Here is a 115,343-nt window from a genome sequence, read left to right as displayed (position 1 = left end):
ATAAAATTAAAGCTAAAAAATTACGAAAAATACAAAACATGTCTATACATTAATTGTTTTCAAAGGTTCTGCCTCGCCTCACAAGATGTATAGAATAAAATATAAGCTAACGTAGCATCAGTAGTTCCTCACCTCTGCCACTACCAGCCAACACCTACAAGCAGTGTTACGAAAAGCAAAAGAGTAACATACATTTTGCATGTTACTCTTTTGCAAGCTTTTATATAGATTTTGTTATATGGTTTATTCAGCATATTTAAGCTAATCAACCCACCCACCAGCTATCTTATAACTTCTATCTTTTACGCACATAACATCGCAAGCTGCACAGGCGGCTATACCGTTACCGCTCTATTTTCCACATCTGTTGTTCATTACGAAAGCAGCCGCTACTTCCAGGAAAGCACCTCAAGTTTGTCGCCGACCTGTACTGTACCTGCTGGACTGATGGATAACAGATTTTGTCCGAAGATTGTTTTATGGCGGAGTTGCCGGTAGATCGCCAGGGTTCGGAGTGGCTCTGCGCTTTTCTCAGCTGTTTCCTGGTTGATGGTCGTTACTACGCAGCGGGCGCAGGGCTTTACAGCCTGAAATGATACATCTCCTATCTTGAAATCACTCCATGTATCTTCTTCAAACGGTGCTCCTCCCCGGAACACGAAGTTAGGCCGGAACTGGTTCATAGGCACGGGCTGCTCTAGCCTGCTGTTGAGGTCATCGAGCGAGGCCTGCCCGATAAGGAGGAAAGGATAGCTATCCGCAAAGCTCACCACCTCCCCATTCTGAGCATAGTCTGTTTCTACAAGGCGCCGGGCCTGCTCGGACATACGCACTAAGCGCGCCGGCATACCCAGCACTTCCGTAAACCAGGCGCTTATTGCCGGGTCCACCTCCTGCGCAGTCACCGTGTCGTCCCAGATAGTTACCTGTAACTCAGGCACTGCGGCATCTTTTACTTCAAAAGGTATATACAGCGGTTCCAGCACTCCTTGCTTGTGGCTCACTGATAATCCATTCTCTAACATCGACACCTGTAACAGCGCCATTTGGGCATGCTGCCGCTGTGTCAGGAATTTTCCTTTGTCATCCACCAGCATCCAGCGGCGGTCGTAGCGCAGGCCACGGTCTTCCAGTTCCGCTGCGGAAACACTGATGCCTCCCAAAGATTTAATTGGATATATGTAAATTTCAGATAAATACAGGTCAGTCATTGGTTTGGGAATGAATGTGGTCCGGACACAGCGCAAAGAGGTGTGGCTGGAGCGCAAATTTAAATTTTGCATCGCTTTAATCAAGATAATCTCTTCTGTTTCTAACACATCTACATAAAAGAAACCGTAACATCATGTATCGTGATTTGCAATTATTCTCTTCTTCCCGCATAAAACAGCCGAACCATGTACATCAGGAATCTGATTTTCATACTCTTTGCCTGCCTCTGCTATCATAAGGCACCGGCACAAAGCACCGGCAGTTGCGCTGAAAGCCATATGCGCGCTGTGCAACGGCAGGCTGCGGCCACTCCCGGACACCAGCGCCTGATGAACCAGTACGACATGACATTTTACAAACTTGACCTGCAGTTGGAACGCAACAGCACCTACATTGCCGGCAACGTGACCTTAGCTGCTGAAGTAAGAGGCTCTCCCCTTACCATTTTCGCTTTTGAGCTTCACCCCAATTTTCAAATCGATTCAGTGCTGGTAAATGGCACCATGGAAGCGGCTATCAGTCGTAATGCTGGCGATGTAGCGGTAGAACTATCCTCCTCTGTAAATGCAGGTGCCCCCGTTAGCGCCACCATTTACTATAAAGGCACTGCTCCCTCCGGGGCCAGCGCTGCTATTGGCAACGGATTCAGCACCGCCACAGAGCCTAACTGGGGCAACTCCGTTACCTGGAGCCTGAGCGAGCCCTATGCCGCCTACGAGTGGTGGCCAACCAAACAAGTACTCACCGATAAAGCCGACTCGGTGCACGTGTTCGTCACAACCAGCGCGGAAAACAAGGTGGGATCTAACGGGCTGCTGACGCGCGTGGCAGATGTGCCCAACAACAGGAGGCGGTATGAATGGAAGTCCCGCTATCCGATAGCATACTACCTGGTGTCAGTAGCGGTGTCTGATTACGAAGAGTACGTAATTAGCGCCAACCCGGAAAGTGCCGCAGCACCTGTGCCTATTTTAAACTATGTATACAGCGGGGGAGCGCTTGATTTTTTCAGGGAAGAAATAGACCGGACAGCGCCCTTCCTGGAGTACTTCTCAGAGTTGTTTACGCTCTACCCTTTCCATGAAGAAAAGTATGGCCACAGCATGGCGCCGATGGGCGGCAGCATGGAGCACCAGACCATGACTACGCAAAGCACCTTCACCTTCACCCTCACGGCCCATGAACTGGCCCACCAATGGTTCGGCGACCATGTTACCTGCGCCACCTGGCAGGACATCTGGCTGAATGAGGGCTTTGCCTCCTACGCCGAATACCTGGCCCTGCAGCGCTATAGCCCCACCGATGCCAGCACCTGGATGCAGCAGGCGCATAGCTTCGCCTTACAACGCCCCAGCGGGAGCCTTCGCGTCCGGGACACCACAAGTGTCAGCCGCATTTTTGATTACCGCCTGACCTATAAAAAGGCCGCAACTGTGGTGCACATGCTACGCTTTGAGATAGATGATGATGCGCTGTTTTTTGAGGCCCTGCGCAACTACATGCGCCAATATGGTGGAGGTACCGCCTATACCGCCGACCTGCAGCGCGTGTTTGAAGAGACAACCAACAGGAACCTGGACTACTTCTTCGACCAATGGTATAACGGCGAAGGCTATCCCATCTTTAACATTGAGTGGAACCAGGAAGGGAACAGGCTACTGATAGTAAACCGCCAGACCACCAGCAGCACGTCAACTCCTTTCTTCAGAACAGATCTGCAGTACCTCATCAGAACCGCCACCGGCACCACCACCGTTCGCGTAACACAGGACGAGCCACTGGAGCAGCACCTGCTAGCGGTTGAAGGCACCGTAACAGCTGTCGAAGTAGACCCTCAGAACTGGGTGCTCAACGCTGCGCTGCCTGCACAGCAGAATCTTGCTTTAGAAGTGCCTGCATTGGAAGAGGTCGTGCTTTACCCCAACCCAACACCTTCCTTCATACAAATTAACAACTTATCCTTTGGTCCCACCGCTGCCACCATATATAACACAGCGGGACAAATAGCAAAACGCCTGCAGTTAAAAGAGACAATGCAGATAAGTATGGATGTTTCTGACTTGTCCGCCGGGTACTATCTGCTACAGCTGAGCAACAACAGGCAGCACTATCGCACCCGCTTTGTTAAAGTAGGTGGAAGATAGGCAGGTGGCGCTTCCCTCAGTACTGCATCATGTAAATTACCCGCTGCGCTTCCTTTACATTATACTCAAAGGCCAGGCGCTTATAGTTAATGGCGTCGATGATGGTACCAACAGCGCAAAGACCGCCGGTAAAAAAGTAAAGCAGGCCCATCCCAATCTGGCCGAGCAGGAACCGGTGCACACCAGCTACGCCCACTAACCCGATGAGGGCTGTAATGAGGACAATTTGCGAATCTTTGCGGCGGGAACGGTAAATGTGTACAAACCGCTGCGCTTCCTGGTCCGGCATGTCCTTTACCAGCGTCTGAATGTAGTTCATTTCCTCCGGGTCCAGCTCCGGCATCAGGTTTAGAATATTAGCCATAGTTTTATCTTAGATTTTGGTTTCAGGTTGATGATACGGCCACAGCAGTAATTGCACACTGCGCCATAGTAAAATAAGAACTGCGGGCAGCGCCAGCGGATGCGCCTCCCACGAAGCCCGCCATTCTCCCCGGAACAGGAAGGCAATGCCGTGCCCCAGGCCACAGCCCCAGCACCCGTTCTTCCATACCCAGCTAAAAGGGCAAAAGCTAAACAAATGCTCCCCGGCAGGCTCCATAAACGCCAGCGCACCGAGGCCCAGCACCCAAAACAATACCTCGAGCAGGCTGTTTTTCTGTTTGAGTGCTATCAGGCAATGCTTTTGATGAAGGACTGGCTTCAACTTCATGATATAGCGCGACGTACGGAATGATAGCGCCTTAATTTAGAATAATATTCTGATAATCAAAAACTATGAAAACATCCCTTCGCCTGTTGCCCCTGCTCCTGCTCTTTGTCCTGTGTGGCTGCTACCGCATCTTGCCGTCTAACGGAGGCGGCCAGGGCAGCATCCGCACCGAAGCCCGGCCAATCAATCCTGATGATATTGCGCTGCCAGCCGGTTATTCCGCTGAGGCCGTGGCCACCGGCCTTACCTTCCCGACGGCGGTGGCATTTGATGAGCAGGGGAGGCTGCACGTGTTAGAGGCAGGTTATTCCTACGGCGAAGTGTTTCTGGAACCAAAGCTGCTGCGCGTGGAGCCGGGAGGCAGCCTGACGACCGTGGCGACAGGCATCAAGAACGGCCCCTGGACAGGTGTTACCTTCCATAACGGCAACTTTTATGTGGCAGAGGGGGGCGAAATGCTGGGTGGCAAAATCCTGCGCATCTCCCCCGACGGCAATATTACAAGCCTTATAGAAGACCTTCCCACCATGGGCGATCATCATACTAACGGCCCCGTGATAGGCGCAGATGGCATGTTATACTTTTCGCTGGGCACAGCTACCAACTCAGGGGTTGTGGGGCCAGACAACTACGATTATGGCTGGCTTGAAAGGTACCCAGACTTCCACGATATCCCTTGCCAGGATATTGTGCTGGTCGGACGGAACTACACGAGCAATTTACCGCCCGAACCTAAAAGCGAAGAGCATGTCACGGGCGCCTATTCACCCTATGGTGCAGCTACCACACCCGGCCAGGTGATAGAAGGCCGCATCCCCTGCTCAGGTGCTGTGCTGCGCATGTTACCGGAAGGAGGAGCGCCACCAGAACTGGTAGCCTGGGGCTTTCGCAATCCCTTCGGGCTGGCTTTTTCGCCTGCAGGGCAGCTTTATGTAAGCGACAACGGCTACGATGTGCGCGGCAGCCGTCCTGTCTGGGGTACCGGTGATTACCTTTGGGAGGTAGAGCAAGGCCAGTGGTACGGCTGGCCTGATTACTCCGGTGGCCTCGCCTTTAACGGCGACAGGTTCGCCCCACCTGGCGAAGAACCGCCTCAGCCTATACTCGCACAACACCCTAATAAACCACCCAAGCCAGTGGCGACGCTTGGCGTTCACTCTTCCTCTAACGGCCTCGACTTTTCCCGCAGCGACGCCTTTGGCTTTAAAGGGCAGGTCTTTGTAGCGCAGTTTGGAGATCTGGCGCCGGGTGTAGGCAAAGTGTTGGCTCCTGTAGGGTATAAGGTACTACGGGTAGACGTGGAGAGCGGTGTAGTGACAGAATTCGCGGCCAACGAAGGTAAAATAGTAGCACCCGCTTCCAAACTTAAGAATGGCGGCTTTGAGCGGCCTATCAGTGTCAAATTCTCACCAGACGGAGAAAGCCTGTACGTGGTAGACTTCGGAATTATGGAAACAGGAGAAGGAGAAGATATCAACCCGGTGGTAAAGACCGGGGTCATCTGGAAAATCACTAAAACAAAGCCCTCTCTATGAAAAGATGTTTCTTACTCAGCGTCGGCTTTTTTCTGCTGCTCATGCTCAGCTACTGCGGCACAGCCCGCCGGGGAGTACCCATGTTTGATCCTGTTGATATAGAAAATCAGGCGGTGGCTCAGGGTGAAAAGGTTTATATGTCGTACTGCCAGAAGTGCCATCCAGGTGGTGAGGCCGGCCTCGGACCGGCCATCAACAACAAGCCATTACCTGGCGCTATGATTAAGTTCCAGGTCCGAAATGGCCTGGGCATGATGCCAGCCTTCAAAGAAGAAGTCATCCCGGATGAAGAACTGGATAATATGGTGGCCTATCTGAAAACACTTCGCAAAGCAAAAGAAGAGTAGTAACTTACGGAAAGCAACGTATAATCTTAACGGGAGACAAAAGCAAAGTAAAATTGCAGCTGCTAATTTTATGAGAAAGACTGTACTTTACATCGCCGCCAGCCTGGACGGTTATATTGCCCGCCCCGACGGCAGCACAGCGTGGCTGCACGACGAGATTTATACTATAAAAGGAGAAGATTTCGGCTACAGCGAATTTCTGCAGACTATTGACACCACGCTCATGGGGCACAGCACCTACAAGGTTGTTCTTGGCTTCGATATGCCTTTCCCATACCCCGACAAAGCAAACTACGTCTTCAGCCGTTCTTCCGGGCATACAGACACGGAGCATGTAAAGTATATAAGTACTGATGCAGCTGAATATATACAGAAGCTGAAGCAAAAGCCAGGCAAGGACATCTGGCTCATTGGCGGCGGACAGTTGAACACGCTCCTGCTCAACCACAACCTCATTGACGAAATCATCCTCACTTACGTTCCAAGGGTACTAGGCGAGGGCATACCGCTTTTTGCACCCGGAGCACAGGAGACGAAGCTAAAAGTACACAGCAGCAAAAGCTACGACAATGGCTTTGTGCAGGTGAAGCTGGGGAAATAGTAACTCTACGGCATCTGCCAAGCCTGCCTTAATTTTTACTTACCTTTGCCACACACTTGTCCTGACAACAAGTGCTGACATCAGGCATTCGATATTTTGACAAATAAAATCGGGAATCAACTCAGGGGACTGGCCATTTACCAGACTATTGGGGGCAGCTTAGGCATCGCTTTCACTGTTGTGGTCATGCTGCAGGGCGATACAATTCTAACGCAGCAAGTGCTGCGAGCTTCTCTTTTAGCAGCGGCGCTTTTTGTATTCTCTATTATCTGCGGCTCCCAACTGTTCCGCAACCCACAGCGTGGCCTCAGGCTCTCGCTGGTGAACCAGGTGCTGCAGGTAGTATACTTTGCATTTGGCGCCTATGGCTTTCAATATGTGGCCGGACTGCGCGTGGGCTTTGGATTCGACATGGTTGGCTCCTGGACCTTTAAATTTCGCCTGGCCCTTTCCTCTTTCCAGTTTGACTTTGGCACCGACACCGGGCAAAAGTTCATCGGCATTAATCTGCTGGCGCTGTTCTTAATTTTCTGGATAGAAAGTCTGCAGGATAAGGTAAAGCCGAAGGTGTAAGATACTATACCCACACCTGCCATAAGCATCTCCTATAACAGGTGTGAGTTGATTGTTTAGAAGAAGGCAATTGCGTTTGTACTGTTGTAAACCTGAATCACTTCAAGTAAATCGACTGTATTTACTGACGCTGTTGCCAGCCCAGCACCAACACTAACAGGCACTCCCACTACAAATGCAGTAGCAAACGGAGCCGCAGCAATACCAAGTACTGAAAAACCAACACCGCCTAAAGCAATATTTTTAATAAGCGATTTTCTTTTTGCCTTATGCAAATGCTCCCGCATAAGTTCCTCCGCCGCCTCATTCCCTGTAATCATCTCTGTCAACATATTCACTGTTTGCGCACGAGCCTGCTTATTACCAGAATCAAGGGACTGCAGCTTCTTACTGCCCGTCTGGCTGATGTGGGTAGCATAACCTGCACTATTCTCAGCGTAGGTGCTGTAGCCATTAATTTTGCCGCTTATTACCGGGAAAAGCCACAGGTCATTGTAGGAGGTTCCGACGATAGTGTCTCCAGAGGCTTCATCAACCCTGTAAATATATTGCGTGTCAGACGCTTTTATCTCTTCGCCTTTAGAGGCTAGTGTATAGCTGCCGCTGTGCTTTGCATATTTTATACGCCCTGTAATTTCTCTCTCAACCCCATCAAGAAATAAGACCTTGTATGTATAGACACGATGCAACTTGAAGAGCTTCTGCCTGTCCCTTGTGCCGGCATTCTCATTGTCTAACCCGCCGCCCTGACCAAACAACTTCACATTCAAATTATCAAATTCTGCTCCTGCTTGTTGAGAAGACTGAGCGTGAGCTTTAAACCCACAACACAGCATGCAAAACACCCCTGCTACTATCTTTCCTGCTAATTTTATTTTCATGATGCCAATATAAATGGCTCTATATATAGCATCCTAATTTAAGGTCGATTATATTTGAAAATTTATATAATCACTTATTTCATTGCTCTTCAAAACCCCTGATAAAGCAACACCTTAAGCAAAACTGACAATATTAGTATAATTATATATCTAAACTAACAGCAACAAGAAGAGTTCAAATTCTCCACTACAATTGCCCTCTGTAGAACTCTGCCGGCACACCCTGTACGCCAGGTTTTATAGCGAACAATCCCCCGCTCCCGGGGTATTTCTCTAATTGCTCCGGCGTTAGCCATTCCCTTACAGTAGTAATATAAAGGATGTCAAGGTTCTCCCCGCCAAAGGCGACGGAGGTTGTGTGCAGGGCAGGCACATCCACGCGCTGCATTATTTCGCCGGTAGCAGGATCGCAGCGTATGACTGCGCTACCTCCCCAGAGGGCAATCCAAAGCTTACCTTCAGCGTCTATGGTCATACCGTCGGGCGAGCCATTTAAAGATGCAGGGATACGAATCACAACCCTGCCCTTGCTGATTTCCCCGGTTTCATCATCATAGTCAAAAGCCTGCACCGTCAGGGTTGGAGTATCTATGTAATACATTGTTCTTTTATCTGCTGACCACATAATGCCGTTGGATATAGTGACATTATCCACTACCCGATGAAAGCTTTTGTCTTTGTCCATTCGGTACAAGGCTGCGGCTCCTTCCTTTACATCGTAGGCCATGGTTCCTACCCAGAACCTGCCGGAAGGGTCTGTTTTCCCATCGTTGAAGCGCACAAGCGGATCCTCTAGTGGCTTTGTGACCAAGGTAAGTTCTCCTGTTTTAGTATCCATACTGTAAATGCTGTTTTGGACGGCCAGTAAAACGCCTCCTCCTTCGATAGGCACAACCGTACCTACCTTGCCGCCTGCAGGAAACTGCATGTCTTTGTTGGTAGCGGGATCATAGATATGCAGTTCCGCTGCTTCTATATCCACCCAGTACAGTTTCTTTTCAGTGGGGTGCCAGATGGCACCTTCGCCTAATTTGGCTTTGGCGTCCAGTACCAGTTCGGCAGTTGTGTTTTGTGGGAACAATTCCATCATAAGCAGGTGCAGCGTCAGGTTAAAGCACAATAACGTCTTTTTTACAAAGAAAGGTTAGATTTTTAGGGGCTACACAAATAAAGGGCAAATGAGCTACATGGCGCTGCTTTAAAGTACGGCCTGCGCAGAAGGGAGTATTGACTTCCGTATTATAGCAACAGCGGCCACTTCATTCAGTATGAATGTGGCCGCTGTTTGCAGGAGAAACACAATTGCTTCTCTTTAACTTTTAAGCAAATTGTTAAATGGTAATCACTTCTGTTTGAGGCAAAGCATCATGGGGTATCAGGTTTATCGGTAATGCTGCAACTTGGATATATTTGCTCCTCCCCTTGCTCCTTTTCCTTTCTATGTTTCTCTTCCAGCCTCTCTTCATCCAGCATCTCCTGATTGATAGCATCAGTAAACCCTCTGGTGAAGCCAAAGCTATCATCCACTGATCTTTGGCTGTAATTCCATGTGTCGGAAATCCATCCTGGACTATTATTTCTTCTAGGTCTTCTCATCACACACACTCCTTTCTTTAATTAAATGCCAGAAGTTTTCAGGCACAAGTTAATTTATTGATTTATAATATATTATACGGAATTTTTCATAAATAGTGCTACAGAAAGTGTTCCTAAGAATTTTAACATATGGCTTAAATCTGCTGCATGAATAACCGTATAGAATGAAGTGAATAAGAGAAGCTTACCAAGCTCAGAATTACCTGGAAAAAGAGTTTATTAGCTGGCATTTTTAACCCTGTTCACAATGATACACCGGTTATTTGCACACTTCTAACAAACATCTTAAAAAGTGAAGGCTGGTACAGATTTCATGTCTGTACCGGCCTTTTCAATAATATTATAAAACAACCTACTTCTTTTTCTTCGCTTTGGCTTTCGCTTTTTTGGCTTTGGCGGCTTTTACTTTTTCATCGGTTTCCTCCGCCTCCTTTAACAGCGCCCTCCAGTCGTATTTAGCTTCGGCGCTGAAGTCGATGGTGGCTTCGTAGTCTTCCTTGTCTACTTCCAGCACTTTGATGTCTTTCGTCAGGTAAGACTGTATCTCGTCCAGAATCGGCTTCTCTTCAGGGCTGCAGAACGTAACGGCAATGCCTTTGGCTGTGCCACGGCCTGTGCGGCCCACCCGGTGCACGTAGTTCTCAGGTTGCTCTGGCAGGTCATAGTTTACGACATAGTCTACATTCGGAATATCGATGCCGCGTGCGCTCACATCAGTAGCAATAAGCAGTTTAGTATCGCCCTTGCGGAACTTCTTCATGGCGTCGAGTCGGTCTTTCTGATCTTTATCACCGTGAATGGTCATGCTCTCAATTTCCACGCGCTCCATGGCTTTCATCACCCGCTCGGCACGCACTTTGGTTCGCACAAACACCAAAATCTTCTTATCCGGGTTTTCCTTTACCACGCGCTCCAGAAAAAAGCGTTTGTCGTCCATGTCTACGTACATCACCGAGTGGTCCACGTTCTTCGCTACCGGGTCCTTTGGCGATACCTGGATGCGCACCGGCTTGTTCACCAGCGAATAAGCCAGCTCTTTTATCTTTTCGTTGATGGTGGCCGAGAAGAACAGCGTCTGGCGCTTGCCCGGCAGTTTGGTAATCAGCTGCCGGATGTCGTGTATAAAACCCAGGTCCAGCATGTGGTCTGCCTCGTCGAGCACGAGCACCTCCACACGGTGCAACTGTATATACCCCTGGCTTACGAGGTCGAACAAGCGGCCCGGCGTGGCCACCAATATATCAATGCCTGCCTCCAGTTTCGCAATCTGCGGCCCCTGCTCCACACCACCGAACACGCTGAAAGTATTTACACGGGTGCCGCGGCCAATTTCATTAAATACCTCTGTTATCTGAATCGCCAGTTCCCGCGTAGGCACCATCACTACGCATTTAATGCCGTCGCCACGCTTCCTGTTCTTACTGAACTGCAACCTGTCGAGTACCGGAATAGCAAAAGCCGCCGTCTTGCCCGTACCTGTCTGGGCAATAGCCAACACGTCTTCCCCTTTCATAATGGGCGGTATGGCTTTATACTGTATGTCAGTGGGCTTCGTGAAATTAAGCTTGCTTAAGCTTTTCTTTATTTCATCAGAGATGCGGTAGTCTTCGAACTTCATAGGGATGTAATTTAATGGCTACTGCCTATAAATACGGCAAAAGCGGCCTGCAAAGGTAGCTTATCTTTTTGGCATCTACAGCCTAAGCACTCCTTTCACGTTTTGCCCTGCTTTACCCGGGCAAATTTAACAGTCTGCTCAATTAAAATTCCTGTTTGAGACTGCAACTGGTTTATACTTCCAGCATCAGTTTATCTTCACCCAACTCCTCTTTCATTACAATGTTCAGGTCATGCAGCGCCTGCGCGCAGTCGCCATAGTAAGAGGAACCGTGCATGGTAGCCAGCGTCTGAGGGTTTAGGGCTGCCAGTTCCTGCAGCATACCCGCGGTTTTGTGGGTGTAAGGCATATAATCGTTTAGTGGGGATTGCTGCATATTCCGAAGCGCAGCCTTTACCTTCTCTATGATGTCTGATGTAGTGATAGGCGCACAGTTCCCATTATGATGGAAAAGGTCGGAGCAAAGCAACGTCTTATTCTTTTCTTCAAACAATACGCCTGCATCCCAGCCATGTGGCAGGTGGGGTGTAGGTATAAAACGATAGCTATACTTGCCTGTCTGCAGCACATCTGCCCTGGTTAGCCCTCTGGCCGGCCTTATAGCGAAATCGCTCATGTTCACCATAACCCCTACCTCGCTGCAAACAGCCTGGGCATGAGGCGCAATGCCCAACCAGTCGTTCAGAGAACCGCATTCATCTACCTCAAAATGGCTGAAGCCAATCCAACGAAGCTCTTCCGGGGAAATGAGCTTTGCCACGGCCTCCTTCAGCATCGGAAACATACTTCGCATGCCGGTGTGATAGAGCATCGGCTCGTCATCCTTTACCAGGAAGTGGTTGAACTGCATATCGTAATCGGGCACATACAGGCTGATTCGATAGAGGTCTGGGGCAATTTCATCGATTGTTGTCATGGCTATTAGTTTAAGGATACACTGGAAATAAGCAAAAACAATATCAAATGCATTCTATACATATACGATTAACCTTTCAAAAAAATCCACTGATGCAGACAAATAAATAATAGTTACAGAAACTTTTATGATAGTAATGCTATTATAAATAAAAGTTTAATAACTTTGCAGCAACTTAATGGTTACAGAGTGTAAAAAATGAAAGGCATAAACAACGAAAATGGCCACTAGCATACATATCAGCCTGGATCACAAATGCTATCTGCGGGAGCCGGAAAGCACTGAATTGGGCAAAAAAATTATTTCAGAGAGCATTAGGCTTATTAATGCGCTGGGTTTTGAGCAGTTTACCTTTAAAAAACTGGGAGCAGAGATTGGCTCTACAGAGGCCTCCATTTACCGCTACTTCGAAAACAAGCACAAGCTGCTGGTATACCTCGTGTCGTGGTACTGGGCCTGGGTAGACTATACAGTTATGTTCCAGACACACAACATATCCGACCCTCGCAAGCGCCTGTGCAGAGCCCTGGAGGTGCTGACAAAAGCTGGCCAGGATGACGACCCGAATATAGCCTATATAGATGAGCGCATCCTTTACCGCATTGTAGTGGCGGAATCTTCTAAAGTATACCACACCAAAGAGGTGGATGCTGAAAACAAGGAAGGTTATTTTCTGGAGATAAAGCGCCTTTGCCGCCGACTGGCGCAGATGGTACTCGACCTAAACCCGGCTTACCCTTACCCGCATGCGCTCATCAGCACGGTAATGGATGCGGCACACCAGCAAATGTACTTTGCCAAGCACCTGCCGTCGTTAACGGACATAAAAGACACGCAGCATCCGGAAGAAGAAACAAAAGATTTCCTGAAGCACCTGCTCTTTTCAACAATTGATAGTATACAGTATAAAAGCAAGCAAAGTAACCATGGCTAACCCTAGCAAACAAAAGCATGCAACACCCATGCAGCGTTTCCTGAACCTGCTTTCGATAGAGAAACGCGAGATAATCTACCTCTACGTTTATGCAGTGGCGGCAGGACTTATCAGTTTGGCGCTGCCGTTGGGTATACAGAGTATTATTGGCTTTGTGTCCAGCGGGCAGATATCGGTGTCGGTGGTCGTACTTATCGGGCTGATTGTGCTGGCTCTGCTCATCGTAGGCGGTTTGCAGGTGATGCAACTATGGATGGTGGAGTACCTGCAGCAGCGCATTTTTGCCAGAAACGCCTTCGACTTTGCTTATCGCATACCACGCCTGCAGGCCGAGGCCCTGGATAAATACTACCCACCGGAGCTGATGAACCGCTTTTTTGACGTGGTATCGCTGCAGAAAGGGTTAGCGAAAATACTGCTGGACTTCTCATATGCCGTTATCCAGATTATATTCGGGCTGATTCTGCTCTCGCTCTACCACCCTTACTTCATCTTTCTGGGGGTTATACTGGTGGTGGTGCTCATCTTCATTATCTGGAGAACCGGAGACAGGGGTGTGGAGACGAGTATCAGGGAGTCGAAGTACAAGTATAAGCTGGTCGCCTGGCTAGAGGAACTGGCCCGCTCCCTGAGCACGTTTAAACTGGTAGGGCACACCAACCTGCCAATGGAGCGCACGGATAGTTATGTAAGAAGCTACCTAAAAGTAAGGAAGGAGCACTTCAACGTCCTTATGACGCAGTACCTCAGTTTTGTGGGCTTCAAGACCTTTATCACAGGCGGCCTGCTGGTGCTGGGCTGTATCCTGGTGGTGCAGCGGGAGATCAATATCGGCCAGTTCGTAGCCTCCGAAATCATCATCATCCTTATCATGACAGCGGTAGAGAAGATTATCGTGAAGCTGGACACGGTGTATGACGTGCTGACCAGCTTGGACAAAATCGGGCATGTAACAGACTTGCCTATTGAAGAGGTAAAAGGCATCAACTTGGAAGAACTTTCGCTTGATGGCGGCCTGAGCATACAGGTACAGAACCTGCGCTACCGCTATCCAGGCCTTCACAGAGCAACCCTTGAGGACATCAGCTTTAGCATCAAGCCGTCGGAGCGCATCTGCCTGGCGGGCTACAACAACTCAGGCAAGAGCACGCTCATTAGCCTGCTGCTGGGCCTGTACCCTTCATACGAGGGAAGCATCATCTACAGTGGCGTGTCGCTCCGCGACCTGCACATTGGCAATTTGCGCAGCCTTATCGGCGACAATATGTCGAAGGAGCAGTTATTTGACGGCACGCTCCTGGAGAATATTACACTGGGAACTGACCTGCCGCTGCAGGATGTGCTTTGGGCAATAGACATGGTAGGGCTCAGCGATTTCGTGCACAGGCTGCAGGATGGGCTTCAGTCTTACCTCGTGGGTGGCAGCCAGCGCCTGCCGGGCAGCATTGCCCGCAAAGTAGTGATGGCACGCAGCCTGGTACGGCGCCCCAAGATGCTCATCATCGATGACTTCTGGGTGGGCATGAGCAAAAAAGAGAAGATGAGCTTAATGCGTACACTCACCGGTGAGCAGTTTAACTGGACAATGATTATTGTATCCAACGACCTGGACGTGATGGAACTTTGCGACCGCACGCTGCTGCTGCAGGACGGAAAATTGGTAGCCTCCGGCAGCTATGAGCAGATAAGCCAGCACGAATTATTAAAGGAATTAACGGAAGTAACAGCCTAAAAACTATGGCAAAGATAGTAGAAGATTCAACCCAGAGGAATTACATGGAACTGGAGGCCATGCAGCAGGTGCAGACGCCTCACCAGGGCCGCGTCCTCACCTACTGGATAGGAGGCATCTTCCTGGTGGTTGTGCTGTGCCTTTTTTTACCCTGGACCCAGAACATAAGTTCACAGGGCGAACTGACTGCACTTACACCACAGGACAGGCCTCAGACAGTAGAGGCGATTATAGCAGGACGTATTGAGGAGTGGTATGTGATGGAAGGAACTTTTGTAGCTAAAGGCGACACCATTGCAACCTTATCGGAGATAAAGGAAAAATACATGGACCCCAACCTGCTGGCTAACCTTGGCCAGCAGTTGGAAGCGAAGCAAGGCTCTGCCGTGGCAACGGGAGCGAAAGCCGAGGCCATGCAGGAGCAGATACAAGCGCTGCGAGAGGGCCTGGTGTTCAGCCTGCAGAAGGCCCGTAACAAAGTAGAGCAAAGCCGCCTGAAATTACAGAGCGACAGCATGGACGTGGTAGCGCAGCGCACTGAGCTGGCTATTGCCGAATCCCAGTTTGAGCGCCAGGAGAACCTATACGAGCAGGGCCTGAAGTCGCTGACAGAACTGGAGCAGCGCCGCCTGAAACTGCAGGAAGCACAGGCAAAGCTTTTATCACTGATAAATAAGTTCGACGCTTCCCGCGCTGAGCTGCAAAACGCCCGTACAGAGCTTAACTCGCTGCAGGCGGAGTACGCTGATAAAATCGCGAAGGCAGAGGCAGAACTAAGTTCTACCCGGTCCTCCATCTTCAGCACACAGGCAGACGTGGCAAAGCTACAGAGCGAGTACACCAGCACGCAGGTCAGAAGTCAGTACTACCACATTCTGGCACCGCAGACAGGCTACCTGGTTAGAACATTGAAAGCGGGTATCGGCGAAACCATAAAAGAGGGAGAGGCTTTGGCAACCATCATGCCGGCCAACCCGCAACTGGCAGCCGAACTTTATGTAGACGCCCTGGATCTTCCGTTGATAGAGCCGGGAGATGACATGCGGCTGCAGTTTGAGGGATGGCCTGCCCTGGTTTTCTCAGGTTGGCCAGGTGCCAGCTTCGGTACCTTTGGCGGCGAAGTGGCTGTAATCGACAACACAGGCACAAATGGCCAGTACCGTCTGCTGGTAGTGCCAGACCCGGAGCAGGAGGACTGGCCTGATGCTTTGCGTGTCGGCTCTGGCGTGCAAGGCTGGGCCATGCTGAACACGGTGCCTATCTGGTACGAGATATGGCGCCAGCTAAACAACTTCCCGGCTGACTATACCGGCACCGAGCCTAAGGCAACAAAAGACACGGCAAACAAAGCTCAGGCGAGCTATGAAGAATAAGCTGAAGCATGATACGAAAGAATAGACACCTCATTCTGCTGTTGGCGCTTGTGCTGCTTGTATCTGGTACGCCTATAGCGCAGGCACAGGTGCTGAGCCCGGTGCAGCCAGAGGCAGATGATACCATTCAGGCCCTTACGCTCAGGGATTTCCACCGCCTCATCCTGCAACACCATCCTGTTGCCTCTCAGGCTGCCCTGCTCACGGAGCAGGCGCGTCAGGAGTTACGGATGGCACGGGGTATGCTTGATCCTGTTATCAGCAGTAACGTGTACCGCAAAGAATATAATGGCAAGGAGTACTATAACCTGTGGAGCAACACCCTGCGCATACCCACCTGGTTTGGCCCCGAGCTGATAGCCGGTTACGATCAGACCCAGGGGCAGTATCTTAGCCCTGAAGCCATCACGCCTGAAAGGGGCCTGAGCTATGCTGGTATTGCTGTGCCGCTGGCCCAGGGGTTGTTCATTGACGAGCGGCGTGCTATCATCAGGCAGGCAGACCTGATGCAGGGCATAGCAGAAGCAGAGCGCGTAAAACTCATCAACAAGCTGCTGCTGCAGGCTACCAAAGATTATTGGGACTGGCTGCTGTACTTTCGGGAAATGCAGCTTTATGAGGAAGCACTTGAGCTGGCCTCCTTCAGACTACAAGGAGTGCGTATACGCGTGCAGGAAGGGGACCTTGCCGCCATTGACACGGTAGAAGCGCTCGTGGCAGTACAGGATCGACTTGTTATGCTGCAGCAGGCCCAGCTGGCTTATAATAATACCCGGCTGATGGTGGCCACGCACCTCTGGGGACCTGATCAGGTGCCGCTGGAGCTACAGGAAAGCACCATACCAGCCTTAATCGGCAGCGAGTTAACTTCGCTGCCACAGGATTCGGTGCAGCAGCTGCTGGTAATAGCGAAGGCAAACCACCCTGACCTCCGCAAGCTCTCCCTGAAAGGGCAGCAACTGGAGGTAGAGCAGCGCTTTGCCGCCAACAAACTACTGCCCAAGCTAAACGCCGAGTACAATGTGCTGCAAAGCGACTTTTATTTGAATTCTGATGTGCTGGAGCGCCAGCATATGGGGGCCAACTACAAATTAGGCGTGAGCTTCAGCATGCCACTGTTCCTCCGGGAGGCACGGGGAAAGCTGCAGCTTACAAGGGCCAAACAGCAGGCAAACAGCCTGGAGCTGATACAGACTGTTCGCGAAGTGGAAAACAACTTATTAGCTGCCTTCAACGAATGGCAGGCGCTGGAAGAACAGATCAGATTGCAGGAGCTAATGGTGGAAAATGCAGAAGCACTCCGGAACGGGGAAGTTATCCGTTTCCAGAACGGGGAAAGCTCTTTGTTTCTGGTGAACGCCCGCGAAGTAAAACTCATGGAAGCGCAGCTGAAGCTTTATGCTCTCCGGGCAAAGTACGCTAAAGCCAAAACAACATTGTATTGGTCTGCGGGTGAGATTACAGTAGATTAATTAATGGATCAACTAATAAAGTGCCCCGCTGGGATTATTATATCACGTTATTAGCTAAGCATTTCTGTAGAGGCGCAAAGTTTTGCGCCTCTACTTCTTTCAGGCACAGTCAATAAACTTTAAAGACTTCCGACGGCTTTAAATAAACACAGAAACATTTCGCACCATCCCCTAAGAAATTTGAATTAATCTCAGTCTTTAGACTAACTCCTCCAAATCCTGAAAAGTAAAACAAGTAAGCAGCACTAGAAACTCAGCAGGATTAACAAAAAAACCTCCCATCATAGGAAAAATAGCTTAAAGACCTCCCATTCTCTTCTTTACACCTCTTTAAGTAGCCTCTCCAGCACTTACAATAATTATAAATTAGTATATAAAACTTGTCTAATGTTACGAATTCTTCTCTATATTCGCAGCTTTAAATTTTATAACCTTTTTTATGAAAACATTCTTACTTGCATTCTCGGCCTGTACCCTGGCCGCCTTCACGTCCTATGGGCAAACTTACCCGGCTGACACAACCGCTGCGCCAACTTTAAAAGCGCAGGCAAACCATGTGGCCACAGAGCTTAATGTGAATCCTTTTAACGGAACCATAAGCTTGAACAACTCCATCAATCAGCTTAAGTTCAGGTACTTTATGGTGCCTAACCTTGCTTTGAGACTTGGGCTTAATGGAAGCAGAGTAAGCGATCTTTCTGAGAACGTGAACCCTTACGGCACAAACTCCTACCGCTACAAAAGCGAGCGCAGCAGCACAACTATTGGCGTAAACATTGGTGTGGAAAAGCACTTTGCCGGCACCAGAAGACTGTCTCCGTACGTGGGAGCCGACTTTGCAGTGGTAAAGAAATCCTCCGAACATGAAATTACCGAAGGGCAAAACACCACAACCATCACTGGCGCGTGGCGGAGCGGAACCCTATACCAAAACGGTTATTCCTACAGCTATGGAGAGCGTGGGTATACTAGCTACGGGATTAACCTGGTAACAGGATTCGACTTCTATATGGCTAAGAACTTCTTCTTTGGTTATGAGATGAACTTTGGCTTCAGCCAAAAGAGTATGGAGGAGATAGATGTGAAGCAGACGGGTTCAAACACAACTCCTTCTGATAATGGCGATGTTAAAGATACATCCTTCTCATTTGGGCCCAGCCTGATGAATGGCGTTAGGATAGGATATGTATTCTAGGGCAAACAGAAGCGACACCTCTATGAAAACGTATAGCCTCCGAACTTCCCTCCTGCTACTCCTGTTTTCCTTTTTCCTGCTGCAGGGTTGCGAAGAGGAAGAGGAAGTACACCCGGAGATTCAGACCATGGAAATCACTGCCCTGTCACCGTCTACAGCTACGCTGAAGGGCAATGTTATCACCAAGGGCAAGTTTCCCGTTTTGGATTATGGCTTTGTCTATGGCTTTTCCCCCGATCTGAATGAAGCTAATGGCACAAAGGCTTCCCTGGGAAAAGATGCGCAGCCAGGTATATACACTGAAGACGTTTCGGCTTTAAGTATACCGAATAATTACTACTATAACCGTACGCTTTATGCCAGGGCTTATCTTCGAAACGAAAAAGGAACAGTATTTGGGCAGGTTGCCTCTGTTATGCTCCCATCGCCCAGTGTGCAGAGCATCATACCCAGCAGTGGGAAAGCCGGCGACAGAATAACTATTAACGGCACTTTCTTTGCCAGCAGCCCCAACGAGGTAGAAGTCACCTTCGGCGGGGTAACTGCCCGGGTAGTTGAAGTGACACCTTCTAAGATAGTGGTGGAGGTGCCTGCAGGCATTACGAGTAACAGCTACTACAGCTATAACCAGGTACAGGTAGTGCTCAGGATGGCAAACGAAAACCACAACGTCACCTCTGATTTCCGTATTACCCCGACAGTGAGTGATTTCTCTCCTAAGTCTGGCCCTTTGGGTACGACTATCACTATTTCCGGTGAGAACCTGCCCAGTTCCTATTATTACAACAGCAGCATCAGTGTGTTGATAGGTCAGACAGCGGCATCCATTTCCAGTTACAGTTCAAACGGCATTCAGGTAGTTGTACCTAATAGCATAAGCGTTGAAAGGGCAGCTATTTCTGTGATAATAGATGGCGTCACCACTATTTTACCTGGTGAGTTTACCGTAACACCACACACTGTCACTTCTATCTCACCTGCTTCAGGCTTGCCGGGCAGTTCTTTCTCCATCTACGGAAGCAACTTTCCATATAATTACTACTACGGCAGCCATATCACTGTAAAAATAGGGGAAACCATTGCATCTGTGTATCAAAATTCTACAGGTGAGCTGACGGCAAGTATTCCACCGAATATGCAGCCAGGCAGTTATGCAGTAAAGGTAACAGCCGGCCCACATACTGTAGAAGCGCCACAGCAATACCAGGTGCTGGCTCCCGCTGTCACGAGTTTTGCTCCTACCTCCGGTGGCATTGGGAAGGAAGTAGTCATCAGTGGGACATTTGTATCAGGCGCCTATTATACTGTATACTTTGGGTCTGTCCAGACAAGCGCCTACAGCAGCTCATCCACCTCACTCCCTGTTCATGTACCAGGTGGAGTTGACGCAGGCAGTGTAAAAATTAAAGTGCAGCATGGCGATACTATGTTGGAAGCACCAGGAAACTTCACGGTACTTGCACCGTCCATTGCCTCTTTTACCCCGAGCTCAGGTGTGGCAGGGTCTGAGGTGGTTATTACGGGCTCTGGCTTTACGCCCCACACTTACTACACAGCAGTTAAGTTTGGTACTATTGCAACCTCTATTCTTAGTATCACAGAAAACACCATTCGTGTTGTGGTACCTTCAGGCGTTACAGGGGCTGTAAAAATAAACGTGATCCATAACGGGCAAACCATTATCAGCAACGACAACTTTACTGTCACAAACTAACAACAGGTAGAACATACCTGTCATTTTAAAGCGGCTACCATTTTAGGGGTAGCCGCTTTTTATTTAGCACCTATTTGCTGAAGACATCAAAATGCCACCTGCGCATACTATGTAAGTATGGAAATCAGCACGTTTAAAACCTTCCTCCCACCACTACCTTCTCTTTATACTCCCGCTTCTGCCCGTTCAGGTCGAATAGCTCGATGTAAAACAGGTAATAACCGATGGCTGCCTTGGTACCGTCTTCCCGGAGGCCATCCCAACGAAAAAAGCCGTCTGCAGCCAGCAGTTCATTGCGGGCTAGTTTCCGTATTTGACGGCCCTGTGCGTCAAAGACAGTGATGTTGGCAACAAAGCCGGTTTGACTTGTAGTGAAGTTGATAGTAGTAAAATCATCGTAGCCATCTCCATCCGGAGAAAAAACCAAAGGCTCCACCTGAAACAACTGCTGCGCTGCTGTTGTCTCCTGCGACTGCGAGTTGCGGTAGCCGGGCGTGGCATAGCCCACGGTGCTGGCCGCAGAGTGGAAGTTGCTTGCAACCGTTGGCCCCTCCAGCCGAATCCGCTCTAGCGAAACCCCGTTCAGGTCGTCAATCAAATCAAAATGCATCGCATCGCTGTAGGAGAAACGGTCAGCCGTTTGCCCGTCAGGTTGTATGACCACTACAGTTCCTGCTTCATCTGGGTAAGAGGGCAATGCACTCATAGGTAGAAAAGCCTCGTCCTGAGCAGCTGGATAATTCATTTTGATGTTGCCGGGGTTGGAAGTAAGCACCACGTACTGTCCCGGTGCCAGCACATAGTGGGAGGCTGTAATAATACGGTTACCAGCCACACTATCGCCACTGGTATTGGCCAGCTGCCAGTGCTGCAGGTCAAGATACTTGCTGCTGCGGTTCACCAGTTCCACAAAGTCTACTCCGCCTGAACGCGGGTTAAACAGAAGTTCGTTGATGACCACATCGCCGGGCTCCGGGGCTGATGGCAAGGCAAAAGTATAGGTAAAAGGCTGGGGACTGAGGTTACCGGAACAATCACTGATATGGGTGGCGGTTAAGGTATACCGCTGGCTCTCCTGCAGGGGCGCAGCCAGCGTGAGGATAACTTCTGTAAAAAGTGGCCCCTGCACCTCCACACTAACAATTGGTATGCCTGAGCTGAGGCTGTAATTAGCTACTGTAGCCGCCTGTGCACTGTCGAGCCGCTCACTGAAGCGCAGCAGCAGTTGGTCAGGGGCAACGGCGACCACCTCTGCCAGTGCAGGCGGCGTATTATCAGGATTTGAAGCAGCCACAGCGTTTGCCTGCCCAGGCGTGCCGCCACGCGGATCTACAGAGGCAGTCCAGTTTTCTATACCGCCGCAAGGGTTGGTCACATCCACCATTTCGAGGCTCCAGCCACCTTCCCGCTTGCTGTTGTCTTTGTACCAGGCGTCGGAGTAGTTAACAGCATAAATGAGGCGGCTATTAGGCTGGCGCAGTTGCAGGAGTTCTCCGCCGTTGTTCAGCCCTGGAAAGTTGCTGATGCCGATGACCTTACCATATGCGGCAAAATTTGCCACCTGCGCATTCGGCACCACCACCGCATACTCTCCCGGCAATAGTTGCGCATCCGGAAAAGTAGCCGTAGCCGTGGCATCGGAGTAGCGGATACCCTGCAGGCTAAGCACTTTGTTTGTAGAATTATACAGCTCGATATACTCCTGAGGCGGTAGCCCCACGGCAGGCGATTCATCTGCCATAATTTCTGTGATGAGCAATTCGTTGTAACCCGGCAGCACAGCAGGCGGCACAAACCTGAAGCTTGATTCTGCAAGGGCTGGCAGCTTGTTCCCGTAAAGGTCAGAAAGACCAGCTATACGGAGCTGGTTAGTTCCACCGCTAAAGCTCTGGCTAAAGACCAGTCGCACAGTACCGGCTTCTGTTAGCTCCGCTATAACAGGCCTGATGTTTCCGTTCAGGGTGTAGTTCGACTCCTCCTCTGCCGGTCCTGACTGCAGGGGTTCATTGAAATACAGTGTCAGCTCCTGCGTGTTCACCGTTTCGACTTCCACCAGTACAGGTGGCTGCGTATCGGTGATGGCGAAGTCATCGAAGAAGAACTTCTGGCTATTGGCTGAAGAGTAGCGCAGCAGCAAACCAAACCAGTTAGAGCGCATGTAGGTAGCATCCGTGCCAGTGCCCTGGCTCACATAGCTCTGGCCGGAGCCGGAGACATCTATCGCCAGCTCCCATTCATACATGACGCTTCTGGTTACGCGCACCCGCACCACATTATTCGTACTGCTACCAATGGTCTGGTCTTCGCCGTTGATGAGATTGACAGCTGCTTTGCCTGGGTCTTTCCGGAAAAGGCTTACCTCATCCGGTGTGCCGCCGATGCGCACAAAGTAGCCGCTGTTGCTGTTGCTTTGTAGATCTTCGGAGTCAGAGATGAGAAAAGCATCGGCATAGTTACCGGCAGAGGTAGCCAGCTTTAAATTTGCCCAAAACTCCCACTTGGTGCCAACTACAGCCTGAGAGGGTGTAGCCAGTTGCAAAGTGGTGCCGGTAACAGCCGTGCCGTTGCTTTGCAGTTGCCCCTGCTGGTTCACTACAAAACTACTTTCGTCACCAGTCCAGTGAGGGCTATGGGTTAAGTTGCCATCAGCGAAACTTTCCTGGAGCTGCGCTTGTGATAAGAGCGGAAGTAGCAGAAATATAGCGAGTAAAGTTTGTTTCATTTGCATTTTTCTGAATAAAACTTACTTACTTTGCGAATAGCATAAAATATGTATGCGCTTCTTGCAGATGCTGCAGAACCTATTAAACAGCAACACTTTTATTTTGCACCTTTACGGGTTTATACTGCATTAAGGCTATATATTGGTTTTATGCTGGCTGCACATAGTCGCTAAACCTTTGCTTATTGTGTTTAAAGGCACTTTAGCTCCATAAAAAATTAGACATTAATTATTTATCTATACCTTAAAAACAATGAAAGTAGCAGTTGTAGGCGCCACAGGATTGGTTGGCGGTGAAATTTTGAAAGTACTGGAAGAACGTAATTTTCCGGTAGATGAATTGTTGTTGGTTGCTTCAGAAAGGTCTGTTGGGAAACAGATGGAGTTTAAGGGTAAACAGATAAAGGTTATCGGGATGCAGGATGCTATTGCAGCTGCCCCACAAATTGCCATTTTCTCTGCCGGTGGCGGCACTTCTACGGAATGGGCTCCTAAGTTTGCCGAGGCTGGTATCACCGTGGTAGACAACTCCTCAGCCTGGCGCATGGATCCTAGCAAGAAACTGATAGTGCCTGAAATCAACGCAGACGAGCTGACGCAGGAAGACAAAATTATTGCGAACCCAAACTGCTCTACCATTCAGATGGTGGTGGCGCTAAACAAGCTGCACGATGAACTGAAGATGAAACGCATTGTAGTGAGCACCTACCAGTCGGTAACAGGCACAGGCAAGGCGGCTGTAGACCAGCTCATGAATGAGCGTGCCGGCAAAGATGGCGAAAAAGCATACCCGTACCAGATTGACCTGAACGTGTTGCCGCACATTGATGTGTTCCAGGACAACGGGTATACCAAAGAGGAAATGAAAATGATCCTCGAAACAAAGAAGATCATGGGCGATGACTCTATACGGGTAACGGCTACAGCTGTGCGTATCCCGGTAATGGGCGGCCACTCTGAGTCTGTGAATGTGGAATTTGAGAAAGACTTTTCTTTAGACGACATCTACCGCATCCTGAACGAAACAGAAGGCGTGGTGGTAGTAGACGATGTGAAAAACCTGCAGTACCCGATGCCGAAAGATGCACACGGCAAAGACGAGGTGCTGGTAGGGCGTGTCCGTTTAGACGAAACGCAGCCGCGCACTGTAAACATGTGGATTGTGGCCGATAACCTGCGCAAAGGCGCTGCGACCAACGCGGTACAGATTGCGGAGTACCTGATGAAGCACGAGCTAGTGTAGGTTCTGTTTTTCGACTCACGTAACACGTATTCCGTAGCACGAAAGAACAGATAGTTCCCGGGTTTATCTCTCCGGAGCTAGAAGATGGGGGCTTCTTAGTCCCCATCTTTTTTTGCTGCTTAGGAAATCTGCAGCAGGTCAAGCCAAAGGCTCTGAAAGGGCACAACGCAGATGGAACCAGAAATTTGCTTTTTTTAAAAGACAAGTGCGGCTGAAATCAGAACAACTTACTTTATCATTAAAATCAACCTGATAGAACAAAGAAGAACTATTACTCTATTTTTTTTGTATCTTCCTTACTTAAACCCTCTTATAACATGAAAATAATCTCCCGCATTGTATTGTCTGCTGCTGTTTTAGGCTTTGTAGCCTGCTCCTCTGAGAAAGAACAGACAGTCACTGCTACAGCGCCTTTGAATACAACAACTTCAGCACAAGCTACAGGTACTGCAGCGCAGGGTGCAACAGCAGCTTTAAACCCAGCACATGGCCAGCCAAACCACCGCTGCGACATACCGGTTGGAACACCTTTAAACGCTCCTGCACAGCCTAATCTAAGTATGCAACCCACTGTTACGCCGCCTACGCCAGTCATAAAAGGGGCAGTAGCATCCGGTGTTAACCCACCGCACGGAGAGTTAGGCCATGATTGCTCTATTCCGGTAGGGGCAGCGCTAAATTAATAACTGAGGCAAGCATAAAGCAACAGGCGGGTACTTGCATATGGTCGCATGAAGAGCAGCTAAACGCAAGCACCCGCCTGTTGTTATTATCGTTTTACCATGCTCCTTGCAGGTATCCTGTAAGCCTGGCTCAGGGTTGGTAATACCCAACCAGGTACATGGCCAGCCCAGCCAGTGCACTTACTATTATCCACGGAATCATGCCGATTTTGAAACGGTACATGGCAAGCAGTGAGACGGCAACCCAGCCGAGACTAACATAGTCTACTGCCGGCGTATCACTACCTTCTCTTATCACCACAGCCTCCCCAAAATAGACTGTCAGGTTTAGGACGACTCCTACAACAGCTGCGGTTACAACACTTAATACTGCTTTTATGCTGGTGTTGCTTTGTGTTCTTTCTATGATTGGCGCCCCTGCCAATATAAACAGGAAGCAAGGCAGAAAAGTATAGAAAATAGTGACCAACAGCCCCACAGTGCCCATCAGCAGAGAGCCGCTGAAATAATTATACCCTGCCATGAACCCTACAAAAGCCAGCACCATTACCAGAGGGCCAGGTGTGGTTTCGCCCAGAGCCAGGCCATCGATCATTTGGTAGCTACTGAGCCAGTTGAGTTTTTCGACCGCTACCTGTGCCACATAGGGCAAAACAGCATAGGCTCCACCGAAGGTAACCAAAGCAGCCTTCGTGAAAAACAGCGACAGTTCAGTCCAAAAGCTAGTGTCTTGTAACAGCAGGTAGAACAAAGCAAATGGAGCCAACCAGAGCAGCAGGGCTATACCAAGCTGCATCGTCACCCTTTTCCAGCTAAACCCGGTATCAGGCAGCTCGGTGGAAGCATTTATGTAGTAACCGGTTTCATGGTCAAATGCCTTTCCTTCTGTAGTGCGCACCTGGAGTACACCCGGAAATAACCGCAGTATGATAACAGCCACTATAATAGTCCCGAGGATGATGAATGGGAACGGAATATCCAGAAAATAAATGAGGATAAAGCTCAGCAGGGCCAGCACATAGTGCAGCCAGTTTACCAAAGCTTTTTTACTGATTTTAATTAAGGCCAGTGCTACAATAGCTACTACAGCAGGCTTCAATCCATAAAACAAAGCCGACACCCAGGGTATGTTGCCATACGTAACATAAATAACACTTAGCCCCAGCAGGATGAACACCGAAGGCAGCACGAACAGGATACCAGCCGTTAAGCCGCCTCTCACGCCATGCAGCAGCCACCCAATGTAAGTTGCCAGTTGCTGCGCCTCGGGCCCCGGAAGCAGCATACAGTAGTTGAGCGCATGCAGGAACCTGGAATCGGAGACCCATTTCTTTTGCTCTACCACAAACTCATGCATAATGCCAATCTGCCCTGCCGGTCCACCGAAGCTGATGAACCCTAGTTTCAGCCAAAAGAAAAAAGCTTCCCTGAAACTCGGTTTTGGATTAGCCTGAACAATGGTAGGCTCAGCTTGCATAGGTTGAAACTTAGCAGGTAAGAGATAGGGACCAGCATTAATACGAAGGCCTAAACTGACCTACACAGGAGATGGAAAGCTTAAAAATATTACGCCTATAACTAGCCGTTGTTGCTCCGCAAGCATTCAAAGAAATTAAATCAGAATCAGGCTTTTATCCACAACTTGCCCTGACTCAGCAGAGAAACCAGATGGCAGCGGCATACCTTTACCACCTTTGAAGGTTATAATGCTGCTGTAGCCTCTCCCTCCGGGCAACCGGTTTCAATCATCTCGCTTAAATTGCCGGCACATTCCACTGGAATAAAAGGATAAATGGTCTCGCCATCACTACAGTACTTAAAGGTAGCAAACCTGGACCTACTTCGTGGATACACCCACCTGTCTTCATTACAGCCGTACACCATCACAGGGAACTCCATGTAGTTATAGTCCGTGTAAGAGACTACCTGCCCATCTTTTGTAAACAAAAGTCTTCTATTTAGCTGCGGCACAGTTTCGCCACCCCATTTAAACCCAATTGCGTCGCTGATAGCACGCTTGTCTTCTCCCGCCTGAAAGAAGTACAGCGTATCCCATTCAAAATTTGTCAGGCTTTCCAGGTCTACTACATTATACCCATTTTCCCCGATTTCTTCTTCATCAACGGCAGCCTGCAGCTCGTCAAGCAAGTTGGTATTGCTGTCGGAGCAGCCCAAAAATGTAGTGATTGTAAGTAACAGCAACAGTTTTCTTATCATGATATGCTTTTTTGTAGTGCAGGTATACGGGAACAAACACCGTACTGGGTTTTATAGATCAGGATGTATAAATTTTTAAAAGGCCGGATTACGTTGAAAGTAGCAATTTTTACTTAAAAGTCTACCTTATACAGCCACTCCATCTGGTTTTGTGTGACACTTTCGGGCATTGCCCGGAAAAGGCTGTTGCGCATGCTGCCCAGCAGCGGTTGCTGCCATTGCGCCACCTGCCCCAGCAGCCTTGAGAGGCGGATGACTTTAGCTGTTCGTGCCACTCTCCGTTTTTCGTATAATGCAAGCGCCTCCGCTACAGGGGTTTGCTGCTCCAGGCACTGCCCCAGCACTACCGCATCTTCAATGGCCTGGCAGGCCCCCTGGCCCATGTTCGGCGTGGTTGCATGCGCAGCATCTCCCAACAGCACGACACGCCCAAATACAAACTTTCTTAAGGGCTTTATGTCAGCAATGTCGTTCCAGATAAGCTGCTCCGGTTTTGTGCCAGCCAGCACAGCCGCTATGGGAGGATTTACTCCTTCAAAGTGCGCTGCTAAACCTTCTGGGGTCATCTGCCGCATGCGCTCATCACGCTCCGGCGCATTGATGCAGGCATACCAGTAAATGCTGTTGTCCTGCAGTGGCGCGATACCCACCCGCCCCTGTGGAGCCCATGTCTCCGCCGAAATCATGGTATTTATCTCCACTCCCGGGTTCTGTATAACAGCGCGCCAACAGGTATAGCCGGCGTAGCGCGGCTGGCGCTGCGGCAACAGTTGGCGGCGCACCACCGAGTTAATACCATCAGCGGCAACAAGCAAATCAGCCGTAGCCTGGGTGCCATCGGTAAAAGCAACCTGCACCTGTTCTGCCTGCTGATTTATACTGGCGCAGCGCTTGCCTAACAGCAGCGAACCTGGCTGCAGGTGATGCTGCAGCACTTCGTGCAGGTTGGCTCTGTGTATCACAAAGTTGCTGATGCCGTACTTCCTGCTCAATGGCTGAGTATCGAGGTTGCTGATTACTTTTCCGTTTTCATCAAACATCACCAGCGCTGTCAGCTGTTTCCCGCGCGCCACTACTGCCTCGGAAACGCCTAAGCGTTCTAAGCCCTGCATGGCATTGGCAGCCAGACCTACCCCGGCTCCCACAGGCTTCAGTTCAGGCGCGGCCTCATATACCACCGCTTCGATGCCTGCTTTCTGTAGCGCAATGGCAGCACACAAACCGCCTATTCCACCTCCTATAATAATGATTTTCATTCAGTTTGATTTACAGCATTATGTCAAAGTTCCAGCGGAGGGACCTGTTAATACAGCATAAAACAGGTCGCTCCGCTGGAGCTAGGGATATGACCAAGTTGATTTCTATCAACAGGTCGTCCCGCTGGGACTTTAGTTTGACAAACGATGATTTGCGGTATAACTGTTTGCAGACACAAGACTTCAGCACCTGGTGCTTAACGGTAAGCACCGCTTCTGCCTATAAAAAAGCAGCACAAGTAAAACTCATGCTGCTCCCTGTTTATTCTTTTAATATGGGACCTTTACATCAGGCCCGCACCTCACTTTGCTTCGGGTAGTGCCCAAATACTTTGGCAATCCACCTTGGCAGGAAGATAGACCCAAGTATGAGGTATGGGTAGTACGTGATCAGGCGGTAGAGCACAACTACGATGCTACTGAAACCGCCCAGGAAGAGGCCGAAGAAACTTGGGAACGCCATCTCCACAATCCCGGCACCACCTGGTGTAATAGCAATCAGCATCACAATCCAGAAGATCAGGTTTCGGGAAATAATCAGCATGTGCTCGCTGAGCGTAACATCGGTAAAAGCGGCAATAAGGCAGTTGAGCAGGAAATAACGGGCACTCCACACAAAAATTGTAGAGATAATGGCTCTGGACCAATAATTAAATCCTTTGCCTTTGAGTTGCTCCGATGCCCACACAATTTCGTTGCCGTGCTGGAACGCATTCACGCGCCACTTGCGCAGGAAATGGACGGAAGTAACTTTTAGCAGCAGCCACTTAAATGCTCTTGGTTTGACAAAAAGGGCATAAATCATGGCGAAAGTATACACTGCAATCAGGCTATAGCTGATATAAAAGGCCGACTGCAACTTTGCTACATCGGATGGGTCGAGATTGAATGTGGGGAAAACCTGCCCCTGCGTCAGCAGCAAGGCAATGGGGGCCGCCACAATAAAGAACATGTTGTCCAGCACAGCCGTGAGCATGACATACGCCAGCGACTTGCCCAGCGGAATACCTTCTTTGTTCAGGATGATGGTGGCAATGGTAGTACCACCCACTACGGAAGGTGTAATGGCGGAGGCAAACTCCCAGAGCATGATTACATCGAGGCTGTTGCGCCAGGTCAGGAATTTATCGGTGAGGCTGCGGATGCGGTACATATAGCCGACATCGCGCACCAACAGCACTAACAGCGCCGCCACCAGCCACCATACGTTGGCCTGGGCTAAACCCTTCAGTTCACTTACCTTGTCGTCTCGTATAAAAAGCCAGACAGTAGCCGCCAAACCCAAAAATACCGGTATCAGAATTTTGACGGGGCTAAAACTTTTAAGTATTGTCTTCTTGTTCTGGTCCATGTAAGTGTAATGGCTTAAGCCTGTCCATGCTGCGGCATAATGCCAGCGGTGGCAGAGGCATAAAGCTTATAACTAATCGTATGCCAAACGGTTAGCCTGATCAGCAATTTTGTTTTGAATTACCTGCTATTCTTCTATCAACAATTGCATTACCTGCGCTGCCTGCCCTTCGGCAACGGTTATAATGAAATCGTTGAAGCCTTCGCCCACTTCTACACCTATCAGGTTAAGCTGCAGCATGTCCAGAATAGCCAGGAAGTTGAATATCATCCCGATTTTGTCCGGAAACTCCGCGATAAGCTGCGAGAAAGCCAGCTGATTGCGTTCCGTCACCATCCGCATGATAAGGTCACGCTGTTCCTCAATGGTATACGGATACGTGATAACGGTATGTTTGGGTCGGCTTTGCTCCTCATCGTAGCGCACCATCACCTTCTCGAATACCCGCATCAGCTTGTAAAGGCTCAGGTCCTGCAGTTCATACTCGAAATGGTTAGCAAGGGCTATCTGCTGTAGCTCCTCGTGTATGTTGCCCCGGTTCTCCTGTGCCATACGCTGCTCTTCCATAGCGGTCAGATCCGGAATGGCGCTTTTATACTTTTTGTACTCCAGAAGGTGTTGCACCAGCTCTTCACGCGGGTCTATCTCGTTTCCTTCTTCGTCTTTGTCAGCGCGCGGCAGCAGCATTTTGGCCTTGATGCGCATAAGCGTTGCAGCCGTCAGAATAAAATCGCTGGCTACCTCTATGTTCAGCTGCTCTAACTGCTGCAGGTAGCCCATGAATTCATTCGTAATCTGAAAGATTGGAATATCGTGGATGTCTAGTTCGTCGCGTTCAATAAAGAAGAGCAGCAAATCAAAAGGCCCTTTGAACAGTGGTAATTTAATCTCGAAACTCACCTGTTATAAGCTATGGTTTAGGCGCTTGGCACAGCGCAGTTCACAAAAATAAGGATTTTCGGCAGACAGCTACCATAAAAGCCTCCTCTACAATTAAAAGCCAGTCGAGCATGGTTCAGAACGTATAGCTCAAATCAGCATGTTTAAAAAAAAACATTTGCCCTTCCCGTATAGCTTTGCCTTCTGAAAAGCAGCCTAAGCTACTTATTTAAACATAAATATAGATTTCACTATATAATATACGCCTTTTTTTCTGCGCTTCCGTATGAAACAAGGCGGTTAAAGAGCATGCTTTTATCTAATTTTATTAACTTTACCCGTTGGCCGTTAGCGTAATTGTTGCCATTAGTAAACTTTCGCTACATTTTTTTGTTGGGTCTTTAAAGACAACCCTATGATTATTAAACCCGGAGAGCTGCTGGCCTCTATCGACACACCTGCCGACCTGAGGAAACTTAAGGAAGCGCAACTGTTGCAGGTTTGCCAGGAACTCAGGCAGTATATCATTGATGTCGTGTCGATACATGGCGGCCATTTTGGTGCCAGTCTCGGCGTAGTGGAGCTTACAACAGCCCTGCACTATGTGTTCAACACGCCCTACGACCAACTGGTGTGGGATGTGGGGCACCAGGCTTACGGGCACAAGATACTAACAGGCCGCCGCGACATTTTCCATACCAACCGCAAGTATGGTGGCATTTCCGGATTTCCTAAAAGAAAAGAAAGCGAGTACGATACCTTTGGCGTAGGCCACTCCAGCACCTCCATCTCAGCGGCACTGGGTATGGCCGTTGCTTCTAAGTATAAAGGAGAAGACCAGCGCCAGCACATTGCCGTGATCGGCGACGGTGCCATGACAGGTGGTATGGCCTTTGAAGCGCTGAACCATGGCGGCGTGGCAAACGCCAACCTGCTGGTAGTGCTCAACGACAACTGCATGAGCATCGACCCGAATGTGGGCGCACTCAAAGAATATTTAACGGATATCACTACCTCCCGCACTTATAACAAGATGCGCGACGAGGTTTGGAAAATACTGGGCAAGATCAGCAAGTTCGGGCCGGATGCCCGCACAGTTGTTTCAAAAATTGAGAGCGGCGTAAAAGCGGCCATTCTGAAGCAGAGCAATCTGTTCGAAGGTCTTAACTTCCGCTACTTCGGCCCGATTGACGGCCACGATATAGACCATCTCGTGTCAGTGATGGAAGACCTGAAGCATATTCCGGGTCCGAAAATACTGCATTGCCTTACCACAAAAGGCAAAGGGTTTGCCCTGGCCGAGAAAGATCAGACTAAATGGCATGCGCCAGGCCTATTCGACAAGATTACGGGTGAGATTTATAAGAAGCATCACGACACGCCACAGCCTCCGAAGTATCAGGATGTGTTTGGCCATACCATTGTAGAACTTGCCGAGCAGAACCCTAAAGTAATGGGCGTTACGCCTGCCATGCCTTCCGGCTGCTCTCTCAACATTATGATGAAGGCCATGCCGGATCGTGCCTTTGATGTGGGCATTGCCGAGCAGCATGCGGTTACTTTCTCTGCTGGTTTAGCCACGCAGGGTATGATTCCGTTCTGTAACATCTACAGCACGTTTATGCAGCGCGGCTACGACCAGGTAGTGCACGATGTGTGCCTGCAAAACCTGCCGGTGGTTTTCTGCCTCGACAGAGCTGGTTTTGCCGGTGCCGACGGCCCTACCCATCACGGTGCCTACGACATTGCCTACATGCGCTGCATCCCGAACATGGTGGTGTCTGCCCCAATGAACGAGCAAGAACTGCGCAACCTAATGTATACTGCCACACAAGACGGTGCCGGTCCGTTTACTATCCGTTATCCGCGTGGCGAAGGTGTGATGCCGAACTGGCGCACCAAGCTGGAGCTGATTGAAATCGGCAAAGGTCGTACCGTACAGGAAGGCGAAGAAGTAGCCATCCTTACTTTCGGCCATATTGGTAACTATGCAACTGATGTCTGCAAAAAACTGAAGTATGACGGTATTACCCCCGGCCACTATGACATGCGTTTTGCCAAACCACTGGATGAGGAACTGCTGCATCATATCTTTAGCAAATATGAGAAAGTAATTACCGTAGAAGACGGCTGCCTGCAAGGTGGCTTCGGTAGCGCTGTGCTTGAGTTTATGGTCGATAATGGCTACACCTCGCAGGTAAAACGCTTGGGTATACCTGATCAGATTTTCGAGCATGGCTCACAGATGGAACTGCATAAAGAAGCAGGCATGGACCCGGTAGCTATTGAGCACACCGTTCGCGAAATGATAGGTGTGCCGGTGAAGGCTTAAGGTTCGACAAAGGAAGAAACGATAAAAGACATACAAACAAAAAGCCTCACAGTGTTTATGCTGTGAGGCTTTTTGTTTGTATGAATCAGGATTTACAGGATGATGTTAAGGACGAACAGGATTACTGTTGCGTCTGGCGTACAAAAATTAATTATAATGCATCCTTCAGCCCACAACTAAGTATGAGAGACTGGAAAAGTATAAATTTGCAATTTGAATCCTTCATGATTTGTATCTATCATAGTTCAAATCCTGTACATTCTTACAGAATCCTGTAAATCCTGATTCAGACAATATTATGGCAAACACTTATATAGATGCGGGCGCTGTAGATGCTTTGGTTTTCCTGCATGGCTTCTGCGAGAGCAAGCAGGTTTGGGCGGATTTTATGAAGCCGCTGCAGCAGCAGTTCAGAACCATCGCGTTGGACCTCCCCGGCCACGGCGATAACACAAAAGGCATCAGCTGCTACAGCATGGAGAGCATGGCAGAAGATGTGAAGCGCCGGTTAGATGAACTAGGCGTAAAGAAGTGCCTCCTGGTCGGACACTCTATGGGCGGCTACGTTAGCATGGCCTTCGCAGAAAAGTATGGCCATATGCTCAATGGGCTTTGCCTCTTCCACTCCTCCGCCCTACCCGATACAGTAGAAAAAAAGGAAAACCGAAACAAAACGATCGATTATGTAGAGCGCCATGGTGTGGTAAACTTCGTCAATCCTTTTGTAGAGCCGCTCTTTTTCAGCGATAACAGGGCTAGACTGAAAGAAGAGATCGAGATGATGAAGGAAATCGGCCGGCAGACACCAAAAGAAACAGTATTAGGTGCGCTGGCTGCCATGCGCGATCGCCCGGACCGGACAGAAGTGTTGAAGGAAGCAAAGTATCCTATACTATTTATTTTTGGAAAGGATGATGGTGCCGTGCCGATGGAGAAAGCCCTGGAGCAATGCCACCTGCCCGATAACAGCATGGTTTACTTTATCGCCAAAACCGGGCACATGGGCATGTTCGAACGCACCTATGAAACCCGCAAAACACTGCAGAAATTTGCTGAAACAACCTTTTGAGTTAGAAAGTTAGAGGGTTGAGGAGTTAGTGAGTTAAATTGCAACTGCATCTGGTCTTGTATAGAAGCTGGTGAGGACAATTACTGCACAACACTGATTTCATACTCAATTAGCCAACTCCACAACTTTCTAACTCTCTAACTCCTCAACTCTTTAACTCAAAATAACTTTCCAACTCTCTAACTCCCCATCTCACTAACTCAAATGTCTCAAACTGTCACGCCGCCTTCTGCACCTGCCCGCATATTGCCAACGATTGTGTTTTCTCAGTTCGCAGGCACTTCGCTTTGGTTTGCTGGCAATGCAGTGCTGCCAGAGTTGCAGGCTTCGCTGCAGTTGCAGGAAAGTGCGCTGGGCCTGCTCACATCGGCTGTGCAATTTGGCTTTATTCTCGGCACACTCTGCTTTGCCTTTTTCTCGCTGGCTGATCGGATATCGCCGAGGCTGCTGTTTTTAATTTGTGCCTTGTTGGGCGCTACAGCCAATGCGCTGGTGCTTTTCTCTGCCACAAGTGTGGGAGGAGTACTGCTGTTGCGTGCGGTGACAGGTTTTTTGCTGGCAGGCATTTACCCGGTGGGAATGAAAATAGCAGCTAGCTGGTACAGTGGTAGGTTGGGCAAGGCCATCGGTTACCTGGTGGGGGCGCTGGTGCTGGGCACTGCCTTCCCGCACCTGTTGCGCGGACTCGGGGCAGATCTTCCCTGGCAAACAATGCTGCTTGCTGTTAGTGCATTGGCAGCTTTGGGAGGTGTTCTGATGTACCTGCTGGTGCCCGATGGTCCTTATCACAGCAAAGGCATTGGGTTTGATACGGGCAATATGCTGAAGGTATTCAGGGAAAAGGAATTTCGTGCTGCGGCCTTTGGGTATTTCGGGCATATGTGGGAATTATACACCCTATGGGCTTTTGTACCTTTTATCTTAGCCTTTGGGCTTCCACAACTGTCACCGGATCAGCTCTCAATTTATAGCTTCAGTGTAATAGCGGCCGGGGCTATCGGGTGTATTGGGGGAGGATATTTGTCGCAGCGTTGGGGCAGCAGTTGGGTGGCGTTTGTACAGTTGCTGCTGTCAGGTATTTGCTGCATCCTGTCGGTGTGGGTGCTGCAGGAGCCTGCCCTGTTGCTGCCGTTTCTGCTGTTCTGGGGAATAGTGGTGGTGGGTGATTCGCCACAGCTTTCTGCACTTACTGCTAAAACGGCACCTCCTCAACTTGTGGGCACAGCTCTTACTGTTGTCACCTCTATTGGGTTTGCCATTACTATCGGAAGCATACAGTTTACGGGTTACTTGCTCACTGTTATACCGCCGCATCTGGCTTTCGCTTTACTCGCTATTGGGCCTCTGGTTGGCCTGCTTTCGCTGCGCCCGCTGCTTCGAAAGCAAAAACGGCAGCCCGCTGTTACGCAGACTGCCGTTTAAAAAATCGAAACTTCTTTTTTATATACTATAGATTACGGAAAGAGTTGCTGCCTTATTTTGCTTTCAGCTTCATTTCCGAGCCATCCGGCACTCTCAAGTTCATTTCGTCTTCCGTCAGCTTCGTCACTTCATAGTTCACCGTTTCATTTTGCTCTTCAAACTGAAGTGTCAGGCGATTGGCGGCCTGATCAAAAGACCACGTTCCTGTTCTTAACATCCCGCTTTCACCCAGCGCAAAGCGGCCATCTGCATAAAACTGCATTCCTCCCTGCTCATCGGTATCTACCTGCTCTACTTCCTGGCCTGCTGAATCCATTTCCTCATCCGCCACCCAAGTTTTACTGTTTGTTCCTGAAATCATATTCTCAGAACCCACTTCATCGCCTCCGCCGCAGCTTACCAGCATTACTGCAAACAACATAGCCAGCAGCGTGTTCAGTGTGTTTTTGTTATTGCTTTTATTTTTCATCATAAGGTTCATAGTTTATTTATAATGCGTCTGAAGGCATATGCTATTGCCTTAGCCTTGTATGCTTGCTTCTTACGGTCTTCTTTATCATGCCGTTGCAATGCAGTAGCACAACTAACTCTCTTTGCAGGCGTATTTTAACTTTAAGCGGCTTTTGCTAAGCACCGTAGCCGCATTTTATAATTACGTTTGACTTAAAATTTATACCGATATGGGATTAATGGATTTTTTTAAAAAAGGGAAAAAAGAGCCAGCTAAACCGGCAACAAATCCTAAAGGAACAGAAAAAGCAACCACAACACCGGGCAATCCGAATTCAGCGTTCTATACTGACAAGGACAAGAGCCAGATAAAGCCTGCCACTCCTACGCAGGATATTTATACTGTACAAAGCGGGGATTCCCTTTCTAAAATCGCCAAAAAGCACTATGGCGATGCAGGTACCTGGAAACGCATTTACGAAGCAAACAAAGACACAGTGGGCCCTAATCCGGACCTAATCCGGCCGGGCCAGCGCCTCGTGATTCCGAGAGACTAAATTAATCTGCTTAAAACAGCAGCGGCCAGCATAAAATGCTGGCCGCTGCTGTTTTAAGCATGTCCTAAGGTAAGTCTTCTAACTTTAGCAGTATTAAAAGCCTCTCCGGGATGGATTGTATTGCTGCTGTTGCTGGGGCTGCTGTACTATTCTGTAGCTAACAGGCACGATAAAAGATGCTGCAACAGGAACGCCATTAGAAAGAGCCGGCTCCCATTTTGGCATCAGCTTCACCACCCGGATGGATTCATTATCCAGCAAGGGGTTTACAGACTGCAGTACCTTGACATCCTCGATGGTGCCATCGGCAGCTACAGCCAGGGAAAGCAGAACTATACCTTGTATACCAGCCCGCTGGGCTGCTGCAGGATAACGTATATTCTTCCCAAGGAACCTAAACATGGCCTCCTCGCCTCCCGAAAATGCTGGCATAGTGCCTGGCTTGGGCTGCTTTGCCAGTTTTAGCGTGTCAGCACCTAACCCTGTCTGGAGAATCACCTGGTATTGCTGGGTCCCGCTGTTTTCCTGTACTTCCTGCACATCCAGCTTCAGCACATGAGCCAGCACAGGATAGCCCGGCTTAAATGCGTTGGTATCAACGGCCCACTTCTCCACGACAGCCAGATAAGGAAGATCCGCTGACAGGTTAAATTTGTCTTCTGCGGTATATTCACTTATCTTTTTACCTTTCGCATAGATATAGCCTTTTACCAGCATTCCTTTGTTATACACCTGCTCTATCAAAGGCTTTCCTTCCTGCCTGTCTGCTGTTACAGGAGCATACTGCCATGTGCCATGCCGAACCCCGTTTATATAATTACCCTTTAACTGCATCTGGCTATTGTTTTCCCCGGGCAGCAGCGCCACATAGGTGCCGGTGCCATGTGCCACAGTCTGTTTTCCACCATCGTCCCAGAAGTTCTGAAACCTCACGGATAACCTGTCGCATACCACTTCCTGCAAGGGCTTCCCGTTTTCACGCCAGAACTTCCAGGTTCCGATGGGCTTATTGTTTTCGTAGCTCCCTTGCCGCATTATTTGTCCGTTGGGGTGATAGAAAAGCCAAATTCCCTGTTTTTGCCCTTTTACATATATGCCTCTGGCCATGATCTGACCGGTGTCGTAATAATCTGCTACCGTTTTGTCGAAAGCCATTTCAAAAAGGCTGCCCGCCTTAATAAGAGAATCAGGTACAAAGGCCAATCGGGTGAAGACAGCGGTTTCTCTCTTCGTTACCTCCCATTTATGGTTGTAGTAGATAGGCACCTCTTGCTGGGCCTGTACAGAAGAAAACCCGAGCAAGAGCATCAGGAGTAAAAGTAAAGTTTGTTTCATGTGGATAAGATTGGATTTCTGGAACCGAATATAGCATAAAAAAGCAAAAGCCGCATAACTTTAAAAGTTAGGCGGCTTTCAATCAATGAGTAAGGCTTTCTGCTTAGAAGCGCTCGTCGGCAGAGAAGAAGAAATCGCCTTCAATTTGCGCGTTCTCATCAGAGTCAGAGCCGTGAACAGCGTTCGCCTCGATAGACTTGGCATATTTCTTACAAATAGTGCTTTATAATCTGTTACTGTAAAATGAATTAACCATATAAGCTATATTTTCATTCTCTTATACTGATGCCCCCGTTTGAGAAACGGAATGGCAAAACCATGGTCATTTCTACAGGCTTACCCAATCTAGTGGCTGGTCTCCATCCAGGCATTGTACTTACTAATCTTACAGCTTCAGCATCTACCAAAGGAGAAAGGCCTTTAATAATTTTAACATTCTCCACATTTCCTTGTGCTGTCACGGTAAAGCCTATTACCACTATCCCTTCAAGTTTTGAAGTTTTTAATTCAGCAGGAAACTTAGCGTTAGAAGTGAAATATTTATAATAATCCTTTAAACCCTTTTGGAAAACAGGCATGACTACAGGTGCTCCATAATCTAATGTATCGATTTCACCATTGTCAAATTTCTGAATGATCTTGAAGTAGTGTTCAGGCGCTGCCCCTCTAGAGGATTTTAAATTTACCTTTAGTACTTCGCACTGCATCAGGTCGGCTATCACTGGATACTTTAACTCATAAAAGGCAGGATCTGGATTAAGCTGTTCCATCATTTTCATGTAATCAGGCACAGTCAATATAGTTATTTTGTCGCCAGAGGTGTACTTAGACTTAAGTTTGCCATTGCTATAGCTTGCGCCAGCCAAAAATTTTCCTTCTAAGCCATAAGTTTGCTCCATCTCCACCTGACCCTGTGGGTTTATGATGTGCCATTTATCAGCTTGATATCCGTCTATTAACATTCCTTCTAGTTTCGAAAACCCAACTTTGCCTTCTGCAGGAAAATTAGCAGTATAAATTCCGTTGCCATTTTTGACAGTTTGCTCACCAACTTCGTTCCAACTACTGAGTAAACGCATATTTTCTTCTTCAAAGCGAGCTTCCAATAATGGTTTTCCGTCCAAAGTCCAGAATTTCCAGTTACCAGAGGGTTTGTTGGCTGTAAAACTTCCTTGGCAGTCAACCTGCCCATTTGGAAAGTAAAATGTCCACTGCCCCCACTTCTTACCCTGCTCATCATAATGCCCCCTTGCCAGAACAGTATTGTCAGCATAATAATCTGTAACAGCATATCTAAACTTCGGAGCTCGTAAATCTGTGATTTTATTGAGAGCACTCGGCAAATATGCTAAACGTTTAACAACAGCTGCCTCAGGATTAGTAACCTGCCACGCTGCATTGTAGTTTATAAGCAGCGCCTTGTAGTCATTAGAATTGTCTTGCTGAGCAAAGGATAGCAGCCGCGACGCAAGTAGAAATAAAAGCAATAGTAAAATTTGTTTCATGTTAGAGTTGCTCAGGTTGTTGTAGGCCTAAATATAATACATAACCTATATACTACACATAAAAAAGCCGCACAACCAGAACGGTTGCGCGGCTTTCAATCAATAAGTAATTTTTAGTGTCTAGAAGCGCTCGTCGGCAGAGAAGAAGAAGTCGCCTTCAATCTGCGCGTTCTCGTCAGAGTCAGAGCCGTGAACAGCGTTTGCCTCGATAGATTTGGCGTACTTCTTACGGATAGTACCTTCCTCAGCCTGCGCCGGGTTGGTGGCGCCAATCAACTTACGGAAGTCTTCCACAGCGTTGTCTTTCTCCAGAATCATCGCCACGATAGGGCCGGAAGACATATAGTTTACAAGGTCGCCATAGAAAGGACGCTCTTTGTGCACTTCGTAGAATTTACCTGCACGCTCCTCAGATAGCTTTGTTTTTTTCATTGCCACAATACGGAAGCCGCCTTGCTCAATCATTTGGGTAATGCCGCCAATGTGGTTATCTGCCACCGCATCAGGCTTAATCATAGTGAATGTCTTGTTTCCGGCCATGTCTTTTAAATCTATTATAGGTTATACTTCGGTTTTCGGTCTGCAAAAGTAGGGCATTTCAGGTAAAAACAGCACACTTTCCATTATACTTTAGTTAACTCTTCCATTGCCTTCAGGGTTGTTCAGCAGCGCATGATGCTGTCTAAAGCGCTAATTAATTGCTTTAGAAGTATTTTATTCTCAAATTTGCGCCTTATATCCTTATTAATCAGAGGATTTAAACCTATAGTATGCACAATATCAATGCGCTGCAAGAGCTTTTGCAGGAGCCTAAAGAGGTGATGATCACCACACACCACAAACCAGACGCGGATGCGCTGGGTTCTTCGCTGGGTTTGGCAGGTTACCTTAAAAAGAAAGGCCACCGTGTTACGGTTATTACGCCTTCTGACTACCCTGAATTCCTGAACTGGATGGAGGGCAACGATGATGTAATCGTTTACTCTGAAAAGAACGATGCCCTGGTGCAGCGTATCATAGCAGAGTCGCAGGTGATTGTCTGCCTTGACTTTAACACGCTTTCCCGCATCAACGAGATGGGCGAGTATATCCGGCAGGCCAATGGCACGAAGGTGCTGATAGACCACCACCTGGAGCCCGAGGATTTCGCTGACCTGGACTACGCTAATACCAGCGCGGCCGCCACAGCCGAAATTGTCTATGACCTGATAAAGGCAATGGGCGATGCTGACCTGGTAGACACCGGCATTGGGGAATGTCTCTACGCAGGCATCATGACTGACACCGGCTCTTTCCGGCATCCGAGCACCTCTCAGAATGTACACCTCATTATTGCCGATCTGCTGCAGATTGGCGTGAAAACCTCTAACATTCACCGCCTTATTTACGACAGCTCCACGGAACTGCGCCTGCGTTTTTTGGGTTATGTGCTGAAAGATAAACTGGTGGTGCTGCAGGAGTATAAAACGGCTTACATCTCCATTACGGCAGATGAACTGAAAGCTTATAATTCTAAAACCGGTGATACGGAGGGCTTGGTAAATTACGCGCTTTCCATTGAAGGCATAGTATTTGCAGCGCTCATCATCGATCGCACACAGGCTGTGAAAATGTCGTTCCGGTCGGTAGGTGATTTCTCTGCAAATGAGTTCGCACGGTCGCACTTTAACGGCGGAGGCCATAAAAACGCAGCCGGAGGTATCTCTATGGAGTCACTGGAGGCTACCATACAAAAATTTGAAAGCCTGTTGCCGCTGTACAAAGACCAGTTGCAGCACACCTAACCAAGTAATAATTCAAATCAACTTATATCAATGCTATCTAAAACCAAATTTTTGCTGCCAGTAATAGCTGGCGCTTTTCTGTTGCAAGGCTGCAACAATAACAGTGACGAGTTTTATACAACGGCTGATGGCCTGACCTATAAAATTTACGAAAGAACCGAGGATGGTGCGTACGAGAACAAAGGTCAGGTTTCTCCTGAAGACACTACTGGCGCTAAAATAGGAGAAGTAGTGACAATGCAGATGTCTTACCAAAACGCAGAAGACTCTGTGCTGTTCGATTCCCGCACCCAGGACCAGCCGGTTATGATCCCGGTAATGGAGCCAACGTTTAAGGGTAGCCTGGAGCAGGCCCTGATGATGATGTCTCCGGGTGACAGCGGCGTGTTTAAAGTAAGCGCTGACTCTCTTTTTGCGAAGACTTTTGCACAGCCAATGCCTCCGTTTATTAAGCCAGGTTCACAGCTGACTTTCTTTATCAAAGCAGAGAAAGTTCAGTCGAGAGAGCAGGCGATGGCAGACCAGCAGCAGATGTTTGAGCAGCAGATGCAGGAAGCGCAGACGCGTGCTGTGGAGCAACAAAAGATTGACGACCAGAGAATTCAGGAGTATATCCAGCAAAATAACCTGCAGAATGTGCAAAAAACAGAGTCTGGCGTTTATTATGTGGTAAATGAGCCAGGTAAAGGCCCACAGGCCAGTGCAGGCGACCAGGTTTCGGTGCATTACAAGCTGACTCACCTGGATGGTAAAGAGTTAGAGAGCTCACGCAATAACCCTGCGGCGAATGGCGAGCCATTCAAATTCACGCTCGGCCAGGGCCAGGTAATAAAAGGATGGGATGAGGCGATTCAGAAGCTGCAGGAAGGCAGCGATGCCACTTTACTTGTTCCTTCTACTCTGGCTTACGGTGAGCAGGATCGTGGTCCTGACATGCCAGCCAACTCCATCCTGCGTTTCGACGTGGAACTGGTGGATGTAGAGAAGCAGTAAGTACCTATTAAAATTATTCTTATGCAGAACATTAAGTCATATTTAGGAAAAAGAAGCCGCCTGCTACAGGCGTTTCTTTTCTTTGCAACAATCGGAGTTCTTGTTTCCTGCTCTAAGGATGAACAGTCACCCTACTATTTTGACCCGGTAGCACAGCGGGAGACGGATGATAAGCTTATTCGAGAGTACCTGAGTGCTAACAATGTGGATATGGCCACTGTAACCAAGACAAACTCTGGATTATACTACCAACAGTTGGAGCAAGGCGGAGCCGTTAAGGTAGAGTCTGGGGATAACGTAGAAGTTAAGTATAAAGGATGGTTAGTGAATGGCACGGAGTTCGACTCTAACTACGACAGCACCAGACCTTTTATATTTAAGGTAGGTGCAAGAGAAGTTATCGGAGGCTGGGACGAAGGTTTAAAATTGATGAAAGAAGGTGAAAAAGCCCGCTTGTACATCCCCTCCCACCTGGGCTACGGCCGCTATCCTCAGGGTGGCATTCCGTCAAATTCAGTGCTTATCTTTGATGTGGAAGTAGTGGATATCAAATAGTACGCTAAAAAAGTGTAAAAAGCCGGGGCGATGTAGCTGTGTACATACCCCGGCTTTTTTATGCCTATAGGTTAACCCTGCTCCTACTCTGCCAGTACTTCCGATAGGATAGCCAGCGATTTTATCTCACCCAGCCGGTCTATGTGCAGCTGGTAATAGCGTATCAGGATGTCCAGCAGTTCGCGCCGGACGCGCCCATTAGGGATTATGCCTGGTGACGAGTCTTTTAGCAACAGGTCAAAGAAACGTTCGTGCGCCTGCAGTGCCAGCACAGGAGGTGCCGAGGTAGCAGACTGGGCATTGGCCGAAAAGGCTACCTGCTCCACAATTTCTGCCCCGGAACCCGGCCCGAAGCCCAGATGGTAACTAAGCTGCAGCAAAAACACGAGGTGAAAGTTCTCAAAGCCCTGCTCCTGCGCATCAAAGAAGATAATGGCGTTGTAAAGGAAATGAAACAGCACCGGATTCTCCTCCTCCTCCTTTATAGTGCGCGACACCATCTCCGACAGAAACAGCAGGATGCTGCTCTTCCGGATATCAAAAGGAATAGAAGAAAAAGGGTGAGCGGTTTTGAACTCCGATATGCGTGTAAGCCCGCCTCTGGACGAGGTATACACCACCATCTCCAGCAGCGTGAACGGCTGAAACAGGGCAACGCGTGAACCAGGCCCTTTCTTCCGCACCCCATTTACAACATACGACTGCACCCCCAGTGCCTCCGTGTATACTCTGGCAATAATGGAAGTCTCGCGGTACTTGATATGGTTTAGTACAATGCCCCGTGTTTTAACTAGCATAAAGGTTGGATGCAAATATCAGCCTATAAGATACAAGGCTATTCTCTTCATATATGAGTGATGTAACAGCTTATTTAAATCTTAAAATAAACAGCCTTCTCAACTCCTACTCCAATACGGCTATTTTACTGATACAGGTTTGCCCGCCTTCAGCATCTGAACTCATTACCAGGTATACCCCGGCTTTCACACGTTTGCCGTTGTAATCGCGGGCGTCCCAGGCAAGGGTGCCTCCCAGCGCTTTTGTCTTGTACACCAGTGTTCCGGAGATGTCGGTGATGCGGACATCAGCATTGTTTGGCAACCCGGAAACACCCACCAATCCGGTATAGTCGCGGCGCACGGGGTTCGGGAAAACAGTGGCGCATTCAGGCTCACCTTCTGTGATGGTGGCGCCTGCCCTGTAGGAAGCAACGCCTGCCTCGGTGGCTACAAACACTTCCCCAGTTTTATGCTCTACCGCCACTGACAGCACTTTGTCTGAGTGCAGCGGGCTGTTTTGAGTCGTAAAGTGATGTAGCACTGCATCGCCGTCCGGGCTGAAGAGCCAGAGGCCGTTGTCGGTTCCCATCCACTTCCGGTTGGCACCATCTACTGCAATGGAGCGAACAATCTGCCCGTTCAGCAGCGGCCTTCTATCGATTATCGGGATGTGAGCATCGTAAGGTTGTGTTTCAAATACAAAGCCGGGGTTATAGAACACACCTACCCCACTGGCTGTACCTACCCAGATGTCGCCGTTCAGGTCTTTAGCCATACTATAGACCGCACCGTCCGGCAAGCCGCCGTTTCCCTCCCCGGTTGTTAGCTGGCGCACCCGATTCTGTGTCTCATCAAACACCACAAGTCCTCTGCTGGTGTTTCCCCTGCGCGAAACAGAGAGCCATTTCTGATTATAGTCATCTACCTGAATCAGCTCCAGGTTATTGCCATCCGCTATACCCGGAATCGCGAAGGCTTGCCAGGTAGCATCCGTCCGCAGCACATGCAGCCCCGGTGCGCCAGAAAGCTGGTGCCGGTTTACCACCCACACATTGCCTGCTGCATCCACGTCTATATCTGTAATCCGAACAGCACTGGCAGCCGCATCAGGAGAATGGCTTAGCAAGGTACTGTTGCTGTTGTTATAGAGCAGTGCATTGCCTGGCCCGCCCCACTCTAACAGCCCACTGCCGTAGCTCCCGAAGTACATTTTATCTGTTACAGGGTTATATCTGGCAGCTACAAGGTCCTGGGCCGGAACATACTCCTGTGGGTTGGGGTACAGGAACTGGTTGTAGCTTGTCCACTCGCCGTTCTCATGCACAAAAAACCCATCCTGTATCCCGGCCTCCTGATAGCTCTCGTTATAGCCGCCGCTTAGTACATATGCCTTGCCGGCATGTGTATACACCCGGAAGCTGTTGCTGGAATAGGGCCCATCAGGGGCAAAAGCAGCGGCCGCACTACCGTTAATACTAAGCCGCACAAGCCCGTTTGTTTTGTCAGCAGCCCATACCAAACCATCTGCTCCCGCAATAGCCTGCTGTGGCTGCGCCAACAGTTGGTGCGTGAGGTGAGAGATGTTGTTTTGCTGGTCGAGCAGGTACACGCCTACTGCTGTTGCCACTGTTAGATAAGTGTTAGATGCGGTAATATTGTTTATGGCTGTGTTTGGAGCCACTGCGGCAGGTTGCCAATTTCCACCGCCCAGGCTGTATACACCGCTGGCAGCTGTGCCGGCATAGAGCCTGTTGTTAAAAGCAGCCAGACTTGTAACAGTTTCAGGAGTGGGCAAGCCATCGCTGAGGCCCGACCAATTATGGAAGTCCTGAAGATTTGCTCCGGTATGTGCTGCAAGCAACCCGAGGTTAGTTGCCAGGTATATGCTGTCGCGCAATATGGCGGAGGCCTGTACCTGTACGGCCCCGCCACCCGGGCCAAGGTTGCTGTAGGTATCTTTTATCTCCCGCTTTTGCAGATCCAGCGCCACCACCCCGAAAGAGCCGGAAAGGTAGGCCAGTTTATTGTGAATGAAGATGTGGTTGATATTTTTTTCTCCGGAAACAGTCTTCCGGAAAATGTCGCTGATGTTGTAGATGGTGTTCTCGCGCAGCAGATCGACCTGTGTGTTGGCATAGGCTATTACCAGGGTATGGGTTACCGCATCATACCCAATGGTGCTAATCTGCTGCTCCCGAAGGCCATCTACTTTTGTGATGGTTTCAGTAGTATTAAACTCCTTATCATAATAGAAAAGCCCGTTGTCGGCAGCTACATATACTTTGTCTCCGGCGTCAGCCACTGCTTTGCCCTGTTGGTAAGGAACGTGCACCTGCCAGGCACCCAGCGCCATGCTACTTTGCCCATACCCCTCCAGGCCGTGCAGCAACAGCCCCAGCACTGCCAGAAAGCATAGCCAGTGCATGCGTTGCATCTGTCGGGGTTTGTTGCGTATAGGGTCCATAAATGTACAAACGGCTTATTTTATCTGGCATTGTTCCATTACATTCAGCCGTCTATATTATACCGTCTGCAGGCTTTACGAAGAAATAATCAACTCCTCTGTTTCATGCCTTTTACAAAGCAGTGGCGGCAACGGGCTTCATATGAGTCTGTTTCGCCGAGCAGCACCTGCTGCTCGGAGGGAACACTTCGGAAGGAATACGTGGCAATGTCACCACAGTGCACACACACCGCATGCACTTTGGTTACATACTCCGCCACCGCCATCAGCGCAGGCATTGGTCCGAACGGCTTGCCCAGGTAGTCCATGTCGAGGCCGGCAGCAATTACGCGCACGCCGCTGTTGGCTAGCTTTACGCAGACTTCGGCCAGACCTTCGTCAAAAAACTGGGCCTCATCCACGCCTACCACATCGCAGCTACCGCCCAGCAGCAGCATGTCCTGGGCAAAGTCAATGGGTGTGGAGCGTATGGAGTTGGCATTATGCGACACCACGTCCTCCTCATGGTAGCGCTTATCTACCCTGGGCTTGAAAATTTCAATCTTCTGCTTCGCTATCTTTGCCCGGTTCAACCTTCTGATAAGCTCTTCTGTCTTTCCTGAGAACATCGATCCGCAGATTACTTCAACCCATCCTCTCCTGGTAGCGTGGTTACCGTTGCCTACGCGTGGTTCAATAAACATTGTCTGCTAATGTGGTAATTATAATGTGCTAATTTTTTAATGTGTCAATGTGCTGATGGCTTTCCGTGCTGAAACGGTGATTTATTGTTGAATGGTTAAATTGTTTGATGGTTGAATTGTTGTTCTTTCACTCTCTAACTTTCTAACTTATAATAACTTTCTAACTATACAAGAGGTGTGGCAATTTCGTCTGCTCGGGCACTTTTCCGGTGGCATCGCCGCTTTCTAATGTACACTGGCAGGTCAGCCGTTCGTTCTCCTGCAGGCGGCCTCGGTTGCGGTAGCGGGTTTCAGCCTCCGTCAGCGGTCCGAAATGCTCCAGCCCCTGCAGCACAATAATGCGGCAGGTGGTACAGCGGCCTTTGCCTCCGCAGGCGTGCATCCAGTCGTTGCCCTGGGCCTGCAGGGCCTGCAGCAGCGTTTGCCCCGGTGCAACTTTTACTTCAAGCTGCGCGAGGTTTTGCACCGTCAACTTCAGCATAATTTTATAACTTTACAGAAGAAAGTATACCCCATGGAAGACAAATATAATCAATTACACATAGAGCGTTACAGCAAACAGCTGGCAAATCTGCTTTGCGACCGTCACTTCGCCACCTACGATACCCTGAATGGCCCTCAGCTGCTTGGTTTTACGCCGATAAAGCAGGTAAACCTGTTTGTGATAAAAGAACTGCTGCTGAAGTGGCACCAGGAGATGGCCAACCTGCGCAGCCCCTACTTCGACTATGAGCATGAGGACGTAAAAGAGGCGCTGCTGAATTTTATGAACGTGCTCTCGCGCAAAATCCTGATGAAGCGCAATGCTTTTGAACCGCTGCTGCAGAAGGCTATCTATGACACGTTTCTGGTTGTGCTGGCCCCTGTAACAACTTTCGAGGAGAAGTTCCTGCGCATACAGGAAGAAATTGCACTGCCCAAGCTGCAGGAGAACTTGAAGTACATTGATATTGATAAGCCACTTTTTGCCGGCTTTGTTGACACACTTTCTTCCAGCAGCCGTGACCGGGAGTATATCCTGAGCCGTTTTCAGCTGTACGTGAAAGCAAACCAGGGCAAGCGCACGCCCCTGAGTGAGCTGGTACAGCAATTCAGCAGTTTGCTGCCTATCTCTGAGCAGGAGGTGACAGGGCAGCCGGCCCCGGTTGTGGCGGCTACTCCGATACCAAAACCTACTCCGCCCGCTCCAACGCGTGAACGGGAAATTGTGTCGCCTATCCATACGGCACAGCGGGAGGCATCGGCCCCTGCAGTTCCGGCGGCACGCCCTGCCTACCGCCCACAGGTGGACGAAGATATAGAAGAAGAGGCACCAAAGAACGCACGCCCCACGCTGAACGATAACTTCCGGAAAGCGCCTGCTGCCTCACTGGCCGACTCGCACAGCAACCAGAAAATTGAGTCGCTGAAGAACTCCATCTCTATTAACCAGCGCTTTAGCTTTATTAATGAGCTCTTCAGTGGCGACAACATGACCTACTATCATACCATTAAGGCACTGGATGAATACAATGACCCGGAGGCAGCAAAGCGCCATGTATCACAAGACCTTGCCAGCAAGTATGACTGGAGCAAAAAACAGGAGCACGTAAACAAGCTACTGCGCCTGATAGACCGGAAGTTTGCTTAACCCAGGTTAAAAAAGTAACAAGAGAGGCCACTGCAGCAGCAGTGGCCTCTCTTGTTACCAGGCACGTTCAACACCATATTTCATACATTGATAGAATAAATCAGGCCGCTTCCTCAAAAACAGAAAGTAAGCTTAAAAGAGAGCGGCAAGCTGTTGCAAAAGAGAAAGCGAAACACTAATTATGCAACTGTGATGGGTTTCGTCTGTGCCTGGGCATCAAAAACGCCTTTTCCTGTCTTTCGGGAAAATTACAGTAAGTTGACACAAAGAGAAATTTAACCCGTAACCTAAATTAAAATAGAACCTTATTATCAGCCATGAGAGAAGATTTTGACTACGACGACGACTTCGCTAACAGCGATTTTGATGACGAGGATGAGGATGATGACTTCGGAATGACTTTTGAGGAAGACTTGTACCTGATGATACGGGAGAAACTTCGTGACACCATTCAGGAGTTCAAAGGCAAGTATCCTGCAGCCATGAAGAAGCTGGAGAGTGCCGTTAGCTCCTTTAAAGTGAATATCAAGAACACCGATGACGCTAAATTCTACCCATTGGCCGCCAAGCTGCTGAGCGAACACATTAAGCCCTTGGCGCAGGAGTATGAAGAAGTGCAGGAGATATACGATAACATGCAGGCAGACATCACCCGCTTTAAAAACCAGCGCGCGCATGGTTTTGAAGGAGACCTGTACCTGACGGAATAGCTATCAAAGCATCTGCCAGAAGCCCATTTTGCAACCGCAGGATGGGCTTTTATTTGTTATATGAATACAATTCCTACATTATTATGTAATTTTACACGAACTCTAACGTTAGCTACTAGAATTGTTGCTTGCAATTTGTTTTTACTCTTACTTTAAGGCTTGAAAAAATAATTTTAGTTTTTTTCTAATGCTTGCAACCCTTTGTCAGCTTTTGGAATCTACTGCATAGAAAGATTCTGATAAGCTGCGCTACTGAACACTGCGCAAAACACATACTAATTACACAAACTTAATATTCTATTACTTATGGCTGCTAACAAGCTATTTGAAGGAGAACAATGCCTTATTCAGACAGTAGATAAGAAAATTGTGCTCACTACCCATCGCCTCATGAAAATCAGTTTCTCCTGGGTACTTCCAAGGAAAGATTCCGTTATGCTGGAGGATATTATTACATGGGAAATTAAGCAGACGGGCAATAACCTGTACCTGGGCCTGAGTGTTTTGCTGGCCCTTGCTACTTATTTCAATGACTCTTTTGCGCTGTTCAGCGGATTTTTCCTGATCCTTTACCTGATGACGCGCTACCGCAAGATTCATATCAGAACACATGACAACGTGATGGTGCTGCCACTGAACGTGGTAAATGAAAGCGGCGTAAATGTGTTGATTGACACAGTGCGTGTGGCGCAGCAGGATCGCATCGAGCGGTTAAGAAAAAAAGTACCGGTTGCGGCCTAAGCCCATATTTGCATCTTACCTGAAAGCCAGGATGCGTAGTTTCAGGTTCCAGCAAGGTTTTCTAAAATGAGCAGCGTTATCACGCGAACATGAAACACCCCGGTTCCATAGATACAGCTGCCTTCATGTTTTGGCAGCGCATTCCGGCAGCTCGGATTATAAACTTGAAGTAAGCTTTTATATCATAGTATCAGAATAAAGGCCTTGGGGCCATGCAGTTTTCCCAAAGCTGCATGGCCCCAAGGTCTTTATTGTTCGCACAATATCTTATCATTAATCTCGTATTATTACTATATTTATGCGTTTTACAGATTAATGCAGCATGCCAGTAGAAGAATTGATATTCCCGGACAGATTGAAGGCACACCAGCAAAAGATAAAGCAGGTTTTCAACGAAGTTAGTAAAGTGGTGGTAGGCCAGACCTACATGGTGAACCGCCTCCTTATAGGCCTATTTACCGGCGGGCATATTCTGTTGGAAGGAGTACCCGGTCTGGCAAAAACATTAACTATCAACTCCTTATCCAAAGCACTTCATCTCGATTTCCAGCGTATACAGTTCACGCCTGACCTGCTGCCTTCTGACCTGATCGGCACGATGATCTATAACCAGAACGCTTCTGCTTTTGAGGTGAAGAAGGGGCCGATTTTCGCCAACCTGATACTGGCCGATGAAGTGAACCGCTCCCCGGCCAAAGTACAGTCGGCACTGCTGGAGGCGATGCAGGAGAAGCAGGTAACCATTGGGGAGTCTACCTATATGCTGGACCTGCCCTTTCTGGTGCTGGCCACACAAAACCCGGTAGAGCACGAGGGTACTTATCCCCTGCCCGAGGCACAGGTAGACCGTTTTATGATGAAAGTGTACATCGACTACCCCAAGAAAGAAGATGAACTGGAGATTATGCGCCGTATGGCCAACATGAGTTATTCAGACACTGTCTCCAAAGTACTGTCGAAGGAAGACATCTTTTCCATCCGGAATGAGATGAACCAGGTACAGATATCAGAAACGCTGGAGAAGTATATCATCGAACTGGTATTTGCCACGCGCCGCCCTGCTGAATATGACCTGAACGATTTTGCCCCATACATTCAGTTTGGTGTGTCGCCAAGAGCCAGTATCGCCCTGAATCGTGCGGCGAAGGCGGTGGCTTATTTCGATGAGCGGGATTATGTGCTACCAGAGGACATCAAAGAAGTAGCGCATGATGTAATGAACCACCGCATTATACTTAACTACGAAGCAGAGGCTGACGGCATCAAAACAAAAGATTTCATAGAGGCCATTCTGCGGAAGGTACCTATTAGCTAATGTATCTGAACCGGCCCTGGCCGGTTCTTTTGTTTTTGCACAGGCTGTACGTTTCACACTTTCATATTTCTCTCCAACACTCTTTTGGCACCTGCGTAACTCAAACTCTCCTGTCATGCGTTGTGCCAGCAGCAGGTACGGGAGGCAATTTGTTGTTTCACTTAATCTACAGGATATGCTTAGAGGTTTATTTAAAATGTACATGCTCCGCAAGCTAATGGGCGGCATGGGGGGAGGACGCGGAAGAGGGCGTGGCGGATGTGCCGGTATAGGATGTGTTGGTGTAGTTATCGTTCTGGTCATTGCCTACTTTCTCTTCGGCTCCTTTTAGGAGATATAGGCCACACACCGTCTTTTTAAGCCGCTCTGCTTTTGAGGTCACACAGCGCCTCTTCACTATGCAATTGACATCAGCATATATGGCCATATACCTGCTATAAATGCAATAAGCGAAACGCCTGTAGACCAGGTTAATGTAGTCTACAGGTGTTTGAATTTTTATCGTCTGCGTACCGTTGTTCCTTCCATTGTTGCAATATCATCTTCTAACTCTCCAGCCTTAGTTCTTAAAGCACCTTCTGTACCTTTAGCCTACACTGCAGCTAAAAGATGTCTTCCTTTTATACTATTGTACCTCCTGTGGCCCACACTCCAGATAAAGCTTAATTTTCAGGGAAATAAATTAGCCAAAAAAATATTTAAAACGTTACAATTAAAATCCTATTCACAAATATATTATATTATTTATATAATTAACCAAACCACACCTATGAACAAGCAGGAAATTCTACAAAAGCTAAGCCGCAGAAACTTTATCCGTAATTCTGTTATTGCTGCTACCGGTGCAACCTTATTACCATCTGTGCTCACCAGTTGTGAGGTTGTTGACGATTACTTTCCTATTCGCGATTTTGGTTTCCCGGAGGGGATAGCCAGTTTCGACCCTACGCAGGACAGGGTGATTTTGTGGACCCGCTATACTCCCGCCTCTAATGAAAAGGGGAAACCTCAGATACTGCTTGATGTGGCAACAGACAGTGAGTTTAAGCAGGTACTGGTCAGCCAGCCTGTTGAGGTAGATACAGCAAGCGACAATACTGTGAATGTGGATGTGAGTAACCTTACATCAAACACAAAATATTATTACCGGTTCAGAAACGAAAGCAACAGAGCCATGTCTGCCGTAGGGGAAACAAGAACGCTGCCTGCCGCAGGGGAGGCCAGCGAGGTAAAAATGGCGGTGGTTTCCTGTGCAAACTATCAGTCAGGCTTGTTTAATGTGTATGGCGCTGTGGCTGAATCAGATGCCGATGTGGTGGTGCATTTAGGAGATTATATCTATGAATACGAGGTAGGTGGCTATGGTACAAATGAGCTGACCCTTGCACTGGGAAGACTACATAACCCAACAGGTGAAACCATAACGCTCAACGAGTACAGGGCCAGGTACCGGCAGTACAGAAGAGACGAGCAATTGCAGAAACTCCACCAGCTAAAGCCGTTTATATGTGTCTGGGATGATCATGAGATAGCAAACAATGCCTATGAAAGCGGGGCCCTGAACCATCAGCCAGGTGAGGGCAGCTATGAAACAAGAAAACTGAACGCTATACAGGCATGGCATGAGTACCTGCCTGCACGTGTTACGGACAACGCGAAGATTTACAGAAACTTTGAAGTTGCCGGCATTGTGAATTTAATGATGCTGGATACCCGGATTGTTGGAAGGGACAAGCAACTGTACTATACGGACTATTTAACACCAAACGGACTAGATGCTGCAGCATTTCTGACAGACTGGCAAAACCCGAACCGAACTATCCTGGGCTCGGAACAACGCTCCTGGCTGATGTCTGCAATGGGCTCCAGTTCAGCAAAATGGCAGGTATTAGGAAGCCAGGTGCTGATGGGCAAGATGTTCATTCCTGCTGAATTGCTCCTCCTGGTAGGACAAATTGCTGCAGGCAACGCCGGACCGGAGGTGTTTGCACAGTTTACTGCTTCAGTTACACAATTAGTCACCATTAAGGTCAGGATACTTCAGGGAGACCCTACTGTGACCGATGCAGAGAGAGCCAGAGTAGAAACGGTACTTCCTTACAACCTCGATGCCTGGGACGGCTATCCTGTGGAGCGGGAAATAATATATGCGGCAGCATCAGGAAAAGAACTCATTTCATTAGCCGGAGATACACACAATGCCTGGCATTCAGATCTATCAACTGTATCAGGCACTAGAGCCGGAGTAGAGTTTGCAACCTCATCTGTAACATCCCCAGGCTTAGAGGCGCTTTTTGGCAATGATCCTGAGACAATAGGTGGGCTGGAACAGGCGCTTACCACGCTCATTGATGACCTAAACTACCTGAATGCATCAGACAGGGGATACGTAATGGCCACTTTTTCAAACAATGAAGCCCAGTCTGAGTGGAGGTTTGTAGAAACAATTGCTGTAAAGAACACCGCTACTTTCACCGAACACACTGCTTCAGAAGTATAAATTAAAGACGAGTTGAAGGTGCCGCTGATTAGATTGTCCAGGCTCTGATAGAGAATGAAGTATAGCTTTTTACGCTCTACAAAGGCATTGTATGTAAATCAACTGATTAGTACCGCCCACCGATAGGTCGATCATGCAGGCCTGTGTTTTTTGGAAACTGCGGAAGCCGTTCCGGAGCTAAAAAAACGGAAGCAGTATCCGTTAGAGATTCTGTGAAAGAAATAAGATCTTCCTTTTCCTGCGCTGTCAGGTTAAGGGGACTGTCGGGCAAGGTCTGGTTTGGCACATCAAGCCCCAGACCGGCTCCCCCGCCTGCATCATAGAATTCTACCACTTCTGCCAGTGTTACAAAGGCACCGTTATGCATGTAGGGTGCTGTGAGCCCCGCATTCCGTACAGTAGGTGTTTTAAATGAATGTTCCCAGGCATCCGCCGGAACCACACCTGCACGACCAGGGTCCTCATCCAGTTTGGCGTGTGCAAAATCAGCAGAAGCTGTCACCCCCAGTACTTCCGTCTCGCTTTCCAGGTAGCGCGGTGGCACCGTACCGTTAAAAGTGGGGGCAAAATGGCAGGTACCGCAGGCCGCTTTTCCCATAAAAAGATTAAAGCCGCGCTTTGCAGATGCATTTAGCTGTTCTGTTTCGCGGCGCATGTAGCGGTCAAAAGGAGAGTTGAGCGCCACCAGGCTTTGCACATAGGCAGCAATGGCCCGATTGATCGTATTTGTATTTAAGCTGTTGTCCGGTTCATCTGCAAACGCCTGCTTAAATAGTTTCCTGTACGCAGTGCTTTGCTGTAGTTTCTGCACAACTTCTTCGTAGTTGCCGTGCAACTCATCTGACTTTACCAGTACATCCGGCACCTGGTCCTGCAGGTATACTGCGCGGCTATCCCAGAAGTAAGCATTGCTGAAGACAGCGTTCAGCAGGGTTGGCGAGTTACGCCGTACAGTTCCTTTAAAATCGAAAGCTACACTGCGCGCCTGACCATCGGTAAAAGCTTTGGAGGGAACGTGACAACTGGCACAGGAACGCTCGTTGTTAGCTGAAAGCACCGGGTCAAAGAAAAGAACCTTGCCCAGTTCTACTAGCTCAGGCTTCTGCTCCTTTCGGTCTTGTTTGGCAAAATAAGCCGCCTGTAGAAAATCAGCACTAAAAAGGCTGTTGGCATGGTCGTTTACTGGCTTGGACACGGAAGCAGCTGTCGGTAGCAGTTCCTGCTGCAATGCTGTAAGTGCCGCGTAAGCCGGGTCTGCCAGCTCTCTTATAAAGTATAACCTGTCGAAGGTATCAAAATCCGGATGCTGCTGCAGGTATAGAACAGCCTGCTGCAGCTGTTGTACGGCTTTGCTGCTGTGGGCTTTTGCCCTGCCGCTTGTAGTTTTTGCGTACTGTTGCGCAGCACTTAAAACCGGCTGTAGCGCTGTTGTGGCATATTCTGTTTCCCGTCCGCCAGCAGGTGCATCAAAGCCGGTAACCCCCATGGCCATAACTCGTATCAGTTCTTCGCGCAGGCTTTCAAGGATTTGCTTGTCTGTTAGTGGCTGATGGTGCAAACTGTTCGCCACCAGCGATATTGCTTCCTGGAGGGAGTAAGACAGTACAATGGCGTCTTTCCTCATGTCCTGATTAACCTCCTCTGAAAAGAGCAGTTCCTCCAGTACCTGCAGCCCCTCCGGCGGAAAGGTTCTGACACTGGGTTGCTGAAAATGAAGCGTTTGGTAGTTTGCCTCCTCAATCAGAACCTTTGGCAGTGGGGCCCCATTGATTTTCTTTGCCAGTTCCGGGTCCAGGTACTCTACCAGGTATTCCACTTTCTTATACGCCTGCTTTACCTCATAGAAGGCGTCCTGCAACTGCTCAACAGTAACCTGCTCCTGGTCTGATGACTCCAGCGCTTCTGTCAGGTACTGCGACTGCTGCTTTAATACAGTCATATCCTGTATCAAACTTTCCTGCACGGAGGCGGCTACACTGTTAGTAGTGACAGTTCTGGCTTTAAATGAAGTCAGTATAACACTTAAGAACAGGCACACGCTCATCAGCAGTAACACTGACATCAGATTTCTCTTATGGATGATATTGTCTTTGCAGATCATGAATAGAAACGCTATTTGAACATTACTACAAAGTAATCAACCGGCTATTATCAATGCTTTATGTGTAGGTTATCCTATAGTTAACAAACAGTAGAACCTATATTAGTATAACATTTCTTGTATACCATACCGGACTCACTCATCAATGTCCGTAACATCACCTTAACAGAAACACTTGTTTCATGATGATTCGATAAACTTTAACTAACCATAGAGTAAACTTAATGCAGTTGTTTTGGGCATTGGAAATTTATCTCAAAAACCATTAAAACAACTATGGACAAGTTCTACAAAAGACTCCTCATGGCAGCTATTATCTCCGGTGCAGCTGTTACTTTTCAGGAAACAGCCGCGCAATCGGCAACTTCCGCAGGCAGTGGTTCGCCAAACAAAAACAAGATTGGCAGCTTCACCTCTGTACAGCCTATCGGTCAGTCTGAGACCATTACCTACCCAACAGAAACACATGCCATCCAGCAGCTGGCAAAAACAGGGTTCACCAGCTATACCGATGGTAGCACAGGAACGATGCCGGGCAATAACGATTTCACTGCTTTTATTCCCATTAAGGGCAGCAGCAAGAAAGGGTATTTAGCCATCAACCATGAGACTACGCCAGGTGGAGTTTCTATTCTGGACATGACGCTGAACGAAGCAACCAATCTTTGGGAAGTTGAAGGAGTAAGAAAAGTAGATTTCTCTCCTTTAGTACAGACTGTACGCAATTGCTCCGGCGGTATTACCCCCTGGGGTACGTTGATTACATCAGAAGAAACTTACAATTCAGGTGATGCCAATGGCGATGGTTACCAGGACGTGGGCTGGCAGGTAGAAATAGACCCGGCAACAGGCAAAATTGTTGACTATGACGGCGACGGCAAACCTGACAAGCTTTGGGCAATGGGCCGCATGAACCATGAGAATATTGCTATAGGTGCCGACAGGGTGACTGTTTACCAGGCTGAAGACGGCGGCTCGAGCGGCGTCTTTAAGTTTGTTGCCAACACACCGGGCAACCTGTCTGAAGGAACATTATATGTATTGAAGCGCGACAGCGAGACGGCTGCCACCGGCACCTGGGTAGTAGTTCCGAACACGACGCAGGCCGACCGTAATAGCACGAGAAGCCTGGCTCCTGCTGTGGGCGGCACTAACTGGAGAAACCCGGAAGACATTGAGTTTGGCCCGGATGGCAAGATGTATTTCACATCTAAAGGAACAGGTACTATCTGGCGCTTTAAGGACGATGGCATGACCGTATCTGAGATTGAGGCATGGGTAACGCCCCAGCTGTTTGAAGTGAAGTACAACGGCGGTACTCAGACCGAGAACTGGGGAACCGGTATTGATAACCTTACTTTTGATGGGGATGGCAACCTGTGGGCGCTGCAGGATGGCGGCCGCAACAACCTTTGGGTTGTTCGCCCGGACCATACGCCTGAGAACCCGAAGTTGGAGCTGTTCCTGACTACTCCTTTCGGGTCAGAGTCTACGGGCCTTACCTTCTCCCCTGACTTTAAGTATGGCTTTGTTTCTATTCAGCACCCGAGGCAATCTAACCTGGCCACCTTTACAGATGCCGCAGGTAATGAGGTACAGTTTAACAGGGACATTACCTTTGTTTTTGCCCGCAAACAGTTTTTGGGTAGGGAGAACCGCAATGCAACTGCTCTGGTGCCAGCGAACATGGTAGAAGTTTATCCTAACCCGTTCCAGGCAGTCACCAAAGTAAAAGTAGAGGTGCCTGAACAGGGTCTCGTAAGTGTCGAAGTACTGGATATGCAGGGCCAGAAGGTGGCAACCTTGTATAACGGCAACCTCGAAGCAGGAGAATACACGTATGATTTCAGCCCTTCTCCATCATCTGGCAGCACAATATACCTGGTGCGTATGCAGGTGAACAATCAGAAGTCAACAACACGGATCATCCAGGTGAATGAGTAACCAATTGAACAGATATTATACCAAGGCTATGGGTTTTGTGCCCATAGCCTTTTCCTTTTTACGCCAGTACAACTCTCAGGTATTTTTAAAATACGGTTAGAAGCGAGAGTCAATTCAAAAAATAAGATTTACTCATATCTAAAAACAGTGCAGTACAGCAGCACAACCAGCAAATGAAAAGAATAATCATTACAGGATTTATGATGATGGCCATCTGGCAACCCCTTCAGGTAAAAGCTCAGGCAAGGCCGTTAGCGCAGCAGGAACTGGCATCTGCCAAAGTATATGATAATGTACCCGAGGCATTGCAGCAAAAAGAGGACGTATACCGCCTGAACATCCGGCAGCAAACCTACTATAGCTTTCCCTCAGAACTGTGTGAACTGGTAAACCTGCAGTTTATCAATGCCATGAAAAACAAGATCGCAGACATTTCTCCTGAAATCAGCAGACTACAGCATTTACAGGAAGTTATTTTCAGCGAGAACGAACTCCGGGAACTGCCGGCTTCCTTTTATACCCTGGAAGCACTACAGGAGGCAGATTTCAGCCACAATCATTTTACCGAACTGCATGCCGGCTTCGGAAACTTACAGCACCTACAGGTCCTGCACCTCAACGGAAACAAGATAAGGACTATTTCACCCCAAGTTCGACGACTGCGTGCGCTCCATACACTCAACTTAAGTTATAACCATTTAGAAATGTTACCATCTGAAATAGGAAAAATCAGGAAATTAAGTGATTTGTCACTGTCGCAGAACCAACTGCGGGAGGTGCCTCAGGCGCTCTTTCAACTGAAGGCGCTTAAGAGTTTGGCCTTAGATTTCAACCAGCTCACATCACTGCCCATGCAGATAGGCAAGGCAACATCCCTTCAAAGCCTTTTGCTGGGGCACAATCAACTGAAGGCTGTGCCGGAGGAACTGACGCAACTGGATAACCTGGAGCTGCTCGACCTGAGTTATAACCAGCTTACCCACCTGCCGGCAGCGCTCGGAAAGATGAAGAGCCTGCGTACTCTGTTATTAGTTGGCAACAACATTCCGGAAGCAGAGCAGGAAAGAATAAGAAAGGCCCTGCCTTTGGCCAGCGTTATTTTTTAAAGGAAAGCTTTACCCTGAAAGGGACTTTTAAGCAGAATTGCCGGTACAGAAATAAGGTGTCGAACTTCACCTTTATTGCGGCAGAAAAGTCCCGGCTTTACCTGCCACCACCCTGGACCTGGTGGTCAGAAAAGCGGAGAATTAGGTCCTGAGCGAAACAACGAAGCAGGGGTTTCCAGTAAGCGGCCTGCCAGATGATCAAAAGAACAGCGGCTCATACATCCTGTTGCTATGTAATACCACCTCTCCTGAACAACACTCCATAGAATCTCAGAGTCTGCACACGCTGCTGGTGCTTTATTCTATCCCACCTGCCGTAGCAACGGCCTATCCAGCGGCATCAGACCTATTGTTTCATTATTTCTCTCTGAGCTCTCCAGGCCGAGAGGCCTCGTCTTCGGGTTGAGCGCCTTTGGAGTTTTTTGCGCCAGGGCGCTGCCGCGCGAGCGGCATCAAAAATCTCCAATTAGAAGGCCCCTTCCCCCAGACGCTCAACCCAAAGACTGGAAACGCATCCACTCCGTGCTGACTAGTAGAAAATGCTAGAGTTCTTTGGAAGGAGCTTTACCTCATTTGGTATAACTTCTGCACTGGGGCTGCCGCGCATTTTCTCAGGGCTTTATGTTGCGCCATTCACTTGCTAAGTATAAACTAAAAAAAGCCCGCCGTAATGGCGGGCTTTTCGCAGAGCGGGAGACTAAGCCACTCTACTCATGATTGCAACGATGTTTCTCACCCATACATGTACAATCAGTAATAAATGGCTTTTTAGTAAGCCGTGTTCTGTGGGTCAAAGTTAGCCCAACCTTCAGTCCAGTCTGTAGAACCGAAAGCACCGATGTAGTTAACTGACGTATCAAAGAAGCTGTTATCCAAGCCAGAGAAGCCAGCCGCTACAGAAGTAGAAACTGTTGTGAAGTCAGGATTGCCGTTCTGCGCAAATGAACCGGAAAGGCCAAGTGTTGCAGCATCGTTCACCACCATATTGTTCTTGTCAGCAGCGTTAAACCAGCCGGCTACATCATACGTACCATCGGCTTCTACTGTAAGCGCTTTGCCTGCAGGTGTACCTGCTATAATGGTATTGCGGATGATCATTTCACCGGCAGTAGCATTTGCTTGCGTAGGAGCACCATCTAATAACAGACCTACTGGCCATCCGGCAACTATAGAATTGTATAGCTTCGTTTTGTTGTTTCTGCGGATGTGCAGGCCACGCTTAAAGTTGGAGTTAACCTGTGCAGCAGGATTGGTAGCAAGCGGGCCGAACAGGCTCACGTTAGAGTAGGTTGGAGCAGTAATCGGCGAAGCTCCGGAGCCCTGAGAGTCGTTATCAGACTCGAAACCGTTAGAGCCAGAGGCATCTGCTACATTAGGGTCAGCGATACCTACCAGGAACTGCAGATTACCTGAGTATCCGTTGTCCGTGTCGAACATATCGTCTACTGTTTTGTAAGCAATCAGGTGCTTTGCGTTTACCGTACCACCGAACCACTCAAAGGAGTCATCACCACAGTGGGAAACCTGTATGTAGTCCATTGTAGTACCTGAACCTACACCGCCAAGGGTAAGACCGTTAATCTCATTGTCTGGCTGGAAAGCGATACCTGGAAATTCAATACGCACATACCGAAGTGTACCGGAGTTGTCTGCAGCAGCATCGCCACCATATTCTCTGTCTACACCTCCTTCAATTCTCGCACCAGCACCCAAGTTTACAGGTGCCCTGCCCAGGATAATGATACCTCCCCAGTCACCGGCAGCACGTTGGCCAGCTGGCTCCGCAGAGGTGAACACAATTGGCTGGGAGGCGGTACCGTCCGCCATAATCATACCACCACGCTCGATGATGAGTGTGCCTTTTGAAGATTTTTCACCCATGATTACCGTTCCTGGCTCAATAGTAAGGGTAGCGCCCTCTTTCACATAAACAAAGCCTCTCAGCATATATTTTGTGTTCGCTCTCATCGTGAAGTCTTCTTCTGTGGAGCCGGAGATAACAGTCATGTTGTTTTCCTGCGCTGTCAGAAACTCCTCACCCGTCACCGGGGGAGTTACAGGATCATCATCCTCGCAAGCGAAGAGGAACACAGCGAAAAAAGCGACCAGCAATAGGTTAAATAACTTTTTCATAATTGGTTAATTGGTTATAAGTTGCTTTATGGTTGTTAGAATTTGTAGGTAACTCCGATGGTAGAGTATTGCCCCCTTTGGAATTCCCGGAATGACTCATCCACAGAAGTGATTTTTTCGTCGTTGTTAGAATCCTGCACCAGGCGTGTCTTTTGGTTCAGCAGGTCCTGGATACCCGCTTTTATTTCAAAATGCTCTCCGATTCCTTTTGTCAGAGACAGGTCTATCTGGTGGCGCGGCATCTCGTATACCGTCTGCCGAAGGTTACTTCCAGCTGCGAAAATGCGCGTCCCGATAACGTTGTAGAGCACGTTGAACTGGAACTGGCGGTCATCATCTTGATAATACACGCCTGTATTTACTACATAAGGAGACTGCCCCACCATCTGGCGTTTACCAGTCTGATAAGAAGCATAGTCATCCGTTAGCTCTACCTCGCTCTGCACCAGGGCTGCATTCAGTACCAGTGTCAGGTTCTGCACAAACCGGGATTCTGACAAATCCAGCAGTGACTTTCTTACTTCGGCTTCCAGTCCATAGCTGTAAGCGTTCTTTGCGTTGGCAAATGTGATGGTGTTCGCTCCGCTTGTGTTCTGGAAAACGGTTTCAATTGGTTTATTGAAGTATTTGTAGAAAGCTCCGATAGAAATTAATTCTGTTGGGTTAGGGTAGAATTCGTAGCGGACATCGCCGTTGTAAATAGTAGCTACATCCAGGTTCGGATTACCCACTACTTCAAGCAGGTTCACGAAGTCGAAATAGGGAGCCGGGGCAATTTCACGGAATTCGGGTCTGTTTACACTCACACTACCACCGGCACGCAACATAGCGCGAGGGGTGAGGTTATAAGTGAAGTTAGCAGACGGTAACACACTTAGTACCGGGTTTTCCCTGTTCAGCGGTCTTCCGTCAAAGCCTAAGGATTCCAGCTCCTGGTTGTTGTATTCTACACGCACACCGCCCGAAACAGACAGGTTCTTCAGAAGAGGTGAGGAACCTCCAATAAACCCGGCGAGATAGGTATTAAACGCCCTGTAGTTGTTCTGCGGGTTAGAGTCTTCCAGCAGCTTCCAACCTGTTGTGTTGTTGATGTTCCCAGGGGCAAATACTTCATTGATGGGCAGCAGCGGAAGGTTCTGGTCGAACATAGAGGTATTTGCCGGCGCAAACGAGAAGAAGCGGGAAGTATAATCACGGCTCTTGCGCTCTGTATAAAAACCTGCTCTTAGCTTAGGGGCATTTTCTGAGGCAGAGTCTGCACTTTCGAAGCGGTGCTCTATCTGGCCGTTCGCCATTACCCCGTGCTCGTCCAGGTCTGAGTAGAAACGACCGGCATCTCTCAAGGTTGGAATGGGCTGGTACAGCAGCCTGTACACACCATCGTTGTTGTCGTCAGCCGTGCGGAAGCGACGGTAGTCCGGCTCGTTGCGGTTTGTATAATTATACCCACCAGTCCAGGTGACAGTAGACCTGTTGTCATTGAAGTCGTGCGTACCCTGCAGCTGGCCAGAATAGATAGAGCGGCTTTCGTAACGCAGCGAGTAATTTTGTTGTCTTTGGGCACCGTTGGTGTAGTCTATTCCCTCACGCTCCAGCACCTCGTTGCTGCCCAATTGATTAAACAAGTTCCTGAACTCGATTTTGTTGTTGTTATTTATACGAGCCGACCAGTTGCTGATGACACCTAAACGGACACTGTTCGTGTACACATTATCAGTGTAGCTTAGCTGACGCTCGCTTTTCCCAAGTTCTTCACTGAAGGCACCGTAACTGTCTCTTGTTCCTTCTGTAATAGACTGGGTGTTGCTGTAAGAAGCAGCTGAAACAGTGCTGATGCGAAGTGAACCTATATCAAAGCGACGGTTCAGACCGAGCGAAAGGCGCAAGTCCGGCGTTGCCGTTATAGATTTTGGCGCCCAGTTGTTAGGGAATAGCTGGCCTTTTTGAGGCACCTCCCCCTGGGCCTGGCCTGTAGTGGCTGACAGTGCGGCTGGCAGCTGCCTTTTCCCATTATCAAAGCCTAAGAAATCGGTGCTGCTCTTGCTGTCTGTCAGGAAACTGTTAAACGTGGTACCCACGCGGTAAGAGCCCGACACACCGATACTGGTGCTGTTCTCATCCACCACATTCTTTGTGTAGATTTTAATAACACCTCCACCAAACTCACCAGGGAGCTCCGGAGAACCGTTTTTATAAATCATGATGCGGTCGATAACGCTGGTAGGCAGAATATCAAAAGAAAAAGCCTTCTGGTCCGGCTCCGTACTTGGCGTGAGGGCATCATTGAGCAGCACAGTATTATAGCGCTGGCTCATCCCCCTGATGACCACGTAACGGTCGTTCAGAATAGTTACACCCGGTATGCGTTTCACCGTTTCGGCAGCGTCGCGGTCCATGGACTTGGCAATCTGCTCGCCTGCCACACCGCTTACCACTACTTCACTTTCACGCATGGTTGCCAGTACAGCTGCCTCGGTATTTGTTTGACGTGTGCCTACAATCTCCACCGTCTGGATTTGAGTACTGTTCTCCTCCAGCTGCACATTTAAAGTAGTCGGCTGCCCGGCGGTTACCTGCACCCCTTCCTGCTCAAAAGGCTTGTAAGAAAGAAAGGTAACAGATAGTGTATAAGCGCCCGGCTCCAATGGCAGGCTGTAGTTGCCTTCGTAATCGGTAGTAGTACCTTTAGAAGTTCCTTTGATAAAAACCACGGCCCCGATTATATCTTCGCCGGTAGTTTTGTCTTTCACTTTACCTTTCAGTGTCCCCTGCTGGGCAAATACACCTATAGTTGTTGTGAGAATGGTGAGAAGTGTGAATAATGATTTCATTGCAGTACTGTTGTTTAGTCTCGTTGCAAAAGTACTGCGGCTACTTTAAGCCATGTTTAAGGGCAGGTTACGATACCGTTAAGTATCGTGGGGGTATGTTAAGAGGGCTTTACTTTAATATTAACACTGCTTTATCTGTGTTTTACCTAAATGTTAAATTGCCTGGTTCTTCTGTAACACTTCCAATATTATTTTATAAATTTAGTATTCAAACGCCTTATATTCAGCAATTTAATAGACATGAAGGCTAGAGAGCGGCTTCCTGTATTCTTAACATTAGCATAACATTGGGATAATATGCGAGTAACAGTAAAGCTGTTATTTTGCAGCGTGGTTTAGGAGAAGAAGCAGCAACAGCCTGACTAACTGTGATGCTTTTAACTTTTAGGCCGCTTTGAGCTTGCCAGCATATTTGATTAGTGCAGCAGTTCAGCTTTAAAATAAAGGTTTAGTTTTCTCACCCAGACCAAAATAAAAATGTATTACAAAATCAAAGGAGCTATTTTAGTGCTCCTTATGCTCCTGCTGTGGGGCAACAAGGCCAATAGCCAAAGCATTATCAAAAGTAGATTTGGCAAGGGCGTGAGTGTAATAGCTGCTGATACTTCTTTCAGCATGAAGTTCAGCACAAGATTTCAGACGCTGTACCAAGGTGTCACCAACCCCACTACAAATGAGTGGGACGATAACTTCACAACCCGTAGATTCCGCCTCAAATTTGATGGTTTCGCTTTCTCTCCAAAGTTTGTATACAAAATAGAGCTTGCCCTCAGTAACCGGGATATAGGGCACGATACACGGCTACAAAGCAATGAGGCCGATAATATTGTGCTGGATGCCGTTGCCAAATGGAATTTTGCGCCCAACCTATACCTATGGGTTGGCCAGACAAAGCTGCCCGGGAACCGCGAGCGTGTCATCTCTTCCCAAAATCTGCAGTTCGTGGACCGAAGCCTGCTCAACGCACGCTTCAACATCGACCGGGATGCTGGTGTACAACTGCATCATGTGCACCAGGTAGGCCAGGTGGTCCTGCGTGAAGTCGGGGCTATTACAATGGGTGAAGGCCGCAACATCACGGTTACGAATATGGGTGGCTACGATTATACGGCACGCGTAGAGGTGTTGCCATTTGGCGAGTTCAAAGGCAACGGAGACTATTTTAGCAGTGACCTCCTCAGAGAACAAACACCTAAGCTTTCTGTAGCCGCCACTTATGATTACAACGACAATGCCTCCCGTGAGGGCGGTCAGCTTGGTGACTTCTTAAGTGAACAGCGGGACCTGAGCACTGTGTTTGTAGACGCCATGTTTAAGTACAGAGGCTTTTCCTTCATGGGCGAATACGCCGACAAGGAAGCCTTAAGCAGCGCTTCAAATGAAGAAACCCAATCCGGCCCTGTGGTACGAAGAGACGCAGAAGGAAATGTACTAGAGGCCTTCACAACGGGCGATGGCCTGAACCTGCAGGCGGGTTACCTCTTTAAATCTAACTGGGAAGTAGCAGGCCGTTACAGCAACTATAATCCCACTCCTGTACTAGGGCCCAGGGCACAAGATCAGTATACGATAGGTATATCGAAGTATATTGTAGGCCACAGCCTGAAAGTACAGAGCGATGTAACACTGCTGCAGCAGGAGCGCCGTGAGGATGCGTACATGTTCAGGATGCAGATGGAGATCTCTCTGTAAGTTTATAAAAACTTAACAATTACTTAATACACGGCAAGGTGCAGATTGCGTGCTTGTAGCACAACTTTGCATACTCAAAAACGCCTGATAACAAAGACTGAACGGCGCTATAGCCACGGCACACAATTACTTCATATACATCATAGTATATCCGCATTAAAAGTAATATTGATATATTCAAGATCATCTAAAACCAACCAACTCCAAACATCATATTGTATGTTGAACCTTAGGCTTAACTATTCTAAAATAAACGCAGCACTTCTTTTAGGAGGCACTCTGCTCTTCAGCGCCTGTGGCGGCAGCACCAACGAAGGTGCCAACAGCGACCTTTCAGGTAATATCCAAATAGACGGTTCCTCTACAGTTTACCCAATCACAGAGGCTGTAGCGGAAGAATTCCGTGCTGAAGCACCTGACGTAAGGGTAACGGTGGGTGTATCAGGCACAGGCGGCGGCATGAAGAAGTTCTCACGCGGCGAGATTGACATTGTGGATGCTTCGCGCACCATGAACGAGTCTGAGAAGCAGCTTGCAGCAGAAAACAACATCACTTTTGTAGAACTGCCTGTAGCCTACGATGGCCTGACAGTGGTAGTGCACCCGGAGAACGACTGGGTAAACGACATTACTGTAGCAGAACTGAAGAAAATATGGGAGCCAGCCGCACAGGGCACTATCACCAGATGGAACCAGATACGCCCGGAGTGGCCTGACCAGGAGATTCACCTGTATGGTGCCGGTGTAGAGTCTGGTACTTACGACTATTTTACAGAAGCCATTGTAGGCGAAAGCCATGCCAGCCGCGGTGACTATACAGCCAGCGAAGACGACAACGTACTGGTGCAGGGTGTTTCTACGGACCCTTACGCCCTCGGCTTTTTCGGGTACGCTTACTATGATGAGAACCAGGACAAACTGAAAGCAGTGCCGGTAAATGACGAGAACGACAGCAACGGCCAGGGTGCTATCATGCCCTCTCTGGAAACAGTAAAAGACGGCTCTTATGCACCGCTTTCCCGCCCGCTCTATATCTACGTTAACTCAAAAGCAGCCAGCAGACCTGAGGTAGTAGAGTTTGTTAACTTCTACCTCGACAATGCGCCAGAACTCAGCGAAGAGGTAGGTTACATCCCGATGCCGGCCGAAGTATACCAGGAGCAGAAGCAGAAGTTCGAGCAATTCAGCTCGGGTGCAAGTGCCACTGCCCAGCAACAGTAACAGACAACATGATAGCATGGGTACAGCGAAGCATTTTTGCTGTACCCATGCTTACAAATAAACTGGCCGCGCCTTGAGAGTATCTGAAAAAATAATAGAGGGCTTGTTGTGGTTATCAGCGGTAATCACAATACTCATCACGATCGGCATTATATGGGTGTTGCTGTCGGAGTCTATCGCTTTCTTCAGCGAAGTATCCATCGTCCGGTTCCTGACCGAAAAAGAATGGACACCCCTGTTTGCCGATAAAAAATTTGGCATTATGCCACTGGTGGCGGGCACCCTGCTCACCACTTTTATTGCCATTGCCGTAGCCTTGCCCCTTGGCCTGACCATCGCTATTTATCTGAATGAGTATGCACATGCCAGGTTTAAGCAGGTGATAAAGCCAATGCTGGAAGTGCTGGCCACCATCCCAACAGTAGTGTATGGCTTTTTTGCCCTCACCGTAGTAACTCCATTTTTGCAGGGTTTTATCCCCGGCCTTGCCGGCTTCAACGCCTTGTCGGCTGGTATTGTGATGGGCATTATGATTATCCCGATGATCTCCTCGCTCAGCGAGGACGCCATTAGTGCCGTACCGCGTTCCCTGCGGGAGGCTGCTTATGGCATGGGTTCTACCCGCCTGCAGACTGCATTTGGCGTGATGGTGCCTGCGGCCTCTTCTGGCATTGTGGTATCTGTTATTCTGGGCATCTCCCGGGCAGTAGGCGAAACCATGATTGTGGCCATTGCCGCAGGCCAGCAGCCACGCCTTACGCTGAACCCGCTGGTGCCGATCGAAACCATTACCACCTATATTGTGCAGGTGAGTTTAGGTGACGTGCCCCATGGCTCCCTGGAGTACCGCACCATCTTTGCCGCCGGTATCACGCTGTTCATTTTCACGTTTGCGCTGAACAACATCAGCTTCTGGATCAAAAAGAAATATCAGGAAAAGTATGACTAACTCAGAAAAGAACAGGCTCAAAGACAAAGCCTTTCAGGTTTTCGGGGTCTTCTGTACGTTCATCGGGCTGATAGTACTTGCCGTTTTCCTCTTTGATATTGCCATCGAAGGCTTTTCCCGCATCGACTGGGACTTCCTGACAAGCCTGCCCTCGCGCAGAGCGAGCCGCGCCGGTATACTAACGGCCTGGGTAGGCACACTCTGGATACTCGTTCTTACCGCCATCATCGCTTTCCCTTTAGGAGTGAGTGCCGGCATATACCTGGAGGAGTACAGCAAAAAGAACAGGTGGACAAACTTCCTGGAGATTAACATTTCCAATTTAGCGGGTGTGCCCTCCATTATATATGGTTTGCTGGGTTTGGAGATTTTCGTGCGCCAGATGCGCCTGGGAGGCAGCTTGCTGGCAGGTGCACTTACTTTGTCGCTCCTGATTCTGCCCATCATTATTGTAACCACCCGCGAGGCAATCAAAGCAGTGCCCCGCAGCATTCGGGATGGTTCTTTTGCCTTGGGTGCCTCCAAATGGCAGACCGTCTGGAACCAGGTGCTGCCGGCGTCTTTTGGCGGCATCCTGACTGGTATTATCCTGTCGCTTTCAAGGGCTGTGGGCGAGGCGGCTCCACTTATTGTTATCGGTGCCCTGGCTTATGTGCCCTTTACACCGGATTCGCCGCTTGACGAATTTACCGTACTCCCCATCCAGATCTTTAACTGGACGTCCAGACCCCAGGCAGAATTTTTGACGAATGCAGCCGGAGCCATTATAGTTTTGTTAGCAATTACCTTTTTGCTGAACGGAATTGCCGTATACTTACGTAACAGACAGCAAAGGAAAGTTAAGTGGTAACAATAAGGGTTAGCAGGATAAGAATCAGGACACTAGACTAATTTTTCTACCTTCGGCACGTTATAACATTAGCAGAAAACGCCAGAGGAGGTAAAGAATGTACAGTGTCTTAGAGCAACAGCATTTCTGCGCCTTATGTCTTTTATCGATTCTCTTCATTTATGAATAAAAAAACAACGAAGCTCGAAGCAAAAGAGCTGAATGCATACTACGGCGACTTCCATGCCCTGAAAAACATCAATATTGCCATGGAAGAAAAAAATGTGACCGCCTTTATCGGTCCCTCTGGCTGTGGCAAATCTACGTTTCTGCGCACCTTCAACCGCATGAACGACTACATCGACGGCTTCCGGACGGAAGGAGACATCCTGCTGGACGGCAGAGACATCTATGCAAAGGACGTGCGTGTGGATGAATTACGCAAAGAAGTAGGTATGGTGTTCCAGAAGCCAAACCCTTTCCCGAAGAGCATTTTTGAGAATGTGGTGTACGGCCTGAGAATACAGGGAATCAAGAAAAAAGCAGTATTGGAGGAAGCAGCAGAGAAGTCGCTGCGACGGTCTGCCCTCTGGGAGGAGGTAAAAGACAAAATGGACAAATCAGCCCTGGCCTTGTCGGGCGGGCAGCAGCAAAGGCTGTGCATTGCCCGCGCACTGGCTATCTCGCCTTCGGTGCTGCTGATGGATGAGCCCGCCTCTGCCCTGGACCCGCTCTCAACGGCCAAAATAGAGGAACTGATCTATGAGTTGAAGAATGAATATACCATCGTGATTGTAACGCACAACATGCAGCAGGCGGGCCGTGTAAGCGACCATACTGCTTTCTTTTACATGGGGGAACTGGTGGAATTTTCTAAAACCAAAACGATGTTCACGAGTCCACAAGACAACCGCACACAAAATTATATTACAGGCCGGTTTGGTTGAGTTGATATGCTTCTGTTCAACGTATACCTTTAGTTCCTCACCCATACTAATTTAGAATAAGATGCCTCATATAGATGTAGAATTAGAAAAACTTAAAACCAAACTGCTTGAAATGTGGGACCTGGTGGAGTATCAATTGCAGAGCGGTCGTGAGGCCATGCTGCAGGCCGACCAGGAACTGGCACAGCAAATCATTAAACGCGACAGAAAAGTAAACCAGTTCGATGTGAAGATTGACCGCATGTGCGAGAACTTCTTTGCTCTGTTTACGCCCGTAGCCGTTGACCTGCGCATGGTGTTGGCGGTACTTAAAATAAACGCCAACCTCGAGCGCATTGGCGACACGGCAGAGGGCATTGCCCGCTTCGCAAAAAAACTGGATGGCCCTGTAAGCGAGCCCCTGCTGGAGATGACCAAGGTGGTGCCCATGTATGAGGAGGCGGTAGCCATGTTTGCAGATTGCCGTGTCGCTTTCAAAACAAATGATCCTGTGCTGGCCAAAACGCTGATAAAGCGGGATAGAGCCTTAGACAAAATCTATCGCAAGTCAGATGGCATCGTGACGAAGTTTATGGCAGAAAACCCAGAGAAGATCTCTGAAGCGCTGGCAGTGTTGTCTATCATTAAAAAGGTAGAGCGCGTAGGCGACCAGGTTACCAACATCGCAGAAGAAATCATCTTCTACCGCGAAGCCAAAGTGGTAAAGCACAGGCAGGACAAGAAAAAGAAGAAAGATTAGTTTGATTGTTGAATGGTTAAATTGTTGAATAGTTAAATTATTGATTGTTGGGATCAGCAGTATGTATACAGATTTCTAGAGCACGGGCCACTGCGGTTCGTGCTTTGTTTTTGAGGAGCAGCTCGAACTGATTATTAATTTTTATACTCGCTCAGGTCCAGCTTCTTACATAAACTACAGTTATGATTTTTACCCTCAGCCAGCACGAAGTGAATGTGTTTCCAGTCTTTGGGTTGAGCGCCTTTGGAGATTTTTGGTGCCGCTCGCGCGGCAGCGCCCCGGCGCAAAAAACTCCCAGCGCGATACCCGAAGACGAGGCCTATCGGCCTTGAGAGCTCGGAGAGAAACAATGTAACTGTAGGTTAGATGCCGCTGGATCAACAGTCACAACGACAGCTTAGGCAAAATCATACCCCAGAGGATGCTCTTTACCCTAAAAAGTTAAGATGATATTGAAACATTTCAAGAAAAGCGGTATCACAGCCCATCTAACCATCCAGCAATTCAACCACACCCAACAATAACCACCCCAAAGCTACCTTCAGAATAAATTGCGCCTTACCTTTGCGGTAAAACTGAGAAACAGTGCTGTTTAAAGAAATTTTATACTTAATTCAGAAAGATTTAGTGCTGGAGTGGCGGCAAAAGTATGCCTTCAATGGCATGCTGCTGTATGTCGGCAGCGTGGTATTTGTCTGTTACCTCAGCTTTGGGTTGCGCTCTAATGTGCTGGTGGTGCCTGTCTGGAATGCCGTGCTGTGGATTATCCTGCTGTTTACATCCGTAAATGCCATTGCCAAGAGCTTTATGCAGGAAAACCGGGGGCGGCTGCTCTACTTCTACTCTATTGTGAGCCCGCAGGGCGTGATACTGGCCAAGATTGTTTACAACACCCTGCTGATGCTGGTGCTGGCCCTCATGTGCTTCCTGTTTTATGCCCTGGTGCTGGGTAACCCGGTGCAGGATGTGCCGATGTTCCTGCTCTCGCTTTTGCTAGGAGCCATCGGTTTCTCTACCTCCCTTACTATGATTTCGGGTATTGCCTCTAAAGCCGCCAATAGCAGCACGCTCATGGCCGTGCTCAGCTTCCCCGTTATTGTTCCAATGCTGCTGATGCTCATCAAAATGTCGAAGAACGCCCTGGACGGCCTCGACCGTAGCCTCAGCCTCGACGAACTGCTTACCCTGCTCGCTATAAACATGATTGTCGTCACTGTTTCTTACATTTTGTTCCCGTACCTTTGGCGTTCGTAGGGTTTTAACCTATGCCAGAACAAAAAATGCATTTTTTTAGGCGCACTTGGTGACGAAAACGGCTAAAGAATGTTACAAGTAAAAAGAGCGGCGTGCGCTCTGTTATAATTATAGACGAATGAAGAAGAATTGGTGGAAAATACTGGCCGTGTTACTACTGGTATTTACCGTAGTGGCTGGTATGCTATCTGAGGTGCCGCGTCTGGCTATCCTGAACGAGACCATCCGGAACCTGTACTTTCACGTGCCGATGTGGTTTGGGATGATCCTTATCCTCCTCATCTCTTTTGCCTACTCTATTAAATACCTGAACAAGCCTACCGTAAAAAATGATATCATTGCCGCCGAGGCTGCCAAAGTAGGTATCCTGTTCGGTGTGCTCGGTATTATCACCGGCATGGAGTGGGCCAGGTTTACGTGGGGCGAATACTGGAGCAGCGATCCAAAGCAGAACGCCTCGGCTATCGGCCTGCTCATTTACTTCGCATACCTCGTGCTGCGCAGTTCTTTTAATGAGCAGCAGCAAAGAGCCCGCATCAGTGCCGTGTACAATATTTTTGCCTTTGCAGCCCTTATCCCCCTGCTGTTTATCCTGCCGCGCATGACAGACTCGCTGCACCCCGGCAACGGCGGCAACCCAGGCTTTAACACATACGACATGGACAGCAGCCTGCGCATGGTGTTCTACCCAGCCGTTCTGGGCTGGACACTGCTGGGCATTTGGATTGTGAACGTAAAATCAAGATTAGAATTACTCAGACAAGGACTATATGAAACTGTTTAGAATACTGGCGGTATGGTGCTTTATACTATGCACCACAGCAGGCATCCAGCAGGTGCAGGCCCAGACAGAAGCCACTACAACGGTGGTGGCTGAGCCGGAAGTGGAAATGGCTGACGTGCTTCGCCAGGACGGAAAAATTTACGTAGTGGTGGCCGTGCTGCTCACCGTTTTAGTAGGTATGATACTGTACCTCATCTCCTTAGACCGAAAGGTAGCAAAGCTGGAAGCGCAGCTAAAAGACGATTTGGTTAACCGCTAACTGGCCACCGTTAAGGAGCTACAAAAGCCTTGCTTTTACCCATATAAAATTAGCCTGCCGCTATGGATTTATATTCACCAAAAGCGTGTTAGGAATCAGAATAAGAACAAATCTATTCATACACAGATGAAGAAGTCACACATCATCGGAATTGTTGTCATCGCGCTTGCCATCGGCATTATCATGTCGTCTGCGGGTGATGCCAGCACCTATGTATCGTTCGGAGAGGCCATTGAGCGTGCCGAAGAAGGCAACAACACAAAAGTACACGTGGTAGGCCGCCTGAAGAAAGATGCACAGGGCCACATTGTGGGCATGAATTACGACCCACTGATTGACCCTAACTACTTTTCCTTTACGCTGGTAGACACCAACCGGGTGGAGCAGCAAGTGGTGTACTTTAACCCAAAGCCACAGGATTTCGAGCGTTCAGAGCAGGTGGTGATTACGGGCAACATGCAAAACAACGTGTTTGTGGCAGATAAAATCCTGCTCAAGTGCCCGTCTAAGTACGTGGAAAAAGAAATACAGCAAAATACAGCAAGCCTGTAAACGAAGTTAAAGAGTTAGAAAGTTAGAGAGTGAAGACTCTCCTACTCAACAACTCTCTAACATTCTAACCCTCTAACTTTCTAACTTTTCAAGATGATAAATACGCTGATTGGGGATATTGGCCATGCAAGTGTGATTGTGGCTTTTGTGGCGGCCATTGTATCCTCTTATGCCTATTTTATGGCCTCGCGCTCCAAAGCAGAGGCTACCGGAGACGATAGCTGGCGCAAACTGGCCCGTGGTGCATTTTATGTGCATGGGGCGGCTGTGCTGATGGTTGTCTTCAGTTTGTTCAACATTATTTACGAACACCGCTACGAGTACTACTACGCCTGGAGCCACTCTTCCAACCACCTGCCGGTGCACTACATGATATCCTGCTTCTGGGAAGGCCAGGAAGGCTCTTTCCTGCTCTGGATTTTCTGGCACGTAGCGCTGGGCGTGGTGCTGATTAATGCTGGTAAGAAAAACAAAGTATGGGAAGCCCCTGTGATGGCGATGTTCTCGTTTGTGCAGCTCTTCCTGACTTCCATGATATTGGGTATTGTGATTGGTGACCTGAAGATAGGCTCCTCTCCTTTCATCCTGATGCGTGACTTTATGACGGATGCCCCGGTGTTCGCCATGGACCCTAATTTTGTGCCGCAGGATGGAACCGGCCTGAACCCGCTGCTCCAGAACTACTGGATGGTGATTCACCCGCCAACGCTGTTCCTCGGTTTTGCCGCTACACTGGTGCCCTTTGCGTTTGCGATGGCCGGTCTCTGGAAAGGTAAGTTTACAGAGTGGGTGAAGCCAGCGCTGCCATGGGCACTTTTTGCCGGCGTTATCCTGGGTATAGGCACCATGATGGGTGCTTACTGGGCTTACGAAACGCTAAACTTTGGTGGCTACTGGAACTGGGACCCTGTAGAAAATGCAGTATACATCCCGTGGCTGGTGCTGATAGGCGCTATCCATACCATGGTGGCCTACCGCCGTGGCAAGCAAGGCCTGAAAGCTTCCTATATTCTGGTTATCGCTTCCTTTATCCTGATTCTGTATGCTACCTTCCTGACTAGAAGCGGCATCCTGGGGAATGCTTCTGTGCACTCCTTCACAGACCTTGGTTTGTCTGGCCAGCTTTTCGCTTACTTAGCGGCCTTTGCTTTAATGGCTCTTGCCTTGCTGGTTTACCGGTGGAAGAGCATCCCGACAACAGAGAAAGAATTATCGACCTACAACGGCGAGTTCTGGGTGTTTATAGGGGCTGCCGTGCTTTGCCTTGCCGGTTTCCAGGTATTGGTAACCACTTCTATCCCGGTATATAACTCCTTCCTTGGCTTTATCGGCATCGAGTCTAACGCGGCCCTGCCGGCTGACCAGATTGAGCACTACACTAAATTCCAACTGTGGGCTGGTGTAGGTATCGCTATTCTGACTGGTATCGGCCAGTTGCTGTGGTGGAACAAAGGCGAGAACACGAAGAAAACCTTCCTGGATGCTATCACCATACCAGGTATGCTGACGCTCCTCTTCGCTAGTTTGGTTATTGTCCTGTCGAAGATGGGGATGCTGTCCGAGACAATTGATAACCCGGTTTATATTACCTTACTGGTAGCGGCGCTTTTCGCTGTATTCGCTAACCTGAGCATCATCCTGAACCTGCTCCACCGTAAAGTAGCACTTTCAGGCGGTGCCGTATCGCATATAGGTATTGCCCTTATGTTGCTTGGCATTCTATTCTCTTCCGGCTACTCCAACATCATCTCGCAGAACACTTCCGGTATGGTATACTCACGGGAGTTCCCAGACGATATTAACCGTGATAACGTGCTGCTGTGGCGTAATACGCCTGTTGAGATGGACAAGTATACCGTGAGCTACCACGGCCAGTACCAGGAGGTAAAGGGCGTGCCGGAGTATGTAGACCGCGAGTTGCTTTTCCCGACATCAGATGAGTACAAAGCCATTGCCCGCGGCGACATCAAAGCAGGCGATAAGGTGTACTTCCAGACTGGAGATACTTTAGAACTGGAGTCTCCGGAAAACACTTACTATCAGGTGCAGTACAAAGAGCGTGAAGGCGACAAAGAATTCACTCTTTACCCGCGTGCGCAGGTGAACCCGAACATGGGCTTACTGGCCTCTCCGGATATCAAGCACTTTATAGACAAAGACCTGTACTCACACGTTTCCTCTGTTCCGGACCCGAACGAGGAGAAGGACTGGGGTGATCTGATGGAGTTTGAGGTAAGCGCTGGTGATACCATTATCCTCAATGACTATGTAGCGGTATTCAACGGCATCGAGCGCATTGAGAAAGTGCCAGGAGTAGAAATGGCACAAGGCGATGTGGCGGTGCAGGCAGATTTAAAAATTATGGGGGAGCGCAAAAATTACCACGCGCACCCGGTGCTGATGATCAAAGACCAGATGCTGGGCCGTGTGCCGGAAGAAGTCGCTGACCTTGGCTTGCGCATCACCTTCCTGAACATCGACACGGAAAACAACCGTTTCAAGATTGGTGTGAACGCCACGCAGAAGGACTATATCATCCTGAAAGCAATGGAGAAGCCGTTTGTGAACATCCTCTGGATAGGCACTATTGTCATGAGCATCGGCTTTGTAATGGCCATTGTGCGACGCAATAAAGAAGGAGGCAGCAACAAAAAGCCAGCCACCACGCCAAAGCCAAAAAGAAAAGTACAGGCAGCTTAATTTTGCCTCTGCCATAAAACTAAAAAGCCTTTGCCCATAGCAAAGGCTTTTTAGTTTTAAAGTGGGTTGTATGCAGAATACCTTCTAATTTCGCAGGTATATGAATTCAGTTCAAAAGAAACGAATTGCTTTTGTGGGCGCAGGCAACGTAGCATGGCACCTGGCACAGGCACTTGCCGCCGCCGGGCACGAGGTAAAAGGCGTTTACAGCCGGAGCCGCACCTCCCGCGAGGCCTTAGCCAGCAAACTGCCACAGGCGCAGCCCATCGCCACGCCTGATTTTAAGGACCTCACGCTGGATGTGGTCTTTATCTCTGTTCCGGATGCTGCCCTTTCTGAGGTGGCCGCCACTTTGATGGTAACTCCCGGCACCGTGGTGGTGCATACCTCCGGCTCACAGCCTCTCGCGTTGTTGCAGACCTTGAAAGGAGCGCGTACAGGCGTTTTATACCCCTTGCAGACTTTCTCTAAAACAAAACCTCTGGACATGGAGCAGGTACCGCTGCTGGTAGAGTCACAGCACGAGGAGACACTGCAGGAATTAACAATACTGGCAAAAAGCATCAGCAGTCAGGTACACACCGTATCATCTGAGGACCGAAAGCAGCTGCACCTGGCGGCTGTCTTCGCCTGCAACTTCACCAATCACCTGCTGGGCATTAGCCAGCAGCTACTGCAGGAGGCAAACCTGCCGAAGCGGCTGCTTCAGCCCCTGATAGAGGAAACGGTGGCAAAAGCTACACAGCAGAACCCTTTCGCGGTGCAGACTGGCCCTGCCATACGGGGCGACGAAAACGTACTACAGGCGCACTTGCAACTGCTGCAGCAGCACCCTGCCTATGCGTCGCTTTACCAGCAACTTTCACGAAGTATACAGGCGCAGGCATCTATTGGAGACGGCAAGGCAAAACAAGGCTAACCAAAATGGGCTTTCTCTGGTTTAAGTAACATGGTCCACATCAGCCGTCTGTTTTGATTCGGCTGACGGCCTTTGTAAATTGCACCTTCAAAACAGAGATAGAAGAAATGAAAGTTGTAAATATAACCTTTAAGTTTGCAGACGGCGCTCCAGACGAGACACATCCTGCCGTAGAGGGAGAGTCAGTGTTGGATGTGGCCTTGAACAATGATATAAAACTACAGCACAACTGCGGTGGTGTGTGCGGCTGCAGCACCTGCCATGTGTATGTGGAGGCAGGCATGGATGACCTGCCTGAGATCTCTGATAAGGAGGAGGATTATATTGATCGTGCCGTAGACCCGCGCATCAATTCCCGCCTGGGCTGCCAGTGCGTGGTACAAGGCAACGAAGACGTTGTAATCACCATTCCGGAACAGGATTTCCTGGGGCACTAATTTGAATTGCTGCATGGTTAAATTGTTGGTCTTCCTAAACTGTTGGCCTTGTTTCTTTAAAAACCATTTAGCCATTTAACCATTAAACCATTTATATGATGAATAAGAGCTACGAGCCACCAATACACTGGAACGACTACGAAGACATTGCCATGGCACTGTATGAGAAATTCGGCGATGATTTCACGGAGTCTAAAATCTACCGCATCCGCTTCACAGAATTACTGGACTGGGTACTGTCTTTGCCAAATTTTGAAGGCACGCGCGAGCAGGCCAATGAAGGGCACCTGGAGCAGATACAGGCTGCCTGGGTATATGAGTGGCGCGACAACCAGGACTAAGCTTTTTCAACAGTTGTATAGGCTAAACACATTATAATTTGATACTTTTAAAGGTTCTTCTGAAGAGAAGAACCTTTTTCTGTTATTAGAAGGTGCGGTGGCAACTAAAGCTGCACTATATCTTCCTATTTATTCTTTGTCTACAATCCTATGTCATTTATTTAACCATGTCCATTACTCAAACAGATCTTACCCGCATCAATACCTTTGTTTTTGATGTGGATGGTGTCCTGACAGACGGCTTGCTGTACTGCTTTGCAGATGGGGAGCAGGTGCGCACCTTTAACATCAAAGATGGGTTTGCCATCAAACACGCCATCCAGCAGGGATACCGCGTAGCCATTATAACAGGTAAAAACGAGCCGGGGGTGCGCAAACGCCTCGAACAGCTGAATATAGAGGATGTCTTTATGGGCGTAGAGGAAAAGGTAGAAACCTTTGAGAATTACGTTTACATGCAGGGCATCCATCCGGCCACCGTAGCTTATATGGGCGACGACATGCCTGACTTTGAGGTGATGCAACGCTGCGGATTGCGCGCGTGCCCGGCTGATGCCGCCGACAATATTAAAGAGATCAGCACGTTTGTTTCTACCAGAAAAGGAGGTCGGGGTGCTGTGCGGGAACTGATTGAAAAGATCATGAAAGCGCAGGACACCTGGTAAATATACGGCTGAGCGGGTAGTGCACACTGCATGCATATGATTTTTTTTCAATTAAATCGCAAATTTCTCTTAATAGGCTATTGTATATATTGAAAATATTTTTTAGTTTACGTGCAGTTTAATTACCCAATTAATTATTTATTTTTATGAAGACAGGTAAAGTAAAGTTTTTTATTGAGTCAAAGGGTTATGGGTTTATAACTGAAGACGAGACAAATGAAGATTTCTTCGTGCATGCAAGCGGCCTGAATGGCGTTGACATTCAGCAGCATGACCTTGTAGAGTTTGACACTCAGGAAGGTAAAAAAGGAATTAACGCGGTAAACGTGAAAAGAATCTAACACTGTTTACTTCAGCCGTAACAGTAAAAGCCCCTTGCACAAGGGGCTTTTTTATTGCCTTTTCCACTTGCCGCCGTAACTTTACCTCAGCTTTCCAACACCCATACATGAAGCCTTTTTTAACCCTGATACGCGCCCGGAACCTGGTGCTGGTTGTGCTGAGCCAGGCGTTGGTGCAGGCCTGTCTTTTGGCAGCGGGGGTAAACTGGGCCAAAGTGCTGGAGCCAGGCTTCCTCGCCCTCACCTTCTCTACCGTATGCATTGCAGCGGCCGGTTACATCATCAACGACTACTATGACGTGAAGATTGATGCCATCAACAAGCCGGAGCGGCTGCTAGTAGGCCGCATCATCCGAAGGCGACGGGCTATGTTCGCGCACCTGATACTGTCTTTTGTGGGTGTAGCTGTCGGAACGCTATTAATGGTGCGGGTCGGGTTGATAAACCTCGGGGCGGTATTGCTGCTGTGGGGATATTCTGCAAGGCTAAAGAAGCTGCTCCTCATCGGCAACATTGCCATTGCGCTGCTATCTGCCTCTATGCTTTTAGTGGTAGCCGTGTACAACGACATGCTGAACAAGACCACGCTGGGTTACGCGCTGTTCGCCTTCCTGATTTCGCTTATCCGGGAAATTATCAAAGATATAGAGGATATGAAAGGAGACGCCACTTTCGATTGTCGTACCTTGCCCATTGTGGTGGGCATGCGGGGAGCGAAGTATGTGCTATACCCTCTGATCGCCATCTTTCAGGCTGTTTTGATAGCGGCTATCCTGCACCCCTCCACGCCGCTTATCTTTGATATTTATATGCTTCTGCTTGTGCTGGCCCCCAGTATCTGGATGGTGGTAAAGCTGGTAAGGGCAGATCGTAAAGCTGACTTCAGCTACCTGAGCAACCTCAACAAACTCATCATGCTGATGGGCATCCTATCTATGCTATGGGTATAAAAAAGCCTGAAACCGTAGGCTTCAGGCTTAGCATGACTAACAGGGTATAAGGTTAAGCGTCTTGATTCAGTATCAGGCGGCTCGCCGCTACATCATTGCTAGGTTTACACTATAACAAAGTTATCCCTGCCGACCATCTCTGCCTGTTTTGCTTTCTGTTTAATTGTCCAGTCCCTCTGATTCATGCCAGGCATCTCCGTTCCTGCTACTGCCGTATGGTGTATGCGAACAGTGACATCATAACCTGCTGCAAAAAAGCATATCACTATGGCTATATATACGTACTGCAGTAGCAGGGGTTCTTAGCAGTCACTGTTTTGAATCCAAACTGTACAGATTCCGTGTTATAACGTATATTTGCAAGTCTATGGTACACCCCCAAACCGATACAACAGAGAAGACGAAGGAGCTGCTGCAGCAGTACACGCTTCGTAAAACCAGCTGCCGGTTAGAGGTGCTAGGCTTGCTGCTGAACAATAAAAGCGCGTTGGCGCACTCAGACATAGAAAAGCAGCTGGGGGATAAGTATGACCGTGTTACCCTCTACCGAACCCTTCACTCTTTTGAGGAGAAAGGACTGGTGCATAGTATAAATGATGTGAGCGGGGCTGTGAAATACGCCCTCTGCCAGGAAGCTTGTAACCAGCACCACCACCACGACAACCACATGCATTTTAACTGCACTGCCTGCGGCCAGACTTTTTGCCTGAATGATGTTACTATTCCGGCATTATCTTTACCTTCAGGATACAAGGTGAACAGCCTGCACTTTTCAGCACAAGGGATCTGCAGTACCTGCGAGGAGGTATAGTAGCAGACGCTGCGCTTGTACGGGTATATCACCTATGTTAACGAGAAGATAAACGCCATGGCACATCAAACAGACAACGCTACAGCTTTCAGAGATCTGGTTTCTTCGCCGGTTAAATTCCGACTGTTTATGCTGGCCCGGCTGCCCATGGCCTACATGGCTGACCTGCGCGTTACCTCCCTCAAACACGAAGCAGCAACCGTGAGTATACCGTACAAATACCTCAACAAGAACCCTTTCAACTCTATTTACTTCGCCTGCCTCAGCATGGCCGCCGAACTCTCCACAGGGGTGCTGTGCATGATGCATGTACACAAATCCAAACCGGCTGTTTCGATGCTGGTAGTACATATGGAAGCCGATTTCACGAAAAAGGCCGTAGGGAAAATCTTCTTTACCTGCCAGGATGGGGAACAGATATATGAGGCCATCGGGCAGACCAAAGCCACCGGAGAGGGTGTAACCGTGATAGCTACCAGCACAGGCATAGACGAAAATGGCGATCTAGTGGCAACATTCCGCTATACCTGGTCGCTGAAGGCAAAGCGAAAGTGAAAACCCCAAAGCCCTCTGAGTTTACACCCTGCACCGCGCCATTCATGATACACCGGCATTTCATTATACATAAACCCTATGGCTATCTTAGCCAGTTTGTGAGTGACCCTAAAAAGCAGAAAAAGAAAAGAGTACTGACGGAGTTATATGATTTTCCAGAAGGCACCATGGCGATTGGCCGTTTAGATGAAGACAGCGAGGGGCTGCTCCTGCTCACCACCGATGGGAAAGAAAGCGAGTATGTCCGCAGCAGCAATATAGAAAAAGAATATTATGCGCAGGTAGATGGCCTCATCACCAGCGAGGCAATAGAAAAGCTACAGCAAGGCGTGGAAGTCAGCATAGAGGGAGTACACTATGTCACCAAACCCTGTGTGGCAAATATACTGAAACAGGACCCGGGCTTTCCAGAACGCAGCCGGAGAATAAGAGACGACAGGCACGGCCCGACCAGTTGGGTATCAATAACACTGACGGAGGGCAAGTACAGACAGGTAAGAAAGATGACCGCAGCAGTTGGTTTTCCGACCCTGCGCCTGGTCAGGGTGCGTATTGGCGCCATACACCTTAATGAGATGCCGTCAGGAGCAGTGCAGGAAACAGACACCTTTCCGCTCACCACATAGGCCCGGAAGGAAAAGAGCTTGTGCTGTGAAAGTCAAAAGCTGTACTTTTACCGCACGTGATTTTACCTCAAAAGAAGAGACATGAGTAAAACAAATTGGAAAACCGTAAAAGAATACCAGGATATAACCTATAAAAAGTCAGCTGGCGTTGCCCGCATTGCCTTCAACCGGCCAAACGTGCGCAATGCCTTTCGGCCTAAAACTGTGGCTGAGCTTTTTGAGGCCTTTCTGGATGCCCGCGAAGACACCTCTATCGGCGTTGTGCTGCTGTCGGCGGAAGGCCCTTCCACCAAAGACGGCGTATACTCTTTCTGCAGCGGCGGCGATCAGAACGCCCGCGGCCACCAGGGCTATGTGGATGAGGAAGGAATGCCTCGCCTGAACATACTGGAAGTGCAGCGCCTGATTCGCTTTATGCCAAAGGTAGTGATTGCCGTAGTACCGGGTTGGGCAGTGGGCGGCGGCCACAGTTTACATGTGGTATGCGACCTGACGCTGGCAAGTAAAGAGCATGCCATTTTCAAGCAGACTGATGCCGATGTTACCAGCTTTGATGGCGGCTACGGTTCTGCTTACCTGGCGAAGATGGTTGGCCAGAAGCGTGCCCGCGAAATCTTCTTCCTGGGCAGGAACTACTCCGCACAGGATGCCTACGACATGGGCATGGTCAACGCCGTTCTTCCGCACGAAGAACTGGAAGACACTGCTTACGACTGGGCGCAGGAAATACTGGAGAAATCCCCAACCTCCATCAAAATGCTAAAATTCGCCTTCAACGCCACCGACGATGGTATGGTAGGCCAGCAGATATTCGCCGGCGAAGCCACCCGCCTGACCTATATGACCGAGGAAGCCAAAGAAGGCCGCAATGCCTTTTTAGAGAAGAGAAAGCCTAATTTCAAGGATATTAAGTGGATTCCGTAGAGTAGCTATCTTAACAGAGGTCTCAATAGAGATGGCGTGATAGCAAAGGATTTTTAGTTCTAAGCGCCTTTAACCCACCCCTGCCCCTCCGAGGAGGGGCAGGGGTGGGTTCTTACATCCAAGAAAAACTTCACCCGCTACTCCCCTACATAATATCAGCAGTACGTGCTGGCTTCTACGGCTAAACCCGCTATATTTGCGGCTTCATTACAAGCTGTACTCTTGAAACGACCAGATAAGAAGAACATAGTCATTTTTGCTTCGGGTTCGGGGAGCAATGCCCAGCGCCTGCTGGAGCACTTCGAGCACCACCCAGAGATTCGTGTGGCCGCCCTGTTCTCCAACAACCCGAAAGCGTATGCCCTTAAAAGAGCCGAGACATATCATGTCCCGGCTCTTTTGTTTTCACGCGAGGAGTTCCTCCACACCGACAAGGTACTGCAGCAAATACAGCAGTTTAACCCAGACTTGATTGTGCTGGCCGGCTTCCTGTGGCTCGTACCAAAGAACCTGCTCCAGGCATTCCCGAACCGCATCATCAACATACACCCGGCTCTGCTGCCACAGTACGGCGGCAAAGGCATGCATGGTATGCATGTGCATACCGCTGTGGTGGAGGCCGGCGAAAAGGAGTCCGGCATCACCATCCACTACATTAACGAAGAGTACGACAAAGGCGCCTTTATAAGGCAGGAGCGCTGCCCGGTGCTGCCCAACGATACGCCCGAAGACCTGGCAGCCCGTGTGCTGCAACTGGAGCACCAGTACCTGCCCATGGTGGTAGAGCAGCTGATAAAAGAACAAGATCAACCTGATAAAGAAGATTAACCTTACAAACAACTCATCCCATGCAATCCGTTAAAATCAAATCCGCACTTATTTCGGTTTATTATAAAGACCGCCTGGAGCCACTTGTGGAGCTTCTGAAGCAGCACAATGTGACCATATACTCGACTGGTGGCACACAAACTTTTTTAGAAGAGCAGGGCGCAAACGTAGTAGCCGTAGAAGACCTGACCGCATACCCGTCTATCTTCGGAGGCCGTGTAAAAACGCTTCACCCGAAAGTGTTCGGTGGCATCCTGCACCGCCGCGACAATGAAAGCGACCTGTCCGAAAGAGAGAAATTTGAGATCCCACCCATTGACCTGGTGGTGGTAGATTTATACCCGTTTGAAGAAACAGTGGCTTCAGGCGCTGCGGAGGCAGACGTGATTGAGAAAATCGACATCGGTGGCATTTCCCTGATTCGAGCAGCAGCCAAAAATTTCAAAGATGTGCTGATTGTGTCGTCCAGAGACCAGTATGGCGATGTGGTTGAGCTGCTGCAGGAAAAAGGCGGCGCCACCGACCTGGAAGACCGCAAGCGATTTGCTGCCAAGGCCTTTGATGTTTCCTCGCACTACGACACGCACATCTTCAATTATCTGAACGCCAACGGAGAGGAGCAGGTGTTCAAGCAAAGCCAGCGCGAAAGCACTCCGCTGCGTTACGGCGAAAACCCGCACCAGAAAGGTGCATTCTATGGCAAACTGGAAGACCTTTTCGAGCAATTGAACGGCAAGCAACTGTCTTATAACAACTTGGTGGATGTGGATGCTGCTGTTGCACTGGGCGGTGAATTCGAGGAGCCGACTGTGGCTATCCTGAAGCACACCAACGCCTGCGGCTGCGCCACGGCCGACACGATAAAAGAAGCTTACCTACTGGCGCTTTCTTCTGACCCGGTGTCTGCCTTCGGTGGCGTCATCATCGCTAACAGAGCCATCGACCTGGGAACCGCTGAAGAACTGAACAAGCTGTTCTTTGAGGTGCTGATTGCCCCGGAGTATGATGCTGATGCGCTGGAACTGCTGCGTTCCAAGAAAAACCGCATCCTATTGAAGCAAAAGCCGGTGGAGCTGCCAACCAAACTTTTCAAGACATTACTGAACGGTGTAATAGAGCAGGACAAAGATGTAGCAACCGAGACAGAGGCTGATTTCAAAACCGTTACCAAGCGCGAGCCCACAGCTCAGGAGAAAAAGGCGCTGGTATTTGCCGCTAAGGTGTGTAAGCACACTAAGTCGAACACCATTGTACTGGCAACAGACAAGATGATGTTCTCCAGCGGTGTAGGCCAGACCTCCCGTGTAGATGCCCTGCGCCAGGCAATTGAGAAAGCAAATAGTTTCGGTTTTGACTTAAGCAAAACCGTAATGGCATCCGACGCCTTCTTCCCGTTCCCGGACTGCGTGGAGATTGCCGATCAGTCAGGCATAAAGGCGGTGGTTCAGCCAGGTGGCTCTATCAAAGACCAGGATTCTATTGCCTACTGCGATGCACATGATATGGCTATGGTGATGACAGGCGTGCGCCATTTCAAACACTAAAATTTGTACTTACTCCTGTTAAAATCGCTGCCTTTGCTTAAGAGGCAGCGATTTTTTTTACTTTGCCCGCTGCCCTGCCTGCCCCTGCACACGCTATGTAGCAAAAGAACGTTCAATTATATATAGTTGCCGCTGTAATAGAAGTTCTCCTCTAGCAGAGTACAAGGCATATCTTATAAAAATACTTTTAATTTCTTGCTGCTTTGGCTGCTGTGTTATTAATTCCGGCGAAATTCACTAATTTTGCGGCATGTTTCTGATTAGAAATATTCTGTATTCAAAATATAATTAGGCAAGTAGGCCTGACTCTTAATAATGGGACTATTCAACTTTTTGACCAGCGATATAGCAATCGACCTTGGTACTGCCAATACGCTGATCATCCATAACGATAAAATTGTAGTAGACGAGCCTTCCATCATCGCCGTAGACCGCACCACAGGCAAAGTACTGGCAATAGGACGCCAGGCGATGCAGATGCACGAGAAAACCCACGAGAACATCAAAACCATCCGCCCTCTGAAAGACGGTGTGATTGCTGACTTTCACGCGGCTGAGGAAATGATTCGCGGCATGATAAAAATGATTGATACGGGCCGTCGTCTGTTCCAGCCGTCGCACCGCATGGTTATCTGTATTCCGTCCGGTATTACGGAAGTAGAGAAACGCGCTGTGCGTGACTCTGCGCAGCATGCCGGTGCCAAAGAAGTATGGATGATCCAGGAACCGATGGCCGCTGCTATTGGTATTGGTATTGATGTAGAGCAACCTATAGGTTCTATGATTGTGGATATAGGGGGTGGTACAACAGAGATTGCCGTGGTGGCTCTTTCCGGTATTGTGTGCGACCAGTCTATCCGCATTGCCGGAGACGTGTTCACAAAGGATATCCTGGATTATATGCGCCGCCAGCACAACCTGCTGATAGGCGAGCGTTCTGCTGAGAAAATTAAAATTGAGGTGGGTGCCGCGCTCACAGAGATAGAGAACCCGCCGGCCGACTACGAAATCCGTGGCCGTGACCTGATGACGGGTATCCCGAAGGTAATTAAGGTAACGTACCAGGAAATTGCCATCGCCTTGGACAAGTCTGTTTCTAAAATAGAAGAGGCTGTGCTGAAGGCGCTGGAGATTGCGCCGCCAGAGCTGTCAGCAGATATCTACGACAACGGCATTCACCTGACAGGTGGCGGTGCGTTGCTGCGTGGCCTGGACAAGCGCCTAGCTGCTAAAACAAAGCTGCCTATCCACATCGCTGAGGACCCGCTAAGGGCCGTGGTACGTGGCACAGGTGCTGCTATTAAGAACATTGAAGGATTTAAGAATGTCCTGCTAACCTAACAGGGCTCCCATGCGGAATCTTTTTGCTTTTATTTACCGGTTCCGTGCTTTCCTCATTTTTGTGTTGCTGGAGATACTGTGCGTGTACCTGATTGTGCGTTATAATACATACCAGGGTGCCGCCTTCTTCAACTCTGCAAACAACTACGTGGGGCAGGTGCTGGAGTACCAGAGCGGAGTAACAGATTATTTCCGGCTAACATCCGTCAACAACTCGCTGGCGCACGAAAATGCGGAACTGCGGAAGGAGTTGATGCGCTACCGCACGCAGCAGCTTTCCGACAGCACTAATCTGCTGGATTCCACTTTCTACGCCACCACTGACACAAGCCGGACCGCACCCTACATCCTGCATGCCGGCAGGGTCATCAACAATTCTGTGCGCCGCATGAACAATTACCTGACACTTTCTGTTGGCGCTGCTGATGGCGTACGACCAGGCATGGGCGTTATATCTCCCGACGGGGTAGTAGGTCGCGTCAAGACAGTGTCAAGGGATTATGCTACCGTTACTTCCGTGCTGCACTCGCAGATGCTGGTTTCCGCCAAAATAAAGAGCAGCGACACCTTTGGCACCATTAAGTGGACAGGCGGCGACTACCGCAGGGCTATGCTGGATTACATTCCGCTGCACGTGAATCCTGCTGAAGGCGACACAGTGGTGACAAGTGGCTTCAACACTGTTTTTCCGGAGGGCATCCTGGTTGGCACCATCACCTCTGTGGAGAAAGAGCAGGACAAGAGCTTTTACACGATAGAGGTACAGCTGGCGGTTGATTTTGCACAGCTATCTTACGTGTACGTGGTGGAGAACACAAGAAAAGAAGAGCGTGAAAACTTAGAACTGGAGGCAGGCATTATCATTGATGAACAGTAGCTTTGGCATAAGAAACATCCTGCAGTTTATACTGTTTGTGGCATTACAGATTCTGCTGATGGATAACCTGGTGCTCTTCAGCACCGGCTTCTGCTTCATCTACATCGCCTTTCTGCTGTTCCTGCCCATCGACATGAACAGGGTATGGCTGCTCTTTCTTGGTTTCCTGACAGGCTTTACGGTAGACATGTTTTATGACACCATGGGGATACATGCAGCAGCCAGCGTGCTACTGGCATTTTTAAGGCCGCATGTATTGAACCTTCTAACGCCGCGCGATGGTTATGATGCGAGCGATTCTGTTAATATTCGCGTAATGGGGTGGCGTTGGTTTCTGGCTTATTGTTTTACATTGACATTGTTCCATCATGCGGCGGTGTTTTTTCTGGAGACAATCAACTTCCAGACGGCATTGTACACATTAGGTAAGATACTGGCTAGCACCCTTTTCACTACAACAGTGATGGTAATCCTCCAACTCCTGTTCTTTTCGCCTAAACGAGAGCGGATAGATTATAGATGAACTACTTAGAGACCCGCAAGTATATTATTCAAGGCATCTTCCTGTTGGTAGGTGCCCTTTTTGCCCTCCGGTTATTTTACATACAGGTGGTGGACAGCAGCTATAAGCAGGCTGCCGAAACCAATGCCATTAAATCTGTTATCCAGTATCCTTTCCGGGGCCTGATATATGACCGCAACGGGGAACTGCTGGTGCAGAACACGCCGGTTTATGACCTGATGGTGATACCGAAAGAGGTAAAGGCGCTGGATACGCTGCGCCTCGTGGAATTGGTAAATCTCCCCCTGGAGGATGTGCGGGAGCGCCTGAAGAAGGCCCGCTCCTTCTCCTATGTGCAGCCGTCTGCTTTTTACCAGAAGCTAAGCACAGAAGAGTTTGCCCGCATCCAGGACAACCTTATCGATTTCCCTGGCTTTTACATCAATGCCCGTACAGCGCGTGGCTACCCACACCAGAGCCTGGCACACGCTCTAGGGTATATTGCTGAGATCAGCCCGAAACAGCTGGAAGACTCCACCTACAGAGGCTACCGCCCCGGCGACTATATTGGCAAGAGCGGCATTGAGCTGGAGTACGAGCAGTACCTGATGGGCAAACGGGGTGTGAAGTATAAAATGGTGAATGTCCGGGGCGTGGAGAAAGGTTCGTTTAAAGACGGCGCCTACGACACCCTCTCTGTAGCCGGCGAGAACCTCATCAGCACCATTGACCTGGACCTGCAAGCTTATGGCGAGTTCCTGATGAACGGAGCAAAAGGCAGTATTGTGGCCATTGAGCCTGCCACAGGAGAAGTACTGGCGTATGTGTCGGCTCCCTTCTACGATCCTAACCTGTTTACCGGAAAAGACTATGGCAAGAACTACATGACTTTGCTAACCGATTCGAACAAGACCATGTTCAATCGCCCGATAATGGCAAGCAGCAACCCTCCTGGCTCTATCTTTAAGCTGGCGCAGGCACTGGTGGCCTTACAGGAAGGAGTCATCACACCCAATACAGGCTACCCTTGCAACCAGAGTTTAGTGAAGTGCTCCCACGCGCATGCGGCTCCCAGCAACCTGAGTATTGCCATACAAACATCCTGTAACCCGTATTTTTACCAGGTTTTCAGGGCGCTTCTAAACCAGGGAAAATCGAAAAACACTTATAAAGACACCGCCCTTGGCCTGGCTGACTGGCGGGAGCAAATCCTGACCTTTGGTTTCGGAACTGAACTTGGTATTGATTTGCCAAACGAAAAAAAGGGCATCATAGCGTCTACGGATATGTATAACCGGGTGTATGGCGAGAACCGCTGGAAATTTTCTACCATCTACTCCCTGAGCATCGGGCAAGGAGAATTGGGTGTTACACCGCTGCAGATGGCCAATTTTATGGCAACCATTGCCAACAGAGGCTATTACATTAACCCGCATATTATCCGCTCCATCGGAGAAAAAGGCAAACCGCTGCCAGAATACCAGAAAAAGAATTATACTGCAGTAGATGCGAAGCATTTCACTCCTGTTGTGGATGGCATGGCGGCGGTGGTGGAATCGGGCACAGGAAGAAACGCAAACCTGTCGAAGCTGGGTATTGCCGTATGTGGCAAAACAGGTACAGCAGAAAACCCTCAGGGTAAAGACCACGCAGTATTTGTGGCGTTCGCCCCTAAGGACAATCCGAAAATAGCCATCGCGGTTTATGTAGAAAATGCAGGCTTTGGTGCACAATCAGCGGCTCCTATTGCCGGATTGATGATAGAGCAGTATCTAACAGACTCTGTTACCAGAAAAAGTATGGAGAAATGGGTGCTGAGCAGGGAGTACTTAAATGTGAAGTAAAACAATGGGGGTAGAACAGAAAGTACTTGGAAGTAGCAGGGTGATGTCGCCTGTCCCTGGCAGACGCACCACCGGGAACCGTATGCTCCAGAACATGGACTGGCTGACTGTCCTGATATACTTTCTGTTAGTAGGTTTGGGCTGGATGAACATCTATGCGGCTGTCTACAGCCCTGATAACGTGGTGAACATTATGAGCTTCGACATTAACTCCGGTAAGCAGTTGGTGTGGATTGGCGCTTCTTTACTGCTCATCATTGTGCTGCTGGTGGTAGACTACAAAGTTTATGAGCACCTGGCTTACCCCATCTACGGCGGTATTATCCTGCTCCTGCTGATTACGCTGGTGGTAGCCAAGCCTATTGCAGGCTCCAGGTCCTGGCTTGATTTAGGAGGCGGCATACGCCTGCAGCCCGCTGAGTTAGCAAAATTTGCCACAGCCCTGGCTGTATCCAAGTTCCTGAGTACGATTAACCTCCGCCAGCAGAACTTCAAAGACCAGATGAAACTGGCAGCCATTACCTTGCTGCCTCCTGCAATTATTATCATGCAGAACGAGACGGGTTCAGCACTGGTGTTCGCCGCTTTTATACTCGCTTATTTCCGTGAAGGAATTTCGCCGCTGATACTGATCATCGGGGGCTCCGCAGCCGCTATTTTTATCCTCACGTTGCTTATTCCCAAAATATACCTCATTATGGGTGTAACCGTGTTGCTGGCGCTGGCTACCTGGCTCGATTACCGCCTGCTGAAACGCTACAAGACAATTATCGCCTTGTGGGCTGTTGTGGTGGGCATGATATTCAGTGTGGACTTCTTCGTGAACAATGTCTTGCAGCCACACCAGCAAAACCGCATAAAGGCGCTGATTAACCCGGAGGCAGATCCACTTGGCTTCGGCTGGAATGTGACACAGTCTAAAATTGCGATCGGTTCCGGCGGCTTCTGGGGCAAAGGCTTTCTGGAAGGTACACAGACTAAGTTCGACTTTGTGCCGGAGCAAAGCACAGATTTCATCTTCTGCACAATTGGAGAAGAACAGGGCTGGGTGGGGAGCACCGTGCTGATTGGCCTGTTCATGTTCCTGCTGACGCGCATCGTCATGATTGCTGAACGTCAGAAGTCCGTGTTCGGGCGCACCTACGGATACTGCGTGGCCTCTATCATCTTCTTTCACTTTCTGGTGAATGTGGGCATGACAATTGGGTTGGCGCCCGTGGTGGGTATTCCATTGCCCTTCTTCAGCTATGGAGGTTCCTCTTTATGGTCATTCACTATTCTGCTGTTCATCCTCATCGCCATCGACGCCAATCGCAGCCAGGATTTAGCTCGGTAAAGCAATGTTACGGCCATAGCGTCTCCTGCAGATGTCTAAGCAAGACCTCTGTTCACTATAAAACACACAGCCGCCACAGTCAGCATATAAAAAAGCCACATCATCCGGGGAGTGCTGGAGGCACTTATATATTATTTAAGAAGCGTCTATCCAAAAGTCTCTCTAATGAGTGGCACTTTGTTTGCAATGAAAATCAAGTAAGGAACGATAAGTTGAAACAGACGATGGGTTTCTATTTAATGCAGAGGGCCTCATAAAATCATGAACCTTCCTTCTCCAAATAGTATAAAATTTATCAGGCGGTATTGCACCGATTCACCTCCTTACGTTATACTTAAAAAATAGTTTAGTATTTTCCCGCTCAAGATTTGCGTTTGTTTTGTGCTTTTCTTATACTTACATAAGTAGTAAAAGCAGTTTTGCGAATTTTGCCAAATAGTAAATTATCCTATTATTTAGATTGAATTGAACGGAACATGAAAGACTTTATCTTCTTCTCTAAAACCCTTCTCCGAGACAAAGAACACTTACTCAGAGTTCTTTTCATGACGCTCCTGATGATAGCCTTGGTTGTTTGGGGCATACGTGAGGAACAGGCTTACCTGAAGCAGATATACTATTTATGCTCGGCCTGGAGCCTGGCTGTAGTAGCATTTATCTTTGGTTATGCCTATCACCACAGGGACGAATTAATAAAGTAGTCTCTGCTTCTTGTGGAAGTGCAGTGCTTTGTCCAGGGATTAGGCCTAGCGCTGCTTGTCCGCCCTCTTGTTGAGTTCTCTGCGGGCTGAACATATCAATCGATATAAGCCTTTTTTAACATACAGCTCATTAAATTTTAGTTGCAGCCCTGTTTTTTGACACGGCAGTAATCAATGGTTATGACAGTCGATGACAAGAAATAATTAATTTATTACTGTCCCCTTTTCCCACACCCAGTCACTTTTCAAATAATTGATAGCAGTATACGCTATAGTGTTCACTGTGTCAGTACAACATATATTAGATTGAAGTAGAAGGCTTTACTAAACAGTAGTTCAGTCTATCTCGTTTCTAATAAATACAATGCATTTCCAAACATTATGCTTTACAAGATGTTATTGAAACAAAGAACAGGAATTACTCCTTCTAGTTATAACATTATAACACTTTACAATTAACCTAAATCGACTTGACCTATGACACCAAAGACAATGCTCTCTATCATGCTGGCAGGTTCGCTGCTCTATTTCACATACATACTATCATCAGAGTTAACCTGAAGGGCACTTCAGGTGTAAACACGTTTATACTGTTTCCTGTGCAGCGTGAACTTGAGAACTTTTCACTTTCCACCTGCAGCTAAAAAACTGAGTAAAAAGCATTCTCCCGGTCGCAACCACTTCCTTTCAGAGAGCGAAGTTTTGACCATCCTCACGCTTTACTACCCCTAAAGCTTCGAGTACTACTATGAGCGGCTGGTGCTTGGGGAGCTAAAAAGTTTCCTTCCCCGAGCCGTCTTCTACACACAGTTCCTCTACCTAGCCAGCCATTTCCCTGCTTCCTCATTTTCCTGCTGGCCCAGTGCCGGACTAATTTCTTTGCGAGAACCAACCACTACTACATTGACTCTGAAAAGCTGCCGTTTGAGATAACCTAAGGATACACTCACACAAGGTCATTGAGGGATTGCTGGCTTGGCAAATTCTTCGATTGGCTGGCTCTACAGCCTTAAATTTCACTTGGTTACAAACGAGCACAGGGAACTGGCGCGGTTGCTCACCACCCCGGCCAACAACTACTACCAGGTCTGGAAAGTCTGCTGCAGGGCAAGTGCTACGGGGACAAAGGATACTTCTCTTTCCTACTGAGAAATTGATGGATGAAGGTCTGCACCTGGCTGTCAAGACAAGGAAGAAGATGAAGGCTATTTCCTCCGGTTTGACCGCCTATACCTTTCTAAACCAGCAATACATCAGGTTTAAACCTTCCGAAAGCATTGGCATGTCCTCAAGTTCATATCATATTATTTTTTTAAACTAATAAAATACTTAGGCGTATAACAGCTGAATATTATATAACCTATAAATAATTACATACACCCTCAAAACAATTACTTATGAATAAACTCTTGCTACTCCCGCTACTATTTATTTTGTTTCTTTCTTCATGCAAAAAAGACGAACCAGTACTTTCCACAACAATGAATTTAGAAGTGATGAAACAAAAGAAGTCATCAACAGGAGAAATAACAGTTGAACCTACATCAGCAATTATTCATGTGTGGAGTGCTGAAAACAGAGAGTTTGATGTAAACGCATCACCAGATATTCATTTTGGCTCTATTTATGATAAGACAACCAAGTCTTTCCAAACTATGAGATATGGAGCTATAGGCATTAGAATGAGAGAACATATACAACCAGGTAGATATTTCGCTAACGTGCTGCTACCAAAATCTTCCAATAAAGGCAGTCTTGCATATTCTTACACTTACTTTGAAATTAAAAAAGGAGAAAACCTAGATTTAACTAAAATCTTCAGCCACGATGTTGAATCAGGAGTATACGAAGACTGGGATTTGAATAAATAATAAAGTGCTTTTTACAGTTCTTATTTACTGTTGATTAGCCATACATACAGCAAAGGAAGTAGAAGTCGTTTTACTTAGTTAAAAAAGGCCTTTGCTTCCTTTTGTACCGCCTTAAAATAGGGTGACAACTATCTATTTCAGGCAAATATAAAACAGTAGAAAAGAAAAAGCAATAGCAGTCAGCGGAACTACACTGACTGCTATTGCTTTTATATGATATAGTACCAGGAGCGGGTACACAACCCGCAAACATAGGAAAACAATAGTAAACAAATATTAGCTTTAAACGCCTTTAAAGCCACTTTTTCACTTTTCCCGACTGCCTTATTTTCTCTTACTTAGCAGACATTTTCTTACTTTTTGTTACCAGTTTGTTACTCGCTTTAATTCCTTTTATTATATTGGATAACAAAGGAAACAAACAGCAAAGCAAGTGAAAAAGCAAACCACAAAAGAAGCTGTAAGGCTTAGAGAGAAGAAGCTAAGGAACGGCAATATTAGCCTGTACTTAGATTATTACAAAGATGGGGAAAGGCAGTATGAGTTTTTAAAGCTCTATCTAATTGATAAACCTAAAAACGCCTTAGATAAACAGTCTAACAAGGAGGCTTTAGAACTTGCACAGCGCATCAAAGCAAAGCGGATTGAAGAAGTACATGTAGGTACTTTTGACCTGCAATCAAAGAGCCTGAGCCACACAGACTTTCTCAAGTTTTATCAGGCTTATATAAATCACTACACCAAAGCCGATAACAGGGTACTGAATGCCAGCTTTAAGAAGTTTAAAGCCTATCTGCAAGAGCGGCACGGTAAAGATAAGCTGTTATGTAAAGACCTTACCCAAAACCTCATTATAGGCTATAAGGATTACTTAGAAGCTAACCATACTGGAGAAGGTCCACTAACCTACTTTAATCGCTTTAGGAAAGTAGTAAAGCATGGTATTAGAGAAAACCTGTTTAACAAAAACCCGCTGCCTGAAAACCTGAAATTTAAAAGCGGGGGCATGAGCAAGGGAGTACTCAGTTTAGATGAGGTGAGCCTGTTAGCAAAAACCCATTGTGGCAGTGACATCATCAAACGTGCCTTTTTATTTGCCTGTAATACAGGTTTAAGGTTTGGAGATATCAAAGAGTTGAAGTGGAAACATATTAGTAGTGGATTACTTGTTATCAAGCAAAACAAAACTCAGGAAGTAAACCGTCTTAGCCTTAACAATACTGCCTTAAAGCTTATAGGTGAAAAGGGTAAACCAGATGATTTAGTATTTCCCCTACCTTCCTTCAACGGCTCTGCTAAAACTATAAAAAATTGGGCTACCAGAGCAGGTATAGATAAACGCATCACATGGCACAGTGCCAGACATTCCTTTGCTACCAACATATTACTGTTAGGGTACGATGTTAAAACTCTTTCACAATTGTTAGGGCACACATCTATAAAGCATACTCAGAAGTATCTGAGCATTGCAGACGAGCGCAAAGTACAGGCAGTAAATGCCCTACCTGACCTAACCTTCTAAAGCCTTCCTTTAGCGTTTCGATATGTCAAAGAAAATTAGCCCAAAGATGAAAGAGGCTTTAAAACTAATAGAAAAGGAGTTAACAGAAATACCAAAAGATGATGATCCTGCTTTTGAAGACTTTATACTTTGGGTAGTTTCATATCCTGATGAGGCCCAAAGACAGTATCCCCGATTTTATAAAACCTTTAACGAAGCTATTCAGGAATTTACTAGTTGGGAAAAAGCCACCATATTTGAAGCTATTGCAAAGGGTTCCTCAACATGGTTAGAAGATGCTAACAAAACTGCCAGCAGTCTATTGAGGCAAAACAAACTAAGACAACATTTACAGATACTAAAAAGCTACAAAAATTTTGGAGAAAGGACAACTGATACTGTTATCAAGGCTGCATATAAAAGGCATAAAGAGTTTTTTGATGAATACATAGTAATAGTAGAACAAGAGCTGAGAGAAGGTAATTCTATCAAGAAAGAAAAACCTGTTCAAAAGAAAAATAAGTTATCCTATGTTTGGCAAGGAAAATCAGATGAGGAATTACCTAACCTTTATCAACAAATGAAGGGGAAATTCATTGATAACGAATCTGATTTAAGTCAATTTATAGCCATTTTCTCAGGCTTACCTATTCAAAACTTGAAGCCTATCAAGTGGCATAGTGACAATGCTAGCGAAGTGCTTTACTTTATTTTACAGCTAGAAGACACACAAAATATAGCGAGCGGAAAGAGAGTAGATTACCAAAAGCTAAAAGCATGCTTTTTTAAGCCTGATGGCACTCCTTTCACTGCAAGCTTCAAAGAGTTAAAGCAAAATATTGATATAAACTTATCAACAGATAAACAAAGGGCTATAAAAGACCTCGTGAGCACCTTCACCTAATACTTCACCTTCACCTTCACTTATACCACAAGTGAAAGTACATACTTTCCTCTCTTTCCAATCTTTGCAATGTTATAACGCAATAAGGATTGGCCAATCCATTTCTACAACTCTTAAAACATTTAGAAATGGAATTACAGCATTTAGAGGAAAGGTTAAGGAATATAGAGGTTCTGCTCCTATCCCAAAAGACAGTATTAAATTTTGATGAGGCGGCAAGCTATACAGGCTTATCTAAAAGTTACCTGTATAAGCTTACTTCAGCGGCTCAGATACCGCACTTTAAGCCCCAGGGCAAGCACATCTACTTCAATAAGACAGAAGTAGACCAGTGGCTACAAAGAAACCCCACAAAGCCTTCAAATAAAGAAAGTGTAGAAGAAAAGGCCGCAACTTACATTACTCTCAAAAAGATAGGAGGTGTGAGATGATAGAGGCATATTTTAGATTTGAGTTACTGCGAGCCAGACTCAAAGCGCAGCACAGCATCAAGAGCAAAGCAAGATTAGATTGCGTTGCATATTCTAACCCTTCAGGCTATACAGGATTGACAGATTTTGTCAATGGAAAAGGCCAAATGTTCATTTATAAAATTCCTGCCAGAGAAGTTATCAAATCTAATAGAAAACGACTTGCTGAATGGAGCCTAACCAACGGTAAAATAAACCTTTCAAGCTTGTACATTGAAGATGTAGACTTTCCCGAGTATGGTTATGGATACCCTAACGCTAATAGGCTTCTTAGCAATGGCAACAGCAATCCCCTCTTTTTCTTTAGAAACGACTGTTACCTTTTCATTACAAACAAAGAGATAAGCTCAATCGAAGTTCTTGTTATACCGGAGGGCAGAAATCTAGTAAATGCCTACTACCAACGTTTGATTGATGGTGATTTAGACAAGGAGTTGCACAGCCATAGGGAACGGGCTAAGCCTTTCTTTGACTATGAAAGTGCTACATAGTAAGTAGTATCTACTGACATTTTTTGTCAAACCAATGTATGATACTATAAGGCTATTCTTAAGCCAAGAGCAGACAGGCTGTAACTTCAAAGACGGGCTGCCTGCTCTTACTAACCTTTCAGAAACCTTTAAGCAGAATACCGGGCAGACTTATGTTACTGGCAATGTTGGTAATTTAAGGATAGCCATGTCAGAACATGGCATCAGCATAATAGGTAGTCTAGCTAAATTCTACCTAGGAAGTAACCTGCACACACTGAACAGGTCAGACAGCAGGCGGGCCTTTGAGCAGTTGGCTGACACTATGCACCTACCCATACAAAGAGCAGTCGTTTCAAGGGTAGATATAGGCATGAATCTAATTACTCAGCACACGCCAGAACTTTACTTCCCTTACTTAGGGCAAAGCAGCTATTATAAGCGGCTGACACAGCCACAGAGTATTAGCTATCAAAATAATTTAAGAAGTAAAAAGTTTTACAACAAAATAGCAGAAAGCAAAAGCAAAAGCGTGTTAATTCCTAATGTATATCAAGGAAAGAACTTGCTCAGATATGAGGTATGTTATATGCAGCGCCTGCCTAAGCAATTTAATACTGCAGCTATAACACCCAATACCTTAACAGAAGAATGCTTCTATATGGGCCTGATAGACCGCGTAGTTAAGGAATATCAGGCGATACAAAAGAATTCTTTAGTTAAGATGGATACTACTAAAATCAAGTCACCAAAAGATTATTTAAAACAGGTTTTAGCACTAGCCATACAGGAGAAAGGACTAGATGCTTTCCTTCATCATGTGGACTTGCTGAAAGAACAGAATACTTTTGATAAGCCAGAATATTACTCCAGACTTAGAAGTGAAATCAAAAAGCTATCAGGCAGTAACAACACTACAACTGACACACCAGAGATGATACAGGAACTAAACAGAAAAATTGCCAGAGTAAGCGAAAACTACAGATAGCCTATAACATCAAACTTTACTAGTCCGACTAAGGGTACTAAAGTCGTATCTGTGTGGTGAAAAGCATAACAAATTCTAAAACCGAAAAACTCCTATCAATAAAGAGTAATTTTAAGTTTAAAGCCCAGTGTAAGCAGGCTATAAACACCTTACTATGAGGCTTTACCACAACAAAAGCTATAGCAAGATGACACAATTTAATACTGAATTTTGCGGACAAAAATTGACTAAAATAACACCTCTCTTGGGCACAAAAACTAAGGATAAGGCTTTCAATTTTGTAACGCCAACTGAAAATTATTAGAATGCACTATATTAGCTTAGCTCAAGGCAGGATTTCATCTTTACTTCTGCTGATAAAGCAAACGGACATATCAAAGCAGATAAACGAACAATAGGACCTATGTTATCCGAGATCAAAGCAATTGGTGCAATCTTTAACATTTTCTCAAAACTTAAAGATGGATTTACTCAACTAAAAAAATCTAACTTACTATTGAATGAAACATCTATACATAGCATAGTTGAAAACTATTTTGGTTTTCAACAATTGCCCAATTCTAACATAAAGCTTCATGGAAAGTTGTCATGGTACTCAACTAACACAAACTTCTTAGTTTATTCCCCCTTCAACACAAAGGGCACAACTGAACAGGATGTAAGTACAACAATAAAAGGTATCAACAAACGCTTCACAGGTTCCCAACTTACATTTACTTCTCATAGACTAAGTGTGCCCTCTTTAAAACTAAATGAAATCAAGCTTACTGATGATTCATCAGCAAGAATCATTTGGCTGTATCCACAAAGTAGCGGGGGGCTTATTTTAGAAACTATAAGCAATCCTAAAGAAGACATGAGTGCTCCTTTGACAGTCTTTAAAGTTGATGAGAACCATAGACCTATTCCTTGCCTTGTTGACCCACATACTAACATAGATAATGTAACTAACAAAACAGTAGAAGTTATTGGAAAGATAATTACTGCACCATTGTCAGTTGTGAACACTCTAATGGAAACGTTAGACCCTTTTATGATAAATATGTACAGCAATTTTTACCGGCCTTTTTCGGCTAATGAAGGAATGTTGGCTATTGACTTAAGAACACCAGACTCTAAAATTAAAATCATAGAAGAAAAAGCCCAGTCATTTAATATAGCATATACAGTACAGGCAAAGATAGAATTTCAAGATTCCTCAGGAGATTTGAGAGATGAAATAAACAATATAGCAATCAATTCAATTCCTGACAGGCAGGGCATGGGAGACAATGTTAGTTCAATTGGAGTAAAAGAACACCCTGTTAACAGTATTGTTACTATAGGCGATATAAGCTGGCAAGGGAATCCAATTTTAAGCGCTTATGCTATGACAACGGAACTTGAAACACATGATGCAAGGCTATACCAGGAAAAAATGACAAAGATGGCTTACAGTTGGCAAGTTTGGCAGAAGAAGACAAGAAATGATATAAAGCGGAAAACAGGACAGGATATCAAAATAAATCCAATCATGTGCTCCAACACAAACAATGCACATTTGTTCCACCCAAATGGCATGTTGCTATCAAGAGAATTAGAAGAAAGGATATTAAGTAAGAATCCAGAAACAAGAAAATCAATAGATTGGCTAAAGATAAGTACTGGCAGGTAGTTCAATAATGTAAGCCTGCAGCAAAACCACTGCATTATTAGCTATGATGCCCAACTGATAGATTTAAATCATAACTAATATGACACTTAAATTTGTTACCAGTTTGTTACTCGAACAATAAAAAAGCCCTATAAACACTAGATTTACAGGGCTTTATAGCTTTTATGTAGTACCAGGAGCGGGAATCGAACCCGCACGGACTTGCGTCCACAAGATTTTAAGTCTTGCGTGTCTACCAATTCCACCATCCCGGCAACCTTCAGGAGCGGTTCCTGAAGTGTAGACTTGAAAAAGCAAAGACGTTGTTATATGACAACGTCTTTGCTTTTAATTTTGCCTGAGCGGGAGACGGGATTCGAACCCGCGGCCTCGACCTTGGCAAGGTCGCGCTCTACCAACTGAGCTACTCCCGCTTTTGTTTTTCCTAAACCGCCATAGTGATTTAGTGATGCAAAGATATAGACAAAATCTGACTTGTCAATAGCTCCCGTAAAAATTTTCTACTCATCTTGCCCTTTCAGCTGATTTTCAGGGAGAAAAATTTCATATTACTTCATCTCCTCTACTGCTCCCTTACATCAAAAACATCATTCCGCCATGATTGCTTCAGCTATAGCTGCTTCTTCATGCCTTAAACTCCTCCACCAGTTCTCAAGCCTCTGTCAACAGGACGAAGTGCCTACCATACCTACTGTTTTACTGCCTTGTCCTGCAGCAGCCCTTTCAGCTCGTTTAGCTTTAGCAGTGCCTCTACCGGTGTAATGGTATTAATATCTAAGGCATCCATCAGCTCCCTTGCCCGCGCCAGCTGCGGGTCGTTGAACTCAAACATGCTGAGCTGGAAGTTGTTTTTGGGAGCCGTCTTCATTTTCTGCTGTGGAGACTGCTCCGATACTTTCTCCTTTTCAAGGTGGTGCATGATTTCGTCTGCACGCAGCACCACATTGTTTGGCATACCCGCCATCTGGGCCACATGTATACCAAAGCTGTGCTCGCTGCCCCCTTCTACCAGCTTACGCATAAACAGGATCTTGCCTCCTGCCTCTTTTACAGACACGTTGTAGTTCTTTACACGCGGCAGGTCCTCGGCCAGTTGGTTCAACTCGTGGTAGTGCGTAGCGAAAAGCGTTTTGGCTTTAAACTTCGGGTGGTTGTGCAGGTGCTCCACAATGGCCCAGGCAATGGAAATACCGTCGTAGGTGCTGGTGCCGCGGCCAATCTCATCCATCAGCACCAGGCTGCGGTCTGAGAGGTTGTTCAGGATACTCGCCGTCTCCGTCATCTCCACCATGAACGTAGACTCGCCCTTCGACAAGTTATCTGAGGCGCCCACACGGGTGAAAATTTTATCGATAATGCCTAGCGTAGCTGCCTCTGCCGGCACAAAGGAGCCGATTTGCGCCATCAGCACGATAAGAGCCGTCTGGCGCAGCAAAGCACTTTTACCCGCCATGTTCGGTCCTGTGATGATGATGATCTGCTGTTCCTCATTGTCCAGGAAGATATCGTTAGGCACGTAAGCCTCCCCTAACGGCAACTGCTTTTCGATAACCGGGTGGCGGCCTTTCTTTATGTCCAGCACGTGGCTATCGCTTACGTCCGGCTTCACGTAGTTGCTACTCAGGGCAATGCCTGCAAACGAGCTGAGGCAGTCGATAATGCCGATGACCTTCGCGTTTTGCTGTACCTGCGCCACATAATCCAGGGCGTGCAGCACCAAATCGTTAAACAGCCCGAACTCGATAGTATAGATGCGGTCTTCGGCGTTCAGAATCTTCTCCTCGTACGTCTTCAGCTCTTCCGTAATATAACGCTCAGCATTTACCAGTGTCTGCTTGCGTATCCAGGAGGCAGGCACTTTGTCTTTGTGTGCGTGCGTTACCTCTAAATAATAACCAAATACTTTATTGTAAGCTATTTTTAGAGAGCTGATGCCTGTATTTTTGATTTCGCGCTGCTGCAACTGCGCCAGGTAATCTTTGCCCGAAAAAGCGATTTGCCGCAGCTCGTCCAGTTCCGCATTCACGCCATCGTTGATCATGTTGCCCTGGTTGGTGAGCATCGGCGGCTCCGGCTTTAGCACATTCCGGATCTCTTCCCGCAGGCCATCACAGGGAACCAACTGCGCTGCCAGCCGCTGCAAGGCAGGTATGTCACTCAGCGCTAATGCCTTTTGAATAGGCAGAATGGCCTCCAGCGCCTTTGCCAGCTGCACCAGTTCACGCGGATTCACGCGCCGCACTGCCACCTTTGAAATCAGGCGCTCCAGGTCGTTTATCTGCTTCAGGTGCTGTATGAGCTCACTCAGCAGTTCGCGGTGCTTTGTCAGGGCCTCTACCGTATCCAGGCGGCGGCGAATCTGAGCCACGTCTTTCAGCGGCAGCACCACCCACTTCTTCAGCAGGCGTGCGCCCATCGGGGTCACGGTCTGGTCCAGCACCTGTATCAGCGGCACACCCTCCTGGTGCTGCGTAAACAGCAGTTCCAGGTTGCGCACGGTAAAGCGGTCCAGCCACACATACTTGTCCTCTTCTAAGCGCGAGATGGTGGCAATGTGGCTGATTTCGTTGTGCTGCGTCTCGGAGAGGTAATGAAGAATGACTCCTGCTGAAATGATACCCTCTGCCATTCCTTCAATACCGAATCCTTTGAGGGTAGCGGTTTTGAAATGGCGGGTCAGCGACTCATAAGCCGTATCATAGTTAAACACCCAAGGGTCCAGCGCATAATACCGGAAGTCTGGGCCATAGCGGTCGATGAAGGTGTCTTTCTCGCGCTTGCAGAACAGCACCTCCGCCGGAGCCAGGCTTTGCAGCAGCTTGCCTATGTAGTTTTTATCGCCTTGTGCAGTGATGAACTCGCCGGTGGAGACATCCAGGAAAGAAACGCCTGTTTCTGTTTTGCCGAAATGGATAGCAGCCAGGTAGTTGTTGCTGCGCCTTTCCAGCACCTGGTCGTTAAAGGAAACGCCAGGTGTTACCAGCTCCGTCACACCCCGCTTCACAATGCCCTTCACCGATTTCGGGTCTTCCAGTTGGTCGCAGATGGCCACGCGCTCTCCTGCCCGCACCAGTTTGGGCAGGTACGTGTCCAGGGAGTGGTGCGGGAAACCAGCCAGCGCCGTTTCAGAGGCAGAACCGTTGCCGCGCTTGGTCAGCACGATGTCCAGAATCTTACTAGCCTTAATGGCGTCCTCGCCAAAGGTTTCGTAAAAGTCTCCTACCCTGAATAGCAGCAGCGCCCCCGGGTGTTTCACCTTGATAGCATTGTACTGCTTCATGAGCGGGGTTACTGTGCCTTTGCCTTCTCCTTTCATACCTTGTATATACTTTGCTGGATGCTTGCTGCATCTCAATTATGAATGTTGAACAAGTTCGTCTAGATGAACCCACCCCTAGCCCTTCCGAGGAAAGGAATTAAATTACTGCTCTACTGACTGCTCTTTCGGACACCTTCGTCCAAAACCTACCTGTTAGACTATGTGGCCATATAGCCATTCCACCAAACAAGCAACAATTTACAAACAGCAATCAGTTTGATTTCTGCGCTATCTGCCTGACCTTTGCACCGACACAGCGCAATTTGTCCTACCTGATTAGGTAAAGTCCTTTGTCTTATGTCCTGTGTCTTACATCCCGAAAAATGCGAAAGCTCTCCATGGACGAACTCAACCGCGATTCGGTTGAGGACTTCAAAAATAAGAAAAAAATACCGTTAGTCTTGGTGATCGACAATGTGCGCAGCCTGAATAATGTGGGTTCTGTGTTTCGCACCGCAGATGCCTTTATGGCGCAGAAAGTCTACCTCTGCGGCATTACCGGCACACCACCGCACCGCGACATCGAGAAAACTGCGCTGGGCGCTACTGAATCGGTGGAATGGGAGCACGTGCCTGATACACTGGAATTGGTGAAGAAGCTACAAGCCGATGGCTACAAGATTTGCGCTGTGGAGCAGGCCGAGAACAGCACCATGCTGAATGACTTTCAGCCGGAGCCGGGGCAGAAGTATGCTTTTGTGCTGGGCAACGAGGTATTTGGGGTAGAACAGGATGTGGTCAGCATTTCGGATGTAGTACTAGAGATACCGCAGTTTGGCACCAAGCACTCGCTCAACATATCGGTCGCAACAGGCGTGGTGGTGTGGGATTTCCTGAGCAAAACGCTGGGGCAGGAAGCTTAGCCAGAGACTTACAAGACAGCATATTCAGAAGCATGGGTTTCGGCCCATGTTTCTCTCTTCCACAGCAGCTGAATTGGTCTGAAAGAATGACACCCTCTACCCTTGCGGCAATCTCCCCGTATAAAAAATCGGCCTCTAATTAAACTTTCGCTCTCCTGAGTTGTCACACTTAGTACAGGAGGTGCTTTACTTATCTATCTGGTAAAGAAACCAGTACCTCAACAAATGCCTCAGCACAATGGGCAGCACTGTTGTTACATACTGTATTGTGTTCTGGCTTGAATTCATCCGCTAATAATTACCGTCTCATGACGCACGACCTAAATAAACTATGAAAATTAACCACGTTAACCTCTCTCCTTTACTTTTACTTTTATTTTTGCCGCTGTCACTGCTGGCACAAAATCAAACCGGAGCAACGAAAGGCCGCATAACCGGCACTGTAGTGCAAGGGCTCCAGAATGAACCTGTAGGTTTTGCCAACGTGGTACTCCTCACTCCCCGCGACTCAAGCCTTGTGACCGGTGCCACGACAGATATCAGCGGCAGATTTGTGCTGAGGCGCGTTCCTTTTGGCCGCTATGTGCTTCGAATTTCCATTGTTGGCTATCCTACTAAATTTATATCGAACATCAAAGTCGGAGAAAATAACCCTGCTGTAGCGCTGGAAGAAGTTACGCTGGAGGATTCCGGCACAAGGCTGAGCGAAGTGGAGATAACGGCGGAACGCGAGCTGGTGGAGTATGACCTGGACAAGCGGGTTGTAAACGTAAGCCAGGATATATCGGCAGAGAGCGGCACTGTGGCCGATGTGCTGCAGAATGTGCCTTCTGTTACCGTTGACATAGACGGCAACATAAGTTTGCGTGGAAGCTCGAATGTCACCATTCTGGTAGATGGCAAACGCACGTCGCTGGCAAACCTGAGCATGGACCAGATTCCGGCTAACCTGATTGAGAGCATTGAAGTTGTCACCAATCCCTCTGCTAAGTATGACCCCGAAGGAACATCCGGCATCATTAACCTTATTCTCAAAGAAGACACAAACTTAGGGCTAAACGGCTCTGCCACGGTAAACGCCGGTACCTATGACAACTACAACGCCTCCATCAACCTGAACTACGGTTTTGGCAAACTGTCCCTTAACGGTGGCTACGACTTCAGGCACAGAACAAGACCTGGCACCAGCTCTACCTTTACAACATACTACGGAGACAGCCTGGACTATACATACCTGGACCAGGTACGGGAGCGGCAAAGCCTGGACATCAACCACAACTTCCGGCTAGGTGCAGATTATCAGCTTAGCTCTAAGCACGCCATATCAGCCTCCGCTTTTTACAGGACCGACTATGAGGAAGACACTGGAGATTTGCTGTACCGCTTTCTGGGAGATGACCGTGGACTAATCGGCACACGCACCCGCCTGACGGAGGAAGGCGAAGAGGGCTTTAACATGGACCTGAACCTGGGCTACCGCCAGACATTTGATAGAGAGGGGCAGGAACTGACGGCGGACCTGGTATACACTAACAATGCAGATGACGAGGAAAGCGAATGGGCGGACCAGGATATGGGAGTGCGGACAAGGCAGTATACCCTGACACACGACCTGAACAGGCGCTTTACAGCACAGGCTGATTACGTGCATCCCTTTTCGGAAAACAGCAGATTGGAAGCCGGCTTCCGCAGCTCTTTGCAGCGTCTGGACGAAGACGCAAGCTTCTATGACTATAACTATGAAACCGAACAGTTTGCGTACAACGACACCATCAGCAACCGCTTTGTGTATGACGAGCATGTGCACTCTTTGTATTCCAACTACAGCAATAAGTTCAAGAGCTTTAGCTACCAGTTTGGTGTACGGGCTGAGCAGACCTTAACCACCGCCGACCAGCGCACGCAGGAGATGGAGTATGAGAACAACTACTTCAGTCTGTTCCCGAGCCTCTTTGTAACCCACGACATCAACGACGATAACAAAGTACAGTTCAGCTACAGCCGCCGCATAAACAGGCCGAGAAGCCGTTACCTGAACCCCTTTGTAGACAGAAGCGACAGGTATGATGTTGATTTCGGTAACCCGCGCCTTAACCCTGAGTTCATCAACTCCCTGGAATCGGGCTACCTGAAGTACTGGGGCAACTCGTCTTTTAATATAAGCACCTTTTACCGCCACACCACCGACCAGATACAGCGGCTGCGGCAACCAGCCGTTGTAACCGAAGACGGCGAAACGTTTACCCGCCTCGAAACCACTTTCATCAACCTCTCCAGCGGCTCATCTTACGGCGTGGAGTTGGCTGCCACACATACCGTGGGCAACTGGTGGCGCTTAAACGGCAGCCTCTCTGGCTATAGAACTGAGCTAAACGACAGCCAGGGCGATACTGAACTAAGCAACAGCATGCTAAGCTGGAACACGAGAGTAAACTCTACCATGACGGTGTGGGAAGATTTGGATATACAGCTAAACGCCTTCTACCGTGCGCCAATGGCCACTATCCAGGGGCGCAGAGAGCAGCTTTTTAGCGCTGATTTAGGCCTGCGGAAAGACGTGTTGAACAAAAGGGGAACGGTGATGCTCCGGGTGTCTGACATCTTCAACACACGCCAGTGGAACTTTACAAGCTATGAAGAAGGGGTTTTCAGGTCAGAGAGCAACAACAGACGCCAGAGCCGCATTATTTATGTCGGTTTCACCTACCGCATTAACAGCGACAGCAGTCGCGGTGACGAGAACGGGGAAGGCAGAGGAGATGATGATTTCGGGTATTAAAACTAAGCGGCTACTTTTACAAATCCACTGTCTGGCCAAAACATGAACAGCAGGATTTTGTTCCAGGCAATAAGTTCGCAGTCAGCAGCTACTACCAGCTATCGCCATCAGAATAACCTTAGAATTTTGTACAAATTACTACACATCCATATTCATACATATTACTGCTAATCAGATTATTAAATAGTTAACATTCCAATAAATAGAAAATTTTTAGTAAAAACAGTCCAATACACCGTATACCATATGCACAGAAGCATGTGTAACTGAAAATTTTTAAACTATGAAGAAGCTACTTTTATCTTTTTTTGCATTAGCTACGGTGTATACGGCAGAGGCACAGGCCTCTTTTGGTGTTAGAGCTGGGGGTAATTTATCTAATTTATCAGGCGATGTGACAGACGACAGCCGCTTTAACAACAAATTTGGATGGCACGCCGGTCTGACAGCGAACTTCCCTATAGTAGAAGGATTCTTCTCCATTCAGCCTGAGCTGTACTACACAAACAAAGGTTTTAAAAATGAAGAGGAGGACTTTGAATTTAACAACCTGACATACAACAGAGAAGGTAGTGTAAACTACAACTACCTGGAGCTGCCCATTCTGGCCAGAATAGATGCAGGGCCTCTATACTTTGAGGGTGGCCCGACGGCGGCTTACCTGCTTAGCGTAAAAAACAACACTGACACGTTTGTTGCAGGCTCACCAGAACCTCTTGCTGTAAACCGCAGCAGTACCGAAGGTCTCACCAGGTTTGAACTAGGCTATGCTGCCGGTGTTGGATTTGGTATGCAAAGCGGACTTAGCCTTGGGGTACGTTATGTTGGTAGCTTCACCGATTTTGCCAGTGACGCGCCAAGTGATTATTTCCAGGGTGACTTAGTAAATGCCCGTAATTCAGTATTTATGCTGACGTTAGGATTCACTTTTCCTACACGCTAGTAAGCATACAATCAAAAGAAAAGCCAGTCCTGCCTGATGTGTAGGGCTGGCTTTTTTGCTTCCCTCCTCTAACGCCTTAGCTATCCTTTTGATTGGTGCTTTTTGGTGCTTTCAGAGCTTCCGCACACCTACCGGCAGTGTATTTGGATTGATTTTCTTATAAGTCAAACCTTTAACAAAGGCACAAGAGCCAGGGCAGTTACTACTTTGCAAATAAACGCACCTCCGCCTGCTCTTTCCCGTAATCAAGCAATAAGCAAGAACATATATATGCCCCCCCTATCCCGCCTCCCTATTATAGATATGCACTGCGACCTGCTGGTGTACCTGACAGATGTGCCAGGCTCGGCACCAGACAAAGTAGAAGAGATTGGTTGTGCACTACCCGCCTTAACAGAAGGCAACGTGAAGCTGCAGGTAATGGCAATATACTCGGCTGCAGAACCCGGCAGCACCCACTACGCAGGGCTGCAGCGCGACATGTTCAAGCAACTAGCCGAAGAGGAAAACAATTGCCTTAAAGCTGTAACGGATGTGGAGAGCCTTCGGGAGGTCACTCAGAGCAAGAACAGTGTGGGCATGGTAGCAGCCATAGAAAATGCAGCCGGGTTCTGTGAGGAAGTGGAGCCGCTCGAGGACGGGTTTAAAAAGTTAGAGAAGATAATTTCTGACTGCGGCCGCATCCTGTACATCAGTTTAACGCACCACACGGCAAACCGCTTCGGCGGCGGCAACATGACACAAAGCGGCATCACGCGCGATGGCAAAATGCTCTTAGACTACCTGCACGGCCGCCGCATCGCTGTGGACCTTTCCCACACCAGCGATGCCCTCGCCTATGACATCCTCACACATATAGACAGGGAGCGGCTCGACATTCCTGTCATAGCCAGCCATTCTAACTTCAGGCCTGTCTGGGAACACAACCGCAACCTGCCCGACGAAGTGACCCAGGAAATTATACACCGGAAGGGGCTGATAGGAATAAATTTTCTGCGGGCTTTCCTGAACACAGATGACCCGGAGGCACTCCTCCACCACATCCGGTACGGCCTGAGCGAAGGAGCCCAGAATTCCATTTGCTTCGGGGCTGACTACTTTTACACAGCCGATAACACTGACCTGAGTCGCATTCCGTTCTACTACAAAGAGCACGAGCAAGCAGGCACCAGCTACAATTATATCCTGAACCGGCTGGAAGAAGAAGTGCCGCAGGAGCAGCTTGCAAAATTGGCCTTCCAGAATGCACAGCACTTTATAGAGCGTATCTGGTCTTAGTGCTCCTGGCTTACCTTCTAAACGGTTTCTGCTGCCTCAAAAAGAGCAACTAACGGAAGACATCTGGAAAGCTTGTGTCAGTTCACCCTTAAAAAAGTGTATTTCACAAAATTCCTGCGCACACAAGAATTATACATGTCTCACGTTATTTCAATAAGATTATAAAAAACGATATTGCTATAACTCATTAATTCACAACATATAAACATACATAGCAATCAGGTAATCCGCGTGGCATTTTGCATTGTTCGGGCGCATTAAATTCTTTACCAGCTTGCTCCTCAAGCTCCTGATAGAAAATAATATATAGAACGTTTACCATACGAGATAAAACGCCGTATAAACTTTAACAGTACCTATACTGTACCCTAAAGGCACCTACAATTTCAACCCTAAACACGAAAGGCTCATGGATGCTCAGGAATACTCGCCGCACTACGTACAGATAAATGAACTGTACATCGATACAGTGGTGATAGACGAAACAGAGTTTATCACACTCTGGTGTTTCACTGTGCTCGATGATGAATATAAATTTGCCTATCTGGGCTGCGATTTCAGCCAGTTCAACCAGATACTGATTGCAGCCGGTGAGAAAGGGAAAGAGATTGCACTGCACATGGCCAACGTGCTCAACCATCCGTACGATGCGCCGACACTCATCCCAATAAAAGAGCAGTTTGACGAATACCTCGAACTGACAGGCCACGACATTGTGGTGTATGAGCCATTGGCAGTAGAGGATGATTTTGAGGACTTTGATGAGGAGGATGAAGACCTGCCCATAGAGCAGCTGTTTGGCGGCAAGCCAAACAAGACACAGCAGAAGTACCTTATCTACCAACTCGACAAGCTGTACCCTTCTAAAGTATTTGAGCCTGAGAAAATTGTTTCGGAAGAACTGGTGGATTGCTTTGAGGACGATTCCCTGGAACTGGCCCAGCTATACTATGACTACCTGAATGCCGCCGAGAACGGATACTCAGAAACAGAGGCACGCCAGGTAGCAGGACTGGACAAAGAGCTTTTCTTCCGGATGGCCCGCAAAGCCGCCGACCTCTGGAAATAAGTCTCCTGGCTGACATCATAGTGTTCCTATTTTTTGCTATCAGAAGTATTGTGTAAAATTTACCCGCATTCAGTCTGGAGCTTTTTCATGACTAAAGAGCATGTTTGTAATTATACTCGTTCTGCTTCTGCATTTGTACCTTGCTTCATTCCACCAATGCAGTGTTTTCGGGGCAGCAGGTAAAACAGACTTCCTGATTGACGATAAGAAAGGTATGGCAAAATGAACTTTGCCATACCTTTCTTATCTTTATCCCTTCAGAATAAATCATACCTGCTACTTATGAATAAACGATTGCTTTTCGTGCTGTCGGCTGCCTTGCTTGGCGGCACAACGATGGCGCAGAAACAACCTATGACAACAGACGATGGTCTGAATATGACTTCTCTGGGCAATGCCATCATCTCGCCAGACGGCAAGTCTGTTGTCTACGGAAAGTCTGAGATTAACTGGGAGAAGAACAAGCGCGAAACAACCTACCACCACATTGCTGCCAAAGGTGGAGAAAGCTATCAGTACCTCGGAGAGGACGGTGGCTCTGATCTTAGCTACTCTCCGGATGGTAAGTATATTGCCCTGAAGCGCAAGAAAGATGACCACCAGCAGCTTTTCCTGATACCTACCGCTGGCGGCGAGGCTGTACAGCTGACAAAGCACGATAACAGCGTGGGCAAATACGTCTGGAGCAAAGACAGCAAAAAACTATATTTTGTATCAGAAGTGCCACGCAGCAAAGAGGACCAGAAACTCTATAAAGCTGGTAACGATGCTTTATTTGTAGACGAAGGCCCGAACGGACAAGCCGAGGGTGCCTGGGAGCATCTGTGGGTTTTTGACCTGGATACAGAGAAGGCGAAGAAGCTGACAAAGAACGAGCTGTTAATAGGAGACTTTGATGTGGCACCTGATGGCAAGCGCATCGTATTTACGGGCCGCACCGAAAACCGCCGCAACCAGCGCAACCTCTCCGAGATCTATCTGCTGCAGCTTTCCGGCGATACGGCCACCATGCAGCTCACAGACAACAAAGCCCCGGAAGGAGACTTAAGCTGGGCACCTGATGGCAAAAGCTTTGCCTATACGGCCGCCGATGATAAAGAGTGGGAACTCCGCAACGATAAGATTTGGGTGATGGACCCGAATACAAAGCAGCCGCGTATGGTGTCTGGCAAGTTCGAAGGCAACATCAGCGACTATTACTGGACGCCGGATGCCAAGTCTATCCTTTTCACAGGCTTGCAGCGCACCAATACTAACCTGTACCGCCTCAACATGGCTAAAGGCGACGTGAAGAACCTGAGCAACCGCACCGGCACCTGGCGCATGCTGGGCATTACACCCGACCGCAGCAAAGCCGTGCTCAGCTTCAGCGACTACAGAACACCGACTGACTTATATGTGTCGGCAGTAGATAAATTTAACCCAACAAAGCTCACCAACCTGAACCCGCGCATTACGGACACTTTGCAACTGGCTACCGCCGAAGTAGTGAAATGGAAGAGCAAGGATGGTTTAGAGGTGGAAGGCTTGCTGTACTTGCCAACAGATTATCAGAAAGGCAAGCAGCACCCTCTCCTGCTGCACATACATGGTGGCCCGGCGGGGGTGTTTACCAACTCCTTTAACCCGGCATACCATGTGTGGGCAAACTTGGGATATATACAGCTGGCACCTAATGTGCGCGGCAGCAGCGGCTATACTGATGCTTTGCTGCGCGGCAACATGGGCGACATCGGCGGCGGCGACTACGAAGACCTGATGAGCGGCGTAGACAAGCTTGTTGCCGACGGCATGGTGGATAAAGACAAAATGGCCGTACGTGGCTGGAGCTACGGCGGTATTCTGGGAGGTACTACTATTACCAAAACCAACCGCTTTAAAGCGGCCTCGCTCGGCGCTATGGTATCCGACTGGACCTCCGAGTATGGCATTGGCTTTAACCATGATGTACGCTTGTGGTACGTGAAGGGCACCCCTTGGGAGAACCCGGAAGGTTACCGCCAGAAGTCGGTGCTGACACATGTAAAGAACATCGAAACGCCAACGCTTATCCTGCACGGCTTGAGCGACGTGACAGACACCGAAGCACAAAGTATGATGCTGTTCACGGCGCTGAAGGACATGAACAAGACCGTGCGCTACATTCAGTTCCCGCGTGAGCCGCACGGTTTCCGTGAGCCGCGCCACCAGCGCATCCGCGATATTGAGGAAATTAAATGGATACAGAAGCACACGCTGGGTATAGACTGGCAGGCACCGGAGCGGAAAGAAGACGTGAAGAAGAAGGAAGAGGAGAAGGCACAGGCTTCTGCAAAATAGTTTGCTTCCTTACTATTAGGCGCTCTGCAGTATAAGGCTGCAAGCTCGCACCAGCGGAAGCAAAATACAGAATAAAACAGCGAGAGGAAGCCTGACGGCCTCCTCTCGCTGTTATCAAACCTACTGGTATTAAGGTTATTCCTCAGACAGCACTACAGAGTCAGGAACTGCCAACCTGTCCAGTTCATCCCGCATATGCGCCCGCATGTCCATCAGCAGGTCGCGTATTTTTTGGTTGTCGGCTCTGCGAAGCGCCTCTTCGTACCGGTCTATTTGTGTACGGTGTGAACTGGCAATAAAATCGTGGTAGCGGGTGTCAAACTCCTCTCCCTCCAGCAGCTGAAACTCCTGCACCAGGCCTCTGTCGGCACCGCCAAGGCTATCAGGTAACTGAACTTTCTCTTTGCCGGCCATTAGTCGTTTCATCCGTTCAAGGGCATTGCTGTGAAAATCGACAGCACGCTGACCTAAAGCCCTTGTTTTTTCGGTGGTGCCTTTCTCTATGGCCAGGCGGCTGATTTCTACCTGCAGCATGTTGCTACTGGCCGCATAATCCCAAAAAGCAGGATCGTACATGATGCTGCGGCTAACGGTGATCGTATCTGCTTCCGGGTTAGAGGAAGGCCTGTCGCAGGCCATCATCAGTAGAAGCAAAGCACCAAAAAGGATAGCGGAGAACTTAGTTTTAAACATATTAAGTGAATCGTGTATAAGGGTCTGTTACCTATACTACGCAGCATATATGTTTAGTTCAGGCCTGTATAAACTTTCTCTAAAAATACACCAAACCTTCCCATACTGCAAAATCTTCTGCTCTTATCAGAAGGTATACTGCTTCCGGACTACTGTTAAATTACTCTCCCTGCCTTGCTCTGCTACAACGTGAGCAGGCTTCGGCTGCGTCACCAGTTCCTGTGGTAAGCCAATGCTCTGGTCGTAGAGGTACAGCGTGAGTGGAGCACCTGATTTTAAGCGCAACTCCAGCTCCACTTCTTTGCTGGTGGGCAAACCATGCAGGCGCGTAAAGTATACCAGGCTTTGTGTCGCATCTATGGGCTCTAACTGGAGGTCTTCTCCTGCCAGTGTGGCACTTAGCAAAGCATCAGGTGTTTGTGGCTGCAGTACCAGTTCGAGGTGGGCCGCGCCGCGCGGTGAGGACAGGCGCAGGCGCAGCAGGCGCTCATCTCCTATAACTGTATCCTGCAGCACCTCTGCCACGGGGGCAGGCACCGTTAAGGGCGCTGCTTCGCTCTTCAGGTATTCGATGGCGGCATGCGGGTATATTTCTCTTAAGGGGCCGGTAGTGGTGCTATCTTGGAAGAACTGCTGGTTCCATTCATCCGTCACCTGGAAAGCCGAAGCCCAGTAGGCCTTACCGGCATCTGCATTCAGGAAATAACTCACGTGGCTGTGCAAGGGCCGTTCCGGAGCAGGCTGCTCGTAACCAATGGCACGTGCCACCTCTATGCCGCCTGCCAGCAGCAGGAGCAGTGGCAGAAGTGGAAACCCCCGCCAGCTGAAGCTGCGCTCAATTACACGGAGCAAAGGCAAAAGCAGCCCCAGCAACAACACGAAAAGCGCCACCATACCTATTGGCAACTGCAAAGAGAATGCAGCAAACACCACCTGCACAATCGGCATCATGATAAAAACGGCAGGCACCGCAGCCAACAGCAGAATCAGCGCAAACTTAAAATTGACTTTCTCCCCTTCATACAACCCTGTCAGGAAAATGGCCAGCACCCCTGCCAGGGTAAACAACATCGGAAAGAGGAGCAGATAAGTAGCATTTGGGATTAGCAGATATAGCACCACCGCTAGCACAAACTGAAGCACCAGCATTCCCATCACCAGCGAAAAAAGGCGCAGCCAGCGCAAAGCAAACCAGCTCAGCAACAGGAACAGGCCCAGCGCCAGCAGCAGGTAAGAAATAAAAAACATGTCAGCGCCATAGAGGCCGTTAAAGGAATGCGAGAGCGGCATCAGTTGCAACACCAGCCTGTTGATCGGGATGAAAAGTCCCACTACTGCTGCCACGAGCAGCATGCTTGCCAGAAAGCCGATTACTACCTGGCCAACTGTAAAAGCCCGCTTCTGCACGCCAATCATCAGTGTAACTACCAGCAGCAATGTAGCCAGTGCAATCCATAGCAGATTCAGGTTGGCGTTGTAGCGGATAACCCAATTATCAATAAAGTTGAAGAACACAGCATCGGGGGCTTTGGTAGCCGCAAGAGAAGTATGGCCGAAGTGCCGGGTAAGCGCCAGCAGGTTACTGCCATGGTGCTGCAGGCTGTGCTGGCTCAGGTTTTCAGGAGAGTCAGTGACCTTATGGTAGTTTACAAACCCACCTATAAAAGCAGAGTTAAGCCCGGTGTAGCCAGCATCTTTGAAAACAGTAAAATCAGTGTCGTTAGGCATACGACTGTAGATCTCGTACGCCAATGAACTTACGTATGGGTGCGGTGCCGCCTCTATGAACTGCTTCACCACCCAACCGTTTCCCGGGCTCATTTCAAAGGTCAGGCTAGGGCCGGCAGTACCCCGGGCCTCCATGTTCAGCACCAGCGCCACTTCCTGTGCCCAAGGGTGTTTCATAAACGCTTTGGCGCCGTACAGGCCATACTCCTCCCCGTCCGTCAGTAGCACGATCACATCATGATCCAGGGGCTCCGCCTGCTTCAGTGCCCGTATTGTTTCCAGTATGGCGGCCACGCCGGCGCCATCGTCGCCGGCGCCACGCGCATTGGGCTGCGAGTCGTAATGGGCTACTAAAAGGATGGCTGTATCACCTGCGCTACTGCCTTTCATCCTGCCTATCAAATTGTATACGTGCCCTACATAAGCTGCTTTTCCTGCTTCGTTTACTGCTGTGGCTTCCTGCACCTGCGGGTCCAGGCCTAACTGACGCATTTCGCTTAACAGGTATTCTCTAACGTCTGCATGTGCCGCCGTGCCCATGGCATGCGGTTCCTGTGCTATTTGGTGCACGTATTTCATGGCTCTCTCGGCTGAGAATTCTTCCGCAGGAGCAGCCGCTGGTTCTGGTCTGGGCGGCATCAGCAGGTATATGCTTAGCAGGGCAAACCCGGTGAGCGCCAGCAGCAGAAAGGTAGCAATGGCATTGTTGCGGTACCGCATGAACAGGTGGTTTAGGGAGAATATAACAGTGAACTAATATAGAAATTAATTCCGATAAAGTATGGCAGAAGCACCAGTATCCCTTCAAAGCAAAGCGGCACCGCCTGCTGTAGACGGTGCCGCTTTGCTTTATTTCAGCCCTTGCTTTTAAACAACTTCATGCTTCTCCGGGTCCTGCACTTCGCTTTGGCGCAACTGCACAGGTTCTGATTTCTTGCGCAGCTTCATGTTCAGCATCTCTACCATCAGCGAGAAGAACATGGCAAAGTAAATGTAGCCTTTCGGGATGTGCTGGTGCAACGATTCGACTATCAGCATAAAGCCAATCAGGATAAGGAACGAGAGCGCCAGCATTTTTACGGTCGGGTGCTTGTTCACAAAATCGCTCACGTACTTGGCAAATACCAGCATAATGCCCATGGCTATGATAACGGCAATAATCATAATAATTACTTCCTGTG

At 48.3% G+C, this 115,343-nt stretch carries 99 protein-coding genes, 2 tRNA genes and 2 pseudogenes (1 of these 103 running past the window's edge); 70 read left to right on the top strand and 33 right to left on the bottom strand.

What is annotated here, in order from left to right; genetic code table 11:
* Window positions 1–389: 389 nt before the first annotated feature.
* Window positions 390–1,283 (bottom strand): MOSC domain-containing protein, encoded by an 894-nt coding sequence (locus tag E1919_RS01475; RefSeq protein ID WP_317168178.1) that lies wholly within the window; start codon window positions 1,281–1,283, stop codon window positions 390–392.
* A 114-nt stretch (window positions 1,284–1,397) separates the two neighbouring features.
* On the opposite strand from E1919_RS01475, the gene E1919_RS01470 reads away from it, so the two are divergent.
* Window positions 1,398–3,356, top strand: coding sequence for a M1 family metallopeptidase (locus E1919_RS01470; RefSeq protein ID WP_162051571.1), 1,959 nt, complete (start codon window positions 1,398–1,400; stop codon window positions 3,354–3,356).
* A gap of 16 nt (window positions 3,357–3,372) precedes the next feature.
* Here E1919_RS01470 and E1919_RS01465 read toward each other — a convergent pair whose 3' ends face one another.
* Both E1919_RS01465 and E1919_RS01460 read right to left on the bottom strand, forming a co-directional pair.
* Window positions 3,373–3,720 (bottom strand): TM2 domain-containing protein, encoded by a 348-nt coding sequence (locus E1919_RS01465; RefSeq protein WP_162051570.1) that lies wholly within the window; start codon window positions 3,718–3,720, stop codon window positions 3,373–3,375.
* A 9-nt stretch (window positions 3,721–3,729) separates the two neighbouring features.
* Window positions 3,730–4,068 carry a DUF2752 domain-containing protein gene (locus E1919_RS01460; protein WP_162051569.1) on the bottom strand — a complete coding sequence of 113 codons (339 nt, stop codon included), beginning with the start codon at window positions 4,066–4,068 and terminating at the stop codon, window positions 3,730–3,732.
* 65 nt (window positions 4,069–4,133) lie between these two features.
* Between E1919_RS01460 and E1919_RS01455 the strand changes: the two genes are divergently transcribed.
* The 4 genes from E1919_RS01455 (at window position 4,134) to E1919_RS01440 (ending at window position 7,124) form a co-directional block, all read left to right on the top strand.
* Entirely contained in the window at window positions 4,134–5,603 is a 1,470-nt protein-coding gene (locus E1919_RS01455; protein ID WP_162051568.1) for a PQQ-dependent sugar dehydrogenase, read from the top strand.
* A complete protein-coding gene (locus E1919_RS01450; protein WP_162051567.1) occupies window positions 5,600–5,950 on the top strand; it encodes a c-type cytochrome in 351 nt (116 codons plus the stop codon). Before E1919_RS01455 ends, E1919_RS01450 begins: the two co-directional genes overlap by 4 nt.
* Window positions 5,951–6,020: 70 nt before the next feature.
* A complete protein-coding gene (locus E1919_RS01445) occupies window positions 6,021–6,551 on the top strand; it encodes a dihydrofolate reductase family protein (protein WP_162051566.1) in 531 nt (176 codons plus the stop codon).
* Window positions 6,552–6,647: 96 nt separating this feature from the next.
* The gene (locus E1919_RS01440) at window positions 6,648–7,124 is read left to right on the top strand and encodes a hypothetical protein (RefSeq protein WP_162051565.1); all 477 of its coding nucleotides are present in this window, start codon (window positions 6,648–6,650) and stop codon (window positions 7,122–7,124) included.
* Window positions 7,125–7,180: 56 nt separating this feature from the next.
* On the opposite strand, the gene E1919_RS01435 is transcribed toward E1919_RS01440, so the two are convergent.
* From E1919_RS01435 to E1919_RS01415, 5 genes are all read right to left on the bottom strand, one after another.
* Window positions 7,181–8,005, bottom strand: a complete 825-nt coding sequence (locus E1919_RS01435) for a hypothetical protein (RefSeq protein WP_162051564.1) — start codon at window positions 8,003–8,005, stop codon at window positions 7,181–7,183.
* A gap of 187 nt (window positions 8,006–8,192) precedes the next feature.
* A complete protein-coding gene (locus tag E1919_RS01430) occupies window positions 8,193–9,095 on the bottom strand; it encodes an SMP-30/gluconolactonase/LRE family protein (protein ID WP_202915826.1) in 903 nt (300 codons plus the stop codon).
* Window positions 9,096–9,370: 275 nt separating this feature from the next.
* Window positions 9,371–9,601, bottom strand: a complete 231-nt coding sequence (locus tag E1919_RS01425; RefSeq protein ID WP_162051563.1) for a hypothetical protein — start codon at window positions 9,599–9,601, stop codon at window positions 9,371–9,373.
* 352 nt (window positions 9,602–9,953) lie between these two features.
* A complete protein-coding gene (locus E1919_RS01420) occupies window positions 9,954–11,219 on the bottom strand; it encodes a DEAD/DEAH box helicase (protein ID WP_162051562.1) in 1,266 nt (421 codons plus the stop codon).
* A gap of 172 nt (window positions 11,220–11,391) precedes the next feature.
* A complete protein-coding gene (locus tag E1919_RS01415) occupies window positions 11,392–12,135 on the bottom strand; it encodes an oxygen-binding di-iron domain-containing protein (RefSeq protein ID WP_162051561.1) in 744 nt (247 codons plus the stop codon).
* Window positions 12,136–12,355: 220 nt separating this feature from the next.
* Between E1919_RS01415 and E1919_RS01410 the strand changes: the two genes are divergently transcribed.
* The 6 genes from E1919_RS01410 to E1919_RS01385 all read left to right on the top strand — a co-directional run bounded on the left by E1919_RS01410 (window position 12,356) and on the right by E1919_RS01385 (window position 20,555).
* Window positions 12,356–13,069, top strand: coding sequence for a TetR/AcrR family transcriptional regulator (locus E1919_RS01410; protein ID WP_162051560.1), 714 nt, complete (start codon window positions 12,356–12,358; stop codon window positions 13,067–13,069).
* Window positions 13,062–14,801, top strand: a complete 1,740-nt coding sequence (locus tag E1919_RS01405; RefSeq protein WP_237143944.1) for a peptidase domain-containing ABC transporter — start codon at window positions 13,062–13,064, stop codon at window positions 14,799–14,801. The genes E1919_RS01410 and E1919_RS01405 overlap by 8 nt, the downstream gene beginning before the upstream one ends.
* Before the next feature lie 5 nt (window positions 14,802–14,806).
* Complete coding sequence (locus tag E1919_RS01400) at window positions 14,807–16,174, top strand: HlyD family secretion protein (RefSeq protein ID WP_162051559.1); 1,368 nt, start codon at window positions 14,807–14,809, stop codon at window positions 16,172–16,174.
* An 8-nt stretch (window positions 16,175–16,182) separates the two neighbouring features.
* Window positions 16,183–17,646 (top strand): TolC family protein, encoded by a 1,464-nt coding sequence (locus E1919_RS01395; RefSeq protein WP_162051558.1) that lies wholly within the window; start codon window positions 16,183–16,185, stop codon window positions 17,644–17,646.
* Between the two features lie 439 nt (window positions 17,647–18,085).
* Window positions 18,086–18,841, top strand: a complete 756-nt coding sequence (locus tag E1919_RS01390; protein WP_162051557.1) for a hypothetical protein — start codon at window positions 18,086–18,088, stop codon at window positions 18,839–18,841.
* A gap of 22 nt (window positions 18,842–18,863) precedes the next feature.
* Window positions 18,864–20,555: an IPT/TIG domain-containing protein gene (locus E1919_RS01385; protein ID WP_162051556.1), complete on the top strand. Its 1,692-nt coding sequence runs from the start codon at window positions 18,864–18,866 to the stop codon at window positions 20,553–20,555.
* A gap of 133 nt (window positions 20,556–20,688) precedes the next feature.
* Here E1919_RS01385 and E1919_RS01380 read toward each other — a convergent pair whose 3' ends face one another.
* Entirely contained in the window at window positions 20,689–23,277 is a 2,589-nt protein-coding gene (locus E1919_RS01380; RefSeq protein WP_237143943.1) for a lamin tail domain-containing protein, read from the bottom strand.
* A 253-nt stretch (window positions 23,278–23,530) separates the two neighbouring features.
* Between E1919_RS01380 and E1919_RS01375 the strand changes: the two genes are divergently transcribed.
* Window positions 23,531–24,520 carry an aspartate-semialdehyde dehydrogenase gene (locus E1919_RS01375; protein ID WP_162051554.1) on the top strand — a complete coding sequence of 330 codons (990 nt, stop codon included), beginning with the start codon at window positions 23,531–23,533 and terminating at the stop codon, window positions 24,518–24,520.
* 317 nt (window positions 24,521–24,837) lie between these two features.
* Window positions 24,838–25,203 (top strand): hypothetical protein, encoded by a 366-nt coding sequence (locus tag E1919_RS01370; RefSeq protein ID WP_162051553.1) that lies wholly within the window; start codon window positions 24,838–24,840, stop codon window positions 25,201–25,203.
* A gap of 130 nt (window positions 25,204–25,333) precedes the next feature.
* On the opposite strand, the gene chrA is transcribed toward E1919_RS01370, so the two are convergent.
* From chrA to E1919_RS01345, 5 genes are all read right to left on the bottom strand, one after another.
* On the bottom strand, window positions 25,334–26,680 hold the full coding sequence (chrA, locus tag E1919_RS01365; protein ID WP_162051552.1) for a chromate efflux transporter: 1,347 nt from the start codon (window positions 26,678–26,680) through the stop codon (window positions 25,334–25,336).
* 224 nt (window positions 26,681–26,904) lie between these two features.
* Window positions 26,905–27,420, bottom strand: coding sequence for a hypothetical protein (locus E1919_RS01360; protein WP_162051551.1), 516 nt, complete (start codon window positions 27,418–27,420; stop codon window positions 26,905–26,907).
* 113 nt (window positions 27,421–27,533) lie between these two features.
* Window positions 27,534–28,676, bottom strand: a complete 1,143-nt coding sequence (locus tag E1919_RS01355) for an FAD-dependent monooxygenase (protein ID WP_162051550.1) — start codon at window positions 28,674–28,676, stop codon at window positions 27,534–27,536.
* A 289-nt stretch (window positions 28,677–28,965) separates the two neighbouring features.
* Window positions 28,966–30,027 (bottom strand): lysylphosphatidylglycerol synthase transmembrane domain-containing protein, encoded by a 1,062-nt coding sequence (locus E1919_RS01350; protein ID WP_162051549.1) that lies wholly within the window; start codon window positions 30,025–30,027, stop codon window positions 28,966–28,968.
* Between the two features lie 126 nt (window positions 30,028–30,153).
* A complete protein-coding gene (locus tag E1919_RS01345; RefSeq protein WP_181885074.1) occupies window positions 30,154–30,927 on the bottom strand; it encodes a segregation and condensation protein A in 774 nt (257 codons plus the stop codon).
* Between the two features lie 394 nt (window positions 30,928–31,321).
* Between E1919_RS01345 and dxs the strand changes: the two genes are divergently transcribed.
* The 3 genes from dxs (at window position 31,322) to E1919_RS01330 (ending at window position 35,729) form a co-directional block, all read left to right on the top strand.
* Window positions 31,322–33,238 (top strand): 1-deoxy-D-xylulose-5-phosphate synthase, encoded by a 1,917-nt coding sequence (gene dxs, locus E1919_RS01340; protein ID WP_162051548.1) that lies wholly within the window; start codon window positions 31,322–31,324, stop codon window positions 33,236–33,238.
* 298 nt (window positions 33,239–33,536) lie between these two features.
* Window positions 33,537–34,307, top strand: coding sequence for an alpha/beta fold hydrolase (locus E1919_RS01335; RefSeq protein WP_162051547.1), 771 nt, complete (start codon window positions 33,537–33,539; stop codon window positions 34,305–34,307).
* 204 nt (window positions 34,308–34,511) lie between these two features.
* Window positions 34,512–35,729 carry an MFS transporter gene (locus tag E1919_RS01330; RefSeq protein WP_162051546.1) on the top strand — a complete coding sequence of 406 codons (1,218 nt, stop codon included), beginning with the start codon at window positions 34,512–34,514 and terminating at the stop codon, window positions 35,727–35,729.
* A gap of 52 nt (window positions 35,730–35,781) precedes the next feature.
* Here E1919_RS01330 and E1919_RS01325 read toward each other — a convergent pair whose 3' ends face one another.
* A complete protein-coding gene (locus tag E1919_RS01325) occupies window positions 35,782–36,201 on the bottom strand; it encodes a hypothetical protein (RefSeq protein ID WP_162051545.1) in 420 nt (139 codons plus the stop codon).
* 217 nt (window positions 36,202–36,418) lie between these two features.
* On the opposite strand from E1919_RS01325, the gene E1919_RS01320 reads away from it, so the two are divergent.
* Window positions 36,419–36,736, top strand: coding sequence for a LysM peptidoglycan-binding domain-containing protein (locus tag E1919_RS01320; RefSeq protein ID WP_237143942.1), 318 nt, complete (start codon window positions 36,419–36,421; stop codon window positions 36,734–36,736).
* A 93-nt stretch (window positions 36,737–36,829) separates the two neighbouring features.
* Here the strand turns inward: E1919_RS01320 and E1919_RS01315 are convergent, their stop codons facing one another.
* The 4 genes and pseudogenes from E1919_RS01315 to E1919_RS01300 all read right to left on the bottom strand — a co-directional run bounded on the left by E1919_RS01315 (window position 36,830) and on the right by E1919_RS01300 (window position 40,116).
* Window positions 36,830–38,071, bottom strand: coding sequence for an energy transducer TonB (locus E1919_RS01315; protein WP_162051543.1), 1,242 nt, complete (start codon window positions 38,069–38,071; stop codon window positions 36,830–36,832).
* Between the two features lie 103 nt (window positions 38,072–38,174).
* Window positions 38,175–38,291 (bottom strand): annotated as a pseudogene (locus tag E1919_RS01310) (nucleoside-diphosphate kinase); the annotation flags it as partial.
* A 49-nt stretch (window positions 38,292–38,340) separates the two neighbouring features.
* The gene (locus tag E1919_RS01305) at window positions 38,341–39,576 is read right to left on the bottom strand and encodes an energy transducer TonB (RefSeq protein WP_162051542.1); all 1,236 of its coding nucleotides are present in this window, start codon (window positions 39,574–39,576) and stop codon (window positions 38,341–38,343) included.
* Window positions 39,577–39,696: 120 nt separating this feature from the next.
* Window positions 39,697–40,116, bottom strand: coding sequence for a nucleoside-diphosphate kinase (locus E1919_RS01300; RefSeq protein ID WP_115565208.1), 420 nt, complete (start codon window positions 40,114–40,116; stop codon window positions 39,697–39,699).
* A 230-nt stretch (window positions 40,117–40,346) separates the two neighbouring features.
* Between E1919_RS01300 and E1919_RS01295 the strand changes: the two genes are divergently transcribed.
* Genes E1919_RS01295 through E1919_RS01285 form a run of 3 tightly spaced genes read left to right on the top strand, consistent with a single transcriptional unit; the run spans window position 40,347 to window position 42,908 of the window.
* The gene (locus E1919_RS01295; RefSeq protein WP_162051541.1) at window positions 40,347–41,360 is read left to right on the top strand and encodes a DHH family phosphoesterase; all 1,014 of its coding nucleotides are present in this window, start codon (window positions 40,347–40,349) and stop codon (window positions 41,358–41,360) included.
* 51 nt (window positions 41,361–41,411) lie between these two features.
* Window positions 41,412–42,353 (top strand): FKBP-type peptidyl-prolyl cis-trans isomerase, encoded by a 942-nt coding sequence (locus tag E1919_RS01290; protein WP_162051540.1) that lies wholly within the window; start codon window positions 41,412–41,414, stop codon window positions 42,351–42,353.
* A 21-nt stretch (window positions 42,354–42,374) separates the two neighbouring features.
* Window positions 42,375–42,908: an FKBP-type peptidyl-prolyl cis-trans isomerase gene (locus E1919_RS01285; RefSeq protein ID WP_162051539.1), complete on the top strand. Its 534-nt coding sequence runs from the start codon at window positions 42,375–42,377 to the stop codon at window positions 42,906–42,908.
* 83 nt (window positions 42,909–42,991) lie between these two features.
* Here the strand turns inward: E1919_RS01285 and recO are convergent, their stop codons facing one another.
* The 4 genes from recO to E1919_RS01265 all read right to left on the bottom strand — a co-directional run bounded on the left by recO (window position 42,992) and on the right by E1919_RS01265 (window position 47,315).
* On the bottom strand, window positions 42,992–43,705 hold the full coding sequence (gene recO / locus E1919_RS01280; protein ID WP_162051538.1) for a DNA repair protein RecO: 714 nt from the start codon (window positions 43,703–43,705) through the stop codon (window positions 42,992–42,994).
* Between the two features lie 106 nt (window positions 43,706–43,811).
* Window positions 43,812–46,151 (bottom strand): type IX secretion system anionic LPS delivery protein PorZ, encoded by a 2,340-nt coding sequence (gene porZ / locus E1919_RS01275; protein ID WP_162051537.1) that lies wholly within the window; start codon window positions 46,149–46,151, stop codon window positions 43,812–43,814.
* An 89-nt stretch (window positions 46,152–46,240) separates the two neighbouring features.
* Complete coding sequence (locus tag E1919_RS01270) at window positions 46,241–46,834, bottom strand: thymidine kinase (protein ID WP_162051536.1); 594 nt, start codon at window positions 46,832–46,834, stop codon at window positions 46,241–46,243.
* A 160-nt stretch (window positions 46,835–46,994) separates the two neighbouring features.
* On the bottom strand, window positions 46,995–47,315 hold the full coding sequence (locus tag E1919_RS01265) for a 2Fe-2S iron-sulfur cluster-binding protein (protein ID WP_162051535.1): 321 nt from the start codon (window positions 47,313–47,315) through the stop codon (window positions 46,995–46,997).
* 33 nt (window positions 47,316–47,348) lie between these two features.
* On the opposite strand from E1919_RS01265, the gene E1919_RS01260 reads away from it, so the two are divergent.
* The 4 genes from E1919_RS01260 to E1919_RS01245 all read left to right on the top strand — a co-directional run bounded on the left by E1919_RS01260 (window position 47,349) and on the right by E1919_RS01245 (window position 51,230).
* A complete protein-coding gene (locus E1919_RS01260) occupies window positions 47,349–48,464 on the top strand; it encodes a hypothetical protein (protein WP_162051534.1) in 1,116 nt (371 codons plus the stop codon).
* A gap of 317 nt (window positions 48,465–48,781) precedes the next feature.
* Window positions 48,782–49,174 (top strand): hypothetical protein, encoded by a 393-nt coding sequence (locus E1919_RS01255; protein ID WP_162051533.1) that lies wholly within the window; start codon window positions 48,782–48,784, stop codon window positions 49,172–49,174.
* Between the two features lie 306 nt (window positions 49,175–49,480).
* Entirely contained in the window at window positions 49,481–49,915 is a 435-nt protein-coding gene (locus E1919_RS01250; RefSeq protein WP_162051532.1) for a hypothetical protein, read from the top strand.
* Between the two features lie 322 nt (window positions 49,916–50,237).
* Window positions 50,238–51,230, top strand: a complete 993-nt coding sequence (locus E1919_RS01245; RefSeq protein ID WP_162051531.1) for an AAA family ATPase — start codon at window positions 50,238–50,240, stop codon at window positions 51,228–51,230.
* Between the two features lie 214 nt (window positions 51,231–51,444).
* On the opposite strand, the gene E1919_RS01240 is transcribed toward E1919_RS01245, so the two are convergent.
* The gene (locus E1919_RS01240) at window positions 51,445–51,612 is read right to left on the bottom strand and encodes a hypothetical protein (protein ID WP_162051530.1); all 168 of its coding nucleotides are present in this window, start codon (window positions 51,610–51,612) and stop codon (window positions 51,445–51,447) included.
* A 387-nt stretch (window positions 51,613–51,999) separates the two neighbouring features.
* On the opposite strand from E1919_RS01240, the gene E1919_RS01235 reads away from it, so the two are divergent.
* Window positions 52,000–53,730 carry an alkaline phosphatase D family protein gene (locus E1919_RS01235; RefSeq protein WP_162051529.1) on the top strand — a complete coding sequence of 577 codons (1,731 nt, stop codon included), beginning with the start codon at window positions 52,000–52,002 and terminating at the stop codon, window positions 53,728–53,730.
* A gap of 106 nt (window positions 53,731–53,836) precedes the next feature.
* Here E1919_RS01235 and E1919_RS01230 read toward each other — a convergent pair whose 3' ends face one another.
* Complete coding sequence (locus E1919_RS01230; protein WP_162051528.1) at window positions 53,837–55,792, bottom strand: cytochrome-c peroxidase; 1,956 nt, start codon at window positions 55,790–55,792, stop codon at window positions 53,837–53,839.
* A gap of 315 nt (window positions 55,793–56,107) precedes the next feature.
* Between E1919_RS01230 and E1919_RS01225 the strand changes: the two genes are divergently transcribed.
* Window positions 56,108–57,775: an alkaline phosphatase PhoX gene (locus E1919_RS01225; RefSeq protein ID WP_162051527.1), complete on the top strand. Its 1,668-nt coding sequence runs from the start codon at window positions 56,108–56,110 to the stop codon at window positions 57,773–57,775.
* Window positions 57,776–57,948: 173 nt separating this feature from the next.
* The gene (locus E1919_RS01220; RefSeq protein WP_162051526.1) at window positions 57,949–58,881 is read left to right on the top strand and encodes a leucine-rich repeat domain-containing protein; all 933 of its coding nucleotides are present in this window, start codon (window positions 57,949–57,951) and stop codon (window positions 58,879–58,881) included.
* A gap of 768 nt (window positions 58,882–59,649) precedes the next feature.
* On the opposite strand, the gene E1919_RS01215 is transcribed toward E1919_RS01220, so the two are convergent.
* Window positions 59,650–61,014: a T9SS C-terminal target domain-containing protein gene (locus E1919_RS01215; protein WP_162051525.1), complete on the bottom strand. Its 1,365-nt coding sequence runs from the start codon at window positions 61,012–61,014 to the stop codon at window positions 59,650–59,652.
* A gap of 35 nt (window positions 61,015–61,049) precedes the next feature.
* The gene (locus E1919_RS01210; protein ID WP_162051524.1) at window positions 61,050–63,845 is read right to left on the bottom strand and encodes a TonB-dependent receptor; all 2,796 of its coding nucleotides are present in this window, start codon (window positions 63,843–63,845) and stop codon (window positions 61,050–61,052) included.
* Window positions 63,846–64,322: 477 nt separating this feature from the next.
* Here E1919_RS01210 and E1919_RS01205 point away from each other — a divergent pair, with 477 nt between their 5' ends.
* The 37 genes and pseudogenes from E1919_RS01205 to E1919_RS01025 all read left to right on the top strand — a co-directional run bounded on the left by E1919_RS01205 (window position 64,323) and on the right by E1919_RS01025 (window position 99,171).
* The gene (locus E1919_RS01205; protein ID WP_237143941.1) at window positions 64,323–65,537 is read left to right on the top strand and encodes a porin; all 1,215 of its coding nucleotides are present in this window, start codon (window positions 64,323–64,325) and stop codon (window positions 65,535–65,537) included.
* A 219-nt stretch (window positions 65,538–65,756) separates the two neighbouring features.
* Window positions 65,757–66,758, top strand: coding sequence for a PstS family phosphate ABC transporter substrate-binding protein (locus E1919_RS01200; RefSeq protein WP_162051523.1), 1,002 nt, complete (start codon window positions 65,757–65,759; stop codon window positions 66,756–66,758).
* Between the two features lie 73 nt (window positions 66,759–66,831).
* The gene (gene pstC / locus E1919_RS01195) at window positions 66,832–67,707 is read left to right on the top strand and encodes a phosphate ABC transporter permease subunit PstC (RefSeq protein WP_162051522.1); all 876 of its coding nucleotides are present in this window, start codon (window positions 66,832–66,834) and stop codon (window positions 67,705–67,707) included.
* Window positions 67,700–68,557, top strand: a complete 858-nt coding sequence (gene pstA, locus E1919_RS01190) for a phosphate ABC transporter permease PstA (protein ID WP_162051521.1) — start codon at window positions 67,700–67,702, stop codon at window positions 68,555–68,557. The genes pstC and pstA overlap by 8 nt, the downstream gene beginning before the upstream one ends.
* 161 nt (window positions 68,558–68,718) lie before the next feature.
* Window positions 68,719–69,483 (top strand): phosphate ABC transporter ATP-binding protein PstB, encoded by a 765-nt coding sequence (pstB, locus tag E1919_RS01185; protein WP_162051520.1) that lies wholly within the window; start codon window positions 68,719–68,721, stop codon window positions 69,481–69,483.
* Between the two features lie 61 nt (window positions 69,484–69,544).
* Window positions 69,545–70,222: a phosphate signaling complex protein PhoU gene (phoU, locus tag E1919_RS01180; RefSeq protein ID WP_162051519.1), complete on the top strand. Its 678-nt coding sequence runs from the start codon at window positions 69,545–69,547 to the stop codon at window positions 70,220–70,222.
* Window positions 70,223–70,834: 612 nt separating this feature from the next.
* Complete coding sequence (locus E1919_RS01175; protein WP_115565287.1) at window positions 70,835–71,476, top strand: heme exporter protein CcmB; 642 nt, start codon at window positions 70,835–70,837, stop codon at window positions 71,474–71,476.
* A gap of 118 nt (window positions 71,477–71,594) precedes the next feature.
* The gene (gene ccsA, locus E1919_RS01170) at window positions 71,595–72,260 is read left to right on the top strand and encodes a cytochrome c biogenesis protein CcsA (RefSeq protein ID WP_162051518.1); all 666 of its coding nucleotides are present in this window, start codon (window positions 71,595–71,597) and stop codon (window positions 72,258–72,260) included.
* Window positions 72,247–72,519, top strand: coding sequence for a CcmD family protein (locus E1919_RS01165; protein ID WP_237143939.1), 273 nt, complete (start codon window positions 72,247–72,249; stop codon window positions 72,517–72,519). The genes ccsA (E1919_RS01170) and E1919_RS01165 overlap by 14 nt, the downstream gene beginning before the upstream one ends.
* 126 nt (window positions 72,520–72,645) lie before the next feature.
* Window positions 72,646–73,071: a cytochrome c maturation protein CcmE domain-containing protein gene (locus E1919_RS01160; protein WP_162051517.1), complete on the top strand. Its 426-nt coding sequence runs from the start codon at window positions 72,646–72,648 to the stop codon at window positions 73,069–73,071.
* A gap of 93 nt (window positions 73,072–73,164) precedes the next feature.
* Complete coding sequence (gene ccsA, locus E1919_RS01155) at window positions 73,165–75,771, top strand: cytochrome c biogenesis protein CcsA (RefSeq protein WP_162051516.1); 2,607 nt, start codon at window positions 73,165–73,167, stop codon at window positions 75,769–75,771.
* A 100-nt stretch (window positions 75,772–75,871) separates the two neighbouring features.
* Window positions 75,872–76,690: a Rossmann-like and DUF2520 domain-containing protein gene (locus E1919_RS01150; RefSeq protein ID WP_162051515.1), complete on the top strand. Its 819-nt coding sequence runs from the start codon at window positions 75,872–75,874 to the stop codon at window positions 76,688–76,690.
* Window positions 76,691–76,797: 107 nt separating this feature from the next.
* Window positions 76,798–77,127: a 2Fe-2S iron-sulfur cluster-binding protein gene (locus E1919_RS01145; RefSeq protein ID WP_162051514.1), complete on the top strand. Its 330-nt coding sequence runs from the start codon at window positions 76,798–76,800 to the stop codon at window positions 77,125–77,127.
* A gap of 95 nt (window positions 77,128–77,222) precedes the next feature.
* Window positions 77,223–77,468, top strand: coding sequence for a Fe-S cluster assembly protein IscX (gene iscX, locus E1919_RS01140; RefSeq protein WP_237143938.1), 246 nt, complete (start codon window positions 77,223–77,225; stop codon window positions 77,466–77,468).
* A gap of 167 nt (window positions 77,469–77,635) precedes the next feature.
* Window positions 77,636–78,133, top strand: a complete 498-nt coding sequence (locus E1919_RS01135; RefSeq protein ID WP_162051513.1) for a KdsC family phosphatase — start codon at window positions 77,636–77,638, stop codon at window positions 78,131–78,133.
* Between the two features lie 146 nt (window positions 78,134–78,279).
* A complete protein-coding gene (locus tag E1919_RS01130) occupies window positions 78,280–78,474 on the top strand; it encodes a cold-shock protein (protein WP_115565178.1) in 195 nt (64 codons plus the stop codon).
* Window positions 78,475–78,581: 107 nt separating this feature from the next.
* Window positions 78,582–79,424 (top strand): geranylgeranylglycerol-phosphate geranylgeranyltransferase, encoded by an 843-nt coding sequence (locus E1919_RS01125; RefSeq protein WP_162051512.1) that lies wholly within the window; start codon window positions 78,582–78,584, stop codon window positions 79,422–79,424.
* Window positions 79,425–79,791: 367 nt separating this feature from the next.
* Window positions 79,792–80,235, top strand: coding sequence for a Fur family transcriptional regulator (locus E1919_RS01120; RefSeq protein WP_162051511.1), 444 nt, complete (start codon window positions 79,792–79,794; stop codon window positions 80,233–80,235).
* Window positions 80,236–80,292: 57 nt separating this feature from the next.
* A complete protein-coding gene (locus E1919_RS01115) occupies window positions 80,293–80,790 on the top strand; it encodes a PaaI family thioesterase (RefSeq protein WP_237143937.1) in 498 nt (165 codons plus the stop codon).
* A gap of 44 nt (window positions 80,791–80,834) precedes the next feature.
* Window positions 80,835–81,416: a pseudouridine synthase gene (locus E1919_RS01110; RefSeq protein WP_162051510.1), complete on the top strand. Its 582-nt coding sequence runs from the start codon at window positions 80,835–80,837 to the stop codon at window positions 81,414–81,416.
* 81 nt (window positions 81,417–81,497) lie between these two features.
* Window positions 81,498–82,340, top strand: coding sequence for a 1,4-dihydroxy-2-naphthoyl-CoA synthase (locus E1919_RS01105; protein ID WP_162051509.1), 843 nt, complete (start codon window positions 81,498–81,500; stop codon window positions 82,338–82,340).
* 222 nt (window positions 82,341–82,562) lie between these two features.
* Window positions 82,563–83,168, top strand: a complete 606-nt coding sequence (purN, locus tag E1919_RS01100) for a phosphoribosylglycinamide formyltransferase (protein WP_237143936.1) — start codon at window positions 82,563–82,565, stop codon at window positions 83,166–83,168.
* A 20-nt stretch (window positions 83,169–83,188) separates the two neighbouring features.
* A complete protein-coding gene (gene purH, locus E1919_RS01095) occupies window positions 83,189–84,712 on the top strand; it encodes a bifunctional phosphoribosylaminoimidazolecarboxamide formyltransferase/IMP cyclohydrolase (protein WP_162051507.1) in 1,524 nt (507 codons plus the stop codon).
* 315 nt (window positions 84,713–85,027) lie between these two features.
* Complete coding sequence (locus E1919_RS01090) at window positions 85,028–86,053, top strand: rod shape-determining protein (protein WP_115565171.1); 1,026 nt, start codon at window positions 85,028–85,030, stop codon at window positions 86,051–86,053.
* Between the two features lie 10 nt (window positions 86,054–86,063).
* Entirely contained in the window at window positions 86,064–86,930 is an 867-nt protein-coding gene (gene mreC, locus E1919_RS01085) for a rod shape-determining protein MreC (protein WP_162051506.1), read from the top strand.
* The gene (locus tag E1919_RS01080; RefSeq protein ID WP_162051505.1) at window positions 86,920–87,453 is read left to right on the top strand and encodes a hypothetical protein; all 534 of its coding nucleotides are present in this window, start codon (window positions 86,920–86,922) and stop codon (window positions 87,451–87,453) included. Before mreC ends, E1919_RS01080 begins: the two co-directional genes overlap by 11 nt.
* On the top strand, window positions 87,450–89,276 hold the full coding sequence (gene mrdA, locus E1919_RS01075; protein ID WP_162051504.1) for a penicillin-binding protein 2: 1,827 nt from the start codon (window positions 87,450–87,452) through the stop codon (window positions 89,274–89,276). Before E1919_RS01080 ends, mrdA begins: the two co-directional genes overlap by 4 nt.
* A 4-nt stretch (window positions 89,277–89,280) precedes the next feature.
* A complete protein-coding gene (rodA, locus tag E1919_RS01070) occupies window positions 89,281–90,612 on the top strand; it encodes a rod shape-determining protein RodA (protein WP_162051503.1) in 1,332 nt (443 codons plus the stop codon).
* 476 nt (window positions 90,613–91,088) lie between these two features.
* Window positions 91,089–91,313 carry a hypothetical protein gene (locus E1919_RS01065; protein ID WP_162051502.1) on the top strand — a complete coding sequence of 75 codons (225 nt, stop codon included), beginning with the start codon at window positions 91,089–91,091 and terminating at the stop codon, window positions 91,311–91,313.
* A gap of 597 nt (window positions 91,314–91,910) precedes the next feature.
* Window positions 91,911–92,634, top strand: a pseudogene (locus E1919_RS28245) (transposase).
* A 76-nt stretch (window positions 92,635–92,710) separates the two neighbouring features.
* Window positions 92,711–93,184, top strand: a complete 474-nt coding sequence (locus tag E1919_RS01055; protein WP_162051500.1) for a hypothetical protein — start codon at window positions 92,711–92,713, stop codon at window positions 93,182–93,184.
* A 433-nt stretch (window positions 93,185–93,617) separates the two neighbouring features.
* Window positions 93,618–94,706, top strand: a complete 1,089-nt coding sequence (locus E1919_RS01050) for a site-specific integrase (RefSeq protein ID WP_162051499.1) — start codon at window positions 93,618–93,620, stop codon at window positions 94,704–94,706.
* 22 nt (window positions 94,707–94,728) lie between these two features.
* Window positions 94,729–95,589, top strand: coding sequence for a hypothetical protein (locus E1919_RS01045; protein WP_162051498.1), 861 nt, complete (start codon window positions 94,729–94,731; stop codon window positions 95,587–95,589).
* A gap of 89 nt (window positions 95,590–95,678) precedes the next feature.
* Window positions 95,679–96,020, top strand: a complete 342-nt coding sequence (locus tag E1919_RS01040) for a helix-turn-helix domain-containing protein (protein ID WP_237143935.1) — start codon at window positions 95,679–95,681, stop codon at window positions 96,018–96,020.
* Window positions 96,017–96,550: a hypothetical protein gene (locus E1919_RS01035; RefSeq protein WP_162051497.1), complete on the top strand. Its 534-nt coding sequence runs from the start codon at window positions 96,017–96,019 to the stop codon at window positions 96,548–96,550. The genes E1919_RS01040 and E1919_RS01035 overlap by 4 nt, the downstream gene beginning before the upstream one ends.
* Before the next feature lie 187 nt (window positions 96,551–96,737).
* A complete protein-coding gene (locus E1919_RS01030) occupies window positions 96,738–97,517 on the top strand; it encodes a phage/plasmid replication domain-containing protein (protein WP_162051496.1) in 780 nt (259 codons plus the stop codon).
* Between the two features lie 403 nt (window positions 97,518–97,920).
* On the top strand, window positions 97,921–99,171 hold the full coding sequence (locus E1919_RS01025; RefSeq protein ID WP_162051495.1) for a hypothetical protein: 1,251 nt from the start codon (window positions 97,921–97,923) through the stop codon (window positions 99,169–99,171).
* Between the two features lie 170 nt (window positions 99,172–99,341).
* Here E1919_RS01025 and E1919_RS01020 read toward each other — a convergent pair.
* From E1919_RS01020 to mutS, 3 genes are all read right to left on the bottom strand, one after another.
* A tRNA-Leu gene (locus E1919_RS01020) sits at window positions 99,342–99,425 on the bottom strand.
* Between the two features lie 86 nt (window positions 99,426–99,511).
* Window positions 99,512–99,584 (bottom strand) — tRNA-Gly (locus E1919_RS01015).
* A gap of 275 nt (window positions 99,585–99,859) precedes the next feature.
* Complete coding sequence (mutS, locus tag E1919_RS01010) at window positions 99,860–102,487, bottom strand: DNA mismatch repair protein MutS (protein WP_162051494.1); 2,628 nt, start codon at window positions 102,485–102,487, stop codon at window positions 99,860–99,862.
* Between the two features lie 326 nt (window positions 102,488–102,813).
* On the opposite strand from mutS, the gene E1919_RS01005 reads away from it, so the two are divergent.
* The 6 genes from E1919_RS01005 (at window position 102,814) to E1919_RS00980 (ending at window position 111,741) form a co-directional block, all read left to right on the top strand.
* The gene (locus E1919_RS01005; RefSeq protein WP_162051493.1) at window positions 102,814–103,353 is read left to right on the top strand and encodes an RNA methyltransferase; all 540 of its coding nucleotides are present in this window, start codon (window positions 102,814–102,816) and stop codon (window positions 103,351–103,353) included.
* A gap of 331 nt (window positions 103,354–103,684) precedes the next feature.
* Complete coding sequence (locus E1919_RS01000; RefSeq protein ID WP_162051492.1) at window positions 103,685–106,132, top strand: TonB-dependent receptor; 2,448 nt, start codon at window positions 103,685–103,687, stop codon at window positions 106,130–106,132.
* 283 nt (window positions 106,133–106,415) lie between these two features.
* Window positions 106,416–107,075, top strand: a complete 660-nt coding sequence (locus E1919_RS00995) for a porin family protein (protein ID WP_162051491.1) — start codon at window positions 106,416–106,418, stop codon at window positions 107,073–107,075.
* Between the two features lie 270 nt (window positions 107,076–107,345).
* Window positions 107,346–108,353: a dipeptidase gene (locus E1919_RS00990; RefSeq protein ID WP_162051490.1), complete on the top strand. Its 1,008-nt coding sequence runs from the start codon at window positions 107,346–107,348 to the stop codon at window positions 108,351–108,353.
* A 409-nt stretch (window positions 108,354–108,762) separates the two neighbouring features.
* A complete protein-coding gene (locus tag E1919_RS00985) occupies window positions 108,763–109,422 on the top strand; it encodes a hypothetical protein (protein WP_162051489.1) in 660 nt (219 codons plus the stop codon).
* Window positions 109,423–109,704: 282 nt separating this feature from the next.
* Window positions 109,705–111,741, top strand: coding sequence for a S9 family peptidase (locus E1919_RS00980; protein WP_162051488.1), 2,037 nt, complete (start codon window positions 109,705–109,707; stop codon window positions 111,739–111,741).
* 135 nt (window positions 111,742–111,876) lie between these two features.
* Here E1919_RS00980 and E1919_RS00975 read toward each other — a convergent pair whose 3' ends face one another.
* From E1919_RS00975 to E1919_RS00965, 3 genes are all read right to left on the bottom strand, one after another.
* Window positions 111,877–112,434 (bottom strand): DUF4142 domain-containing protein, encoded by a 558-nt coding sequence (locus E1919_RS00975; RefSeq protein WP_162051487.1) that lies wholly within the window; start codon window positions 112,432–112,434, stop codon window positions 111,877–111,879.
* A gap of 126 nt (window positions 112,435–112,560) precedes the next feature.
* Window positions 112,561–114,882: a M20/M25/M40 family metallo-hydrolase gene (locus E1919_RS00970; RefSeq protein ID WP_162051486.1), complete on the bottom strand. Its 2,322-nt coding sequence runs from the start codon at window positions 114,880–114,882 to the stop codon at window positions 112,561–112,563.
* Between the two features lie 147 nt (window positions 114,883–115,029).
* Window positions 115,030–115,343, bottom strand: partial view of a TerC family protein gene (locus E1919_RS00965; RefSeq protein WP_162051485.1) — the 3' end only. The gene runs 472 nt beyond the window's last position; only the last 314 of its 786 coding nucleotides appear in the window; its start codon lies off the right edge, out of view; it ends in the stop codon at window positions 115,030–115,032.

This window comes from Pontibacter pamirensis (genome assembly GCF_010015475.1).
Classification (GTDB): domain Bacteria; phylum Bacteroidota; class Bacteroidia; order Cytophagales; family Hymenobacteraceae; genus Pontibacter; species Pontibacter pamirensis.
This window is presented reverse-complemented; position numbering and strand designations above follow the sequence as displayed.

Coding starts and splice junctions, on each gene's coding strand:
- E1919_RS01030 (WP_162051496.1), top strand. CDS start 96,738: ATGTCAGAACATGGCATCAGCATAATAGGTAGTCTAGCTAAATTCTAC.
- rodA (WP_162051503.1), top strand. CDS start 89,281: ATGGGGGTAGAACAGAAAGTACTTGGAAGTAGCAGGGTGATGTCGCCT.
- E1919_RS01375 (WP_162051554.1), top strand. CDS start 23,531: ATGAAAGTAGCAGTTGTAGGCGCCACAGGATTGGTTGGCGGTGAAATT.
- pstA (WP_162051521.1), top strand. CDS start 67,700: ATGACTAACTCAGAAAAGAACAGGCTCAAAGACAAAGCCTTTCAGGTT.
- E1919_RS01105 (WP_162051509.1), top strand. CDS start 81,498: ATGAGTAAAACAAATTGGAAAACCGTAAAAGAATACCAGGATATAACC.
- E1919_RS01390 (WP_162051557.1), top strand. CDS start 18,086: ATGAAAACATTCTTACTTGCATTCTCGGCCTGTACCCTGGCCGCCTTC.
- E1919_RS01460 (WP_162051569.1), bottom strand. CDS start 4,068: ATGAAGTTGAAGCCAGTCCTTCATCAAAAGCATTGCCTGATAGCACTC.
- E1919_RS01055 (WP_162051500.1), top strand. CDS start 92,711: ATGAATAAACTCTTGCTACTCCCGCTACTATTTATTTTGTTTCTTTCT.
- E1919_RS01325 (WP_162051545.1), bottom strand. CDS start 36,201: ATGATGAAAAATAAAAGCAATAACAAAAACACACTGAACACGCTGCTG.
- E1919_RS01335 (WP_162051547.1), top strand. CDS start 33,537: ATGGCAAACACTTATATAGATGCGGGCGCTGTAGATGCTTTGGTTTTC.
- E1919_RS01265 (WP_162051535.1), bottom strand. CDS start 47,315: ATGCTGAAGTTGACGGTGCAAAACCTCGCGCAGCTTGAAGTAAAAGTT.
- E1919_RS01470 (WP_162051571.1), top strand. CDS start 1,398: ATGTACATCAGGAATCTGATTTTCATACTCTTTGCCTGCCTCTGCTAT.
- ccsA (WP_162051518.1), top strand. CDS start 71,595: ATGAAGAAGAATTGGTGGAAAATACTGGCCGTGTTACTACTGGTATTT.
- E1919_RS00985 (WP_162051489.1), top strand. CDS start 108,763: ATGGATGCTCAGGAATACTCGCCGCACTACGTACAGATAAATGAACTG.
- E1919_RS01410 (WP_162051560.1), top strand. CDS start 12,356: ATGGCCACTAGCATACATATCAGCCTGGATCACAAATGCTATCTGCGG.
- E1919_RS01065 (WP_162051502.1), top strand. CDS start 91,089: ATGAAAGACTTTATCTTCTTCTCTAAAACCCTTCTCCGAGACAAAGAA.
- E1919_RS01300 (WP_115565208.1), bottom strand. CDS start 40,116: ATGGCCGGAAACAAGACATTCACTATGATTAAGCCTGATGCGGTGGCA.
- E1919_RS01435 (WP_162051564.1), bottom strand. CDS start 8,005: ATGAAAATAAAATTAGCAGGAAAGATAGTAGCAGGGGTGTTTTGCATG.
- mrdA (WP_162051504.1), top strand. CDS start 87,450: ATGAACTACTTAGAGACCCGCAAGTATATTATTCAAGGCATCTTCCTG.
- purH (WP_162051507.1), top strand. CDS start 83,189: ATGCAATCCGTTAAAATCAAATCCGCACTTATTTCGGTTTATTATAAA.
- E1919_RS01425 (WP_162051563.1), bottom strand. CDS start 9,601: ATGAGAAGACCTAGAAGAAATAATAGTCCAGGATGGATTTCCGACACA.
- E1919_RS01125 (WP_162051512.1), top strand. CDS start 78,582: ATGAAGCCTTTTTTAACCCTGATACGCGCCCGGAACCTGGTGCTGGTT.
- E1919_RS01360 (WP_162051551.1), bottom strand. CDS start 27,420: ATGATAAGAAAACTGTTGCTGTTACTTACAATCACTACATTTTTGGGC.
- E1919_RS01205 (WP_237143941.1), top strand. CDS start 64,323: ATGTATTACAAAATCAAAGGAGCTATTTTAGTGCTCCTTATGCTCCTG.
- E1919_RS01465 (WP_162051570.1), bottom strand. CDS start 3,720: ATGGCTAATATTCTAAACCTGATGCCGGAGCTGGACCCGGAGGAAATG.
- E1919_RS01135 (WP_162051513.1), top strand. CDS start 77,636: ATGTCCATTACTCAAACAGATCTTACCCGCATCAATACCTTTGTTTTT.
- E1919_RS01295 (WP_162051541.1), top strand. CDS start 40,347: ATGCACAATATCAATGCGCTGCAAGAGCTTTTGCAGGAGCCTAAAGAG.
- E1919_RS01305 (WP_162051542.1), bottom strand. CDS start 39,576: ATGAAACAAATTTTACTATTGCTTTTATTTCTACTTGCGTCGCGGCTG.
- E1919_RS00980 (WP_162051488.1), top strand. CDS start 109,705: ATGAATAAACGATTGCTTTTCGTGCTGTCGGCTGCCTTGCTTGGCGGC.
- E1919_RS00975 (WP_162051487.1), bottom strand. CDS start 112,434: ATGTTTAAAACTAAGTTCTCCGCTATCCTTTTTGGTGCTTTGCTTCTA.
- E1919_RS01130 (WP_115565178.1), top strand. CDS start 78,280: ATGAAGACAGGTAAAGTAAAGTTTTTTATTGAGTCAAAGGGTTATGGG.
- iscX (WP_237143938.1), top strand. CDS start 77,223: ATGATGAATAAGAGCTACGAGCCACCAATACACTGGAACGACTACGAA.
- E1919_RS01210 (WP_162051524.1), bottom strand. CDS start 63,845: ATGAAATCATTATTCACACTTCTCACCATTCTCACAACAACTATAGGT.
- E1919_RS01370 (WP_162051553.1), top strand. CDS start 24,838: ATGAAAATAATCTCCCGCATTGTATTGTCTGCTGCTGTTTTAGGCTTT.
- E1919_RS01000 (WP_162051492.1), top strand. CDS start 103,685: ATGAAAATTAACCACGTTAACCTCTCTCCTTTACTTTTACTTTTATTT.
- E1919_RS01475 (WP_317168178.1), bottom strand. CDS start 1,283: ATGCAAAATTTAAATTTGCGCTCCAGCCACACCTCTTTGCGCTGTGTC.
- phoU (WP_162051519.1), top strand. CDS start 69,545: ATGCCTCATATAGATGTAGAATTAGAAAAACTTAAAACCAAACTGCTT.
- E1919_RS01225 (WP_162051527.1), top strand. CDS start 56,108: ATGGACAAGTTCTACAAAAGACTCCTCATGGCAGCTATTATCTCCGGT.
- E1919_RS01315 (WP_162051543.1), bottom strand. CDS start 38,071: ATGAAACAAACTTTACTTTTACTCCTGATGCTCTTGCTCGGGTTTTCT.
- E1919_RS01090 (WP_115565171.1), top strand. CDS start 85,028: ATGGGACTATTCAACTTTTTGACCAGCGATATAGCAATCGACCTTGGT.
- E1919_RS01160 (WP_162051517.1), top strand. CDS start 72,646: ATGAAGAAGTCACACATCATCGGAATTGTTGTCATCGCGCTTGCCATC.
- E1919_RS01235 (WP_162051529.1), top strand. CDS start 52,000: ATGAACAAGCAGGAAATTCTACAAAAGCTAAGCCGCAGAAACTTTATC.
- E1919_RS01165 (WP_237143939.1), top strand. CDS start 72,247: ATGAAACTGTTTAGAATACTGGCGGTATGGTGCTTTATACTATGCACC.
- E1919_RS01110 (WP_162051510.1), top strand. CDS start 80,835: ATGATACACCGGCATTTCATTATACATAAACCCTATGGCTATCTTAGC.
- E1919_RS01245 (WP_162051531.1), top strand. CDS start 50,238: ATGCCAGTAGAAGAATTGATATTCCCGGACAGATTGAAGGCACACCAG.
- E1919_RS00970 (WP_162051486.1), bottom strand. CDS start 114,882: ATGCGGTACCGCAACAATGCCATTGCTACCTTTCTGCTGCTGGCGCTC.
- E1919_RS01405 (WP_237143944.1), top strand. CDS start 13,062: ATGGCTAACCCTAGCAAACAAAAGCATGCAACACCCATGCAGCGTTTC.
- E1919_RS01120 (WP_162051511.1), top strand. CDS start 79,792: ATGGTACACCCCCAAACCGATACAACAGAGAAGACGAAGGAGCTGCTG.
- E1919_RS00995 (WP_162051491.1), top strand. CDS start 106,416: ATGAAGAAGCTACTTTTATCTTTTTTTGCATTAGCTACGGTGTATACG.
- E1919_RS00990 (WP_162051490.1), top strand. CDS start 107,346: ATGCCCCCCCTATCCCGCCTCCCTATTATAGATATGCACTGCGACCTG.
- E1919_RS01260 (WP_162051534.1), top strand. CDS start 47,349: ATGGAAGACAAATATAATCAATTACACATAGAGCGTTACAGCAAACAG.
- E1919_RS01115 (WP_237143937.1), top strand. CDS start 80,293: ATGGCACATCAAACAGACAACGCTACAGCTTTCAGAGATCTGGTTTCT.
- dxs (WP_162051548.1), top strand. CDS start 31,322: ATGATTATTAAACCCGGAGAGCTGCTGGCCTCTATCGACACACCTGCC.
- E1919_RS01045 (WP_162051498.1), top strand. CDS start 94,729: ATGTCAAAGAAAATTAGCCCAAAGATGAAAGAGGCTTTAAAACTAATA.
- E1919_RS01420 (WP_162051562.1), bottom strand. CDS start 11,219: ATGAAGTTCGAAGACTACCGCATCTCTGATGAAATAAAGAAAAGCTTA.
- E1919_RS01150 (WP_162051515.1), top strand. CDS start 75,872: ATGAATTCAGTTCAAAAGAAACGAATTGCTTTTGTGGGCGCAGGCAAC.
- mutS (WP_162051494.1), bottom strand. CDS start 102,487: ATGAAAGGAGAAGGCAAAGGCACAGTAACCCCGCTCATGAAGCAGTAC.
- E1919_RS01035 (WP_162051497.1), top strand. CDS start 96,017: ATGATAGAGGCATATTTTAGATTTGAGTTACTGCGAGCCAGACTCAAA.
- E1919_RS01320 (WP_237143942.1), top strand. CDS start 36,419: ATGGATTTTTTTAAAAAAGGGAAAAAAGAGCCAGCTAAACCGGCAACA.
- E1919_RS01270 (WP_162051536.1), bottom strand. CDS start 46,834: ATGTTTATTGAACCACGCGTAGGCAACGGTAACCACGCTACCAGGAGA.
- E1919_RS01285 (WP_162051539.1), top strand. CDS start 42,375: ATGCAGAACATTAAGTCATATTTAGGAAAAAGAAGCCGCCTGCTACAG.
- E1919_RS01080 (WP_162051505.1), top strand. CDS start 86,920: ATGAACAGTAGCTTTGGCATAAGAAACATCCTGCAGTTTATACTGTTT.
- E1919_RS01430 (WP_202915826.1), bottom strand. CDS start 9,095: ATGATGGAATTGTTCCCACAAAACACAACTGCCGAACTGGTACTGGAC.
- E1919_RS01355 (WP_162051550.1), bottom strand. CDS start 28,676: ATGAAAATCATTATTATAGGAGGTGGAATAGGCGGTTTGTGTGCTGCC.
- ccsA (WP_162051516.1), top strand. CDS start 73,165: ATGATAAATACGCTGATTGGGGATATTGGCCATGCAAGTGTGATTGTG.
- E1919_RS01385 (WP_162051556.1), top strand. CDS start 18,864: ATGAAAACGTATAGCCTCCGAACTTCCCTCCTGCTACTCCTGTTTTCC.
- E1919_RS01400 (WP_162051559.1), top strand. CDS start 14,807: ATGGCAAAGATAGTAGAAGATTCAACCCAGAGGAATTACATGGAACTG.
- pstB (WP_162051520.1), top strand. CDS start 68,719: ATGAATAAAAAAACAACGAAGCTCGAAGCAAAAGAGCTGAATGCATAC.
- E1919_RS01230 (WP_162051528.1), bottom strand. CDS start 55,792: ATGTCAGTGTTACTGCTGATGAGCGTGTGCCTGTTCTTAAGTGTTATA.
- E1919_RS01200 (WP_162051523.1), top strand. CDS start 65,757: ATGTTGAACCTTAGGCTTAACTATTCTAAAATAAACGCAGCACTTCTT.
- E1919_RS01395 (WP_162051558.1), top strand. CDS start 16,183: ATGATACGAAAGAATAGACACCTCATTCTGCTGTTGGCGCTTGTGCTG.
- recO (WP_162051538.1), bottom strand. CDS start 43,705: ATGCTAGTTAAAACACGGGGCATTGTACTAAACCATATCAAGTACCGC.
- E1919_RS01445 (WP_162051566.1), top strand. CDS start 6,021: ATGAGAAAGACTGTACTTTACATCGCCGCCAGCCTGGACGGTTATATT.
- E1919_RS01250 (WP_162051532.1), top strand. CDS start 49,481: ATGGCTGCTAACAAGCTATTTGAAGGAGAACAATGCCTTATTCAGACA.
- E1919_RS01380 (WP_237143943.1), bottom strand. CDS start 23,277: ATGAAACAAACTTTACTCGCTATATTTCTGCTACTTCCGCTCTTATCA.
- E1919_RS01025 (WP_162051495.1), top strand. CDS start 97,921: ATGTTATCCGAGATCAAAGCAATTGGTGCAATCTTTAACATTTTCTCA.
- E1919_RS01350 (WP_162051549.1), bottom strand. CDS start 30,027: ATGGACCAGAACAAGAAGACAATACTTAAAAGTTTTAGCCCCGTCAAA.
- E1919_RS01330 (WP_162051546.1), top strand. CDS start 34,512: ATGTCTCAAACTGTCACGCCGCCTTCTGCACCTGCCCGCATATTGCCA.
- porZ (WP_162051537.1), bottom strand. CDS start 46,151: ATGGACCCTATACGCAACAAACCCCGACAGATGCAACGCATGCACTGG.
- E1919_RS01255 (WP_162051533.1), top strand. CDS start 48,782: ATGAGAGAAGATTTTGACTACGACGACGACTTCGCTAACAGCGATTTT.
- E1919_RS01215 (WP_162051525.1), bottom strand. CDS start 61,014: ATGAAAAAGTTATTTAACCTATTGCTGGTCGCTTTTTTCGCTGTGTTC.
- E1919_RS01220 (WP_162051526.1), top strand. CDS start 57,949: ATGAAAAGAATAATCATTACAGGATTTATGATGATGGCCATCTGGCAA.
- E1919_RS01145 (WP_162051514.1), top strand. CDS start 76,798: ATGAAAGTTGTAAATATAACCTTTAAGTTTGCAGACGGCGCTCCAGAC.
- E1919_RS01455 (WP_162051568.1), top strand. CDS start 4,134: ATGAAAACATCCCTTCGCCTGTTGCCCCTGCTCCTGCTCTTTGTCCTG.
- E1919_RS01450 (WP_162051567.1), top strand. CDS start 5,600: ATGAAAAGATGTTTCTTACTCAGCGTCGGCTTTTTTCTGCTGCTCATG.
- E1919_RS01005 (WP_162051493.1), top strand. CDS start 102,814: ATGCGAAAGCTCTCCATGGACGAACTCAACCGCGATTCGGTTGAGGAC.
- mreC (WP_162051506.1), top strand. CDS start 86,064: ATGCGGAATCTTTTTGCTTTTATTTACCGGTTCCGTGCTTTCCTCATT.
- E1919_RS01415 (WP_162051561.1), bottom strand. CDS start 12,135: ATGACAACAATCGATGAAATTGCCCCAGACCTCTATCGAATCAGCCTG.
- chrA (WP_162051552.1), bottom strand. CDS start 26,680: ATGCAAGCTGAGCCTACCATTGTTCAGGCTAATCCAAAACCGAGTTTC.